The 115,343-nt window shown below is 38.2% G+C and carries 97 protein-coding genes and 1 pseudogene (2 of these 98 cut by a window edge); 67 read left to right on the top strand and 31 right to left on the bottom strand.

The features are described 5' to 3' along the window. The 8 genes from Q763_RS06010 to Q763_RS05970 all read left to right on the top strand — a co-directional run. Positions 1-379, top strand: the 3' portion of a protein-coding gene (locus Q763_RS06010) for a hypothetical protein (RefSeq protein ID WP_035132159.1). The gene continues 218 nt to the left of window position 1, outside the view; only the last 379 of its 597 coding nucleotides appear in the window; its start codon lies beyond the left edge, outside the window; its stop codon occupies positions 377-379. After that, entirely contained in the window at positions 379-1,839 is a 1,461-nt protein-coding gene (locus tag Q763_RS17400) for a contractile injection system tape measure protein (RefSeq protein WP_052123252.1), read from the top strand. The genes Q763_RS06010 and Q763_RS17400 overlap by 1 nt, the downstream gene beginning before the upstream one ends. 17 nt (positions 1,840-1,856) lie before the next feature. Then, the gene (locus Q763_RS17395) at positions 1,857-6,191 is read left to right on the top strand and encodes an eCIS core domain-containing protein (protein ID WP_052123250.1); all 4,335 of its coding nucleotides are present in this window, start codon (positions 1,857-1,859) and stop codon (positions 6,189-6,191) included. 1 nt (position 6,192) lies between these two features. Beyond that, positions 6,193-7,239, top strand: a complete 1,047-nt coding sequence (locus tag Q763_RS05995; RefSeq protein ID WP_035132157.1) for a PQQ-binding-like beta-propeller repeat protein — start codon at positions 6,193-6,195, stop codon at positions 7,237-7,239. Between the two features lie 5 nt (positions 7,240-7,244). Beyond that, positions 7,245-8,522 carry an ATP-binding protein gene (locus tag Q763_RS05990; protein ID WP_035132154.1) on the top strand — a complete coding sequence of 426 codons (1,278 nt, stop codon included), beginning with the start codon at positions 7,245-7,247 and terminating at the stop codon, positions 8,520-8,522. Positions 8,523-8,646: 124 nt separating this feature from the next. Next, positions 8,647-9,075, top strand: coding sequence for a hypothetical protein (locus Q763_RS05985; protein ID WP_035132152.1), 429 nt, complete (start codon positions 8,647-8,649; stop codon positions 9,073-9,075). A gap of 623 nt (positions 9,076-9,698) precedes the next feature. Then, complete coding sequence (locus Q763_RS05975) at positions 9,699-10,487, top strand: sensor histidine kinase (RefSeq protein ID WP_035132148.1); 789 nt, start codon at positions 9,699-9,701, stop codon at positions 10,485-10,487. A 2-nt stretch (positions 10,488-10,489) separates the two neighbouring features. Continuing rightward, entirely contained in the window at positions 10,490-11,125 is a 636-nt protein-coding gene (locus tag Q763_RS05970) for a response regulator transcription factor (protein WP_035132146.1), read from the top strand. Between the two features lie 64 nt (positions 11,126-11,189). Here the strand turns inward: Q763_RS05970 and Q763_RS05965 are convergent, their stop codons facing one another. Beyond that, a complete protein-coding gene (locus Q763_RS05965) occupies positions 11,190-12,233 on the bottom strand; it encodes an aldose epimerase family protein (protein ID WP_035132144.1) in 1,044 nt (347 codons plus the stop codon). Positions 12,234-12,281: 48 nt separating this feature from the next. Continuing rightward, positions 12,282-13,004 (bottom strand): NUDIX hydrolase, encoded by a 723-nt coding sequence (locus Q763_RS05960; RefSeq protein WP_035132142.1) that lies wholly within the window; start codon positions 13,002-13,004, stop codon positions 12,282-12,284. Positions 13,005-13,197: 193 nt separating this feature from the next. On the opposite strand from Q763_RS05960, the gene xylE reads away from it, so the two are divergent. The 12 genes from xylE to Q763_RS05900 all read left to right on the top strand — a co-directional run bounded on the left by xylE (position 13,198) and on the right by Q763_RS05900 (position 36,304). Beyond that, positions 13,198-14,817 (top strand): D-xylose transporter XylE, encoded by a 1,620-nt coding sequence (xylE, locus tag Q763_RS05955; RefSeq protein WP_035132140.1) that lies wholly within the window; start codon positions 13,198-13,200, stop codon positions 14,815-14,817. A 26-nt stretch (positions 14,818-14,843) separates the two neighbouring features. Further along, on the top strand, positions 14,844-16,337 hold the full coding sequence (locus Q763_RS05950) for a xylulokinase (protein ID WP_035132137.1): 1,494 nt from the start codon (positions 14,844-14,846) through the stop codon (positions 16,335-16,337). 2 nt (positions 16,338-16,339) lie between these two features. Further along, positions 16,340-17,662: a xylose isomerase gene (xylA, locus tag Q763_RS05945; protein ID WP_035132135.1), complete on the top strand. Its 1,323-nt coding sequence runs from the start codon at positions 16,340-16,342 to the stop codon at positions 17,660-17,662. Positions 17,663-17,707: 45 nt separating this feature from the next. Beyond that, on the top strand, positions 17,708-20,818 hold the full coding sequence (locus Q763_RS05940) for a SusC/RagA family TonB-linked outer membrane protein (RefSeq protein WP_035132133.1): 3,111 nt from the start codon (positions 17,708-17,710) through the stop codon (positions 20,816-20,818). A 14-nt stretch (positions 20,819-20,832) separates the two neighbouring features. Then, positions 20,833-22,422: a RagB/SusD family nutrient uptake outer membrane protein gene (locus tag Q763_RS05935; protein ID WP_035132271.1), complete on the top strand. Its 1,590-nt coding sequence runs from the start codon at positions 20,833-20,835 to the stop codon at positions 22,420-22,422. Positions 22,423-22,445: 23 nt separating this feature from the next. Continuing rightward, on the top strand, positions 22,446-23,303 hold the full coding sequence (locus Q763_RS05930; protein WP_035132268.1) for a hypothetical protein: 858 nt from the start codon (positions 22,446-22,448) through the stop codon (positions 23,301-23,303). Positions 23,304-23,361: 58 nt separating this feature from the next. Further along, a complete protein-coding gene (locus Q763_RS05925; RefSeq protein ID WP_035132131.1) occupies positions 23,362-25,854 on the top strand; it encodes a glycoside hydrolase family 2 TIM barrel-domain containing protein in 2,493 nt (830 codons plus the stop codon). 6 nt (positions 25,855-25,860) lie between these two features. Further along, positions 25,861-28,257, top strand: coding sequence for a glycoside hydrolase family 31 protein (locus tag Q763_RS05920; protein WP_035132129.1), 2,397 nt, complete (start codon positions 25,861-25,863; stop codon positions 28,255-28,257). 107 nt (positions 28,258-28,364) lie between these two features. Further along, positions 28,365-30,362 (top strand): glycoside hydrolase family 97 protein, encoded by a 1,998-nt coding sequence (locus tag Q763_RS05915; protein WP_035132127.1) that lies wholly within the window; start codon positions 28,365-28,367, stop codon positions 30,360-30,362. A gap of 3 nt (positions 30,363-30,365) precedes the next feature. After that, positions 30,366-32,534 carry a glycoside hydrolase family 3 C-terminal domain-containing protein gene (locus Q763_RS05910; RefSeq protein WP_035132121.1) on the top strand — a complete coding sequence of 723 codons (2,169 nt, stop codon included), beginning with the start codon at positions 30,366-30,368 and terminating at the stop codon, positions 32,532-32,534. 14 nt (positions 32,535-32,548) lie between these two features. Next, positions 32,549-34,792 (top strand): glycoside hydrolase family 3 C-terminal domain-containing protein, encoded by a 2,244-nt coding sequence (locus Q763_RS05905; protein ID WP_035132119.1) that lies wholly within the window; start codon positions 32,549-32,551, stop codon positions 34,790-34,792. Positions 34,793-34,801: 9 nt separating this feature from the next. Then, entirely contained in the window at positions 34,802-36,304 is a 1,503-nt protein-coding gene (locus Q763_RS05900; protein ID WP_035132117.1) for an alpha-L-fucosidase, read from the top strand. 51 nt (positions 36,305-36,355) lie between these two features. On the opposite strand, the gene Q763_RS05895 is transcribed toward Q763_RS05900, so the two are convergent. The 3 genes from Q763_RS05895 to Q763_RS05885 all read right to left on the bottom strand — a co-directional run bounded on the left by Q763_RS05895 (position 36,356) and on the right by Q763_RS05885 (position 41,799). Further along, on the bottom strand, positions 36,356-38,665 hold the full coding sequence (locus tag Q763_RS05895) for a T9SS type A sorting domain-containing protein (protein ID WP_035132115.1): 2,310 nt from the start codon (positions 38,663-38,665) through the stop codon (positions 36,356-36,358). Positions 38,666-38,835: 170 nt separating this feature from the next. Next, positions 38,836-40,578, bottom strand: a complete 1,743-nt coding sequence (locus tag Q763_RS05890; RefSeq protein WP_035132113.1) for an APC family permease — start codon at positions 40,576-40,578, stop codon at positions 38,836-38,838. A gap of 174 nt (positions 40,579-40,752) precedes the next feature. After that, the gene (locus Q763_RS05885) at positions 40,753-41,799 is read right to left on the bottom strand and encodes a hypothetical protein (RefSeq protein WP_035132111.1); all 1,047 of its coding nucleotides are present in this window, start codon (positions 41,797-41,799) and stop codon (positions 40,753-40,755) included. A gap of 520 nt (positions 41,800-42,319) precedes the next feature. Between Q763_RS05885 and Q763_RS05880 the strand changes: the two genes are divergently transcribed. Continuing rightward, positions 42,320-42,994, top strand: a complete 675-nt coding sequence (locus Q763_RS05880) for a response regulator transcription factor (RefSeq protein WP_035132109.1) — start codon at positions 42,320-42,322, stop codon at positions 42,992-42,994. A gap of 58 nt (positions 42,995-43,052) precedes the next feature. Here the strand turns inward: Q763_RS05880 and Q763_RS05875 are convergent, their stop codons facing one another. Continuing rightward, the gene (locus Q763_RS05875; RefSeq protein ID WP_084596018.1) at positions 43,053-45,029 is read right to left on the bottom strand and encodes a DUF7619 domain-containing protein; all 1,977 of its coding nucleotides are present in this window, start codon (positions 45,027-45,029) and stop codon (positions 43,053-43,055) included. Positions 45,030-45,201: 172 nt separating this feature from the next. On the opposite strand from Q763_RS05875, the gene Q763_RS05870 reads away from it, so the two are divergent. Further along, positions 45,202-46,551, top strand: a complete 1,350-nt coding sequence (locus Q763_RS05870; protein WP_035132105.1) for a DEAD/DEAH box helicase — start codon at positions 45,202-45,204, stop codon at positions 46,549-46,551. Positions 46,552-46,580: 29 nt separating this feature from the next. Here the strand turns inward: Q763_RS05870 and Q763_RS05865 are convergent, their stop codons facing one another. Further along, positions 46,581-47,693, bottom strand: coding sequence for a lactonase family protein (locus Q763_RS05865; RefSeq protein WP_052123248.1), 1,113 nt, complete (start codon positions 47,691-47,693; stop codon positions 46,581-46,583). Positions 47,694-47,809: 116 nt separating this feature from the next. Here Q763_RS05865 and Q763_RS05860 point away from each other — a divergent pair, with 116 nt between their 5' ends. From Q763_RS05860 to Q763_RS05840, 5 genes are read left to right on the top strand one after another with little or no spacing between them, the layout of a single operon-like run. Further along, positions 47,810-49,738, top strand: coding sequence for a vWA domain-containing protein (locus tag Q763_RS05860; protein ID WP_035132103.1), 1,929 nt, complete (start codon positions 47,810-47,812; stop codon positions 49,736-49,738). Beyond that, entirely contained in the window at positions 49,735-50,991 is a 1,257-nt protein-coding gene (locus tag Q763_RS05855; RefSeq protein WP_035132101.1) for a dihydroorotase, read from the top strand. Before Q763_RS05860 ends, Q763_RS05855 begins: the two co-directional genes overlap by 4 nt. 4 nt (positions 50,992-50,995) lie before the next feature. After that, positions 50,996-51,442, top strand: coding sequence for a hypothetical protein (locus Q763_RS05850; RefSeq protein ID WP_035132099.1), 447 nt, complete (start codon positions 50,996-50,998; stop codon positions 51,440-51,442). Between the two features lies 1 nt (position 51,443). Next, the gene (locus Q763_RS05845; RefSeq protein ID WP_035132096.1) at positions 51,444-51,773 is read left to right on the top strand and encodes a membrane protein; all 330 of its coding nucleotides are present in this window, start codon (positions 51,444-51,446) and stop codon (positions 51,771-51,773) included. 3 nt (positions 51,774-51,776) lie between these two features. Next, positions 51,777-52,430: an alpha/beta hydrolase gene (locus Q763_RS05840; protein WP_035132094.1), complete on the top strand. Its 654-nt coding sequence runs from the start codon at positions 51,777-51,779 to the stop codon at positions 52,428-52,430. Between the two features lie 48 nt (positions 52,431-52,478). Here the strand turns inward: Q763_RS05840 and Q763_RS17390 are convergent, their stop codons facing one another. From Q763_RS17390 to Q763_RS05825, 3 genes are read right to left on the bottom strand one after another with little or no spacing between them, the layout of a single operon-like run. Beyond that, entirely contained in the window at positions 52,479-52,961 is a 483-nt protein-coding gene (locus tag Q763_RS17390; protein WP_052123246.1) for a hypothetical protein, read from the bottom strand. A gap of 35 nt (positions 52,962-52,996) precedes the next feature. After that, positions 52,997-53,488, bottom strand: a complete 492-nt coding sequence (locus tag Q763_RS05830) for a hypothetical protein (RefSeq protein ID WP_035132092.1) — start codon at positions 53,486-53,488, stop codon at positions 52,997-52,999. Between the two features lie 7 nt (positions 53,489-53,495). Then, the gene (locus Q763_RS05825) at positions 53,496-54,260 is read right to left on the bottom strand and encodes an MBL fold metallo-hydrolase (protein WP_035132262.1); all 765 of its coding nucleotides are present in this window, start codon (positions 54,258-54,260) and stop codon (positions 53,496-53,498) included. A gap of 85 nt (positions 54,261-54,345) precedes the next feature. Between Q763_RS05825 and Q763_RS05820 the strand changes: the two genes are divergently transcribed. From Q763_RS05820 to Q763_RS05810, 3 genes are all read left to right on the top strand, one after another. Next, entirely contained in the window at positions 54,346-55,815 is a 1,470-nt protein-coding gene (locus Q763_RS05820) for a nicotinate-nucleotide adenylyltransferase (protein WP_035132090.1), read from the top strand. An 83-nt stretch (positions 55,816-55,898) separates the two neighbouring features. Beyond that, entirely contained in the window at positions 55,899-56,921 is a 1,023-nt protein-coding gene (locus tag Q763_RS05815; protein ID WP_035132088.1) for a transglutaminase domain-containing protein, read from the top strand. Between the two features lie 89 nt (positions 56,922-57,010). Beyond that, positions 57,011-58,402 carry a serine hydrolase domain-containing protein gene (locus Q763_RS05810; RefSeq protein WP_035132086.1) on the top strand — a complete coding sequence of 464 codons (1,392 nt, stop codon included), beginning with the start codon at positions 57,011-57,013 and terminating at the stop codon, positions 58,400-58,402. Positions 58,403-58,431: 29 nt separating this feature from the next. Here the strand turns inward: Q763_RS05810 and bcp are convergent, their stop codons facing one another. Then, entirely contained in the window at positions 58,432-58,884 is a 453-nt protein-coding gene (gene bcp / locus Q763_RS05805; protein ID WP_035132085.1) for a thioredoxin-dependent thiol peroxidase, read from the bottom strand. A gap of 36 nt (positions 58,885-58,920) precedes the next feature. On the opposite strand from bcp, the gene Q763_RS05800 reads away from it, so the two are divergent. Continuing rightward, positions 58,921-59,580, top strand: coding sequence for an endonuclease III domain-containing protein (locus Q763_RS05800; RefSeq protein ID WP_035132083.1), 660 nt, complete (start codon positions 58,921-58,923; stop codon positions 59,578-59,580). Between the two features lie 19 nt (positions 59,581-59,599). Here the strand turns inward: Q763_RS05800 and Q763_RS17910 are convergent, their stop codons facing one another. The 3 genes from Q763_RS17910 to Q763_RS05790 all read right to left on the bottom strand — a co-directional run bounded on the left by Q763_RS17910 (position 59,600) and on the right by Q763_RS05790 (position 61,092). Further along, on the bottom strand, positions 59,600-59,746 hold the full coding sequence (locus Q763_RS17910) for a hypothetical protein (RefSeq protein WP_197429388.1): 147 nt from the start codon (positions 59,744-59,746) through the stop codon (positions 59,600-59,602). A gap of 51 nt (positions 59,747-59,797) precedes the next feature. Further along, a complete protein-coding gene (locus tag Q763_RS05795; protein ID WP_035132081.1) occupies positions 59,798-60,382 on the bottom strand; it encodes an RNA polymerase sigma factor in 585 nt (194 codons plus the stop codon). 245 nt (positions 60,383-60,627) lie between these two features. Next, positions 60,628-61,092, bottom strand: a complete 465-nt coding sequence (locus Q763_RS05790) for a YdeI/OmpD-associated family protein (RefSeq protein WP_035132079.1) — start codon at positions 61,090-61,092, stop codon at positions 60,628-60,630. 134 nt (positions 61,093-61,226) lie between these two features. Between Q763_RS05790 and Q763_RS05785 the strand changes: the two genes are divergently transcribed. Beyond that, positions 61,227-62,168, top strand: a complete 942-nt coding sequence (locus Q763_RS05785) for a DUF2167 domain-containing protein (RefSeq protein WP_052123245.1) — start codon at positions 61,227-61,229, stop codon at positions 62,166-62,168. Positions 62,169-62,209: 41 nt separating this feature from the next. Here the strand turns inward: Q763_RS05785 and Q763_RS05780 are convergent, their stop codons facing one another. After that, positions 62,210-63,469 carry an ADP-ribosylglycohydrolase family protein gene (locus Q763_RS05780; protein ID WP_084596017.1) on the bottom strand — a complete coding sequence of 420 codons (1,260 nt, stop codon included), beginning with the start codon at positions 63,467-63,469 and terminating at the stop codon, positions 62,210-62,212. Positions 63,470-63,583: 114 nt separating this feature from the next. Here Q763_RS05780 and uvrA point away from each other — a divergent pair, with 114 nt between their 5' ends. The 3 genes and pseudogenes from uvrA to Q763_RS05765 all read left to right on the top strand — a co-directional run bounded on the left by uvrA (position 63,584) and on the right by Q763_RS05765 (position 67,787). Then, positions 63,584-66,373 carry an excinuclease ABC subunit UvrA gene (uvrA, locus tag Q763_RS05775; RefSeq protein WP_035132077.1) on the top strand — a complete coding sequence of 930 codons (2,790 nt, stop codon included), beginning with the start codon at positions 63,584-63,586 and terminating at the stop codon, positions 66,371-66,373. 293 nt (positions 66,374-66,666) lie between these two features. Continuing rightward, positions 66,667-66,867 (top strand): annotated as a pseudogene (locus Q763_RS18030) (DnaJ domain-containing protein); the annotation flags it as partial. Positions 66,868-67,418: 551 nt separating this feature from the next. Further along, positions 67,419-67,787 (top strand): VOC family protein, encoded by a 369-nt coding sequence (locus Q763_RS05765; protein ID WP_035132073.1) that lies wholly within the window; start codon positions 67,419-67,421, stop codon positions 67,785-67,787. Positions 67,788-68,164: 377 nt separating this feature from the next. Here the strand turns inward: Q763_RS05765 and Q763_RS05760 are convergent, their stop codons facing one another. The 3 genes from Q763_RS05760 to Q763_RS05750 all read right to left on the bottom strand — a co-directional run bounded on the left by Q763_RS05760 (position 68,165) and on the right by Q763_RS05750 (position 72,382). Then, positions 68,165-69,448, bottom strand: coding sequence for a glycosyltransferase family 4 protein (locus Q763_RS05760; RefSeq protein ID WP_035132072.1), 1,284 nt, complete (start codon positions 69,446-69,448; stop codon positions 68,165-68,167). Positions 69,449-69,467: 19 nt separating this feature from the next. Further along, positions 69,468-71,951 carry a YfhO family protein gene (locus Q763_RS05755; RefSeq protein WP_035132070.1) on the bottom strand — a complete coding sequence of 828 codons (2,484 nt, stop codon included), beginning with the start codon at positions 71,949-71,951 and terminating at the stop codon, positions 69,468-69,470. A 149-nt stretch (positions 71,952-72,100) separates the two neighbouring features. Further along, positions 72,101-72,382: a DUF4834 family protein gene (locus tag Q763_RS05750; protein ID WP_052123243.1), complete on the bottom strand. Its 282-nt coding sequence runs from the start codon at positions 72,380-72,382 to the stop codon at positions 72,101-72,103. Positions 72,383-72,502: 120 nt separating this feature from the next. On the opposite strand from Q763_RS05750, the gene Q763_RS05745 reads away from it, so the two are divergent. Both Q763_RS05745 and Q763_RS05740 read left to right on the top strand, forming a co-directional pair. Further along, positions 72,503-73,483: a transporter gene (locus Q763_RS05745; protein ID WP_035132069.1), complete on the top strand. Its 981-nt coding sequence runs from the start codon at positions 72,503-72,505 to the stop codon at positions 73,481-73,483. A 12-nt stretch (positions 73,484-73,495) separates the two neighbouring features. After that, the gene (locus tag Q763_RS05740; RefSeq protein WP_035132067.1) at positions 73,496-74,614 is read left to right on the top strand and encodes a hypothetical protein; all 1,119 of its coding nucleotides are present in this window, start codon (positions 73,496-73,498) and stop codon (positions 74,612-74,614) included. 50 nt (positions 74,615-74,664) lie between these two features. On the opposite strand, the gene Q763_RS05735 is transcribed toward Q763_RS05740, so the two are convergent. Next, a complete protein-coding gene (locus tag Q763_RS05735) occupies positions 74,665-75,930 on the bottom strand; it encodes an aminotransferase class I/II-fold pyridoxal phosphate-dependent enzyme (protein ID WP_035132065.1) in 1,266 nt (421 codons plus the stop codon). A gap of 174 nt (positions 75,931-76,104) precedes the next feature. Between Q763_RS05735 and Q763_RS05730 the strand changes: the two genes are divergently transcribed. The 6 genes from Q763_RS05730 to Q763_RS05705 all read left to right on the top strand — a co-directional run bounded on the left by Q763_RS05730 (position 76,105) and on the right by Q763_RS05705 (position 80,690). After that, positions 76,105-76,443: a TM2 domain-containing protein gene (locus Q763_RS05730; RefSeq protein WP_035132063.1), complete on the top strand. Its 339-nt coding sequence runs from the start codon at positions 76,105-76,107 to the stop codon at positions 76,441-76,443. A 4-nt stretch (positions 76,444-76,447) separates the two neighbouring features. After that, on the top strand, positions 76,448-76,855 hold the full coding sequence (locus Q763_RS17685) for a DUF2752 domain-containing protein (RefSeq protein WP_035132061.1): 408 nt from the start codon (positions 76,448-76,450) through the stop codon (positions 76,853-76,855). Then, on the top strand, positions 76,852-77,361 hold the full coding sequence (locus tag Q763_RS05720) for a DUF4870 domain-containing protein (protein ID WP_035132059.1): 510 nt from the start codon (positions 76,852-76,854) through the stop codon (positions 77,359-77,361). The genes Q763_RS17685 and Q763_RS05720 overlap by 4 nt, the downstream gene beginning before the upstream one ends. A 3-nt stretch (positions 77,362-77,364) precedes the next feature. Continuing rightward, the gene (locus Q763_RS05715; RefSeq protein WP_035132057.1) at positions 77,365-77,937 is read left to right on the top strand and encodes a non-canonical purine NTP diphosphatase; all 573 of its coding nucleotides are present in this window, start codon (positions 77,365-77,367) and stop codon (positions 77,935-77,937) included. Positions 77,938-78,036: 99 nt separating this feature from the next. Beyond that, positions 78,037-79,836: a DEAD/DEAH box helicase gene (locus Q763_RS05710; RefSeq protein WP_035132055.1), complete on the top strand. Its 1,800-nt coding sequence runs from the start codon at positions 78,037-78,039 to the stop codon at positions 79,834-79,836. 77 nt (positions 79,837-79,913) lie between these two features. Next, complete coding sequence (locus Q763_RS05705) at positions 79,914-80,690, top strand: carboxypeptidase-like regulatory domain-containing protein (RefSeq protein WP_035132053.1); 777 nt, start codon at positions 79,914-79,916, stop codon at positions 80,688-80,690. 2 nt (positions 80,691-80,692) lie between these two features. On the opposite strand, the gene Q763_RS05700 is transcribed toward Q763_RS05705, so the two are convergent. Further along, a complete protein-coding gene (locus tag Q763_RS05700; protein WP_035132051.1) occupies positions 80,693-81,358 on the bottom strand; it encodes a TrmH family RNA methyltransferase in 666 nt (221 codons plus the stop codon). Positions 81,359-81,421: 63 nt separating this feature from the next. Here Q763_RS05700 and Q763_RS05695 point away from each other — a divergent pair, with 63 nt between their 5' ends. The 3 genes from Q763_RS05695 to Q763_RS05685 are packed head-to-tail and all read left to right on the top strand — an operon-like array spanning position 81,422 to position 83,433. Then, entirely contained in the window at positions 81,422-81,952 is a 531-nt protein-coding gene (locus tag Q763_RS05695) for an RNA polymerase sigma factor (protein ID WP_035132049.1), read from the top strand. Further along, positions 81,952-82,743, top strand: a complete 792-nt coding sequence (locus Q763_RS05690) for an anti-sigma factor (RefSeq protein ID WP_035132048.1) — start codon at positions 81,952-81,954, stop codon at positions 82,741-82,743. Before Q763_RS05695 ends, Q763_RS05690 begins: the two co-directional genes overlap by 1 nt. After that, complete coding sequence (locus Q763_RS05685) at positions 82,744-83,433, top strand: SIR2 family NAD-dependent protein deacylase (protein ID WP_035132046.1); 690 nt, start codon at positions 82,744-82,746, stop codon at positions 83,431-83,433. 1 nt (position 83,434) lies between these two features. Here Q763_RS05685 and Q763_RS05680 read toward each other — a convergent pair whose 3' ends face one another. Then, on the bottom strand, positions 83,435-83,884 hold the full coding sequence (locus tag Q763_RS05680) for a TlpA family protein disulfide reductase (RefSeq protein ID WP_052123239.1): 450 nt from the start codon (positions 83,882-83,884) through the stop codon (positions 83,435-83,437). 143 nt (positions 83,885-84,027) lie between these two features. Between Q763_RS05680 and purB the strand changes: the two genes are divergently transcribed. The 3 genes from purB to Q763_RS05665 are packed head-to-tail and all read left to right on the top strand — an operon-like array spanning position 84,028 to position 87,902. Next, on the top strand, positions 84,028-85,380 hold the full coding sequence (gene purB / locus Q763_RS05675; protein ID WP_035132044.1) for an adenylosuccinate lyase: 1,353 nt from the start codon (positions 84,028-84,030) through the stop codon (positions 85,378-85,380). A 20-nt stretch (positions 85,381-85,400) separates the two neighbouring features. After that, positions 85,401-86,003 carry an NAD(P)H-dependent oxidoreductase gene (locus Q763_RS05670; RefSeq protein WP_035132042.1) on the top strand — a complete coding sequence of 201 codons (603 nt, stop codon included), beginning with the start codon at positions 85,401-85,403 and terminating at the stop codon, positions 86,001-86,003. A gap of 6 nt (positions 86,004-86,009) precedes the next feature. After that, complete coding sequence (locus tag Q763_RS05665) at positions 86,010-87,902, top strand: monovalent cation:proton antiporter-2 (CPA2) family protein (protein ID WP_035132039.1); 1,893 nt, start codon at positions 86,010-86,012, stop codon at positions 87,900-87,902. A gap of 114 nt (positions 87,903-88,016) precedes the next feature. Here Q763_RS05665 and guaB read toward each other — a convergent pair whose 3' ends face one another. The 3 genes from guaB to Q763_RS05650 all read right to left on the bottom strand — a co-directional run bounded on the left by guaB (position 88,017) and on the right by Q763_RS05650 (position 91,569). Beyond that, on the bottom strand, positions 88,017-89,489 hold the full coding sequence (guaB, locus tag Q763_RS05660; protein ID WP_035132037.1) for an IMP dehydrogenase: 1,473 nt from the start codon (positions 89,487-89,489) through the stop codon (positions 88,017-88,019). Positions 89,490-89,595: 106 nt separating this feature from the next. Then, positions 89,596-90,459, bottom strand: a complete 864-nt coding sequence (locus tag Q763_RS05655) for a hydroxymethylglutaryl-CoA lyase (protein ID WP_035132036.1) — start codon at positions 90,457-90,459, stop codon at positions 89,596-89,598. A gap of 78 nt (positions 90,460-90,537) precedes the next feature. After that, positions 90,538-91,569: a quinone-dependent dihydroorotate dehydrogenase gene (locus tag Q763_RS05650; protein WP_035132034.1), complete on the bottom strand. Its 1,032-nt coding sequence runs from the start codon at positions 91,567-91,569 to the stop codon at positions 90,538-90,540. A 101-nt stretch (positions 91,570-91,670) separates the two neighbouring features. Here Q763_RS05650 and Q763_RS05645 point away from each other — a divergent pair, with 101 nt between their 5' ends. The 4 genes from Q763_RS05645 (at position 91,671) to Q763_RS05630 (ending at position 95,826) form a co-directional block, all read left to right on the top strand. Then, positions 91,671-92,279 (top strand): HD domain-containing protein, encoded by a 609-nt coding sequence (locus Q763_RS05645; protein ID WP_035132032.1) that lies wholly within the window; start codon positions 91,671-91,673, stop codon positions 92,277-92,279. A 64-nt stretch (positions 92,280-92,343) separates the two neighbouring features. Continuing rightward, entirely contained in the window at positions 92,344-93,945 is a 1,602-nt protein-coding gene (locus tag Q763_RS17380) for a PAS domain-containing sensor histidine kinase (RefSeq protein WP_052123235.1), read from the top strand. A 58-nt stretch (positions 93,946-94,003) separates the two neighbouring features. Then, positions 94,004-95,242, top strand: a complete 1,239-nt coding sequence (pepT, locus tag Q763_RS05635; RefSeq protein ID WP_035132030.1) for a peptidase T — start codon at positions 94,004-94,006, stop codon at positions 95,240-95,242. A gap of 8 nt (positions 95,243-95,250) precedes the next feature. After that, positions 95,251-95,826, top strand: coding sequence for a YdeI/OmpD-associated family protein (locus Q763_RS05630; protein ID WP_035132028.1), 576 nt, complete (start codon positions 95,251-95,253; stop codon positions 95,824-95,826). Positions 95,827-95,860: 34 nt separating this feature from the next. Here the strand turns inward: Q763_RS05630 and yajC are convergent, their stop codons facing one another. The 4 genes from yajC to Q763_RS05610 all read right to left on the bottom strand — a co-directional run bounded on the left by yajC (position 95,861) and on the right by Q763_RS05610 (position 98,787). Next, the gene (gene yajC, locus Q763_RS05625; protein WP_035132026.1) at positions 95,861-96,133 is read right to left on the bottom strand and encodes a preprotein translocase subunit YajC; all 273 of its coding nucleotides are present in this window, start codon (positions 96,131-96,133) and stop codon (positions 95,861-95,863) included. Between the two features lie 13 nt (positions 96,134-96,146). Next, positions 96,147-96,617, bottom strand: a complete 471-nt coding sequence (locus tag Q763_RS05620; protein WP_084596015.1) for a DUF1573 domain-containing protein — start codon at positions 96,615-96,617, stop codon at positions 96,147-96,149. Between the two features lie 24 nt (positions 96,618-96,641). Continuing rightward, complete coding sequence (nusB, locus tag Q763_RS05615) at positions 96,642-97,595, bottom strand: transcription antitermination factor NusB (RefSeq protein WP_198133440.1); 954 nt, start codon at positions 97,593-97,595, stop codon at positions 96,642-96,644. Between the two features lie 88 nt (positions 97,596-97,683). Then, positions 97,684-98,787, bottom strand: coding sequence for a Glu/Leu/Phe/Val dehydrogenase dimerization domain-containing protein (locus Q763_RS05610; protein ID WP_035132025.1), 1,104 nt, complete (start codon positions 98,785-98,787; stop codon positions 97,684-97,686). A 195-nt stretch (positions 98,788-98,982) separates the two neighbouring features. Between Q763_RS05610 and Q763_RS05605 the strand changes: the two genes are divergently transcribed. Both Q763_RS05605 and Q763_RS05600 read left to right on the top strand, forming a co-directional pair. After that, entirely contained in the window at positions 98,983-100,740 is a 1,758-nt protein-coding gene (locus Q763_RS05605; protein WP_035132023.1) for an ABC transporter ATP-binding protein, read from the top strand. A gap of 72 nt (positions 100,741-100,812) precedes the next feature. Next, positions 100,813-101,184: a PUR family DNA/RNA-binding protein gene (locus Q763_RS05600; RefSeq protein ID WP_035132021.1), complete on the top strand. Its 372-nt coding sequence runs from the start codon at positions 100,813-100,815 to the stop codon at positions 101,182-101,184. Positions 101,185-101,219: 35 nt separating this feature from the next. On the opposite strand, the gene Q763_RS05595 is transcribed toward Q763_RS05600, so the two are convergent. Further along, entirely contained in the window at positions 101,220-101,552 is a 333-nt protein-coding gene (locus tag Q763_RS05595) for a tRNA-binding protein (protein ID WP_035132020.1), read from the bottom strand. Between the two features lie 66 nt (positions 101,553-101,618). Between Q763_RS05595 and Q763_RS05590 the strand changes: the two genes are divergently transcribed. After that, a complete protein-coding gene (locus Q763_RS05590) occupies positions 101,619-102,173 on the top strand; it encodes a thioredoxin family protein (RefSeq protein WP_035132018.1) in 555 nt (184 codons plus the stop codon). A 1-nt stretch (position 102,174) separates the two neighbouring features. Next, positions 102,175-102,561, top strand: a complete 387-nt coding sequence (locus Q763_RS05585) for a hypothetical protein (RefSeq protein ID WP_035132016.1) — start codon at positions 102,175-102,177, stop codon at positions 102,559-102,561. A gap of 3 nt (positions 102,562-102,564) precedes the next feature. Here the strand turns inward: Q763_RS05585 and Q763_RS05580 are convergent, their stop codons facing one another. Together Q763_RS05580 and Q763_RS05575 are read right to left on the bottom strand one after the other, a co-directional pair. After that, positions 102,565-103,107 (bottom strand): hypothetical protein, encoded by a 543-nt coding sequence (locus tag Q763_RS05580; protein ID WP_035132015.1) that lies wholly within the window; start codon positions 103,105-103,107, stop codon positions 102,565-102,567. 110 nt (positions 103,108-103,217) lie between these two features. Then, positions 103,218-104,150: a peptidylprolyl isomerase gene (locus Q763_RS05575; RefSeq protein ID WP_035132008.1), complete on the bottom strand. Its 933-nt coding sequence runs from the start codon at positions 104,148-104,150 to the stop codon at positions 103,218-103,220. 106 nt (positions 104,151-104,256) lie between these two features. Here Q763_RS05575 and Q763_RS05570 point away from each other — a divergent pair, with 106 nt between their 5' ends. The 10 genes from Q763_RS05570 to Q763_RS05525 all read left to right on the top strand — a co-directional run. After that, positions 104,257-105,057 carry a class I SAM-dependent methyltransferase gene (locus tag Q763_RS05570; protein ID WP_035132006.1) on the top strand — a complete coding sequence of 267 codons (801 nt, stop codon included), beginning with the start codon at positions 104,257-104,259 and terminating at the stop codon, positions 105,055-105,057. Between the two features lie 44 nt (positions 105,058-105,101). After that, positions 105,102-105,554: a DUF1569 domain-containing protein gene (locus Q763_RS05565; protein WP_035132004.1), complete on the top strand. Its 453-nt coding sequence runs from the start codon at positions 105,102-105,104 to the stop codon at positions 105,552-105,554. Positions 105,555-105,669: 115 nt separating this feature from the next. Further along, positions 105,670-106,344 (top strand): tRNA (guanosine(37)-N1)-methyltransferase TrmD, encoded by a 675-nt coding sequence (gene trmD / locus Q763_RS05560; RefSeq protein WP_035132002.1) that lies wholly within the window; start codon positions 105,670-105,672, stop codon positions 106,342-106,344. Between the two features lie 151 nt (positions 106,345-106,495). Further along, positions 106,496-106,846, top strand: a complete 351-nt coding sequence (gene rplS, locus Q763_RS05555; RefSeq protein ID WP_035131999.1) for a 50S ribosomal protein L19 — start codon at positions 106,496-106,498, stop codon at positions 106,844-106,846. A 403-nt stretch (positions 106,847-107,249) separates the two neighbouring features. After that, positions 107,250-109,475, top strand: coding sequence for an NADP-dependent isocitrate dehydrogenase (locus tag Q763_RS05550; RefSeq protein ID WP_035131997.1), 2,226 nt, complete (start codon positions 107,250-107,252; stop codon positions 109,473-109,475). 160 nt (positions 109,476-109,635) lie between these two features. Beyond that, complete coding sequence (locus tag Q763_RS17375) at positions 109,636-110,700, top strand: sensor histidine kinase (RefSeq protein ID WP_052123233.1); 1,065 nt, start codon at positions 109,636-109,638, stop codon at positions 110,698-110,700. Further along, complete coding sequence (locus tag Q763_RS05540; protein WP_035131995.1) at positions 110,697-111,449, top strand: LytR/AlgR family response regulator transcription factor; 753 nt, start codon at positions 110,697-110,699, stop codon at positions 111,447-111,449. The genes Q763_RS17375 and Q763_RS05540 overlap by 4 nt, the downstream gene beginning before the upstream one ends. Positions 111,450-111,632: 183 nt before the next feature. Continuing rightward, positions 111,633-114,011: a TonB-dependent receptor gene (locus tag Q763_RS05535; protein ID WP_035131993.1), complete on the top strand. Its 2,379-nt coding sequence runs from the start codon at positions 111,633-111,635 to the stop codon at positions 114,009-114,011. A gap of 10 nt (positions 114,012-114,021) precedes the next feature. Then, positions 114,022-114,846, top strand: coding sequence for a DUF4249 domain-containing protein (locus Q763_RS05530; RefSeq protein ID WP_035131992.1), 825 nt, complete (start codon positions 114,022-114,024; stop codon positions 114,844-114,846). Positions 114,847-114,921: 75 nt separating this feature from the next. Next, positions 114,922-115,343 carry the 5' portion of a DUF4249 domain-containing protein gene (locus tag Q763_RS05525; RefSeq protein WP_052123231.1) on the top strand. The gene runs 370 nt beyond the window's last position, so only the first 422 of its 792 coding nucleotides appear in the window; the start codon lies at positions 114,922-114,924; its stop codon lies off the right edge, out of view.

The raw sequence follows: 115,343 nt of genomic DNA, 5'->3' as shown, positions 1-115,343 counted from the left end.
GTATTTAATGCTTAAAAACAATAGCGGTTCTGAAACAGCTGTTGGTGGTCGTTTTCAACTGGAAATCAGTGAGGAACAATACAACTTATTAAGAGCTTTTATTCCTGATGGGGACATAGATAAAATTGCGCTTTTCTATAGTATCCCTCTGTTTTCAGACATCAATAAGACGACATACAGAACAATTACTCTAAGTGTAATTAAGGAGGGAACATTTTACTTACTGGTTATCCGTACAAACCTTGCCCCAGGCGAAATGATAAGCACTTCAATAGCAGTAAACTTCAAAAAATTAACTGTTGATAATATAACAGGAATTAAAAAAGATAAAGTATACATAAAAGCTATGGATACTATTAGAACTAATGTTGTACGATAATGCATTTAATTAAACAAAATACTGTTGATGTTCAATGTGCATCGCGTTCATTCAGTAACGTGATGCATAACGAGCTTAGTGTGGTACTGGAAAGGCAGCTATACCCTAAACTGACTGTACTGCTGGATAAATATGCCGTTAAAAGCCACATTTGGAACATCGATTTACTGGAAATCAATATTCAGAACCTTTCCGAAAAAAACTGGAAAAACGAACTGGTAGAATATACCCTTTTCCAGATAGAGCAGTATTTAAAAGCCAATAAACCATTAATACACGAACAGGACAACAACAGTAACAGGTTTAATAATCTTTTATCAGATAACCAACATGCCGAAATGCTATTATACCAATTCCTTAAAACAGGTATGCTACCTGAAAACGGCGTAGCTAACAACCCTGAAAAACTTATACGAAAAATAAACGTTAACGACAGTTTTGTACAACAGCTTTCACAGTATTTTCAAAACGACCTTAATACGCTTATCCGCTGGATTTTTACCATGCCCGATGCCTTAAAGGAAAAAGTACTGACGACATCACTACTGTCAGGTTACTATCCTGAGGCAATTACAGATATTGTTACAGCTTATCCGGCAAAGGTATTTACAGGAAAAAACAAAGCTTCCATACAACAATGGATGCGCTTTTTACAATGGATTTATGTTTTACAGCAACAATCACTCAACAAAAAACAGTTTTATTTTGAAGAGTTGGTAAAGGCATCAAAAATACATTGGGATATTAGTTTTAATGAGCTTAAAGAATTTCTTTCTCAAACCACTACCCTGCTAAAGGCAGAAAAAAAAGGCTGCCCTGCACAGGTAAAAGCTTTTTTTAAAGGTCTTGAAAAAAGATTGTACAAAAGTCAATCGGTGCCTGTTTATAAAAACCAAACTGATACACAAAATATAACAGATAGTACTGAAAACCAGTCCATGTTTACAGATGGCGGTATAAACGCTGTTTTTATAAAAAATGCAGGGGCTGTTATACTACACCCTTTCCTTATTTCCCTCTTTGAGCAGCTTAATCTTTGCAATAACGGAAAATGGCACAAAAAACAAGATCAGCATAAAGCTATATTACTTGTTCAATATCTGGTAACAGGAAAAGAACAGTTTTTTGAAAATGAAATGCCGCTTAACAAAATACTATGCGGCATGCCTGTAAACAGTACTGTAAACACAAAACTAAAACTTACCAAAAAAGAAAAAGACAAATGTCACAGCCTGCTGGAAGCCGTAATTGAATACTGGAAACCGCTAAACGGATCATCTGTAGAGGCATTACAGCAAACCTTTTTACAACGTGACGGAAAAATAGATCTTAAAAACTCTGGCATTGAACTCTGGGTTGAAGAGAAAGGATATGATATACTACTGGAAAAACTTCCGTGGACCATTAATATGGTAAAAACTCCATTTATGGAAGACTTCCTTATTTGTAACTGGTATTAAACAGAATACTGATTGTTATGCATCAACAGCTTCAAAATAACGAACCTAAAGCCAAGGCAGCAAAATCCAATGCTCCGGTTTTTACACCTGTGGTACAGAAAAAATTGACCGTAGGTGCCGAAAATGACGCTTTTGAAACTGAAGCTGATGCTATGGCCGACAGGGTAATGCAAATGCAGAATACCTCACTGTACAGCTTTACACCTACACCTCCGGCAATACAAAAAAAATGTACTAAATGTGAGGAAGAAGAAAACAGGATACGAAAAAAATCACTCACTACAGCTTACACTTCCATACAACGTAAATGTTCTAAATGTGAAGAGGAAGAACAAAAAATACAGAAGAAATCACTTTCTGAAACCATAACTCCATTTGTTCAACGCTCAGGTAGCGGAAAAACAACATCAGTCGCTCCTTCTCATGTAGAGAGTAATATCCTTTCTTCAAAAGGTACAGGGAGTCCTATGGATACAAGTACTAAGAGCTTTATGGAAAATAGGTTTGAGGCTGATTTCTCTCAAGTACGTATCCATACCGATAGCCAGGCGGTACAAATGAGTCGCGAACTTAACGCACAGGCATTTACCGTAGGCAACGATATTTATTTCAATGAGGGTAAATACAACCCCAATACCCACTCAGGGAAACACCTGCTGGCGCACGAGCTTACCCATACCATACAACAGGGCGGCAGCAATTCAAAAAAAGTACAAAAAAAACCTGCTACAATCCAGAGGAATTTACTTGACAACATAGGTAATGGCATAAGCAGTGCTGCATCTACGGCGTGGGATTATACCGGTGGTGCAGCGATACGTTTTGGTGGTCAGGTTATAGAATGGGTAGAAGATCAGGCGGTAGACATTATTAACCGAATTGCCCCCGGATTACTTCCGTTTTTAAGAGGCAACATTTGGGAGAACATAAGGGACATGATAGGCAGGGGTATTGATGCTCTTACCGGAGGTTTATTTACCCGGCTTCAGGAAGAAGGGCTAGACGGGGTACTATCTTCCTTTATCGACGGAATTGTACTGAGCCTACAGGGACAGGTTGAAGAAGCCTGCCATAGTTTTGCCATACTTGCCGATAAGATTTTTAACTTCCTGAAAAGCATTGGCGGGGCAGCATTAGCAAGGTTAAGAGCAGTTTTTAACAAGGTAAGCGGTTTCTTTAGTTCGTTATGGACTAACTATGGGAAACCTGCCATAGATGCTATTAAGCATTATGCAAGAGCCACTTGGGACTGGATTGTTGATAAGGCTAAATGGGTATGGAATCTTATAAAACCTATTATAAACGGACTTAAAAAAGCCTGGGACTGGATAAAAAAACAATTCAATATTGCCTGGAGCAGTGCAACATCTGCCTGGGACTGGCTCGTTGAAAAAGCAACCGAGGCATGGAACTGGATTAAGGAAGCGATTGAGCCTATAAAAACTCCGTTAATGATTATTGGGGGTATTATACTTATGCTCTCCCCTGTTGGTCCGTTTTTACTGATAGGTGCAGCAGCTTATGGTATTTACAGGGCTGTGGTATGGATTAAGGAAAACTGGAATAACGAGGTTTTTGTAAAATTTAGAGAAACCATACGGGAAACAATTTTAAATCCTATACAAAGCGGACTCCAACTACTTAAAGGACTGGTAAACAATGCTGTACAATGGTTAAGCAGCCAGTTTGAACGATTACAGGCTGCCTTTGGTTCACTGGTTAGCGCTGTAGCAAGATCAACCATATTCAGGGCATTACGTGCTGCGGTAGCAAGGGTAACATCTGTTATAAGGCGCGTAGGTAACATGGTGGTTACAAAATGTAAGCAAATTGGAACTGCTATTGCCGGTGTAGTACAAAGTGTATGGCAGGTTATAAAGCCTTATGCTATAATTGTAGCTAAACTAATATTCCTGGCACTAAACCCATGGTTACTGCCTATTGTCATAGCCGCATGGTTTTGGAGACTACTGCCAGACTGCTTTAAACCACCTATCATCAATTTTGTATTAAAGGTAATGATAGCTGTACTGGGAGCCATGCCAAACTTTGCCATGTTTGGTGATACATGGGTACAGGTAAAAACATCTATAATACAGTTTTTACAGCAAATACTGGGAAAATCAGATGAGGAAAAAGTAATTGCAGCTAACAGGGTAGCAAAAATGGTATCTGAACTCGACCTGAGTTTGCTTAGTAATCAGGTAGCTGCCGCAATGGGAGCACCTGCCGAATTTGAAGGTCAGATGGAAGAAGAACTGGTTGGATCAAACCTTACCATACCATTGCCTTTTGAAAAAAGCGATTTTAGTGAACCTTCATTAATGTCGCAGTTAAAAGCATCAGGACTGCAAGACAGTATTAGTCATGAAGATGCAGCTTTATTTGGGCGCTCTGTTTATACTGATGAAGATATCGATGTTGACTCGGTTGGCGAATTTGAACCATCAAACGAACTACAGGAAACTATATTAAGAAGAACCGGTGGTGACGGCACTATTGAATTTGGTCAGTCGGAAGACAGTTCAAGAACCGTACACGGTATATTATCTGAAATGGTTACAGCCCCTACAGATGGTTTAGAAAATGAAAATGGTGAAAACGGCAGTTCATCTTCTTTAGCCGTATCAGAACCTTTAAGTCATGAGGAAGAAACCGAATTGCGACTTCAGGAAATGATGGCTCAAAGCAATGAGCAAATGGCGTCTTTAGCCTGTAACCCTCCTCAGGAATCTCAAGGAGAACAGGGACCACAAACAGAAGCTTCATCTTATCCTGAAGAGGCTAAGTTTGGTCCGTTAACCCGTAATCAGAGATTTAGGTATACTATTAACCAAATGAGGTCGGGCTTAGGTTTTTGGTGGCGCTGCAATAAAAGCTGGCTTATACCTACCATAATAGGTAGTTTAATAGTACTTGTACTTGCCGAAATATTAACGGGTGGAGCAATAACAGCCGCACTCCCTGCCATTTTTGGAGCACTTGCCCCAATAATGATTGGAGTGGCGGTAATAAGAGCCGGTGTTTATTTGGGTGAATATGTTTATAAATCGATTAACGGAGATATTCCCGGTGCCAGTAAATCGTTAGCAAGAGCTTTTGCTGTAGCCGCTGTTGAGGCCATATTTGCATTACTGGGTAGTTCGGCTTTATGGCGAGGTATAGCAAAAGGAATTGGCGCTACAGCCAGGCTTGCAGGAAGGGGTGCAAGAGCTATAGGACGCGGGGTAAGAGCCGTAGGCAGAGGTGTACGTTCTGTATACCGAGGCACAGGTAGAGCTATCTCTTCTGCAGGAAGATTTAGCATGAGAGCATTAAGAGGAATTGCAGGCGGTAGTAAAACCCTATTAAGAACCTCAAAAGCTATAGTACAAAGAGGAAAACTAATACTACAGGGTATAAAAGGCAAAATAGGTAAAGGAATAAAAACGCTTGATGACTTGGCCGAAAGATTATTTGCCCGAGTGCGCTTTAGAGGATTCAGGATTATAATAAGAAACGGATGGTACAGGCTTGAAGGTTATATAAATCCGTGGGAGCTGTTAATGTCGGGCAAAGTAGTTAAAATTGACGATCTCCCTGAAGGGCAACCATTAGGGCCGCAAGGTAACCGCCTTATTATAGGCTCGAGAGCTGAAGGTTCTAACCTTACCCGATACCTTGAACAAAACGCCTTAAAAGGTGGCAGAGCTCTGGATGAAAACAGGGAACTATATGAGCTTATAATGAGCAAAGGCATTAAAGGTTCTTCCAAAATATATGATGAAGTAGTACAAAACTTTATAAGATATTCAGATCAGGTTACCGAACTGAGAAGAATGGGAATGAGCCTTGAAAACATAGAAAAAATAGTTCAAAATGTTTTACAGTACCGCAATGCTGCCGATTTAAAGAGTACTATTACATATCTTAAAAGGATACAAAGGTTTAATATTGATACCTACTCAAGATTAGTTTCTGAACTCACACACCCTTTCCAAAATAAATTTGCGGGAGGAGAATTTTTACTCAAGTTCCTTGGAGGACAGTCAAACGAATTTATTGCCGGGATAAAAGGATTTGAAATTGTAAAAACCGGACGAAGGGTTGATATGGCTCTAATTAACGGACTTGAATATGAGTTTAAAAACTGGGGTAACTTTAGTAATGTAGCCGGATTAGCAAAACAAATGCAAAACGATTTTAGAGCCGGTGCCGGTCTTATAAACTCCAGATATGTAATTTCAAACCGTGCCGGTAGCACAGCAGACCTGATTAGTAATATATCTGCACAAATAACTAAAACTTTTTCCAATCCGGTCGAGGCACAATTAGCTATACAACAATTAAATTCAGTAATTTTAAGATACTGATATGAACTATAACTTTTTTAAATATAATAATCACAGGGTAACTAGCATACCTAATGGTGACGTTGAACTTATCCTAAAACCAATGGAAACAGGATTAAGTGCACTACCTCTTGTGGTTGAAGGAAAAATTCTTTTGGCTTACGGTAACAAAAAAATCGTATTAAAGGATAGTATTACCAATAACACATTATGGAGCATTACACTTCCGTATGTTATAAGGGACTCCCTTATACACGGGGAACAAATTTTCCTTTCAAACAATACATCACTGTTTGTACTTAATTTTAAAACAGGTGCAATTACAGCAAAAGAAGATAATTGTAACCCTAACCTCATAAATGCTGTAGTGTATGAGAAGTATATTATTTGGCCTACATTTATTGATAATACTAATAAGGTTATGATTTTTGATACGGCAGAAAGGAAAGTTTCAGGTAGTTATACCTTACCTGGAATTGCTTCGTTTATGTTACTTGAGGAAAATAATATTATATACAACACATACCCAAATAAGATATATAGCCAAAAAGCTATAAACGCAGAAAAAAACTGGGAACAGGTTATTACACAAAAAAATCCTGCTGAAGAATTTGTAAACGATTATCCGTTTATAATAAACAACAGCATTTTCCTTACGTTATTCCCGCATACAGTTAAAAGTTATAATCTCATAACAGGAGCGTTAAATTGGGAATTTAGCTCTGGTACAGGCATTAATTCGTTCTCGGCTAACTTTTGTAATGATAATGAAATTGCTTTGTTTTCAGGAAATACCATTTTTCATTTAGACAGTAAAAACGGAAACTTAATTAAAAAAACAGAACTCGGTGGTGCTTTAGGTATTAGTTCGGGAGCTTATCAATTAAGTTTTACAGATGGTAAGAAAGCAGTGTTTTACTCTTACACGTTACAAAATATTATTGTTATTGATATTATTACGCTAAAAGAATCAAAAAAAATCAGCTTGAAAAAAGGTGTAAAACATCCGCCTTTTATTGCTAATAATAAACTTTTTGTATTAGATAAAGACGGTAACCTATATTATTAACAGCTATGTTTTTCAATACACTCAAATCGTACTTAAAATATATACTGCAGTCTACCACATCAGAAAACGGACAGTATAACTTTCAGAATACTTTCTCTGAAGTACTTAATCACGATACCACTCACGAAGAAGCTTTTACATTACTTATGGCACTTGTACCTCATGTACTGCCTAACTTTTTTGATGAAACAATTAGGGAAATATACCCCGAAGGAGGCGAGCTACCGGAGTTAGCCGGAGTGAAGGAAGGAAACCACAGAGGGATGATATGCACCGGGGAAACCATACTTTACCTTTTAGCAAAAAGCGATGTAAATTACAGGTTACAAATCCAGCAGATATTCTCTCCAAATCATTGGTTTTACAAAAAAAACATCCTTATGCTGGAGGATGTTAAACCCGGAGAACCTCAAATGAGTGGCAAACTCATACTCCCTGACGATGTAATACACCTACTATGCTATGGTGAAGCTATTAAACCCAAGTTTGGAGTTAACTTCCCTGCAAAAGAAGTAAATACCGAAATGGAATGGGATGATCTTGTGGTTAATGAAAATATTGATTCTCAAATAAAACAAATAAAACTTTGGCTGAAACATCATAATACGCTCCTGCATGAATGGGGAATGAAAAAACACATACTACCCGGTTATCGCACTTTACTTTATGGTCCTTCGGGAACCGGAAAAACCCTTACAGCGACATTATTAGGTAAAGAGTTTAACCGTGAGGTATATCGTGTTGACCTATCTCAGGTGGTATCAAAATATATTGGAGAGACCGAACAAAACCTTGAAAAAATATTTACACAGGCCGAACATAAAGACTGGATATTACTTTTTGATGAGGCTGATGCCCTTTTTGGGAAACGTACAAGTACAAAATCGTCTAACGACAGGTATGCCAATCAGGAGGTTAGTTACCTACTACAAAGAGTAGAGAGTTTTAGCGGACTGGTAATACTCACCTCAAATTTTAAGAACAATATTGATGATGCTTTCCTGAGGCGATTCAATTCAATTATAAGATTCTCCAAACCAACTTTTGAAGAGCGCATAAAACTTTGGACCAACACCCTTCCTGAAAATATTGAAGTGGAAGAAGGGCTTATACCACAACTGGCACAACAGTATGAACTAACCGGAGCCCAAATTGTTTCGGCTATCATCCACGCTTCCCTCCTTGCATTAGGTGAAGGCAGTAAAAAATTATCTAAAGAAAATTTACTGCTTGGTATTAAAGAAGAATTCAATAAAGAAGAAAGGCAGTTTACAGCAATTTAAATTGGTTTTTCCTTATTTTTAAATAAGTTATAAAGTACTACCCTTACAAAAAGGGGTTATTTCCCCTTGTAAGATAAGGATTAATAGGCATAGATTTGTCGGGAATCAAAAAACCAAATTAATCATGGAAACAGAAAACTCTAAATCACTTACACAGCCAACACAGCTTATAAGTTATTCTAAAGCAAAAGAACTAAGTGCAAATTTTGTTGCTCAAAAATCAGGTAAACACGTTACATCATCAGGTCAGGAAGATGCAAATGCAGTTTGGTTTTCACTGGAAGAACTAGAAAAATTTATAGAATATATTAAGAATGAAGGTAATAACCAGGGTTATACTGTAGATGGAGTAAGAGTTTATCTTGGTGTATACTCAAACAATGAAACAGTAGGAAGAGCCGGCTATACAACTATGTTTATGACAGCTACCGGTCGTAAGGCTAATTTGACTACTCCTATATCCGGAGGAGCTACATCAAAGGATATTACCACTGTTAATCCGCTTAACTATGGTTCAATGGGTAATCCTCCTAAAATGCAATATGGGATTTAATTTATGTTAGAAGATTTAAGATTTGGTATAGTATACTTGTCTTTGTTATCGGGTATTTGTGGACTTGTTTTTTTACACAAACTACCCGGTAATAAAGCTAAATCCATTTTATTGTTAATATGGTTATCTACAGCTACAGAGCTTGTAGGGAAATACTTTACTATATGGACAGGTTTATTAAACTACTATGTCTTTAATCTTTACATATTAATGTCATTTTCCATATATATATTATTATTAAAGTCTCTTATAAAGACCAGGACACATAAAAATCTGGCTTCACTATTACTCGTTATATTTTTAGTATTTTATTTTATTAATTACTTTTTTATCCAAAACGAATTTGGTCAGATTTTAACTAACAGTTATACAGTAGGCGTATTAAGTATTATTATACTTAGCTTTCTCTATATGTTTGAGCTGTTTAGCTCTAATTTGGTACTTAGTTACAGTAAGTCAGTTTTTTTCTGGTTTGTGCTGGGTATACTTATTTTTCATGTTCCCTTTTTACCGTTTATGTTGTCGCTAAAGTGGTTTTTGATAGATTATAATCCATCTATCTACGGACTAATAATATTTTTCTTAAATTTACTAATGAATTTTTGCTTTTTAGTAGGGTTCATATGGAGCGAGAAGAAATACAACTACTAATCATATCATTTAGCATTGTACTTTTTACACTGTTATTGACGCTGTTTATACTTTTTTACTTTTTTCAGAAAAAGAAGTCTAAGTTCTTAATAGAAAAGATGACTGCCGAACTGGTTTTCCAGTCGGAACTGACCAAGTCTAAAATTGAGATAAAAGAACAAACGTTAACAACTGTAAGTAAAGAGCTGCATGATAATATATGCCAAATTCTGTCGGTAGCATTAATGCAGGTGAACATAATATTGTCTGACGAGTCCAAGTACACAAAGGCAAACATGCTTAACCTTAAAGATCTTATAAATAAATCGTTAGGTGAAATAAGGATGTTATCAAAACTGATGAACGGTGATATTGTACTGGAGTCCAGTTTTATTGAAGCACTTAATGAAGACCTTGAGAGGATAAAACAGCTCAAAACAATTAAATGTAGCCTGAACATAACGGGAAAGGTTCATGATATAGACAAGGAACACGAGACTATTATATACAGAATTTTACAGGAATCCATTTCAAACATATTAAGACACTCACATAGTGAGACCATCGATATAAATATTGCTTTTACTGATACGAATTGTAACATTATTATTAGAGATACAGGCAAAGGATTTACCCTGCAAAACATATCTAAAGGCAACGGATTTACAAATATGGAAACAAGAGCTCAGCTTATAGGGGCTACTTTTAAAATTGATTCTGAATTGGAAAAAGGTTCACAGGTAACAATAAATTACCCAATCGCCATAGAAGAATATGCTTAAACATGAGTAAAATAAAAATTATAATAGTAGACGACCATTTATTGTTTTCACAATCACTTTCCTATCTGGTAGGATCGTTTGAAAACTTTGAGGTTGCCGGGATTTACAACAACGGTAAAGAGTTTATCACGGCCGTAAAAGGAGGTATTAAACTTCCGGATATTGTTTTGCTCGATGTGAATATGCCAATAATGGACGGCATTGAGACCATGAAATGGATAAAGCAAAACCACCCTGATCAAAAGGTAATAGCACTTTCGGTAAACAATGACGAAGATACTGTAATGAGAATGATTACCAATGGGGCAAAAGGTTACCTTTTAAAGGATACCGATCCAAAGAATTTTAAGGAAGCACTGGAGGAAGTATACAGCCGAGGCTTTTACTATTCTGAAATGGTATCGGGCTACCTTATCAACAAGCTCAATAATGACAATAAGATTGTACTGAAGGAAAGGGAAATAGAGTTTATAAAACTAGCCTGTACCGAAAAGACATACAAAGAGATTGCCGATGGCATGTGCCTTAGTCCAAAAACCATTGACGGCTATCGTGAAAATCTCTTTCAGAAACTCGAAATCAAAACACGAATAGGCCTTGTGCTTTATGCCATAAAGCATAAAATAGTTTGCATATAGAGTTTATCCCTACATTAAACTTTATGTTTAGAAAAGCAGCCCAAGGGCTGCTTTTCGCTTATTATTACTTATTATTTTCGAACTTAAATACAGTTTTTTGGTAGTACTTCTCCCCTTTTCTTAAAACAGCCGATGGAAAGTTATCCCTGTTTGGCGCGTCGGGAAAGTTTTGGGTTTCAAAGCATATACCGCTTAACGAATGGTAAACAGCACCATCTTTGCCTTTTAGTTCATTACCGCAGTTACCTCCCACATAGATATGTACCGATGGCTGATTGGTTTGCACCGTCATTTTTAAGCCTGATTTCTCGCTCGTTAATAGGGCTGCAACCTGACTATTATCCTTAATTACAAACGAAGTATCTATTACTTCCGGACAATGATTTGGTGTTAGGAAATGGTATCCTTTATCGGCAGCAGCAATAAAGTTGCCTGTTGGTATATTTAGACTATCTGTTTCAACAATTGTATCAGTAAAAACCTGTAATTGCTGGTCTTTTACATTTCCTGTATGTCCGTCAAGGTTAAAATAACTGTGTTGGGTTAGGTTAATTACAGTATCCTTATCGCTAACAGCAGCATACTCTGCAATTACTTCGTTATCTTCAGTTAACGTATAGGTAACTTCAATTGTCATTTCTCCCGGGTACTGTTCTTCCCCGTCAGGACTCATGTATTGTAATTTTATAAAAGGATTTGTTGCGATTCCGGCCTCGGTCATTTTCCATACCGCTCGTCCAAAACCAACTGTACCACCATGCAGGTGGTGATCTCCTAAATTAGTATTAAGCTGATAGTCTGTTCCGTTAAGGGTAAACTTACCATTTTTTATACGTCCGGCATAACGCCCCATCACAGCTCCAAAATAAGGCGCCGATGGCAGGCTGTATGAGTCTATATATCCCTGTACATCATCAAACCCCAATACAACATCTACAGACTGGTTGTTATTCCCTAAAACTTTTAGTGATGTAATGGTAGCTCCATAATTGGTTACGGTAAGCTGACTTCCTTTTGAATTGGTAAGTGTATAGCTTTTAATTTCGGTACTGTTAGGCAAAGTGCCAAATGGCTTTTCAATAAAATTGAGTGAGGTTGTATTATTCATTAAATACGGCGAGGTTAAAATAAAAAAACAGGCCCTGGAGCCCGATTATTAAAATTCAAAATTAAAGCCTTTTTTAGTTAGCTTCTCATATATTTTCTGGTCAAATTCATAAAGTTTGGCAGCACGATGGGAAACATCTTTTTGTTTTTCATCAAGCTCAACCAAAAGCTTCATTCTTAATATCTTACGCCTAAAGTTTGACTTATCCATTTCAACTCCAAGTATCTCCTCATACAGTTTCATCAGCTCGAAAAGCGTAAACTTTTCAGGCAGTAAGTTAAACCCTACGGGAGCCTGCCTTACCCTGTTACGAAGGTGTTCAAGACTGTAGTCTAAAATGTCGTTATGGTCGTAAATAAGTTTAGGAATATCAGCTATTTTATACCATTTAGCGTCAGATGCCGTAAAACCGGCTCTAACATCATAATCTTCTTTCTTAATAAGGGCAAAGTATCCTATGGTAATTACACGTCCAAGCGGAAAACGATCGGGTTCTCCAAATGCTTTAAGCTGTTCCAGGTATATACTGTCAAGCCCTGTAAGGTCGGCCAAAAGTCTGTGAGCAGCATTATCTATGCTTTCTCTCTCGCGTATCCATCCACCGGGTAAACCCCACTCCCCTTTTCTTATACCTTCACCATGCTGTACAAGTAACACTTCCAGCGATCCTTTATCGAAACCAAATATAACGCAGTCAATCGTAATGGAATTCATTACCGAACGCTCTATTACTTTTCCAGACTCCTTATCGATAATTTTTTTCACCTTCATTTCTTTTAAAACGTCAACGAATATAGGGATTTTTTTGAAAATGCTAATATCTCTACTTTTTTTTCAATTCCATCACATATAGGGGTATAAAATTATTAAATGCAAATTTTTTTAGACATTATTTTGTTAATATTAAAAATAAGTTTTATACTTGTGGTCAAATAAACCATAAGTGAAAACGTTTTAGTGCTTTATGAATTTAACATCACAAATAAGTAAAAGTAGTATTTATCTTATAACAGCTGTTGCCAGTTTGGGCGGGTTGCTGTTTGGTTATGATACTGCAGTAATCTCTGGAGCAGTAGGTGCTCTTGATGATTTTTTTATTAATAAAATTTCAAACGATGTAATCGCTGCTTCAGCAGCAATAACCGAATTTAAAGTTATAATTACATTATGCACAGTAGCAGTTATTGGTTTAACTGCTTCTTTTATTTTAAGGTTTTACAAACGTAATACTGCATTTGCCATTATTACTGCATTAGTGGTTCTTGGTGGGGCGTTTTATTATTATCAGTTTTTAACCCTACCTCCGGTACTTACAGAAAACCTTCAAAATTCAATTTTAGGATTTATGGTGAGTAGCGCGCTTGTAGGATGTATTATTGGTGCCGCTGCAGGCGACAGAATCGCAAACTCTATAGGTAGAAGAAACGGGTTGCTGTTATCGGCAGCCCTATTTATTATATCTGCCACAGGATCGGCTTTTCCTGAGGGAATGAACATATTTTTTGGCAGCAGCAGTCTTACTTCCTTTATTGTGTATAGAATAATAGGTGGTATAGGTGTTGGGCTTGCCAGTATGCTTGCTCCGCTTTACATTGCCGAAATGGCTCCTGCCAATATTCGTGGTAAGCTGGTATCATGCAATCAGTTTGCTATAGTAAGTGGTATGCTTATAGTATACTTTGTAAATTATTTTATTGTAAAAGGACAATCTACCGAATGGATTAATACAGACGGATGGCGTTATATGTTCCTATCGGAAAATATTCCTGCTACCCTATTCTTCCTTTTCCTGCTGTTTGTACCAAAAACACCTCGTTTTCAGGTGATGAAAGGGAAAGAGGCTGAAGCTTCTGCCGTACTTACAAAACTTAACGGACCGGAAAAAGCAGGAAGTATATTAACAGAAATTAAAGGCTCTTTTAATGTAAAAAAAGCGCATTGGCTAACCTATGGATGGGCAATAGTAATAATAGGTATTCTATTATCGGTATTCCAGCAATTTGTAGGGATTAATGTAGTGCTTTATTATGCTCCCGAAATTTTTAAAGGTATGGGGCTGGGTAATGATGCTTCTATGATACAAACCATAATTGTTGGTGCCATTAACATGCTGTTTACCGTACTTGCCATATTTACAGTAGATAATTACGGACGTAAAAAACTAATGCTTATAGGTAGTATTGTAATGGCTATCAGTATGCTTGGATTGGGTTCTGCACTTTACTCACAAAGTAGCCAAACACTGTCCCTACTACTTATGCTGCTTTACATAGCAGCCTTTGCCATGTCGTGGGGACCTATAACATGGGTACTCCTGTCTGAAATATTCCCTAACAAAATAAAAGGGGTTATGGCTGTTGCAGTTGCAGCTCAATGGCTGGCAAACCTTGTTGTATCATGGACATTCCCTATGATGAACAATAACGAATCCCTTACACAAATGTTTAATCACGGCTTCTCTTACTGGATATACGGTATTATGGCACTGCTTTCGGCAATTTTCATCTGGAAGTTCGTGCCCGAAACCAAAGGAAAAACCCTGGAAGAAATGGAGCAACTGTGGATAAAGGATAAAACTGAATAACAATTATCATCTATTAATAATAACAAATGTATTTTCTAGGCATAGATTTAGGAAGCTCGTCAATTAAACTTTCGGTACTGGATGCCGAAAGGGGGACTACTGTATCATCTGTAACCGTACCGGAATTTGAAATGGAAATCACCGCCCCACAGTTTGGGTGGGCAGAACAGGATCCGGAGAACTGGTGGCAGTATGTAAAAAACGGAATTGCTTTACTTAAAACAAAACACAATACCGATATCAGCAAAATTGCAGGTATTGGTATAGCATATCAAATGCACGGACTGGTACTTACCGATGAAAAACTGAATCCGGTAAGACCTTCCATTATATGGTGTGACAGCCGTGCGGCACAAATTGGCGACAGTATATACAATAGTATAGGAGCACAAAAATGCCAGTCACAAATACTGGGTAGCCCGGGTAACTTTACCGCATCAAAGCTTAAATGGGTTAAGGATAATCAACCCGAACTGTTTGACAAAGCAGCACACGTAATGCTTCCGGGCGATTATATTGCTGCAAAACTATCGGGTGTAGCACAAACCAGTACATCCGGACTATCGGAAGCGGCACTTTGGAATTTCCCTGAAGGCAGACTTGCTACCGAAGTGTTAGACGCAATGGGATTACCGGAAAGATTAATCCCCGAGATTGTTCCAAACTTTGGTAATCAGGCACAAATACACCCTGATGTTGCTACCGAGTTAGGACTCAACCCACAGGTAAAAATTACGTACCGTGCGGGAGATCAACCTAACAATGCGTTATCGCTTAACGTATTCAAACCGGGAGAAATAGCCACCACAGCAGGTACATCTGCCGTGGTTTATGCCGTTTCAAAAAATGATATTTATGATGCCAATAACCGCATCAACACCTTTTTACATGTTAACAATGCGCCAAATGACAAGCATAACGGCGTAATGCTTTGCATAAACGGATCGGGTATTTTATACCAATGGCTTCGCAAAATAATGAGTACCGACAGAAACGGACTTATTTCATATGAAGCATTGAATGCCGAAGCGGCAAAAGCACAGCCGGGTAGTAAAGGGCTTCGCTTCTACCCTTTTGGTAACGGTGTAGAAAGGATATTCAATAATAAACAAGTGACTTCGGGTATACAAAACCTGAACTTCAACATACATCAGTCGGCACAACTGGTACGCTCTGCCTGCGAAGGGATAGTGTTTGCCATGAACTATGGTTTTGATGTAATGAAATCTATAGGTGCCGGTGGCGATTTAGTTCGCGCTGGGGAAGCCAACCTGTTTTTGAGTCCGGTTTTCAGGGAAATTTTTGCCAATACTACTCAAACCACAGTAGAGCTGTACAACACATCGGGGGCCGAAGGTGCTGCCCGTGGTGCGGCATACGGTTACGGGTATTATGCCTCAATTGGTGAAGCTTTCGAAAAACTGGAATGCTTAGAATGCATCGAGCCTACTGCACACCTCACCTCGCAGTATGCTGATATATATAATGAGTGGAAGAATAACATTAATTTACAGGAATAAAAATGGACACAAAGACCCAATCTTTTTTTAGTACAATAAACAAAATACAATATGAAGGCAGAGAAAGCAGCAACCCGCTTGCTTTCAAATGGTATGATGAGAACCGCGTAGTTGCAGGTAAAACCCTTAAAGAACATTTACGTTTTGCAATGGCTTACTGGCATACGTTATGTAACACAGGAGACGATCCGTTTGGTAGCTCTACCGAAACATTTGCATGGAACAAAAGCGAAAACGCTATTGCAAGAGCAAAAGATAAAATGGATGCAGGTTTTGAGTTCATGTCAAAACTATCTATCCCTTATTACTGTTTCCACGATGTGGATATGGTTGACGAAGCCCCTACCCTTGCCGAGTTTGAACAACGCATCCAGACTATGGTAGAGTATGCTAAGCAAAAACAAGAGGAAACAGGTATCAAACTATTATGGGGTACTTCTAACCTGTTTACTAACCCCCGTTACATGAACGGTGCTTCTACCAACCCTAACTTTGATGTGGTAGCTTATGCAGGAGGACAGGCAAAAATCGCTCTTGATGCTACTATTGCCCTTGGCGGAGAGAACTATGTATTTTGGGGTGGTCGTGAAGGTTACATGAGCCTTTTAAATACCGATATGAAAAGAGAGCAGGAACACCTTGCCATGTTTCTTAGTACTTGCAGGGATTATGCAAGAAAACAAGGCTTTAAAGGTACTTTCCTTATCGAGCCAAAACCAATGGAGCCTACAAAACACCAGTATGACTTTGATGCTGCTACATGTATTGGCTTTATTAACAAATTTGGATTACAGGATGATTTCAAATTAAATATAGAAGTAAACCACGCTACACTGGCGGGACATACTTTTGAACACGAACTTCAGGTTGCTGCCGATGCAGGCCTTTTAGGAAGTATAGATGCTAACAGGGGAGATTATCAAAACGGCTGGGATACAGACCAGTTCCCTATTGACATTTATGAGACTACACAGGCTATGATGGTATTACTGCAAAGCGGTGGCTTAACTACAGGTGGGGTAAACTTTGACGCTAAAGTACGCCGTAACTCTATAGACCTTGAAGATAAATTTATTGCACACGTTTCCGGTATGGACACTTTTGCCCGCGGACTTATTTGTGCTGAACATGTACTTAAAAATACAAACTACTTAAAATTACGCAAAGAGCGTTACCAATCTTTTGATGGTGGCAACGGTGCTAAGTTTGAAAAAGGAGAGCTCACTTTAGAAAACCTTAGTGAAATTGCACGTCAGCAAGGTGAACCACAACCTATAAGCGGAAGGCAGGAATTATTTGAGCAAATAATTGCTAACGCTTACTAGGTAGCAAAAACAAACAACGAACACTAACTAAACATTCTAACTATTATGGAAAGTAAAAATTGTCTTTCGTCAAAAATGCGTACAATTTGCTTATCATTGCTTCTTTCTGTATTACTGGCTCCTGCGGCTTTTGCCCAGCAGTCGGTTGTAGTAAAGGGGCAGGTTATCTCTGCCGATGACGGCCTTGGTTTACCCGGGGTAAACGTTATGGAAAAAGGTACCAGCAATATAATAAGTGCCGATATTGACGGTAACTACCAAATTAGCGTTAGTCCTGACGCAACACTGGTATTCAGCTACATTGGCTTTTCTTCACAGGAAGTGGCTGTAGCCGGCCAGTCTACTATTAACATTACAATGCAGTCTGAAGCTTCAGAACTGGACGAGGTAATCCTGGTAGGTTACGGTACCCAAAAGAGAAAAGTAGCTTCGGCTGCTACCTCTGTGGTTAGCGGTAAAGACCTGCAGCAAACTAACAGTATTGATGCTGTTGGGGCTTTACAGGGACAAAGTTCAGGTGTATCCATTACCTCTACATCGGGTCAGCCGGGAGCAGGTATGTTGGTTAACATCCGTGGTACCGGGACTGCCGGAAACAGCACTCCGCTTTATGTGGTAGACGGTGTTGTGGTAGACAACGGTATCGGTTACCTTGATCCATCTGTTATCGAAAGGGTTGATATCCTTAAAGATGCCTCTGCTGCCTCTATTTATGGTGCAAGGGCTGCAAACGGTGTTGTTTTAGTAACAACAAAAAAAGGATCTCAGGGTAAAATGAACGTATCGATTAACAGCTACACCGGTTTCCAAAATGCATATAAAAAACTGGATTTACTAAATGCCCGTGAGTATGCTACAATTATGAACGAAGCCCGTGTAAACTCAGGTTTTGCTCCGCTTTACTCTCAGGATCAGATAAACAATATGGTTGATCACGACTGGCAGGATGACCTGTTTACTGAAGATGCAGTTAAACAAAACCACTCCCTGTTTATTAACGGTGGTGATAAAAAAGCTACTTATGCCACCGGCCTTTCTTACTACGGTCAGGATGGTTTAATAGGTGGTGAAAACAACCAGTCTCACTACGATCGTATCACTTTTACAATGAACTCAACTTATAATCTTATTGATGATCATTTAAAAGTAGGTGAAAACTTCTCTTACGCCAGGACAAAAAGCAGAGGAGTACAGGACGACGGAATATACAACAATTCAATAAGAGGGTTTATGAATACTCCGCCAAACTTCCCAACTTTTGATGAGAACGGCGAGTATGCTTCTTCAAACATAAGTTCAGATATTACAAATCCTGCCGGATTAATGTACTACAACAACTTTAACGAAAATAAATTAAACCGTTATGTAGGTAACATTTTTGCCGAAGCCAGCTATGCAGGATTTACATACAGAACAAGCTTTGGTATAGATATTAGCGATTCAAACTATCGTTCATTCACTCCGGAGTACAATCTTTCATCTGTATCTTATAATAACATTTCATCTGTTACTCAAAGTGCTAACCAAAACTTTTCATGGATTTGGGAAAACACTTTAAACTACAAAACCACTTTAGCCGAAAAACATAACATTGATGTGTTAGTGGGTATGTCGGCAAGGGAAAGAGTGTCAGAGTACCAAAGTGCTACAGGTCAAAACCTTATTTTTGACGATTTTGAGCACGCTTACTTAAGCAATGCTACTAACCAGCAGCAGAATACAGTATCGGGCGGACGTACAGACTATAATATCCTTTCTTACTTTGGCAGATTATTATATGATTATGATAACAAATACCTGTTTACTGCTACAATAAGACGTGATGGTTCGTCAGAGTTTGGTCCAAACAATAAGTTTGCTGTTTTCCCATCGTTCTCTGCAGGTTGGAACATTGATCAGGAAGAGTTTTTCCCTACAGATGCTTTTGTAAACTCTCTTAAACTACGTGGTAGCTGGGGTCAAAACGGTAACGATCAGTTTGATAAAGGTTTTGCCTACATGTCAACCATCAGTTCTTACGACAAAAACTACCATTTTGGTACAGGAAGCGACGAGCTACCATTATTGGTAGGTTCCAGTCCTGATAATTTAAGTAACCCTGATTTAAAATGGGAAACTTCAGAACAGTTAGACCTTGGTTTTGATGCAAGGTTATTTAATGACTTCACTTTATCTTTTGATTATTACGACAAAACTACTAAAGACTGGCTTGTACTAAAGCCAACACCACTTATTGCAGGTGCAGGTGCTCCTTTTGTTAATGGTGGTGACATTAACAACAAAGGTTTTGAGATTTCTGCAGGCTATTCTGCAAACATGGGTAGCGATTGGAGAATAATAGTTAACGCTAACTTCTCTCATAACAAAAACGAGGTTACCCGTGTTGCCACACAAAACGGAATTATATATGGTGAATCTAACCTTTTATTTCAGGGTATTGACGAGATTAACCGTGTAGAGGAAGGCCAGCCTATTGGTTACTTCTACGGATTACAAACAGATGGTATTTTCCAAAACCAGGCAGAGATTGACGCTTATGCTCAAAACGGAAATCCTGTACAGCCAAACGCACAGCCTGGTGATGTGAAGTTTGTAGACCGCAACGGTGACGGTGTTATTAATGCTGACGATAAAACCAATATTGGTGACCCTAACCCTGATTACTACTATGGTTTAAATGTACAGTTAAACTACAAAGCTTTTGATTTCTCTGTTTACACTTATGGTGCAGGCGGTAACCAAAACGTTTATGGTGTAAGGGATTACTCAAGACCATTCTTTAACTATACTACTGATATTTTTGACAGATGGACCGGTGAAGGAACTTCAAACAGCACTCCTAGAGTAACTTATGGTACTACCTCAAATGGTAATTATACCAAATTTTCAGACCTTTACGTAAAAGATGCAGGTTTCTTCAGGATTAAAACCGTGACTGTAGGCTGTGATTTAACGAAGCTTACAGATGCACTTAAATTTGCAACACAGTTCAGGATTTATGCTTCTGTAAACAACCTGTTTACATTTACAAAGTATAAAGGACTTGACCCGGAGGTTGGTTTCGGTAACGTAAACCAGTCGTGGGCAAGAGGTATTGATGTGGGGTACTACCCGCAACCAAGAACTTATATGATAGGACTTAGTGCTAACTTCTAAAAATGGCTGAAAAAATGAAAAATTACATTAAAATATTCGCACTTACATCCTTATTTGTTTTAGGTTCATGTTCTGATGATTTTATCGAAAACGAACCGTATACAGATAAGGTAGAAGAAAACTTCTATAAAACACCTCAAGATGCTTTTGAAGGTCTTGTTGCCGTGTATGATGTTTTACAAAGAGAAGGTTACGGTGGTTGGTTACTTACAACCGAAATAGCTTCCGATGACTGTTATGGTGGTTTTGGTACTGCCGATAACAACGTGTCTTTAGACTGGGACCGTTTTGAATTCACTTCAGATAAAGAAATGAACAAGCCTATATGGGAAACCTGCTATATAGGTATTTACAGGGCTAACATTCTTCTTGAAAATCTTGATAACGTAGAATGGGGAGCTGATGAAGATCTTAAAGTAAGATATGAAGCCGAAGCACGTTTTTTAAGAGCGCACTTCCACTTTGAATTGGCAAGAGTATTTGGTGACATCGTTGCTTTAGATCATACTCTTACCAATGAAGAGTTTGAAACTCCAAGATCATCGGCAGAAGTGACTTATGCACTTATCGCTGAAGACTTTAAATTTGCTGCAGATAACCTGAGTGATGATAACTACTCTCAGCCTTCGAACGCCAATTACGGTCGTATAACAAAATGGGCTGCAGAGGCTTACCTTGCTAAAGCATTCCTTTTCTATACTGATTACTACAACGCTTCAGATCTTGCAGGTGTAGTATCTAAAACAGAAGCTACTGCTTACATCAATGATGTGGTAAATAACAGTGGGCATGACCTTGTGGGTGACTTTGCCAGCCTTTGGGTTGCTGCTTCATATTCTCAGGATATTGCTTATGCAGGTGAAGGAAATAACGAAATGGTATTTGCTATTCGCTACAACAGCTCCGGTTTAGGAGACTGGGATCTTCATGAAGGTAACCGTTTCCAGGTTAATATCGCTATAAGAGGTGGTAACTTAGGCCCTTACGCTCAGGGATGGGGTGGTGCAACTGTAACTCCGTCTTTATACAATGCTTATGAGACAGGTGATACAAGAAGAGATGCTACCATCATTAACTTTGCGGGTGAAGAACTTGACTTTGATGCCGAAGCAAGAGGACAAAGACAGTTTACAGGATATGCATGGAAAAAATTCTGCCCTATAACAAACGAAGCCGGTGAAGCTCTTGTTGCTGCAAACGGTGGTGATTTCCAAATTGATAACTACGAAGATTACCCTGTAATACGTTTTTCTGATGTACTGCTTATGGCTGCCGAACTTAACCTTGACTCTAACGCAGGTTTTGCACAAACTTGTTTAGACAGAGTAAGGGAACGCGCTTTTGGCGATGATAATCATAGTGTTACAGCCTCTATGGAAAACATTATGAATGAAAGACGCTTAGAACTTGCTCTTGAAGGTCATCGTTATTTTGACCTTATAAGACAAGGTGTAAATACTGCCAAAACGGCTATCGATGCTTCTGGTATGGGAGGTGAATTTGAAATAAACTTCAGGACAGAAACAGAAGGATGGTTTGCCCTTCCTCAGTCTCAGGTATTACTTTCAAATGGTTCTATACAACAAAATCCGGGTTGGAATTAATTATTAATTTAAAACGTATGATTATGAAAAAATACTTTAAAATAATCACGGTACTTGTTTTTGCAGGAGCTTTGTTTTCCTGTGATCCGCAGGAAGATCGCGACGATTTCCCTGCTTTGACACTAAGCTCAACAGACCTGAACATTAGCGTGACTCAGGATCCTGAAAACGCGAACCGCGTTATAATGACAAACAGTACGCAAGGTATTATTCCTTACTGGAATTATGTTGATGCAGAAGGTAATGATCTTGGTCACTCTAACAAGCACCAAAACGCAGTTATGTTCCCATTTGCGGGTACTTATACTGTTTACTTTACTGCTTATACTCAAGGTGGTCCTGTAGCTGCAAGTCCTATTGTAGTGACTATAGACTCTAATAACGAAGAATACTTTAGCGATCCTGAATGGGGTATGCTAACTAATGGTGTAGACGGTAAAACATGGGAGCTTGATTTCTTTGACCCTATCGGGTGGGCAGGTCTTGACTTCCCTTATAATCCTGACGGTAGCGACTACTGGAACTGGTTCCCTGATTATGCAGGTAACAGCTGGGTTATGGAAGAAAAAGACTGGGGTGAAATGAGCTTTAACCTGGATGGTGGTTACAACTCAAGTGTTACCCAAACAGCTTTAAACTCAAACGACCAAACTACTAAAGAAGGTGGTTTCTCTTTTGACATTGAAGGGCACAGCCTTACTTTTACCGGTGGTGTGGAACTGCTTTACGGTGGTGACTACTACCCTGATGTAAGCAACTGGACTACTACAAAAGTTGTAGAACTTACTGAGAACTCTTTAAGGCTTGCGGTTATTCGTGACCAGAGCCGCACAGGTGAAGGAGTATGCTTAATTGTATTCCACTACAAGCCAAAAGAATAATACTTAATAAATATCGATAAGCGGAAAAACCACTTATCGATATTTTTCTATTAGCACCATGACAGTAAAACATTTAAAAGCCATACAGTTTTTTGCCTTAACAGGCTTTTTGTTGCTTGCTTCCTGCGGGGGCAAAAATAATACTGACTTTAGTAATCGTAAAGTAAGCTTTAACGAAAACTGGCAGTTTTACCTTAGCAAAGACAGCAACGATACCATTATTGATAAAAACCAGACAAGAACACTTAATGTTCCGCACGACTGGAGCATTGAGCTTCCTTTTGACGAGAACAGCCCTACCGGAATTGGCGGAGGTGCCTTAAACGGTGGATTGGGATGGTATGTAAAAACATTTAAAGTAGCTGAGAAAGACAGTACAAAAATCACTTCTGTTGTTTTTGATGGAGTATATATGAATAGTGATGTTTGGGTAAACGGACATCACCTGGGCAATCGTCCAAACGGGTATTTGGGTTTTGAGTACAACCTTACCCCTTACCTTAACTATGGTGAAAAGGAAAATGAGATACTGGTTAAGGTAAATAATTCAAAACAGCCCAATTCAAGATGGTATTCGGGTTCGGGCATATACAGAAATGTATGGCTAAAAACAACCGATAAGGCACACGTAACACAGTGGGGAACTTTTATAACAACCCCTGTAGTTACCAAAGATGAGGCTGTTATTAACCTTGAAACTACTATTAAAAACGAATATCCTGAAGCAAAAGAACTTGTAGTAACCACTACCCTTTTTAAAGATAATTCAGAAATCGCATCTGTCTCTAAAAAAATTAATATAGCCGCAAACAGGCAACACAACATTCTACAGGAGGTTAAGGTAAATAACCCTGTTTTATGGGAGGTTGAAAAACCCGAAATGTATACGGCTGTAACACAAATCTCTTTAAATAATGTAGTTGTAGACCAGTACAAAACACCTTTTGGCATTAGGACATTTACATTTGATTTGAAAAAAGGATTCCTGCTTAACGGTAAGCAGGTAAAAATAAAAGGTGTTTGCCTGCACCATGATTTAGGTCCGCTTGGATCGGCAATCAATACAAGGGCTATAGAACGTCAGTTGGAAATAATGAAGGAAATGGGAGTTAACGGCATCCGCACCTCACACAACCCTCCTGCCCCTGAGCTTTTAGACCTTTGTGATAAAATGGGCTTTATTGTAATGGACGAAGCCTTTGACATGTGGGCACAGGCCAAAACACCACACGATTACAGCAACTACTGGGACGAGTGGCATAAAAGGGATCTTGAAGACCAGATTTTGAGAGACCGTAACCACCCTAGTGTGTTTATGTGGAGCATAGGTAACGAAATACCGGAACAATGGAATGATAAAGGAGCCGAAATAGGTCGTGAGCTTTCGGCAATCGTAAAGGCTATGGATAACACCCGCCCTGTTACGGCTGCCATGAATCCACCAATAATAGTGAACAGTGGTGAAGTAAACATACAGTTCCAAAATACTGCCGATAAACCTAATGCACTGGCAGCATCGGGGGCGCTGGACATCATCGGTTACAATTATGCACATCAAACCTATGAGAAGCATCCGGTAAACTTCCCTAAAGTTCCGTTTATTGCTACCGAAACCACTTCGGCACTGGCTACAAGAGGATATTATGACACCAGGTCAGACACCGTTAAAATGTGGCCTAAACGTTGGGACATTCCGTTTTACGATGGTAACCTGGGTAATACCGTATCGGCTTACGATCAGGTACAGGCACCTTGGGGATCTACACACGAGGCTACATGGAAAATCATTAAAAAACACGACTATCTTTCGGGTATGTACATCTGGACAGGGTTTGATTACATAGGCGAACCTACACCTTACCAATGGCCATCTATAAGTTCATACTTCGGTATAGTAGACCTTGCAGGCTTCCCTAAAGATGTGTACTATATGTACCAAAGCGAATGGACCGATAAAACGGTACTGCACGTTTTCCCGCACTGGAACTGGAAAGAAGGACAAACCGTAGATGTTTGGGCTTATTATAACAATGCCGATGAAGTAGAACTGTATCTTAACGGAAAATCGCTTGGAAAACGCAGCAAACAAAACGATGATCTGCATGTAATGTGGCGCGTTCCGTTTGAGGCAGGTACCTTAAAAGCAGTTTCCAGAAAAGATGGTAAAACCGTACTGGAAAAAGAAGTAAAAACTGCCGGAGAACCTGCTAAACTACAACTTACAGCCGACAGGGAAACCATTAAAGCTGATGGTAATGACCTGTCTTTTATTACTGTTGATATTACAGATGATAAGGGTGTATTTGCCGCTACTGCTAACAATGAGATTCATTTTAGTGTAAAGGGCAACGGTAAAATTGTAGGCGTTTGCAGCGGGGATCCTGTGAGCCATGAATCTTACAAAGGTAACAGTCATACCTCCCTTAACGGTAAATGCCTCGTGATAGTACAGGCAGCAAAAGAAGCCGGAACCATTACCCTAACCGCATCGGGAGATGGATTAAAAGAAAATACTATCACTATAAATACAGTAAGTGACCAAGAAGAATAAAAACTAATGAAAAACAGATTAACACAAATTTCTTTAAGCCTCTTTATGGCCACCGCAGCCATACAGGGTGTTAGTGCGCAAATACAAAATGCGCCTGTACTTAATGCCCCCGTGGATGTAAGTACCGACTTTGAGAATTATGCTAATACCTTTTACTTTGCCGACGAGCTGGCTTCGTTTGATCCTAAAACCGGAAAAGGTACCGTAAAATATACCCGTTACAATTACAAAACGCGTCAGGCATTCAATAACATGATGATGAAGCCTGATACCGTAGCGGCAAATGAATTCCCTGCTACAGAATATGAAGCTGCTCCTGTACTACCTTTCAGTATCGAGTTTGTTTCAGAGCGTGCCATAAGGATAAAAACAACATCGGGTCCGCAGTTTAACCAACCGAAAGAATCACTGATGCTGGTAAACGGCACAGCGCCAAATCATCCTGAAAACTGGAAATACAGCAAAACAGCAACGGGACATAAATATACAAGCCAATACGGCAGTGTGGAAATACAAACCAATCCGTGGCACGTAAAAATATATGATGCAAAAGGTAAGCTGCTTACCTCAACGCTTCATAATTCAGACCTTCAAAACACTTACACCCCGGTACTGCCGTATTCTTATGTTCGCAGAAACAGTGATTACTCCCGTAGTGTAGCCCCTGTTTTCAGCCTTGAGCCGGATGAGAAGATATTCGGTTGTGGTGAATCGTTCACCCAGTTTAACAAACGCGGGCAAAAAGTAGTTTTATGGACAGATGATGCAAACGGTGTTCAAAACGAAACCATGTACAAACCTATTCCGTTTTACATGAGTAGCCGTGGGTATGGTGTTTTTATGCATACCTCTACCCCTGTTACGGTCGACTTTGGTAAATACTTTGCCGGTGCCAATAAAATGATGATTGGCGATGACGTTGCTGACCTTTTCATATTTATTGGTGAGCCTAAAGATATCCTTGACGAATATACCGATCTTACAGGTAAGGCTTCTATGCCACCGCTATGGTCGTTTGGTTTCTGGATGAGCCGTATTACTTACTTTTCAGAAAAAGAAGGACGTGAAATTGCTAAAAACCTTCGTAAAAATAAAATACCAAGTGATGTTATCCACTTTGATACCGGATGGTTTGACGTAGACTGGAGAAACAACTACGAGTTTGCTTCAGAACGTTTTGATGCCCCGACCAAAATGATGGCAGATATGAAAAAGGACGGATTTAACGTATGCCTGTGGCAGTTACCGTATTTTACACCAAGAAATACCCTGTTTAACGAAATAGTTGATAACGGTTTAGCTGTTAAGGACAGAAAAGGTAACATTCCTTATGAGGATGCCGTACTGGATTTCTCTAACCCCGAAACCGTAAAATGGTATCAGGCAAAACTAAAACACTTAATGGATCAGGGTGTGGCAGTATTTAAGGTTGACTTTGGGGAGGCTGCACCGGCCGAGGGTATTTACCACTCAGGTCGTACCGGCTTCTACGAGCACAACCTCTACCCGCTTCGCTATAACAAGGCTGTAGCCGAACTTACCCAAAGAGAAAAAGGTTATACCCTTATATGGGCAAGAAGCACATGGGCTGGTAGCCAGCGTTATCCGTTACATTGGGGTGGTGATGCCGCCACTACAAACGGAGCGATGTCGGCTACACTACGTGGCGGACTTTCATTAGGACTTTGCGGATTCAGTTTCTGGAGTCATGATGTGGGAGGTTTCGTTACTAAGTCGCCAGAAGAACTATACAAAAGATGGACTCCGTTTGGTATGCTTACCTCACACGTAAGAAGCCACGGTGAACCACCTACAGAGCCTTGGTTGTACAGCGAAGATTTCCTTAAATCATTCAGGAATGCCGATAATATGCGTTATGAACTGATGCCGTACATCTATGCTCAGGCGAAGGAAAGTTCTGAAAAAGGATTACCAATGATGCGTGCCCTTTTTGTGGAATATCCGCAGGATGCAGGTTCATGGTTAATTGATAACGAATACCTGTTTGGATCAGATATGCTTGTTGCCCCGTTATTTGAAGAAGTAACCGAAAGGGATGTATATCTTCCGCCGGGACAATGGGTAGATTACCAAACCAAAAAAGTATATAATGGCGGATGGCACAGAATTGCTGCCGGTGAATTACCAATTATCGTGTTGGTTAAAAGCGGTACAGCCATCCCTCACATAAAACTGGCTCAGTCTACAAAAGATATGGACTGGAGCAGGCTTACCCTTAAAGTATATGCTGCCGAAGGTACTACTACAGCTACAGCTAAGGTATACCTACCGGAAGGGAAAGCGTTACAAAACATAAAACTTACTAAAAAAGGTAACGGATTTGAAGTGGACAGCAACCCTCTAAGCGGGGAAACTACCTTTAAAACCGAATGGATTAAATAAATTAAGTTGTTTTGGGTTAGTTATTACTCACTCCGGGGCCAGTGTTTAGACTTCCTGTCCCCGGTTTTATTACTTTTAAGCACATCTATTATTTATAAATAATTATCATGACCTCAAGAAAATTTATAGTACCAGCCTTACTTGCCCTGCTTTTTGCAGGCTGTTCGGAAACTAAACAAACCACACACGAACTGGCTTCGCCAAACGGTGAAAACAAAATTACCTTCTCCCTAAACGGTAACATGCCTACGTACACCGTTAATCATGAGGAGAAAGAGATCATTACCCCTTCGGCACTTGGATTCGTACTTAAAAACGAAGACCTTACCAAAGATTTTGAACTGGTAGATGTTCAAACTTCAACACACGATGATACCTGGGAGCAGGTTTGGGGCGAAAAGAAAAACATCAGAAACCATTATAACGAAATGGTGGTTAAGCTTCAAAGCAAAGAAAAACACAATTTGGAAATACAGTTCCGTGCTTTTGACGACGGTGTGGCATTTCGCTATGTATTCCCAAAACAAAATATAAAAGACAGCATCTTCATTATGGACGAGGTTACGGCCTTTAACCTAAAAGAAGACGGTAAAGCATGGTGGATTCCTGCCTATCAGGAAAACCGCTATGAGTACCTGTATGAGGCTTCTCCGGTAAGTACACTGGATGTGGTGCATACACCATTAACCATAGAAAATAAAGACGGGATTGTAGTTAGCTTCCACGAGGCAAACCTTGTAGATTTTGCCAGTATGGTATTAAGACATACCGAAGGTTCTAACCTAAAATCAGAGCTTGTGCCTTGGGCAGACGGAGTTAAGGTGCGTACTACCGAAACCTTTACTTCACCATGGAGAACTATACAGATAGGTAAAAAACCGGGTGACCTTATTACTTCCTACATGATTCTTAACCTTAATGAGCCTAATGCATTAACCGATACTTCTTATATAGAGCCATTTAAATATACCGGTATATGGTGGGGAATGCACATAGGTAAATATACTTTTTGGGAAAGTGAAAACCAGGGTGCTACTACAAAGAACGCTAAAGAGTATATCGACTTCAACAACAAGGAAGGGATTAACTACCTGCTTATTGAAGGATGGAACAAAGGCTGGACTCCGGCATGGTATGAAAACAGGATGCACATGTTCAGCTTTACTGAAAATGCCGATAACTTCGACCTTGAAAAAGTGGTGGAGTACGGTAAAAGCAAAGGCGTAAATATTATTGGTTACCATGAAACAGGTTCTAACCTTATCAATTACCTAAAAGAGATAGACGAAGGTTTTGCTCTTTACAAGCGTTTAGGTATACACAATGTAAAAATAGGTCAGGTAGGTTCTAAACTAAACATGAAAGAATGGCACCACGGTCAGTTTGGTGTAAACTACTACCGCTATGTACTTAAAAAAGCGGCAGAATACGGTTTAGCGGTTAACTTCCACGAGCCTATTAAAGATACTGGAGAAAGACGTACCTACCCTAACATGATGGCACGCGAAGGCTCTCGCGGTATGGAATACAATGCATGGAGCGAGGGTAACCCGCCAAGCCATGAAACCATCCTTCCGTTTACAAGATTACTATCGGGTCCAATGGACTTTACACCGGGGATTCTGGATGTAGAGGTTACTCAGGGATACCCGGGTAAAAGGGTACATACTACGGCTGCAAAACAGCTGGCGCTATATGTTACCATCTACTCTCCTATTCAAATGCTTGCGGACCTTCCTGAAAACTACGAGGGGAATCCTGCATTCCAGTTCCTTAAAGATGTACCTACAGACTGGGAAGATACTAAAGTACTTAACGGGGAAATTGGCGAATACATTACTACTGCCCGTAAGGATGTACACAGTGCTGACTGGTATTTAGGAAGTATCACTAATGAGAAAGCCCGTGACCTTGAAGTAAGTCTTGACTTCCTTGATGCAGATGCTCAATATGAAGCTCAGATTTATGCTGATGCCGAAGGTACCGATGAGACTCATAACCCGGCTAAGGTGAGCATTACAAAACAAAACGTAACAGCAAAAGATAAATTAACCCTTAAGCTTGGCGCTTCGGGCGGTACAGCTATCAGGTTTAAAAAACTGTAAGTAATGAATAAGTATTGTTTATACTTTTTATTATTAATAACTACATCGTTAGCCGCGCAGCAAAAAGGCTATCAGTACCCTTTTCAAAATCCTGATATGGATACCGAAAAGCGTATTGATAACCTGCTGTCGCTAATGACACTGGACGAAAAGATTAATGCGTTAAGCACTGATCCTTCGGTTCCCCGTTTGGGCGTTAAAGGTACAGGGCATGTGGAAGGACTTCACGGACTTGCCCTTGGCGGACCCGGAGAATGGGGCGGAAAAAACCGCGAACCATTACCTACTACCACTTTTCCGCAGGCATATGGCTTAGGGGAAACATGGGATACCGAACTAATGCAAAAAATTGCAGCGGTTGAAGCTTTGGAAACCCGCTTTGCCTATCAGCATTATAATCGTGGCGGACTGGTAGTGCGTGCTCCTAATGCCGATTTGGCTAGGGACCCGCGATGGGGACGTACCGAAGAAAGCTATGGTGAAGATGCCTTTTTTAACGGAACCATGACTGTAGCTTTTGTTAAAGGATTACAGGGAGATAACGACAAATACTGGCAAACCGCTTCGCTTATGAAGCATTTCCTTGCTAACAGTAATGAGGACGGACGCACCTATACTTCATCTGATTTTGACGAAAGATTATGGAGGGAGTACTACTCCGTTCCTTTCAGGATGGGAGTAATGGAAGGAGGTTCACGTGCCTATATGGCGGCTTACAATAAAGTAAACGGAATTCCGGCAATGGTACACCCAATGCTTAAGGATATCACAGTTAAAGAATGGGGACAAAACGGAATCATTTGTACCGATGGTGGAGCTTTCAGATTATTATTATCAGACCATAAATATTATGAAGATAAATTCCTTGGAGCTGCTGCTGCTATAAAAGCAGGTATCAATCAGTTTCTTGATGAGTTTACCGAAGCCGTGTATGGAGCGATTTCAAACGGTTACCTTACCGAAAAAGAAATAGATGAAGTACTGAAGGGCGACTACAGGGTAATGATAAAACTGGGAATGCTGGATGCTACAGGTAATAACCCGTATGCTGCAATAGGCATTGATAAAAATGCTAAAGACCCGTGGCTTAGCGAGAGCCATAAACAACTGGCGCTTGAAGCTACCCAAAAATCAATCGTACTTTTAAATAACGACCCGGCAAAACAGTTACTTCCTTTAAACAAAAACAATATTAAGCGTATTGCAGTTATCGGGCAATATGCCGAAGATGTGTACCTTGACTGGTATAGTGGTACTCCGCCGTATAAGGTGAGTCCTCTACAGGGAATAAAAAATAAAGTTGGTAATAATATCGAAGTTACTTATGCTAAAAACAATGCCGATGGTAAAGCTGCCAAAATAGCCGCCGAAGCCGATGTGGTAATTGTTATAGCAGGCAACCATCCTTACTGTGATGCAGGCTGGGCAGACTGCCCCGTGCCAAGTAATGGTAAAGAAGCGGTAGACAGGCAGGCTATAACCTTAGAGCAGGAAGACCTTATTAAAGTAGTTTACCAGAGTAACCCTAATACAGTAGTTGTACTGCAAAGCAGTTTCCCTTATGCCATAAACTGGACTCAGGAAAATGTTCCGGCAATTATACATATAACACATAACAGTCAGGAAACAGGAAACGCACTGGCAGATGTGCTTTTTGGCGATTACAACCCGGCGGGAAGACTAACCCAAACATGGGTGAAAGATATTACCGACCTCCCTCCTCTTTTGGATTACAACATCCGTAACGGGCGTACCTATATGTACTCTAAGGGAGAACCTTTATATGCCTTTGGTTATGGGTTAAGCTATACTTCTTTCGCTTACAAAAGCATAGAAACAGGTAGCAATACCCTATCTAAAAACAAGGAAATTGAAGTAAAGGTTACGGTAAGCAATACCGGAAAAAGAGATGGCGAAGAAGTAGTACAGCTATATGTAAAACACCTTAACTCAAAAGTGGAGCGCCCTATAAAGGAACTGAAAGCCTTTAAACGTGTACCTTTAAAAGCAGGAGAAACCAAAACGGTAACTATTACAGTAAGAGCTAAAGACCTTGAATACTGGAACACGGCAAAACAACGATTTGAGCTGGAATCCGAAGACATAGAACTCCAGGTAGGAGGATCATCTGATGCAATAGCACTCACAAAACAGATTAGCATTAAAAAATAATATACACCGCATATATGAAAAATAAGATTTTATGCCTCTCGGCTGCACTTGTACTGATTATGGCCTCGTGCAAAGAAGACAAAACATCAAACGACACGGTAGCTCAGCCGGAAACTGCCCAATATAAGGGTACTCCTATGAGTGATGAGTTTGATGCTAAAATAGATTCTATTGTAGGGCAAATGACCCTTGAAGAAAAAATAGGCCTTTTACACGGCTACAGCATGTTTACCAACGAAGGTGTGGAACGCCTTGGAGTACCTGAATTACACATGGCCGACGGTCCGCTTGGTATTCGTGAGGAACTACAGCGTATGAGTTGGGCTAAGCTTGGACTGGATAACGACTTTGCTACCTACTACCCTGCCGGTGCCGGACTTTCGGCTACATGGAGTCCTGAACTGGCTCATACCTTCGGTAGAAGTATTGGTGAGGAAGCACGTGCCCGTGGTAAGGATGTATTACTAGCCCCTGCTTTCAATATTATCCGTACACCGCTTGGAGGTCGTACTTATGAATACATGACAGAAGACCCGTTTCTTAACAAAACACTTATTGTACCTTATGTAGTGGGTGTTCAGGAAAATAACGTGGCTGCCTGTATTAAACATTACGCTGCAAACAATCAGGAAACCAACCGTGGTACGGTAAACGTACTTATGGACGAGCGTACGCTTCGTGAAATATACCTTCCTGCTTTCCATGATGCTGTTGTAAAAGCAAATGCTTACAGTGTTATGGGGGCGTATAACAAGTTTCGTGGGGATTACCTTTGTGAAAACCCATATATGCTACAGGATGTACTTAGGGATGAATGGGGCTTTAAGGGTGTGGTAATTTCCGACTGGGATGCTGTTCACACTACAAAAAAAGCACTTGAAGCAGGTACCGATCTTGAAATGGGAACAAACGCTCCGTCGTTTGACGAATTTTGGTTTGCTAACCCGCTTATACAGGCAGTTAAAGACGGTAAAGTCACCGAAGCTGAAGTAGATGTACATGCTAAAAGAATACTTAAACTGTTATTCAATGTTAAGGCAATGGGCAATACAGATAGTCGTGCCGAAGGAAGCCTTGCTACCGAAGTGCACTACAAAGATGCTTATAACATTGCAGCCGAATCGGTTGTACTGCTTAAAAATAACGAGAGCCTGTTACCGTTAAATACTCAGGAAGTTAAAAGTATTGCTGTAATTGGCCCTAACGCCACAGCTAAACATGCTCAGGGAGGTTTTGGTGCCGGTGTAAAAACCAAACGTGAGGTTACTCCGCTTGAGGCTTTAAAAGCAAAGCTTCCGGAATCGGTTACTATTAACTATGCAGAAGGTTACAAAACACTTTTCAAGCCTAAAAAGGAAATGAAGTTTGGTGAGGTAACTCAGGAAGCTAAAGAAACTGTTACAGATGTTGACCCGAAAATGATTGCCGAAGCGGTTGAAGCGGCTAAAAAATCAGACATCGCTATACTGTTTGTAGGTGCTAACCGTGACTATGAAACCGAAGCAAGCGACCGTATAGATCTTAGCCTTCCGTTTGGGCAGGAAAAACTGATAACAGCCGTAAAAGCTGCTAACCCTAAAACTATAGTGGTATTTGTTGCCGGAGCTCCTTATGACATTAACAATGTTGAAAAGGAAAACTCAACTATAGTATGGAGCTGGTATAACGGATCAGAAGGCGGAAACGCTCTTGCCGATGTTTTATTGGGTACTGTTAACCCATCAGGTAAACTACCATGGACAATGCCTAAACAATTATCTGACTCCCCTGCTCATGCTACAAACAGCTTCCCGGGTGAAGATACTGTAACATACCAGGAAGGAATCCTTGTAGGATACCGCTGGTTTGATACTAAAAATGTAGAGCCTTTATATCCGTTTGGTTATGGTTTATCGTACTCTGATTTTGAACTGGCTAATGCTACTGCCAATAAAAAATCATACAACGAAGACGAAACAATTGCCGTTACTATTGATGTAAAAAATACAGGAAACCACGATGGTAAAGAGGTGGTTCAGTTATATGTTTCCAAAGCCAAATCTGCTGTGGAGCGTGCTGCTAAAGAACTTAAAGGTTTCAACAAAGTACTGGTTAAAGCGGGTAATAGCAAAAAGGTGACTATAAAAGTTCCGGTAAAAGAACTGGCTTACTACGACAAAAACAGCAAAGGCTGGGTAGTTGAAAAAGGAGACTATACATTCAAATTGGGTAATTCAAGCAAAAACATAACCCAGGAAGTAACAGTAACCATCCAGTAAAGCATAATTATGATTAAACGTAATTTATTATACGTATTAACATTTGTTGCCCTAACAGCCTGTTCTGACAAGAAAAAAGAAGAGGAACAGGCAAGCGGGCCATACCAACCTAACTGGGAATCCATGAAAGATCATGACGCTACTGCCGAATGGTTTAAGGATGCTAAGTTTGGTATATATGCTCACTGGGGAGTGCTATCGGTACCGGCTTATGCTAACGACTGGTATGCACGCCTTATGCATGTTGAGGGCAGCGAGGAGAACAAACATCACTTGGAAACCTACGGTCTGCCATCTGAATTTGGCTACCATGATTTTGTACCGATGTTTAAGGCAGAAAACTTTAACGCTGAAGAGTGGGCCGACCTGTATGTACAGGCAGGTGCAAAATTTGGCGGTATTGTTGCCGAACACCATGACGGCTGGGCTAACTGGGATAGTAAAATTAATCCGTGGAATGCCAAAAGTATGGGGCCTCACAGGGATTTAGTGGGTGAGCTTGAAAAGGCCATACATGGCAAAGGGCTAAAATTTGTTACCTCATTCCATATGGCACGTAATCTGCAAATTAATAAAGATAATCCTGACAAATGGCTGGATGATGAATCCTACTTTCCGTATAATCCCAATATGCCAACATCATCGGAAGACCCTAAACTGGCTAAACTTTACGGTAATATCCCTAAAGAGCAGTTTTACCGTGAATGGTTAGGTCAACTGGAAGAAGTTATTGATAACTACTCCCCTGACCTGATTTATTTTGACGGAAAACTGTCCAAACTGCCGGATAGTCTTAAGGCTCAGTTCTCGGCTTATTATCTTAACCATGCAGCTAAAGAAGGGAAACAGGTTATTATAACCCATAAAGAAGGTGAATTGCCTAAAAGCGTAAGTATTGAGGATTTTGAAAAAGGACGTGCTAACCAAATCACTAAGGAGTTTTGGCTTACAGACGAAACAGTATCTGTAGGAAGCTGGAGTTATACAAACGATTTACAGCTTAAAACAGCCAATGACATTGTAGACATTCTTGCTGATATTGTTAGTAAAAACGGGGCGCTTATGCTTAATATATCGCCTATGGCAAACGGTACTATTCCGCAAAACCAAAAGGATATACTTATCACTATAGGTAAATGGTTAAAAGTAAACGGAGAGGCCATTTATGGTACCCGCACCTGGGAAGTATTTGGCGAAGGCCCTACCAAACAGGAAAAATCGGGGATGTTCCTTGATAAGCTTGACTATACAGCACAGGATGTTCGCTATACCAAAAAGGATAATGTGATTTATGCCATTGTACTGGGCTGGCCGGGAGAAAATACTACGGTTACCTTACAATCATTTACCAAAAATACTCTTGGTGAAAAGATGCCACAGGTTGAAAGTGTTTCGGTATTAGGATCAAATGAAAAAATCGATTTCAACATTGATAATACCGGACTGCATTTTATCACCCCTAAACAAAAAGTAGACGATAAAGCCTTTGTGCTTAAAATTGTTACCAAATGAAAAAAGGCAGAGTATAACACCCTGCCTCTTTAATCAACTAATATTAAATTCCTATTCTTTAATAAGTTTGGTTGTAAACATTTTACCCGATGCATCGGCAGCTTTAATAAAGTAAACGCCTTTAGACATATCGGTAATATTTACCGTGTTAGCGCCGTTAACAAACTTACCGTTTGCCACTGCCTGTCCTAACATATTATATACAGTATAATTTACATCTGTTAGCTCCTCGTTAACAGAAACTGTGTATATACCTGACGAAGGGTTTGGATATACTGTGATTGGATTTGTAGCAAAATCTTCAAGACCTGCCGAACCGTCAAGTCTGAAATATACTGACTCAGTGCTTCCAAAATCACCTCCTTCAATAATTACATTGTTACCTATGGATACCGAATAACTTCCGCTACCTAATCCATCGCCTCCGGCATCTGTTATAGTAAATGTATAACACGCTTCAGAGTTCATTAGATATTCGTTAGTATAACTTTGGTTATTACCATAATTTGGTGAGTTATACAATACTAATGGATTTGAGCCATTATTCATAGTTATTTGCCAGCTTACCTGACTACCGTTACCATCTGTATTTACATTAACAATAACATTTTGTACTCCATAAACAGGAGCTACATTAATAATATTAGTAAGGGTATTATTTTGAGTAAACATATCTTCTGATTCGTTAGGATTTAAAACTGTTACAGTAACAATATTTTGTCCGGTAGAAAGTGATAACTCAGGTAGTTCTACTAGCTCTCCTTCATTTTCACCTAAATTACCTGTCCAGTCTATAACAATAGGCTCGCCATCATTTATAGAATAAGATATTTGAGCAGAAGTAAGATTTTCAAGACCATTATTTATAAGTCTTACCGTTGGTGCTACATTGTTACCACACGATTCATACCCTTTATCAAAAAACAGTACTTTAGCATCAACTGCAAAAAGATTTTGAGGCGGATAATATCCTATCGATGTTTGACCCGTACCTATAATCCCCGCAGGGTCTAACCAGTCTTTTAATCTTGTAGCAGCGCTGGAACCTGTATTCCATGACTTATCAAACCTACCATAACCTGTACTTTGATTTGTAGCCACTGTACCATCACAAAAATCAGGGTTAGACACATACCATGCCTGTCCTCTTATAAGTCCGTTATTATCAAACATTGCAGAACCTGATGATCCTTGCTGTAAGCCGGTAAGATCCCATTCTTCAACTGTCCAAACTTCGGCAGTCACAGGTCCGTCACCTACATCAACCTGAGTAATCTCTAAAGTAGGTGCATCAAAATCGGCACTAACTTTCATAATATCACCTCTTGGATGATGAATTCCATATAAAAATGGTGGTATTGTAGTACTAATATCCCAGCCTGCCCATTTTAAATCCCATTCTTCAGGTAGTTCGGTAGTAATTTCAACTAAGCAAAAATCACTCTGAGTTCTTCTTGCTCGTAAAACTGCACCACTAGCCGTTAAATGATAGTCGGTATTTGATGTACTTCCCGGACTTTCAGCACATACAGGGTTAGGGTTTACCCAATTGAAAAGGAAAGCCCATTGTGCCGGGTCGTCATTACCTTCGTAACAGTGGTTTGCTGTTAGGAAATATGGTGTACCGTCTTCGGCGGTATTATTTACAAGAGTTCCGGTACAAAAACCGTTACCACCTGTAATTAACATTGCAACAGCCTGTTTACTTATCTCTTTAAGATTTTCTATACCTTCCACATAACAGTCCACATCATAGTGACAGTTACCTGATTGGTTTAGTGAATCATCAAAAGCAATTTCAGTAAATGTTTTGGTTCTGTAACCATGTACAACCTTAAACACTTCCAGTCTTCCCTGTCCGGTTACCGCTGCAGGCTCATAATATTCTATCCAGATATCTTCACCTTTAACCAGCCATGTACCCAGTATTCTCCTTTCATTGTTTTGCTTTTCGTCATAAGCACCCAGTAAATCAGTTCTGTCATTATTATACAGATATACTTTAGCTCCTTTAGGGATGAAGTAATCAGAGAAAACAAAGTTCATCGTTTTTGCACCGTTTGAAGTATAACGAATTCTCCATATCCTGTCTCCATTTTCAAGAGTTTGCCAGCTACCGCTGTTTTCAAGGTTATTATCAACCAGAAACTCATACCCAAAACGCCAGGGTTTGTTTTGCTGGGCATCCCTTATTTTGTCTTCTGCCTGAATGGAATCGAGATTAAATGACGGCATTTGAATAGGTGCTACATCCGGTAATTCTGTCAATCTCCAGCTTGTAGGCTTCCCGTCATTAGATACCTGCCCGTATGCAGATGCCATAAACATTAGGGACAGTAATAGTAGTTTAATTTTCCTCATAGTCCTTTTTTAGTGGTTTAGAAAATAAAAATATTAACATTTCTTTAAGATTAAAAAAATGAATTGTTAAAAAAAACCAAACCACTAAAATTGTAACATTTTTCCTAAAAAAAAGTTTTAATATAACATTAAAGACAAAAACATAACAAAATAAAAATCAAACACTTAAACTACATAATAAGACGTACTCCTCCAAGTTCTGATACCTTATAGGGGAATTTATCTCCAGGCGACCCAATAAACATAAAGTTTTTAGGTATATCCCATTTATTGGATAATTCATCTATAAGTTCAGGGCCAAAGTTACCCTGCATTTCTACAAATTCTATATGTATTTCAGGATATGCCCTGTCTAATACCTCTAAATCTTTTTTGAGTTCTTCATTACAGGTATTCTCTTTTTTAATGTTTACAATCTTTAGTTTTTTAGTCGTCTCGTTATCTTCTACATATTGCATAACCTTATTTAGTATAGCAACATCGTCTCCTTTAGTGAAAAACACAAATTCCTGAGAATGAAGCTTACGATTAACCCTTTCAAGGTAACGGTTACTTATAATGGCAAATTTCCTTATTGGTTTATAGAAATACGAAAGTACACTTACTGTGGTCCTAATAAGCATTGACCTGTTTAGCATAAGGAAAACAAAAATAAGCGCCGGAACCAAGTACTTTATAAAGGTATTAAAGGCTTCCTTACTTAAATACATATTACCTACAAACCCTGTAATAATAAAAGCAATGGCAATCACTACAACCAGTCCGTTTGCCTTTTCAGGCCTTGGCAGTTTTCGCCTTTTAATTTTAAGCATAAGGTTACCTATACCAAAAAGAGCCATTACCGCTAAAAAGGAAAAGGTATATACACCCGCAAGAGATTCAAGGTGTCCTTTTGTAGCAATCATTACCGATATACATAAAATTAAAAATACAATAACTATCCTGTAGCTACTACCGTTTTTATTTTCCTTTAAAAAGTAGTTAGGTAATATCCTGTCTAGCGTCATACGTTTAAGTAACCCAGATACACCTACAAAAGAGGTAAGTACAGCACCACATAGTACCAATACGGCATCTATTGATATTACCCATGCCAGCCATGAACCTCCGGTAGTTTGTCCTAAATAAGCCAAAAGAGACTCTTTATGCTCATCAAGCTCAATTACAGGAATAATAGCTATAAGTATAATAGCAATAACAGGATTAAAGAAACTTACTATAGCCCACATATTGCGGAGCGTTTTCCTGAAAACTCCCGGTTGTTGCTCTTCCACAAAGTTAGCCGAACTCTCAAACCCTGAAATACCAAGCATTGCTGCCGAAAAGCCCAAAAACAATGTGTAAGCTATACCCTGAGGATGTGAAGGAAGTTTCCAGTTTAGTGAAAAGGTTTCGGTGCCATGATTAAGTATAAAAAATAACGCAGTACCAACCAATAGCGTTAATGATATTAGGTGTACTATGAAGATAAATACAGCCACTGCTGCCGATTCTCCTATACCTACAATGGCTATAGCTGTAAATATTAGCAGTACTATTGCTGTAGCAATTTGCACATTAATACCAGTAAATATATTATGGAGATAATGCATTGCCTCACTGGCAGATATAACTGCTGTTGCCATGTATGACAGTACGGTTAATATTGCAGCTATTGATGCTATACGTTTACTGGAAGTATTAAGCAAAACATTATAAGCACCTCCGTTTAAGGGTAGTGCCCCTACTACTTCGCCATATATTTTTCTAAACATAAAAAGTACTACTGCAACAACAAGTAAAGAAATCCAGGCATACTGCCCTGCGTAACCAATAGTAAGTGCCGATACATATAAACAGGAAGAGCTAATATCGTTACCACAAATAGCTGTTGCCTGTAACTCGTTTAGCTTATGCACTATTTTATCTTTCATAGTAAGGTTAAATTATATTCAAAAAGTAGGTTTAAATTACGGCTTCATAAATTTTAATCGAAGTAAATTAACAAAAAAATACGCATTGTTTAAAAACTGTTTCCCTTAAAACAGAAAAAGTCCCCGTTTCACGGGGACTTTTTTATGTATAAAATGATTGTGCTTTTATACTGATTATGGCAAACTGTTAAGCATATTAATAACATCTGCCTGTGTAGCGGTTACTAAAGATCCCGGGGTCACTACATAAATACCATTTACTGTTATAGTAATTGTTTGTATAGAATAAATCCACTGGCCACCCTGTCCTGATGCAAAAATAATATGGCATTGCTCACCAAGAGGCAACAGGTTATAAGTCTCTCCAAAAAGCTCAGTACCCGCATCATAATGATCTAGTGAAACCAGCATATTTTGCTGACCTTCAAAAGCAAGATATACTTTAGAATTAGTATCATCAAAACCATTAGGTACATCTACAAAAATAGTTGTTTTTGGGTTTGGATACTCTGCCAGTTTATCAATATTGCACCATCCAAACTCCTTTAGTTTAAGAATATACTCTCCATTTTCAACAGGAACATCCTTATCTCCGTCACCATTATCATCATCTCCGTCGCCGGCTTCATCTTCATCCCATGTAACATCGCCTTCATCATCAGCCTCACCATCGCCATCAGTATCTTCCTGATTTCCTGTCCATGAGGTCATATCTTCATCAGCCTCACCACCGGTTAGTTCTACCGGTACTTCAAGTTGATATTCTGCTCCTTCATCAATACTTTCTCCTTCTTCCGTTTTCATATCAACAAAAAACTCACCACCTGATATAAGTGGCTGTGGCCTTGTATCATCTTCAAATTGTGGCTGATTTGTTAAACCAGAGGTAGTTTTATTTGCAGTTAGCATGGCTCCTCTGCCAAAAACTTCAACATACTCAACCACAACAGGTCCAAAATAAGGCTGTCCGCCTACTTTTACTGTAGAGGTTTGTACCCTAATCTTAACACCGCTTTCTACATGTATTACTGCCTCCTCACCATTAGCTTCAAAAACAAATTTTTGTTTTAAACCTTTCATGGCATTTGCCTGTAAAGCAGCAATAGAGTACTCTTCTGATGCTTTAAGCGTAAAATCGTTTGTGTTTTGGTTTTCATCTTTGCTACATGCAGCTAACACTAGTGCTGCACAAGCGCCCAAAATAAATAATTTGGTTTTCATAAAAAGTAATAATTAATTGGTTAGACATTAAGCAGTTATGGTTTGTTTTTTAACTGCATATCGAAGGTAATTTGATAAATAAATAATTATTTACAAATCACTTAGTAATCGACGTAATTAAACTTTTTATCTATAAAAATCACTTTTTGTTATATATTTAACTTATTTAAAGTGTTAATAAAATATTAATTTGTATTTTTTTTAACACTTTAAAAACAACGAAAAGAAATAAATCTATTCATTTTGTTAAAAAAAACAAAATAATACAACACCATGTAGTTCATCTATATTTACATACAACACATAGATAACTTTTGTTGTTTTATACTTAAAACTTTAACTTTGAAGAAATTTAACCTAAAACCTATTGACTATAAGTAAAATAAAAATAAGATGTTTCTTACTATTTTTGCATATAAACCTAAATATGTAAACAAAGCCCTCCCGCATTACTACCTTAACGCTAATATAGAATACCTAAATTTATAGCTTATGTACCTAACCAATCCCACACCTAATTATGAAACAAATTATTACCGCAATAGTAGATGACGACACTTTAGTCACTAAACTTCTTGAAAGTTACCTTAATAATCAGGAAAATATAGTTGTTAACTTTACAGCAGAGAATGGCAACGAACTCCTGCTGAAACTTAAAGAGTCTTTAAGACTACCTGATGTAGTTCTTTTAGACCTTAAAATGAAAGAAATGGACGGTACCGAAATTACCCGTATACTAAAATCAGAATATCCGTCTATTAAAATTATGGTGATGTCGTCCCATTACCAGAAAACCTTTTTGGATTTTATGATTAAAAGCGGGGTTGCCGCCTTTATCCCAAAAGGTATCTCACCTACCCTACTTATAAAGGCTATTGAAACGGTTCATAAAAACGGAGTATATTTTCTTGATGACCAGATAACTAACATTAAAGAGGAAATACACGATAAGGAAGAACTTATCATCCTTGAAGATGATAAACTGTTAACCGAAAGGGAAAAAGAAATATTACGTCTAATATCTATGCAAAAAACTGCAAAAGAAATAGGTGAAATACTTACAATAACGCCCAGAACGGTTGAAGGACATAAAAACAATATTTTTATTAAAACCGGAACCAAAAACATTGCCGGACTTGTTATTTATGCCATACAGCACCATATTGTAACGACCGAGGAATTACCTCTTATATAATATAAAATTAAAAAAGCGGACTGTACAGTCCGCTTTTTTATTCAACTCAATTATAAAACTACTCGATTATTAATTTTTTAGTTTGTTTCTTACCATCTGAGGTTAGGGTAACAAAATACATTCCCGATGTTAAGGCAGATACATCAAAACTGTTTACACTGTTGCTAATATTTGTAGCAAGTACAATTTTACCCGAAATATCACTTACTGATATGCTAACATTATTAGCAACTGAATCTCCAAACGCTATATTCACAATATTTTTTGCCGGATTTGGGTATAATGCAAACTGATTAAGTACATTTTCTCCAAGCCCCATTATTGACTGAATTTCGGTAGTAGCAGTATTGGTAACAATGGCCTCATTAAAGTCAAAGTAAATCGAAGCAGTTGCTTCAAAAATATCACCTATCTCTGCTCCGGCTTTCGGCTTTATCCTGTAAGCAATATAACCATGGCTTTCAGGCTCATTTACCTCTTCTCCCGGCAGGTTAATGTCGTCAAATATAAACTGAACCGTATTATTCTCTACCTCTACCCTGTAATCATGACTCGCCGATAGTGGCTGTAGGGTTTCCCAGTCTAACTTATCGTCAAGAATATCTTCTATTCTTACATTTATAGCATCGGCATTACCTGTATTTTGAAAACGTATGTAGTAATTAAGGTAACCTTCTGCCTGCTCTTCAGTAATATAATCCCCTTCACGGCATGCTATATCATTAGGGTCATAAGAGTTTACAGCTATAAGGGTTAATACATCCTCGTTATTAGATAGGTCAATATCATCACCGTCTGTAGTAACATTTGCTGTAAATGTAATTTCATCACCAAGATTAACTGTAGGCGGCTGCTCTACTAAAAATTCCAGGTAATAAACAAGATACTGGGATCCTGCCATTGCGCTGTAATTTACAGATAGTGTATTGCCAGACTGTGTTAAAGCAGGTACAGAATTCACAAAACTTACCAAAGAGTCGTCAAATTCTAGAGAAATAGTACCGTTTGCTGTAGTATTACCTAAATTTTGCACTACCATATAACCATACATTGGGAATCCCGGTCTTGGTTGTTGTAAAACCATATAAACACTCACATCATCAATAGGTTCTGGTGATTCAAGGCAAAAATAAATATCTTCAAACACACCCGGTGCAGTAACCTGATAAGATATAGGCTCAGATACATAAGTGTAAATACCCTGTCCCAGTACGCTTATTTCATTAACTCCGTCGGGTACATTATAAAATGTATAATGACCATTTGCATCTGTATAGGTATAAAAAACATCATTATCATGAGTCATCTTTACCATAACATGTGCTGCCGGCGGACCGTCAATACAACCAAAGTCAGCCATATCTCCAAATCGCAAATCACCAGACACAGTGCTATCTGTACACGGCTCCATATAAAAAGGAATTGAGTGAATTACATAACATCCTGTTTCAGGGTTTTCTACCCTAATCCATATCTCTGACCAGTCTCCCATTTGTTCTGTAGAGAAAGCCTCCGGATTTTCAATAGGGTTGTCACCTGTCACAACATCCATTTCTATATAGTGAAATGTAATATAATAAGAGCTAGGATCTTCAACCACCTCATCAATTACACTTGTAAGATCCAGGATAACTACACCATCCTCGTCATCATCACATACATTAATTGGACTTGGTGGGTTTGTATCTATATTTTCCCAACTGGACCAAATAATCTGAAATGATGTTACAGCAAAAGTGTCATCTTCAGAACTATTAACCCTTGCATAAATAGTTTGCTGATTACCAACAGACACATACTGTGTGGGATTAGAAATAGTGTTTGTATTTTCCTCTGCATCAATTTGTGTTTCATGATAGGTTACAAAAAAGTATTCAGGATCCTGAGCCCCTAAAATAATTTCGTCCTGTTGTGTCAGGTCAAAAACTTCCAATCCGCATTGTACAATATCCGGTGGCTGGTTTGCTGTTGTTTGTCCAAATACGCTGGTAACAAATAAAACCATCATGGTCAAAAAAGGTAATTTTAATTTCATAGCTTTTGGTTTTGGTTAAAATTTTGATTTATCTTTATAAAATCAGCTGATATACTACCAAAACAATTAAAAACTCAAATCCCCTACTTTAAAATTCAATTTAATTTTATAGCCTCCTCACAATAACCCGGTAGTTAACTTTTATACCTATCTTTGCACAAAATAAAACGCAATGACCACATTTCACGATCTTGATTTACCTAAATCGCTTCAAAAAGCATTAGACGAACTCGGGTTTGAAAACCCTACTCCTATTCAGGTAAAATCGATGCCTGTTATACTTTCCGGCCGCGATATGATGGGGATTGCACAAACCGGTACCGGTAAAACCTTTGCTTACCTGCTTCCTGTTTTAAAACAATGGAAATTTGCCCCTACAGATACTCCCCGTGTAGTAGTAATAGTACCTACACGTGAGCTTGTTGTACAGGTGGTTGAAGAAGTGGAAAAACTTACAAAGTACATGTCTATACGTGCACTGGGTGTATATGGTGGTACTAACATCAATACACAGAAAAATTTAGTATATCAGGGTGTAGATGTTTTAGTAGGTACACCGGGTAGATTAATGGATCTTGCACTTGACAATGTGGTTCGTTTTGACAACCTGCAAAAACTTATTATCGATGAGTTTGACGAGATTCTAAACCTTGGATTCCGTTTTCAGGTTACCTCTATCCTTTCCATGATGAAACAAAAAAGGCAAAACATACTCTTCTCGGCCACTATGACCGAGGATGTAGATGAAATGCTTGATGAATTTTTTGATTTCCCAGAAGAGGTTTCACTGGCAGCATCGGGTACTCCGCTTGAAAAAATACAACAACTTGGCTATCGTGTTCCTAACTTCCTTACAAAAATGAACGTACTGAAACGTTTACTGGAAGAGGATGAAGGCATGAACCGTATACTGGTATTTGTGAACAACAAAAAAACGGCCGACATTTTAATGGAACAGCTTGAAGAAGCTTTCCCTGAGCAGTTTGGTGTTATCCACTCTAACAAGTCACAAAACTATAGGCTTAACACTATGGCTACTTTTCAGGAAGGTAACCTTAGGGGTATAGTTACTACTGATGTAATGGCGCGTGGTTTGGATATATCTGATATTACCCATGTTATCAATATGGAATTCCCTGAGGTGGAAGAGCAATACATTCACCGTATAGGGCGTACAGGTCGTGCCGATAAAACCGGTATAGCTATAAGCTTTATAAGCCCAAAAGAAGAAGAACTGCTTATTGAAACCGAACTCTTAATGGAAAAGGAGATTGAAATGCTCCCTATGCCGCAAGATATTGAAGTTGCAGAAAGACTACTTGAATTTGAAAAAGACAAAAAGAAAATAAAATTCCTTTTAAAGAGACCTAAACTGGAAGGAGGGGCTGCCTTTCACGATAAAAAAGATAAAAACAAAAAGGTTAACCTTGGTGGGCCGGGTAAAAGAAACCCAAGAAAAACAAAACCACGTAACAGGGCTGCCGAAAAGAAAAAGTCACAAAAAAAGAAAAGAGGGAAATAATCCCTCTTTCTTTTTATATCTCTGTTAGCTTATTTTGCTGCTGTAAACACCAAACATACCGGTGAGCAAAGCTCTATACATTTCTCAGTATCGGTAAGCATACCCGTTGTTCTGTCCCTTTTAAAAATGATAACATCATTACTAATTTGGTTAGCAACCAGCAGGTAGTCTTCTTTTGGTCCAAAAGTAAAATTTCTTGGTCCTATACCTTCAGTAGTGGCTTGCTGCACCAGGTTTACTTTTCCGTTAGCATGTACCCTAAAAACAGAAATAGTATTCGCATCTCCCCTATTTGTGGCATATAAAAACTTACCGTCATGTGATATATGAATATCAGCTGCTCCGGTTTGTCCTGTAAAATACGGGGTCACAATTGTACTTTCCTGTATCTTCTCTATTTTACCTTTTACATAACTAAAAGCAGTTAAAGTACCATCCAGTTCCTGTAGTACATAAAAGAAAACATTGTTTGGGCTAAATACCAAATGTCTCGGGCCGCTACCCTTTTTTACCTCTACCGTATCAGCTAGTGTTAATACTTTACTGCCATCGGTAGCATTTTTATTGTACTTATAAACAGATATCTTATCTGTTCCCAGGTCATTGGCAAAAATATAGTTCTTATCAGGAGAAAAGTAAACCATGTGTACATGAGGCCCTTCCTGACGGTCTTTATTAATACTACTGCCGCTATGTTTAACTACCTGTTTGGCTTTTGTCAGTCCGCCATGCTTGTCCTTAGCAAAAACCGCTATGGTACCTCCTGTATAATTAGCCACGATAACATGCTTATCATCATTAATTATGTAGCATGGATCGGCACCTTTAGAATCCTTTTTATTAATAAATTCTATCTTCCCGCTGGAAGCCATGTAATTAAAGGCACTTACTGTGCTTTCCTCTCCGTTTTCATTAACGCTGTATAAAAATTTATTGTCGGCAGAAACCGTTACATAACTCGGATTAATAACTCCTTGTGAACTGCTTTTTAAAGTAGCTTCGCCTGTTTTGGTATTAAAATCATAAACATAAATTCCTTCGCTTTCGCAGGCATTGGTATAGGTTCCTATAATAAGGTTGTAATTGTCCTGTGCATGTAAACTAATGCATCCTAACAAAATAAGTAATCGGGTAATTTTCATGAGTGCAAATTAATGATAACAAAAATAGGGTATTTAAATATTATGTGAAATTTATACTGTAGTTATGCACTTTCATTTAGAATAAAAATTTGTATTTTTGACAAACTTTCAACTAAATGCAGTTCAAACATCCGGAAATCCTTTACTTCTTATTCCTATTGGTAATCCCTGTTCTGGTACACTTGTTCCAGCTGCGACGCTTTCAGAAAGAATATTTTACAAACGTACGTTTCCTAAAGGAGCTCAACATGCAAACCCGCAAGAGTTCTAAAATCAAGAAATGGCTTTTACTTTTTACCAGGCTATTATTACTTGCCTGCCTTATACTCGCTTTTGCACAGCCGTTTTTCAAAGCCAGTGACGATAACAACAAGAGTAATGAAATGGTTATCCTGCTGGACAATTCCTTTTCCATGCAGGCTAAAGGCAGTAAAGGCGAACTACTTAAAAGAGCCGTACAGGACATGCTGGAAAACACGCCGGAAGATCAGCAGTTTTCGCTTATAACACCTACCAATGCATACTGGGATACCGATGTAAAATCCATACAAAAGGAATTACAGAATATTAATTATGGTTCCGTACCTTTTAATCCTGATTTCCTGATTACAAAAGCCGAGACAAAAAAGCCTAATACAGGTAAAGATATAGTGGTTATTACCGATGCTGTTAACCTGGAAAGCCAGAGTATTAGTAAGCTTGATCCAAAATCTCCTGTATACTTTATAGTACCTGAAGCCCAAAACAAAAACAACGTGGCGGTAGATAGTGTATACATATACCAAACACTGGAAAACTTCTATGAGATTGCGGTAGACTTAAAAGCAAACGGAACGGTTAACGATGATACATCGGTAGCGCTATACAACGGTAAAGAACTTACTGCCAAAACACTGGTTACTTTTGATCAGCCATCAAAAACACTAAACTTTACCATCCCCAAAAAAGATTTTCACGGTTATGTATCGGTAAGGGATAATAGCCTGACTTATGATAATGAGTACTATTTCAGTATCTCAAAACCCGAAAAATCAAATGTTCTGGCGATTGGTGACGAAGCGAAAAACAAATTCCTTTCACGCATTTATACTGACGATGATTTTGTATTCAACTCGGTACAGACCGGCAGTGTAGACTATAACAGCCTTGAAAAACAGGATGCCATTATACTTAATGAGCTTACTGAGATTCCGCAGGCACTTATTACAACATTAAAATCGCTTTACGAAAAAGGCGGTAATATCATTATTATCCCTTCGGCAGAAGCATCTGTACAAAACCTAAACAGCCTTATGGCGGCTTTTGGTAATGCATCGCTTCTTACACTTAACAACAACGAAAGGCAGATAACCAAAATATCATTTAGCCATCCATTATACCAAACCGTATTCGAAAGGCAAATTAAAAACTTCCAATACCCTAAGGTAAATAACTCATTTACCATTAAAGGAACTGCGCTTCCGGTACTATCGTATGCCGATCAGACTCCGTTCCTGACATCGTTAACAAACAGGCTGGGTAATGTATACCTGTTCTCTGCCCCTATCAACAAACAGAATACCAATTTCCAAAACTCTCCGCTTATTGTGCCTACCTTTTATAACATGGCTCAAAACAATAACAAAACCGGAGTTTTTGCATACAAGATAGGAGAAAATCAAAATCTTATTATTGATGCACTGCTTTCTAAAGATGAAGTGGTAACCGTGAAGAACGACGTGAGCGACTTTATACCAATGCAGCAAATACTAAACAATAAGATTAAACTGTCGTTTGGTGATTATCCCGAAACTGCAGGCAACTACAGTGTAGTGAAAAACGAAAATATTTTAAAGAACATCAGTTTTAACTACCCAAGAACAGAAAGTGACCTTAGCCTGCAAAACAGCAACATTGTAAAAGACTATACAAAAACAGATTCTGTTTCAACCGTATACAACGATATTAAATCACTAAGGACTGCCAGCGAATTATGGAAATGGTTTATTATTGGCGCGCTGGTATTCCTGTTACTTGAACTCTTTATCCAAAAATTTGTAAAATGAACCTCATCTTTAAAAACGCTACCATTATTGATAAAAACAGCAAATTCAACAATCAGGCTGTTGATATTAAAGTAGAAAATGGTGTTATAACTAAAATAGCTAAAGATATTGCCGAAGAAGCAAATTTTGAAGTTATACAGCTGGATAACCTTCACGTTTCACGCGGATGGTTTGACAGTTCTGTAAGCCTTGGCGAACCTGGTTATGAGGATAGGGAAACTATTAAAAACGGACTTAGCGTAGCTGCACGTAGTGGTTTTACAAACATAGCCCTACAGCCTAACGCAAACCCTATTGCCGATACTCAGGCAGATATAAGCTTTTTATTAAGCAAAGGACACAATGCTGCTACATCATTACACCCTATAGGTGCGCTTACAAAAAATAGCGAAGGACTTGATATCGCCGAACTTTTTGATATGCAAAATGCCGGAGCCGTAGCTTTTGGTGATTATAATAAAGACCTGCCTGATGCAAACCTATTAAAGATTGCTCTACAGTATGCTCAGGATTTTGACGGACTGGTAATTACTTTTTGTCAGGACAGCAAAATTAAAGGTAAAGGTGTGGTACACGAGGGGTTTGTTAGTACCCGTTTAGGATTAAAAGGTATACCTGCCCTAGCCGAAGAATTACAGGTAGCACGTAACCTGTATCTGTTAGAATATACAGGTGGTAAAATGCATATCCCTACCGTATCTACAGGAAAATCGGTACAACTTATAAGAGAGGCTAAAGCAAAAGGATTAAATGTAACCTGTAGTGTTGCAGTGCATCACCTTGTACTTACCGATGATACTCTTGTTAACTTTGACACCCGTTACAAAGTAGCTCCGCCATTACGACCTGAAAATGAAAGAAAAGCTCTTATAGAGGGAGTACTTGACGGAACAATAGATATGATTACCAGTGACCATAATCCTCTTGACGTTGAGTTAAAGAAAATGGAGTTTGATATGGCTAAAAACGGTACTATAGGACTGGAAACTGCTTTTGGAGCACTTGCCAATGTACTACCGGTTGATGTTATTGTTGAAAAACTTACTGCCGGCAAAAGCGTATTTAAAATTGAAGACCACGCTATGGAAGAAGGCGCTACTGCATCGTTCTCCTTATTTACTACCGAAGGTAACCATACATTTACTAAAGCCAATATCCTTTCAAAATCTAAAAACTCCGCTTTCTTAGGTCAGGAGTTAAAAGGTAAGGCATATGGTGTATACCACAACGGAAAACTAATTTTAAACGAATAGCATTATGAAGTCACCTGTCCGTTTTCTAATTACCGCTTTTTGTGCGTTAACAATATGTTCCTGCCAAAAGGCAAAAGAGACTATTAATAAAGGCGGAGAGGCTGTTGGAGAAACTGCTACCGAATTTATTGAAGGGGTTAGCGAAGGGGTTGACAGGACTTTAGAGTGTAAAATCAGCCTATCTGAAAAACTTATTAATGAAGGTATTAAAACCGGTAAGTTTTACATTGAAGACGAAGGCAACAGCAAAGATAATAAACTGGTAATTTATATTATTACCGAAAAGGCTATTAACGATACACTTACTTTTACCGTAAAGGACAAAAAAGGTGTTGAGTTTGGTCGTGAAAAACTGGTTCTTAATACAAAATCCGGAGATGCATCTTACTATGATGTGGTATTTGATACACGAACAGATATAGAAGCAAAAAGTACAATAGAAATATATTAAAATGAATACACAACCTGAGATCAGTGATGGAAAATCTATAGCAATAACAAGCTATATACTTGTTGTAGGAGCACTTATTGCATTATCTATGAATGCTGAAAATAAAAATAAATTTGCAGCATTCCATATTAGGCAAGCCATTGGACTTTCCATTACCTTTATAGGTTTAGGATCAATCATAAGCTACTTTCCAGATCCAAGAATATTATTCCCAATGTGGATCTTTATTTCAATATTATGGACTTATGGTATCGTAACTGCTGTTAAAGGACAAACAATACCAGTACCACTATTAGGTAAATTTTACCAAAAACTATTTAAAAGCATTTAATCAATGAGTAACTCATTATACTATTTAATACGAGAGCCTAAAGTAAAACAGGAAAAGAATCCTTTAATACTGTTACTACACGGTTACGGTAGTAATGAAGAAGATTTGTTCTCGTTTGCAGGACAGCTTCCGGAAGAGTATTATATCATCTCGGCAAGAGCGCCATACCACATCCCTCCTTACGGAAATGCATGGTATGCTATTAATTTTGATTCGGATATGAATAAATTTTCCGATGACAATCAGGCAATAGAATCAAGGGAACTTATCGTTAAGTTTATTGACGAACTTATAGACCAATACCCTATTGATGCTCAAAAAGTAACGCTGCTTGGATTTAGCCAGGGCGCTATACTAAGCTATTCTATAGCACTAACCTATCCTGAAAAAATTGACCGTGTTGTAGCCCTTAGCGGATACCTTAACATGGACATTATAGACAAAGGTTTTAACACTAACGACATCTCTAAGCTACGCTTCTTTATTTCTCACGGAGTGGTAGATCAGGTTATCCCTGTAGACTGGGCACGTAAAGCCCCGGAGGTTTTAAAAGACCTTAAGCTGGATGTGGAATATCATGAATACCCTGTAGGACATGGTGTAACACCACAAAACTTTTACGACCTGTTAAGTTGGATAAACAAGACTAATAGATAATAAAAAAGGCGGTTTTAAAACCGCCTTTTTTATTATCTTACTGTTGTATTAGCTTTGGGCATTATCATCGCCCGTTACTCTTTTTTCTTCAATAAGGGCTCCGGCATACAACGGACTCCCTTCTTTAGACAGCGTATAATCTTTTTTTACTTCAAGCATCCAGTTGTCTGCTTTGTAAATACCTTCTTCCGTTTTTGAAAGCAGGAATGTTTTTGATGAATCGGGTAAAAAAACCTCCACAACACTCTGGTCATCGTTAAAAACTACAAAAGCACTATAGGCTGTCCCTACATCCTTCAGTTCCTGTACAGGGTTAAGCCTGTACCCCACATCATAAGCCCTTATACATTCTTTTTTTAATAACGACCACCGGTATCCGGCAGAAGTAACACAGCCTTTAGCATCTTTATCGTTACCAATAACCACCTTTTTTACAGGTTCTGCTTCAGGCTCCTCACCACGATCTTTCATCATCTGCTCACAGGAAATTAAACTCATCCCCGCCAGCAACAGTGGCAATAACTTTTTCATTCGTTTTTATTTGATAACTCTAAAATACGAAAAAATTAATTATTCGCATGTAAAAGTGTTTCGGCAGGCTCAAATGTTATACTACCATCTTCCTCTACAAAATATTTAACTATAGATTCACCGTGTAGAGTTCCGTTACTAAAATCAATTATTACCCAACGGTTGTTAAGTATCCTGTAGTTATTAACTAAAAAAGGACTCCCTATTTGCGGATAGTTAACCAAAGGGTTACCTCCTGCCTTTGCATTACCCGCATAAATAGCGTCTCTTATTGCTATTTGAATTTTCTGTAAGTCCTTATCTCCAAAATATAATTGCGCAGCTTCATTTTGATCAAGTGTAAAATAGTTGGCCTTATAAAGATTATCTTCATTTGCCGTTACAGAATCTTTTAAAGCCTGTACTCTACCCTCCAGAGTTTCAATATTTGTAGTTTGAAATTTATCTTTATTGGTAAAATACATGTAAGTAAAAACATTAACAAGTAAAGAGAAAATAAACAGGTATAAAAAAAGGTTCTTTTTCATAATATAGTTAAATGGTTATCTGTAAGTTATCATAAGCTAAGAAAACATTGTCAGGCAATTTTGCCTGTATCTCCTCATGCAAACCCATAAGATGGCTTATATGAGTTAAGTAAGCTTTTTCGGGCTTAATTTCGTTTATAAACTGTAAAGCCTCTTCAAGATTAAAATGAGTAGGATGTTGGGTTTCCCTTAGTGCATTTACCACCAGTACTTTTAAACGTTTAAGCTTTTCCTTCTCATCAGGCTCTACGGTTTTCACATCAGTCAAGTAAGCAAAATCATCAATGCGGTAACCAAAAACCTGCAAACTGCCATGCATAATATTTATTGGCGTAACCGTTTTATTCCCCACAACAAAAGGCTGGTTATTAATTACAATATGTTCTTTAACAGACGGTGCTCCCGGATATTTGTTTTCCTTTTCAAAAATATAATCAAAGCGTTTTTCCAGTTCGCTTAGTACACGGCTATGGGCATATATGGCTATATCCCCCTGCCTAAAGAAAAAAGGTCTTATATCATCAAGCCCGGCAGTATGATCGGCATGTTCATGTGTAAAGAGTATACCATCCAGTTTATTACAGCCACAGGTAAGCATTTGCTGCCTGAAATCAGGGCCGCAATCTATCACAAAAGAGAAATCGTCCCACTGTATCCAGGCGGACACACGCAGGCGCTTATCTTTAGGATCATCACTTTGGCAAACAGCATCAGTACAACCTATAACCGGTATGCCCTGCGATGTTCCTGTCCCTAAAAACCATACTTTAATCACACATTAAATTTTTACAAAAATAGGATTTATCTTTTATTAAAAGTCCTGTTTTTCCTAACTTTGCAAATATCATTGCACTTCCATGAAATTAAAAGATTCTGATATCACTCTGAAAGGAGACAAAATTATAGAGCATGTACCTTCCATAAAGGACAAGGCTTTAAGGATTAACCTAAACGAGAACATATACGGTACTTTTGCCGAAATTGGTGCCGGTCAGGAAACTGTCCGCCATTTTTTCAGGGCAGGTGGTTCATCAGGAACTATCGCAAAGGCCATGTCTGCTTACGACAAAGACTTTAGTGATGCTATTTATGGCGCTGAAGACGACGGTAGGTATGTAACTGAAAGCCGACTTAAAAAAATGCTGGCACACGAGGTAAGACTTACTGAAAACCGACTTAAAAGGGATAAACACCCTAATAAAGTTTTCTTTAGTTATGCCAATACCGTGGCTACCATTGATTTTGCAAAGCAGTTTAAAGGACACGGCTGGGTAGGTATTAAATACCAGGTTGAACCGGACGAAGACTATAACGAAATTACACTACACATCCGTTTTAAGGAAACCGATGCCCGCCTGCAACAGGAAACACTGGGTATACTGGGGGTTAACCTTATTTATGGAGCTTATTATAAATACAACGATCCTAAAAAGCTATTACGCTACCTTTATGATCACCTTGATAAAGATCAGTTAGAGATTGATACCATCAACTTCTCAGGTCCGCGATTTGCCACTGTAGATAACCGCTTAATGAGCTTACAGCTTGTTAAAAACGGTATGACCGATGCGGTAATGTTTGGCCCTGATGGTCATAACATACTTCCGGCAGCTATACTATACAAGAAAAACATTCTTGCATTAAGAGGTAGTTTTCGCCCGGTAACTAAAGTGAATATGGATATGTATGAGCAATCATACAAAATGTTCCTGGAAGAAAACAAAGTGGAAAAAGATAAAGCCCTTGTGGTTTTTGAAATTACACTTTCAAACCTTAGATCTGAGGGAGAAATTGATGAGCGTGACTTTATGGATAGGGCCGAACTGCTGTGTTCACTTGGTCAAACCGTAATGATATCCAACTTTCAGGAGTACTATAAAGTGGTTGAATATTTCTCTAGCTACACCAAAGCCCGTATGGGGCTTGCTATGGGGGTTAATAACCTTGTAGATATATTTGATGAAAAATATTACCGTCACCTAAGTGGTGGTATACTTGAGGCTTTCGGTAAACTGTTTTACCGTGACCTTAAGGTATTCCTATACCCTATGAAGGATGAAGAAGGTGAAATAATCACTTCAGAAAACCTAATGGTTCACCCTCGTATGAAAGAGCTGTACAAGTTCTTTAAATTTAACGGTAAGGTGATTGATATTGCCGATATAGATGCCAGTTATCTTGATATTTTCTCAAGAGAGGTACTTAAAATGATTAGCAAAGGTCAATCAGGATGGGAAGATATGCTTCCTCCGGGGGTTGCCGAAATTATCAAGAAAAACCAACTGTTTGGCTACGATCCTAAAACACTGGTAGCAGAACAGAACTAAATAAAATGGTACAATAAATAAAAAAGCAGCTATTATATAGCTGCTTTTTTATTTATATTTACGCTTCAGCACCTTAAATCATAATGAAAAAATTCCTACTTAGTATAACCATACTATTTTGTTTCCTAAAGGGTTATTGCCAAAAAGACATAAATAATCCGTATTATACAATTGACAATATAGCTATTCATACTGAATACAAAAACGATATACCCTTATTAGTTAGTGATTTAACCAAACACTGCACTACAGACCTCGAAAAAGTACGGGCCATATTTATATGGATAACCGAAAATATTGAATATGACTACAAAGCCTTCAATAAAGGTGATACTAAGGTCAAATATCCTAAACATAAACAAGGAAAAGACTATGGTAAAGCATATGCTAAATGGGAAGACAGGTTTCTAAAAAACATAATAAACAAAAGAAAAGCAGTTTGTTTTGGCTATTCCTTTTTATTTAAAAAAATGTGTTCGTTAGCAGGCATACAAAGCTCAATAGTGAATGGATATACAAAACAGTCTCAAAGAGAGATAGGAATACTGGGAAAAATAGACCATGCGTGGAATGTTGTTGTAATAAACAATCAGTACTATTATTTTGATGTTACATGGGGAGCAGGCCACTGTCCAAGAGATAAAAACATGAAACCGACCGGATTTATAAAAGAGCGCAATTACTCTTATTGGTGCACACCTTATGAAAGGATGCTGTTAAACCATTTCCCTTCAGATCCTGAATGGATAAGGCATACAACATACATTAATGCTAAAGAGGAATATAAAAGCCTACCTCTATATGCATCTCCGGCAATACCATACTTTACAGTTATAAGTCCGGAATCAGGAATAATTAATGCAAAAGTAGGCGATACAATTCACTTCAAAATACAGGTGAGTGATGACTACCCCCGACAGAACCAAATAATAATAGATACAAATTTTAAACCCGAAGATAATCGTATCAAATACAGTAGCGATCAGGTAAAATATTCTGATGGTATTTTAAATTTTGATTATATTATTAAAGACAAAAGAATAAGAGAATTAACAATATACTCAGGCATATACGGAATGCTTAGCTTTAAAGTAAAAGTTCAGTAAAAAGCAGCCTATAAGCTGCTTTTTTACTAAGTTGTATTTATAATTATAATCCAACCTTTCCGTTTATGTATTAAACCAATCCAACTAGTATGAAAAAAAATATAATGCTTCTTTTGCTTTTAACATGCTCCTTTAAAGTTTTGGCTCAAAAGGAAGAATTAATAGACAATTACATTAATGAACTTTACCAAAAAAATGCTTTTAACGGAAATATACTGGTAGCAGAAAAGGGACAGGTAGTTTTTGAAAAAAGTTATGGCCTGGCTAACGAAAAAACACAACAAAAACTAAATACACAAACCTGTTTTGAGCTTGCCTCTGTTTCAAAACAATTTACTGCCATGGGAATTGTGCAGTTACAAAAAAAAGGTAAACTATCTTATGACGACAAAATAAGCAAATACATTCCCGAGCTTTCGTTTTACGGCGATGTAACAATAAAAAATCTTTTAACCCATACAGGAGGAATACCCGACTATATGGATTTACTGGCAAAAGAATGGGATAAAAGTAAAATAGCAACCAATGATGATGTTATAAAAGCATTTGAAAAACAGAAGCCTGCACCACTATTCTCTCCTAATGAAAAATGGGAATACAGCAATACAGGGTACTTACTGTTAGCTACTATAATTGAAAGAATAAGCAAACAATCCTATGGAGAATACCTTGATAAGGTTATATTTAAACCGTTAAAAATGAATAATACTTTTGTTTACAGAAGGTGGTTTAAGCCGGAAACTAAAAACAACTATGCATCGGGTTATCTTTTCTCTCGTGAATTAAACAAAAAGGTAACTCCTGATGAGTTTGGTTCTGATTTTTATGTGGTTTATTTAGACGGTATAGTGGGTGACGGAATGGTAAACTCTAACCTTGAAGACTTACTAAAATGGGACAGGGCATTATATGGGGATGAAATCATTAATGATAATGACAGAAAAATGATATTTTCCTCTTATGAAATGTCAGGACAAAGAAGCACTGATTATGGGTTTGGGTGGATGCTTACCAATTCTCCCGATTATGGCAAAATAGCCTTACACAGCGGTAGCTGGGGAGGTTATATAACCTATATTGAAAGGCATTTAGATAATGACAAAACCATTATTGTACTTCAAAATAATGCCTTATCCACAACAGAAATACCTGTAAAAAACATTAGGCGTATACTTTACAACCAGCAACCTGAAAAACAGGTTAAAATAGATAATAGTACACTACAGCAATACGCAGGAAAATATGTAACCGAAACCGGTAAAACAAAGGAAATTATTTATGAGGACGGTAAAATTTATGTTCCCGTAGGTCAGGAAGAAAAGCTTGAACTTATACCGGTATCCCAAACAAAATTCATTGTTGACGGTTTCAGTCCTGAAGTTAGTTATGAATTTACTTTTGACAGCGAAGGAAAAGTTGTTAAATACAGGGTACAACAACCCGAACAGGGCATAGATTATGAAGCAAAGAAAATAGAATAATAAAAAAAGCAGCCTATTGGCTGCTTTTTTTATTTCAATATCTGTTCGGCATGAGCCTTGGTTTTTACTTTTTCTATAACCTCATCAATAATACCGTTTTCATCTATTACAAATGTGGTACGGTGTATACCGTCGTACTCACGACCCATAAACTTTTTAGGTCCCCATACCCCAAAGGCATTGATTACCGCTTTATCCTCATCGGCAATTAGCGGAAAAGGAAACTCATACTTATCCTTAAACTTACCCTGAGCCTTTTGCGAATCGGCACTCACCCCTAAAAGTTCGTAGTTATTGGCTTTAAAACGTTCAAAATTATCCCTTAAGTCACAGGCTTCGGCAGTACATCCCGGCGTATTGGCCTTCGGGTAAAAGAAAACAACCAGCTTTTTGCCTTTATAATCGGCTAGTGTATGTTTGTTTCCGTCCTGGTCAACTCCCGAAAAGTCAGGTGCCTTATCTCCTTTTTTTAATGTAATCATAAGTGTATATTTGTTTTTTCATAAAAATACATAAAAATGACCAAAGCAGAAAAGGTTCAGTTCACTATAGATACCCTTAAGGAAATATACCCAACCATACCTATCCCACTAGACCATAAAGACCCTTATACTCTGCTTATTGCCGTATTGATGTCGGCACAAAGTACCGATGTGAGAGTAAACCAAATCACCCCTCTGCTTTTTGAGCGTGCCGATAACCCTTATGACATGGTTAAACTAACCGTTGAGGAAATAAGGGAAATAATTAAACCGGTAGGACTTTCGCCAATGAAGGCAAAAGGCATACACGGACTATCGGAAATATTGATAGCTAAACATAACGGAGAGGTTCCGGCAAACTTTGCAGATCTCGAAGAACTGCCGGCTGTAGGCCATAAAACAGCAAGTGTAGTAATGTCACAGGCATTTGGTATACCGGCATTTCCTGTGGACACTCATATACACAGATTAATGTACCGATGGGGCTTTAGTAACGGAAAAAGCGTAGAGCAAACAGAAAAAGATGCAAAAAGGCTGTTCCCGGAAGAATTATGGAACGATCTGCACCTTCAAATAATATGGTATGGTAGGGAATACTCCCCTGCCCGCGGATGGAATTTAGAAAAAGATATTATTACCCGCACCATCGGGCGGAAAACAGTAATAGATGAGTATAATAAAAAGAAGTCCCGTTAAAAAACGGGACTTCTTTTTATTAATTAGCGATGCTCTCAAAAGTAAGATTACCTGAGGTCTTAACTATTTTTAATGCTTTTGAATAGTTAAGTAAAAACGCTATTGTTTCTTTTTTTGGTAACATTTCCGGAGCTTCTTGTTTCTTTTTAGAGTAAAGTTTTGCCATGTATTTTGTACTTAATTTTCTATACAACGCAAAACGAAGCCCCTATATTGTTTAATTTGTCAAAATTATTTTATTTTTTTCAATCAGTTTTCTCAAATTCATAAGTGCATACCTCATTCTACCTAACGCAGTATTAATGCTTACGTCAGTCAAATCAGCTATTTCCTTAAAGCTAAGATCCTGGTATATTCTCATTTGAAGTACCTCTTTCTGATCATCAGGAAGTTCTTCAATCATTTTTTTCAAATCACTTTCAACCTGATTTGTGATTAGCATACTTTCAATATTAGGACTATCATCGGTCATAATAGAGAAAATAGAGAACTCTTCCGTTTCACGGTGCATAGGCATCTTTTTGTTTCTCCTGAAGTGGTCCACAATAAGGTTATGCGAAATACGCATTACCCACGGAAGAAACTTACCCTCTTCGTTATAAGCGTTAGACTTAAGGGTTTTAATTACCTTGATAAAAGTATCCTGAAAGATATCGTCTGCAATATCCCTGTCAGTCACTTTAGAGTAGATAAAACCGTAAATTTTTGATTGGTGTCTGTTAATTAAACAGGCAAGAGCATTTTCGTCGCCGCACATATAGTTCTTAACCAATACGGCATCTGGGATTACAACATTAGCCATAGCAATACTTTTTAGTTTTTTGAATTTGGGTTCTCAATAAATAATCAGAAACTGGGTTTCTTTTCTAAAAAGTAATTTTTTCTATAGGCAATGTTAATTTTGAATTAATTATATCCCAAATATAAAGGAATTTAAGTTTAACATGCAAAAAAAAACTTAAATTTTAACATTTGGAATACAATATAACGGGCAATATTCTTGAAAAAAGTCGCAATAATAAAGGAAATTTCAAACTTTTATGAAATTTATAACATTTCGCCTTTATCCAGCATTTGCAGCATTTTTGCGATGCGGTCGGCTTTTGTTTCCTCTTTTTTGGCAGCATAAATCCAGTCCGTAAATTTTTTTTGCTCCCCTTTTTTGTATTTCATGAATTTTACCTCTGCTTCGGGCTCAAGTTTAAGGCATTGTAAAATTTCTTCCGGTATTTCAAATTCGCTATCATCCCTATATAATGTAATATGTACATAATCGCCTGCCTGTTTTTTTATCTTTTTACGTACTTCAGCCTTAACAGGCAAAAACAGATTACCATTACCCATAGGCATAAGGTGATAACTATTTATTTCATAACCATCAATACTGCCCCTTACCTTAACCAGGCCAAAAGGCATATCGCCGTTAGGTTTTATTTCCGGTAGCGCGGCATAGGTCCACCCTCCTTTCCCAGGAAACTTTTCAAGCAGGTATTCTTTATCGGTTAAAAGCATATTATTAATAAATCCTCATAAAAAAGATTAGATGATTCAAAACTAATTAAAAAGAAAACCCCAACGCATATTAATATTTGTTAAAAAAAACTTAATAATTATATTAGCCGTTCAAACAAACCAATTACAAAAAAATGATCAAAAAATTTATGAGTGCCCTTATGGTCACTATGTTATCTGCTGCTGTTCATGCACAGGAAACAGAACCAACCGAAGCAGAAATACAGGCTGTTTACGACTCTATTGAAAATTCATACACCTATCAGTATGGAAAAATTGAACTTAAAAATGGGGTTGGTGCAATTAATGTACCCCAAGGCTTTAAGTATCTGGATGCAGAACAATCTAAACATGTACTGGTAGACTTATGGGGAAATCCTGATGAAGAAGATATGACCATGGGGCTTATTATGCCCGAAAAATATGGCGTATTAAGCGATCATGGATATGTTTTTAACATTATGTATGATGAAATTGGATACGTAAAAGATGATGATGCCGATGATATTGACTATACCTACCTATTAAAAGAAATGAAAGAAGAAACCCGTGAAGCCAGTAAAAGCAGAGTGACAATGGGTTACGATCCTATTGATTTAATAGGATGGGCTACTCCTCCTTACTATGACAAAGACAGAAAAATATTGCATTGGGCAAAGGAAATACAATTTGGAACAGATTCCATACATACCTTAAACTACAATGTAAGGGTACTGGGTAGAAAAGGTGTACTGGTATTAAACGCTATCGGTTCAATGGAAGATTTGGGTATTGTACAACAGGATATTCCTCAGGTATTAAACATAGTAGAGTTTAACGACGGATATAAGTACAAAGATTTCGACCCTTCTGTAGACGAAGTAGCTGCATGGACTATTGGCGGACTTGTAGCCGGTAAAGTACTGGCAAAAGTAGGTTTCTTTGCAGTAATTGCTAAGTTTGGTAAGTTTATCGTTATAGGTCTTATAGCATTCTTTGGAGCAATATACAGACGTATTACAGGCAAAAAGAAAAAAGAAGACGAAGACACCGACAGCGAGAACCAAACTCCGGAACAACTTACTCCCGAAGCATAACAAGTAAACAAGAGTAATACAAAAACTCCTTAAAGCATGCTTTAAGGAGTTTTTGGTTTTTCAAGACTTTTATCTGTAATCTCAATTATAACACCAGTTCCAATAATCAGGTCTCCTTTCCTAAAATCAAAATCCATTCCTACCTCAAGTCTTTTTTCAAAATAAGGAAAAGCAATAATACCTATAGCTGCCTTTACAGTTTCTCCAGGATATACTTTTTCTTTATCTAAAAAATACTGTACCCCTGTAGTTATCATAGCATCAAAAGCAAATTTTAATGCAGGTCTGTAACCACTATGAGAACAGCTTTTCCTTCCCCCTTCTTCTGTGGTGCGGTACTTAAGCTCTGCTATAAAATGAGATTTTTGTATCTGTAAACCCTTTTCCAAACGTTCTGCCAGGTCTTCAATAAATAGGCGTTTAGCAAGTAAGCTAAGCCATTGTGAAGGTATTGTTTCCTCACCATACAACAATCCTGCAAGTCCGCCTGTAACTGCAGCGGTAGTATCGGTATCACTACCCAAATTTACAGCTTTCAACACAGCATCTTTATAGTTCTTTGTTGTCATTAAACACCATATCGATGCTTCAAGAGTATGTACCACATATCCTGAACTTTGTATTTCATCTTCCTGCAACCTATATATATCATATTTTAAAAGCCTTTCAAAAACAGTTATCTCTGCGGGATTTATCTCTTTTTTCACCAATAGTTCATTAACCTCCCTTTGTACAACACTGTAAATATAAGTAAGGTCGGTAGTACGGTTTAAATGACGCGCAAACTCCAAATAGTAAAAACAGGCTATAACCGAACGTACGTGACCGTGTGTTATGGATGATACTTCTTTAATAATACGATAACGCTCTTCTACAGGCTTATCCTGAATATAAAAAAGTAAAGGCAGTATACGCATTAACGAACCGTTTCCGTTTGAGTATTCCTCAAATCCTCCGGCATGTTGTGGTTCACAACCTTTCTTAAAACGAATCAAAGCCTCCCTGGTAGCTATTCCTATATCAAATACATTTCCGTGTGCTGTCCAGTATCCTTCATACAACCATTTTAAAAAATTTTCGGCTATGCTGTTAAGATCATACTTTTCTGTAAGGGCTTCTGCAAGGCAAAAAGTAAGTGAACTGTCGTCTGAAAAAGTACCCGGTGGCTGGTTGTGTGTCCCGTATCCTTTCATATCGGTTACAGGATTATCCTTTAATACCCTACGCTCTAAAAATTCTACAGGCACCCCAAGAGCATCTCCAACGGCTACTCCCAGTAGCGCTGATTTTATATTTGACATTACAGTGTGGTTGGTTTTATGTTAACTATACCTCAAATATAACGCTTTATCCCTTCCCCTCTTTAACAAAAATTTCAGTGTAAAATAGTATCTTTGCACATTACCATTTTTGCTATGATAAAAACCGATATATCAACACTCGAACCTAAAAAAAACATCCTTATAAAAGGGGCGCAGCTTCACAATCTTAAAAACATTGATGTAGCCATTCCGCGTAACAAGCTGGTTGTGGTAACCGGGCTTTCGGGCTCAGGTAAATCAAGCCTGGCTTTTGATACGCTTTATGCCGAAGGACAACGCCGATATGTGGAAAGCCTTTCGTCATATGCGCGTCAGTTTTTAGGTCGTCTGGACAAACCAAAAGTAGAATACATTAAGGGTATAGCCCCCGCTATTGCCATTGAGCAAAAGGTAAACACTACCAATGCGAGGTCTACCGTAGGCACCAGTACCGAGATTTACGATTACCTAAAACTACTTTTTGCTCGTGTAGGGCGTACCTACTCCCCTGTTTCAGGTCGTGAGGTTAAAAAGCATACAGTAACCGATGTGGTTGAAGAGGTTAAAAAACAGGAAGACGGCAGCCGATGGTTGTTACTGGCACCTGTACACATAGAGAAAGGCCGTACCATTGAAGAAAAACTAAACGTTTTACTACAGCAGGGTTTTGCCCGTATACTGGTAGATAACGAAATGCTGCGACTGGACGAACTGGGCGATACCGACTTTGCCAACAAAGAGGTAATGCTTATTGTAGACCGTATTGTGGTAAAAGATGAAGAGGAATTTTATAACCGACTGGCAGATGCCGTACAAACTGCTTTTTACGAAGGTAAAGGCGAAACGTACCTTCAGGATGTAAAAACCGGAAACCGACTGGCTTTTAGTAGTAATTTTGAGTTGGACGGACTTACCTTCCTGGAGCCAAACGTACACCTTTTCAGTTTTAATAATCCCTATGGTGCCTGTCCGTCGTGCGAAGGTTACGGCAGCATAGTAGGCATAGATGAGGAGCTTGTTGTCCCAAACACAGCCCTTTCGGTATTTGAAAATGCCATTTATCCGTGGCGTGGTGAGAGCATGGGCTGGTACCGTGACCAGTTGGTCAACAACAGTCACAAATTCAATTTCCCTGTACACAAACCGTACTTCCAGTTGTCTGAAAGTGATAAGGCACTTATATGGAAAGGTAACCAGTACTTTACAGGACTGGATGACTTTTTTGCCGAACTGGAAGAGAAAAACTATAAAATACAAAACCGCGTTATGCTTTCGCGTTACCGTGGTAAAACCAAGTGCCCGGCATGTAAGGGCAAACGCCTTAAACCGGAAGCCAATCACGTAAAGATTGACAACCATACCATATCAGACCTTGTGGATATGCCTATCAAAAACCTTATTGAGTTTTTTAAAGGAATCCAACTTAGTGAATACGACCAAAAGGTAGCTAAACGCCTGTTGGTTGAAATCAATAACCGCCTTAGCTTCCTGCAGGAAGTGGGGCTTGATTACCTTACGCTAAACCGTAGGTCGTCTACCCTTTCGGGTGGTGAATCACAACGTATTAACCTGGCAACATCACTGGGCAGTAGCCTTGTGGGGTCTATGTACATATTGGATGAACCAAGTATAGGGCTTCACCCTAAAGATACCGAAAGACTTATTAAGGTACTTATCGGGCTACGTGATTTGGGCAACACCGTTATTGTGGTAGAGCACGATGAAGACATCATGAAGGCTGCCGATATGATTATCGATATAGGTCCGGAAGCGGGTACACACGGTGGTCGTCTGGTAGCTCAGGGTACGTATGATGAGATCCTGAAATCAGAATCACTTACCGCAAAATACCTTAACGGCGATATGGAAATCAAAGTACCTGCAAAACGTCGCAAGTTTAAAAATCATGTGGATGTTGTAGGCGCACGCGAAAACAACCTTAAAAATATAGATGTAACCTTCCCGCTGGACTGCCTAACGGTTATTACCGGAGTTTCGGGTAGTGGTAAGAGTACACTGGTAAAAAAGATATTATTCCCTGCCATACAAAAGAAACTGGAAGGCGTGGGCGAAAAAGCCGGACAGTTTACCGAACTGCAGGGTAGCTACTCACACATTAAGCATATTGAATATGTAGACCAAAACCCTATTGGGCGCAGTTCGCGTTCTAACCCGGTTACCTACATTAAAGCTTATGATGATATTAGAGATTTGTTCTCTAAGCAAAAGCTTTCCAAACTACGAGGCTATCAGGCAAAGCATTTCTCGTTCAATGTAGATGGCGGACGCTGTGAAACCTGTAAAGGGGAAGGCGAAGTTACTATAGAGATGCAGTTCATGGCCGATGTTCACCTGGAGTGCGAAACCTGTAATGGTAAACGCTTTAAGAAAGAGGTGCTGGAAGTGGCTTTTGAAGGTAAGAATATCGATGATATACTTACCATGACCATAGATGATGCCCTTGAGTTTTTTGATAAGCACAAGCAAACCAAAATTACCCAAAAACTACAACCGTTACAGGATGTTGGTTTAGGGTATGTACAGTTAGGGCAGTCGTCTTCTACCCTTTCGGGTGGTGAGGCACAGCGTATAAAACTGGCATCGTTCCTGGTTAAGGGAAATACGAAAGATAAAGCCTTATTCGTGTTTGACGAACCTACAACAGGGCTTCATTTCCATGATATCCAGAAACTAATGGCATCGTTTGACGCCCTTATCGATAAAGGACATTCAATCATTGTTATTGAGCACAACCTTGACCTTATTAAGTGTGCCGACTATATTATAGACATTGGTCCTGAAGGTGGTGAAAATGGCGGACATTTAGTAGCCTTTGGTACTCCTGAGGAAATTGCTAAAAACCCTAAGTCGGTAACAGGAGAATATTTGGGAGAGAAGTTGTAGTTGGTTTCAGGTTTGAAGTTTCAGGTTACCTGTTACGTGCTGTCATTTTGAGCGCAACGAAGTGGAGTCGAAAAATCTCTAATATTCTGAGATTTCTCCGCAAGGTCGAAATGGAAAACCCTCGTAATATTAAAACGCATGCTGTCATTTCGAACGTAGAGTATCGGAGTGAGAAATCTCTTTAGTTAAATTTAAAAGTTTACTCCGTAGTGTCTCATCGCAATGACAGCACTTAATACAAATTTAAACTACAGTCCAAAATTCCCTATTTTTACAATCCCAACGATTACTAAATGAAAAACCATTATGAAATACTTGGTGTTTCCCAAACCTGTACTCAGGCCGAAATAAAAAAGGCTTACAGGGTACTGGCGGTAAAATACCACCCCGATAAAAATAATGGTGATAAACAGAGTGAGGAAAACTTTAAGGCTATACTGGAGTCCTACATCATACTAAGTGACGAGGAAACCCGCCTGGAGTACGATTATTTCAAGGGTTTTAAAAAAGGAAACAAACCGCAATATAGCGAACCGGGCAAACCCAGCCCTATAAAATACCTGGTACAGATAAAACGTATAAAAGATGCCGTACTGAGTGCCGGCGGACACGTTAATAAAAATGTACTCTACAATGCTATTGACAGGCTACTGAGTGAGGAGAACATCAGTTTCCTGATACGCAAACAGGATTTAAGCATCAACCACCTGATTATAGACGAAGCCCTTACCTGCGCCATATTTATAGACGAAAGCCTTAAACATGAGTTTCACGACAGGCTCCTAAAACTTGCCGATGGTAATGTAAGGATGGTTAACCGCATTAACCTACTGAACAAGATTAATGACAGCATCACAGCTACCAATAATCCTCCCGAGCCACAACAACCAAAGGAAGTAAAGGAGTCCCCTCCTACACTTATTGCTATTGTAATATTCGTGCTGTTTATTATGTTGTTTTTGGTTTTCCTGTATATGGAGAACAGCTAATGTAAAATAGCTTCCCATATTTTATATCTTTATAAACCATACAAAACCTTTAAACCATGAACCATAATGCTAAATCCATACGCCCTTTTATAGGAGCAAAAGACTTTGAAGTTTCACGAATGTTTTACCGTGACCTTGGCTTTGAGGAAACCGTACTCTCTGCAGATCTTTCGGTTTTTAAAACCGATAACGGAATAGCATTCTATTTACAGAAAGCCTATGTAAAGGACTGGATAGATAATACCATGCTTTTTATGGAAGTGGAAAACGTTGATGTTTTTTGGAAAAACCTAAATGAACTTAACCTTACAACAAAATATGAAAATGTCAGGCTGGTACCTGTACGCACTATGGAATGGGGTAAAGAATGTTTTGTACACGATCCGTCAGGGATATTATGGCATTTCGGAGAATTTTTTTCGTAACCCAATGATTTTAAGCACATTTTAAGAATAAAGCAAAACCCCAGCTATAGCTGGGGTTTTCAATGTTTTTTAACTGCCTCTTATAAAAAAAATTCAATTAAAACGAAATATTTAAAAGACAAATGATAATTTATTAATTAATTATTCGTTAACTTTGTATTACAATTCGGGTCAACTGAATTAACTCATGGTTAATTTTTGGCACGATAATTGTAATTATTTAATTAAATCTCAGGATTTTATAATTTTGAGGTTTGTTAATAATTGGTTGGTTGGTTTGTTAAGTCCCGTTATTCTCCCAGAATAGCGGGATTTTCTTTTTTAACAGCCTAAAGGTTAGAATTTTATACCAGTTAAAAAAACAACTACAACGTTTTTTAACTTTGTTTTAACAAATTTGCCAACTGATTTGTTAAATTCCTACGAGAATATTGTTGTAAACCAATAGCATGTACTTTTAACCCCTCACCCATATATTGTGCGAAATAAGATTTAAGGGCATCCTTAAGCTTTTCTTTTTCTGTATACTCAACAAACACACCTGTATTAGTCGTTTTAATAATATCAGCAAAGTCCGCTCCCTGTGGCCCTACACCTATAACAGGTCTTTCAGATGCCATGTATTCAAACAGCTTGCCTGGTATAATACAACGCGTATCAAGAGAATCAATCTCGACTAACAGTAATACCTGCGATTTACGTTGCTGCTTTACTGCTTCACTATGCGATACATAGCCCATATTATTAACATAATCGGTAAGCCCGTGCTGTTCTATGGAAGTCAGTACTTCCTGACTAACAGCCCCTATAAGTTTGAGTTCGAACTTATCTTTAAATTCAGCATCCTCTTTCACAAGCTCTGATAGTGATTCCCAAAGTATCTTTGGATTACGTTCTGACAGAAACGAACCTATATGTGCTAACGTAAACTTCTCATCAAGCGGTTCTTTAGCCACCGGTTCAACATCATAACCGTTAGTGATTACAGTAACAGGCTTATCGGTTAACTGTTCAAACTCGGCTTTGGTGGTAGGGCTTGTTACAATAATAGTATCGGCAGTATTAAGTACATCGCGCTCCATTTTTTTATGCCTTTGCTGAGACGATTCACTTAACCTAAGCTCCTTATGGTAACCAATAGTTGTCCACGGATCACGAAAATCGGCAATCCACTTCACTCCAAACCTTTTTTGAAGCTCCATCCCTATTAAATGAAGGCTGTGCGGAGGCCCGGTAGTAATAATCGTATCAATACCACTGCCCTGTAAATAGTTGGTCAAATAGCTTACCGAAGGCCTTACCCAAAGCACCCTTGCATCCGGGATAAACATATTACCCCTAATCCAAAGCATCAGTTTTTGGAGTACCGACTGCTTTTTCTTATCAGGTATGATCCCCGAGCTTATCTTCTTTGTATTCTTTTTTGAAAATACCGAAGCCCAACCGTAAGGCTCAATAATATTATTTTTAAGGATAGTGGTATTGTAACTCACGTCCTTTTGTAACTCTTCATCTATTAAAGGATAGGTAGGATTTTTTGGGATATAAACTATGGGCTCAATACCATACTCAGGCAGGTACTTTACAAATTTTAACCAACGCTGTACTCCCGGTCCGCCTGCAGGAGGCCAGTAATACGTTATTATAAGTACCTTCTTCATAATCCCTTAACCTTATATATTATTCTGCCGTTTCGCTTTTCTTTTTAGTACCAAAGTATATACCTGCTGCCATTAATACCAGCATTAGTATAAAGCTTATAAGTGCTATAGTACTACCTTTTTTCACTACCTGTGGCTCAAACTTAAACTCAACGGTATGCTTACCAGCCGGTATTTGCATAGCCCTTAAAACATAGTCGGCCTGGAAATGTGGCTGTTCTTTACCATCAATAGTGGCTATCCATCCTTTAGGGTAGTATATTTCAGAGAATACCGCAAGTCCGTCGTTAGTGTTATTGGTTTTATATTTAATATAATTAGGCTCTCTTTTAACCAGTTTTACAGTAGCAGTACTATCAGTAGCAAAAGTAGCTCTAGAAACCGCCTCAGGGAATTTAGCCACATTAACTACGGCTACATTTTTAGTATCAAGACTATCAAGAGCCTTTATTTCCTCATCGGCCGAATTCACTTTCTTAACCGTGTTTACAAACCATCCGCTTCCGTTAGCAAACGGATTCTCAACAGGTATATCCTGATTATCGTTAGACTGTAGTAAAACATACTTCACATTAAGCATGTTAAGCACCGGTAACGATTCTGTAAATGTCATTGTTTCAGGGTCTACTGATTTGAACAGCACTCCCATATTATTCTCCACATTGTAGGTAAACAATTGGTCGGTACGTTGCGGCCTAACAGCACTGTACCCTCCTACCGACTCGTGGAAATAAGATGTTCTTGCCTGTAACCTTCCATATGGTTCATACACCCTGTAACTGGAAGTATCTTTCATTATAAACTCATCGGCAGCACTTGCCTGGAAAGGTCTGTCAACCTGACTTGCGCTTTTAAAGTTATCCTTATTTACATAGTTCTTATCTATAAAGAAAAGATCAAACACCATAAGTCCACACACTACAAGCACCGTCACAAAGTCCGACAGCTTTTTGTTTACAAACATCCAAAGCGCACCAGCAGAAATCAGTATCAATATACCCGAACGTAATAAATCAGAGGTATACATCTCCTTACGTTGTTCAATAAGGGCTTTTACAAAGTCAGGCCCCATCTGCCCGTACATCTGCCTGATCTGGTCGTCGCTTCCGCCTGAAAAGTCAAAAGAACCTTTAAACAGGAATAAAAGCACTATTACTCCCAGTGCAGCTCCGCCAGCACTATACAGTGCTTTAAGCTGTTCCTGTTTTTCTGATTTAAAGAAAGACTGTAATCCCATTATCGCCAGTACAGGGAAACACAGTTCCAGTATTACCTGTATGGATGATACCGCTCTAAACTTATCGTATAACGGAACATTATCTATAAAGAAGTTTGTTAGTGCAGGGAAGTTTTTACCCCACGACAGTAATAATGACAGAATTGCACCTGCCAAAAAGGCATATTTTATTTTTCGTTTGTCTATAAACAGTCCTAATATTGCCAGGAAGAAGATAACAGCACCTATATAAGCCGGAGCTTCCACAATAGGCTGATCACCCCAATAAGTAGGTGAATTTGCCGCAAATTCTCTAGCCTCAGCATTAGATGCTCCAAGTCCTAGTATAAAGTTATATAAATGAGAATCCTCGCCTACATCTTCCCTAACGCCACCACCAAAAAGCCTTGGTGCTATAAGGTCAAAACTCTCGGCAACACCATAGCTGTATTCGGTTATATAGCTGTAATCCATTGACGATGTAGTTGTATTTTCAGTACCGTCAGGATTAAAAGTAAGTTCGCTTTTACCCCTTATACTAAAGTTAGTAAACTCTGAAGTAGCCATTAGGTTAGCAGCATTTGCACCAAGCGCCAGTATACCCGCCACAACAAACACTCCCATGGCTTTACCAAGATGTTTAAAATCTTTACTTTTTACAATTTCTATAATGAAATAAATAGCCAGTACCAGTAACAACAGTAACAGGTAGTACGTCATTTGGAAGTGGTTGGCATTTATCTCCAGCGCTGCTGCCATCATAGTAAGCAGCCCTCCCACAATATATCGTTTTTGGAATACCAGTATCACTCCTGCTACAACCATAGGCATATAAGCAATAGCATGGGCTTTAGCATTATGCCCTACCCCGAGTATGATAATAAGATAGGTGGAGAGACCAAAGGCAAGTGCTCCGAAAAATGCTTTTAACGGACTAACCCTTAAGGCCATCATAAGTATATAAAACCCTATAAAATAAAGGAACAGATAATCGGCAGGGCGCGGTAAAAAGCGTAAAACACTGTCTATCTTTTTAATATAGTTATGCGGATAGTTTGCCCCCATTTGGTAAGTAGGCATTCCGCCAAAGGCACTGTTTGTCCAGTAAGGCTCATCACCTGTTTCCTTCCTGAAATCGTTTTGCTCTTTTGCCATCCCGGTATATTGGGCAATATCCGACTGATATATTTTTTTACCCTGTAATACCGGATAAAAATAAACTAATGAAACAAAAACAAATCCTATAACAGCAAGCAGGTGCGGATAATACTTACTTATATTTTTCATATGCCTTTTTATTGATTTTTATTTCCCGTTAAGGAATTATTAAACGCCGTGAAGATACTTATTTTCGCTAAAAATACCGTTATAAGTATTCAATTAATAAAAAGGACGGAAATAAAAAATCCTTCCGCCTGGAAGGATTATCATATCATTTAATCAAGTTCTTCAAAATCAATATACTCGCCTACTTTTTTCTTTTCCTTAGGCATTTCTTTAGTAGTTTCCTGCTGGCGTTGCGACTGATATTGCTGCTGTTGCGCCTGCTGATTGTATTGCTGATTCATATTATTGAAATTCTGTTCGGCTTTCTTAACCATTTGCTGTATAAGCATTGGAGCAAACAGTCTCATTAAAAACCTAAACAGATAATAAACAGCAATTATAATTAATATTGTTCTTATAAAACCGGTAAAGCTTGCAGTAACCATTGTCATTTTAATTTTCTCAAATTTACAGAATCTCTTCCTTAAAAATAAATAGGCACACTAAAATATAATAAAATATACTACATTTGAAAAAGTGTAATACATTACGTTCAATAAACGAGCCAAACCATGAATTTCATTAAAAAAAATTTTCCGCTTGCCTTACTCTTAACCACCGCATGTCTACATGCACAATATACCGACCAAATCAATTCAAACCGACCGGGAGAGTCAATGTCGGGCTTTGCTGTAGGTAAAACTATCTTTCAGGTAGAAACAGGAATATACGGCATTTGGGAAGATCACGATATTTTAAACTACGACGCAAAAGGTACAGGTCTTGACCTACAAATACGTTATGGCGCTTTTTTAGAAGAACTGGAGTTTGTGCTTGATGCCCAGTATCAGTTTGACTGGTATGACAATGCCCTGCAAACTTATACCCGTAACGACTTCAGGCAGTTTACTATAGGTGCTAAATATCTTATTTATGACCCTGACAAAAATTATAATCCTGAACCAAACTTATACAGCTGGAAAGCCAACCATAAATTCAGATGGAGAAACCTTATTCCTGCCGTTGCAGTGTATGGAGGTATCAACCTTGTAGGCGGTAAAAGTGTTTACACCTTCCCGCAGGACGAGGTTAGCCCTAAACTTATGGCTATCACCCATCATCACTTTGGAAAATGGGTTTGGGTTAATAACATTATTGCTGATAAAATCACTACAGAGTATCCAAGCTATGGCTGGATCTCTACTCTTACACATGGCTTTAATGACAAATGGTCAGCCTTTGGAGAATTTCAGGGATATGACAGCGACTATTATGCCGATGCTATTTTCAGGCTGGGTGCTGCACACCTGTTAAACGATACTATGCAAATAGATGCTTCCATAAGTAAGAATTTTAAAGATACTCCGTTTTTACTTTACGGGGGCGTAGGGTTCTCCTGGCGATTTGATGCCGATTATAATGATATCCTGCTTCCGGGTAAGGCTCAGTATGAGGAAGAAAAAAGCAAAGAGGAAGAGAAAAAAGAAAAGAAGAAGAACAAAAAGGATAAAAAGAAAGAACGTCTTGACGATTTTGAAACCGGAGAAGACTAATATCACCATTTAATGATTACGATTAAAGAAGCTAAAACAAAAAGCGAATTAAAAGATTTTATAAAGTTCTCTTTTGAACTATACAAAGACAACCCTTACTGGGTACCCCCTATCATCTCAGAAGAACTTGAAAGTTTTGATAAAACCAAAAACCCTGCTTTTGAGAATGCCGAAGCCAAATTTTACCTGGCTTATAAAAACGGTAAGATTGTAGGTAAAACGGCCGCTATTATAAACTGGCAGGAAGTAAACCAGCAACAAAAGAGAAAAGTACGTTTTGGCTGGTTTGACGTTATAGATGATATAGAGGTATCTAAAGCACTTTTAGAAAAAGTATACGAATACGGCCGTGAGCATAATTTAGAGTACGTAGAAGGCCCTATGGGGTTCTCAAACCTTGACAAGGTAGGTGTACTTACCGAAGGTTTTGACCAGATAGGCACCATGATTACATGGTACAACCATCCCTACTATATGGAACATTTTGAGAAACTGGGCTTTACTATTGAAAAAGAGTATCGCGAGAGCACTTTTACTATGAACAATGTAGACCCTGCCCATTTCCAAAAGGCCAGCCAACTGATTAAACGCAGGTATGGGTTAAAAGCAGTAAACTTTAGCTCTACTAAAGAGGTTATGCCTTATGTAGATAAAATGTTTGAACTGTTTAATGCTACTTATTCAAAATTAGCTTCGTTTGTAGCTATTAGCGATGTACAAATTGAATATTTTAAAAAGAAATACATCAGCTTTATAAACCCTGAGTATATTAAGTTCATTATGGATAAGGACGACAACATGATAGCCTTTACCATAGTAATGCCTTCGTTCTCTGAAGCGCTTATTAAAGCAAAAGGAAAACTGTTCCCATTTGGGTTTATACACCTGCTAAGAGCCCGAAAGAAAAGTAAAGATGTTGTTTTTTACCTTATAGGTATTGACCCCGAATATCAAAACAAAGGGGTTACCGCTATTATTTTTGAAGAATTCCACAAGGTATTCACCAAAAACAATATTGTAAACTGCATAAGAACTCCTGAGCTTGAAGAGAACCATGCCATGAATAATTTATGGAAAAACTTTGATCCTAAAATTCATAAGCGCAGAAAAACATATAAAAAAGATCTATAAAAAAAGCCTCCTTTATAAAGGAGGCTTTTTTATTTATGCTTTTATAGAAATTACTCGGCAGAAACATCAACTGTAGTCTGCTCAGCAATTTTCTTATACGTACCGTTTAAAAGTTTTTCACGAATCGCTTCATAAGCGCTAAGTGTAATATTGATATCCTCAATTGTATGAGTAGCTGTAGGAATCATTCTTAAAAGGATAATACCTTTAGGAATTACCGGATACACCACAATAGAAAGGAAAATACCGTAGTTTTCACGCAGGTCATTAACCATCACCATTGCCTCTGGGATACTACCTTCAAGGTAAACCGGTGTTACACAAGTATTAGTATCACCAATATTAAATCCACGTTCTTTAAGTCCGTTTTGAAGTGCGTTTACATTTTCCCAAAGTTTATCTTTAAGCTGAGGGGTTGTTCTAAGCAAGTCAAGACGTTTTAACGCACCTTTTACTAAAATCATTGGTAACGACTTAGCAAACATTTGCGAACGTAAGTTATATTTAAGGAAATCAATCACATCTTTATCGGCAGCAACAAAAGCACCAATACTCGCCATAGACTTAGCAAAAGTAGAGAAGTAAACATCAATACCATCCTGGCATTCCTGCTCCTCACCTGCTCCGGCTCCTGTTTTACCAAGTGTACCAAAACCGTGCGCATCATCTACTAACAGTCTAAAGTTATATTTTTCTTTTAAGGCAACTATTTCTTTTAGTTTACCCTGCTGACCCCTCATACCAAAAACACCTTCGGTAATTACAAGGATACCGCCACCGGTAGTCTCAGCCATATTTGTAGCACGCTCAAGGTTTTTCTCTAAGCTTTCCACATCATTGTGCTTATAAGTAAAGCGTTTACCCATATGAAGGCGAACACCATCTATAATACATGCGTGAGAATCTACATCATATACAATAACGTCATTTTTAGAAACCAGGGCATCAATAATAGATACCATACCCTGGTAACCGAAGTTTAACAGATAAGCCGACTCTTTTTGTACAAAAGCAGCAAGTTCCTGCTCTAATTGCTCATGTACAGATGTGTGTCCAGACATCATTCTTGCTCCCATAGGGTAAGCAGCACCATATTCAATTGCAGCTTCTGCATCCGTTTTTCTTACTTCTGGGTGGTTTCCAAGTCCAAGGTAATCGTTTATGCTCCAGTTAATAACTTCCTTACCGTGAAACATCATCCTGTTTGCCAAAGGACCTTCCAGTTTAGGGAATACATAATAACCTTCAGCCTGAGAAGCCCATTTACCTAAAGGGCCCTTATTTTTTTGTATTCTGTCAAATAAATCTTTTACCATGTCTTGAGAATTTGTGTTTTAAAAAACGCGTCAAAAGTAATTATTATATTTTTCCCGTCATAATTATTTTCAACAATACATGTAACAAATATACGGGTATTGCTACTTATATTTCAAACTTCATTATATATTTGAAGCTCAAAAAACATTTATAACCAAAAACAATCAATTATTATGGACACTCAAAAAGTAGACCTGTTTATGATGATAAACGGGAAGTATTTTAAAGCAGAACACTTAAACTATATTAGAGAGAAGCTTCTTAATATAGATGAAACAAAATGGAACAGAATTATGGCTCTTGACTTTAAAGACCCTAACTCTATCATGCTTGTTTCTCTAATAGGACCAGGTGCACTTGGGGTAGACCGATTTTTAATAGGCGAAACAGGCACAGGGGTTGCTAAACTACTTACATGCGGAGGCTTTGGAATCTGGACTATTATTGACTGGTTTATCATTATGGATTTAACCCGAGACAAAAACATGGAAAAACTACAGGCATACCTGTAAAGTTATGAACAGGAATAAGCTATACCTGATTTTAATTCTATTAATCGCAGTTGGATATTGCTGGTTAGGATGGTCATTAACACAAACCAATCATAATATCAGTTTTACTCCCTGCCCTATTAAAAATGTAACAGGTATAGCTTGCCCATCCTGCGGAAGCACCCGTAGCGTATCTCAAATAATACAGGGTAACTTTGCAGATGCCTTTATGCTTAACCCTTTCGGCTACATTATTGCATTAGCTATGCTAATAGTACCAATATGGCTACTGTTTGATATTATTTCAAAAAAAGACACCTTATACAATGGTTACAAAAAGTTTGAGCAAACACTCAAAATAAAATGGGTAGCAATTGTTTTAATACTAGTAACCCTGGCAAACTGGATTTGGAACATTTACAAAGGATTATGAACAACCAAAAAACATATAAGGTTATACATCAAAACGAATACGAACAGGCTGCAAACAGTTACCTAATGACTGTTGTAGGAGTTATTGCCGGATTACCCCTCCCTATTATCAATCTCATAGCCTCCTTTTGTTATTATCTGGCCAAGCGTAAATCTTCCTATTTTGTTCGCTGGCACTCCATACAGGCAATACTGGCACAACTTATACTTATACCCTTTAACAGTATTGCATGGGCATGGACCTTAGGTATTATTTTAAAATCGATTGGATTAATTGCTGAATACGGTAACGATGGTCGCCATCACATATGGCCTTTGCTTGAAGGGATCACAGTACCTTACCTCTTTTACATGTTATTTATAGTTCTTTTTAATATCTTTGAATTCTTTGCCGTAATCTACACTTCTATTAAGGTAAAAAAAGGAGAAAACGTACGCTGGTTTTTAATAGCCGGTATTACCGATCGCCTATGCTCAAAAGAAAAAAGAGACATTTATAACATATAACATATGAAACTTGTTTTCGCTTCAAACAACAAGAATAAAATACAGGAAATAAAACATCAGCTACCGGATGATATTGAACTGCTAAGCCTTGAAGACATAGGTTGCACTGAAGACATCCCCGAAACAGCCGACACCATTGAAGGTAACGCCATATTAAAGGCCGATTATGTAACCCAAAAATACGGGTACAATTGTTTTGCCGATGATACAGGGCTTGAAGTAGAAGCACTTAACGGCGAACCTGGAGTATATTCGGCACGATATGCCGGAAAACAAAAGGATGCTAACGACAACATGGACAAACTACTTTTAAACCTTAAAGGTAAAAGTAACCGTAACGCCATGTTTAAAACCGTTATTGCACTTAACCTTAACGGAGAACAACATTTATTTACCGGAATAGTAAATGGTGTAATAACTACAAACAAGGCAGGAGACAAAGGTTTTGGTTACGATCCTATATTCAAACCGGAAGGTTTAGACCTCACTTTTGCACAAATTTCTATGGACGAAAAAGCCAAACTTAGCCATCGTGGCAGGGCTGTACAGCAGCTTATTGCTTTTCTAAAAAAGTAACTTCCTGATTTTCAATTTATTTAATTAAAACAAATCTGTTAAACCTATTAGTTTATCTCGCTAATAAACAGTACCTTTGCAGCTATTTTAAAAATATATATGAATAAATTTGAACAATTAGGATTGAATGAATCGCTGCTGAGGGCGATAAACGATCTAGGATTTGAAAGTCCGTCGGAGGTACAGGAAAAGGCGATTCCCCTATTATTGGAAAAAGACACAGACATCGTCGCTTTAGCGCAAACAGGTACAGGTAAAACTGCTGCTTTTGGTTTCCCGCTAATTCAGAAGATAGATGCCGAAAATAAAAACACTCAGGCTTTAATATTATCTCCAACACGTGAACTTTGCCTACAAATCACTAACGAGATTAAATTATACTCTAAATACATTAAAGGGTTAAATACTGTTGCTGTATATGGCGGTGCCAGTATTACAGAACAGGCTAAAGAAATTAGAAGAGGTGCACAAATTATTGTAGCAACCCCGGGCAGAATGCAGGACATGATTAACCGTGGCCTGGTAAACATATCTAAAATAGACTACTGTGTACTTGATGAGGCAGATGAAATGCTTAACATGGGATTCTATGATGATATCGTTGCTATTCTTTCTACATCACCAACAGATAAGAGCACTTGGCTTTTCTCTGCTACTATGCCACAGGAGGTAGCACGTATTGCCCGTGAGTTTATGAGAAAACCACTTGAAATTACAGTAGGTCATAAAAACTCAGGTTCATCTACAGTATCACACGAATTTTACCTTGTAAATGCACGTGATCGTTATGAGGCGCTAAAACGTCTTGCAGATGCTAACCCTGATATTTTCTCGGTTGTATTCTGTCGTACGAAAAGAGATACTCAGGCTGTAGCCGAAAAGCTTATCGAAAACGGATATAACGCTGCTGCACTTCACGGAGACCTTTCTCAGGCTCAGCGTGATGCGGTAATGAAATCATTCAGAAACAGGCAAATACAAATGCTTGTTGCTACCGATGTAGCTGCAAGGGGTATTGACGTAGACAACGTAACTCACGTTATCAACTACCAGTTACCTGATGATATAGAAACTTACAACCACCGTAGTGGTCGTACAGGACGTGCCGGTAAACTGGGTACATCTATCGTTATTATCACCAAGAGTGAGCTTCGCAAAATATCGGCTATCGAAAGAACTATCAAACAGAAGTTTGAAGAAAAATCTATCCCATCGGGTATTGAGATTTGCGAAATACAGCTATTCCACTTAGCAAACAGAATTAAAGACGTTGAGATAGACCATGAAATAGACCCTTACCTTCCTGCTATTTATGAGGTAATGAAAGACCTTAGCAAAGAGGAACTTATCAAGAAAATGGTATCGGTAGAGTTTAATAGGTTTATCAACTACTATAAAAAGAATAAAGACCTATCTACTCAGAAAGGCGGAGATCGCGACTTTACTCCAACAGGAGGTGCAGTTCGTTACTTTATCAACATAGGATCACGTGACGATTTCGATTGGATGAGCCTTAAAGATTTCCTTCGTGACACATTAGGTTTAGGTCGTGATGATATCTTTAAAGTGGATGTAAAAGAAGGATTCTCTTTCTTTAATACAGAAGCCGAACATGCCGAAACAGTTCTTGACACCTTTAACAGCATGCACCTTGAAGGCCGTAAGATAAACGTTGAGATTTCTAAAAATGATGGCGGAGGAAGACGCAGAGACCACAACGGAAGAAACAGCGGTGGAGGAAACAGTGGAGGAGGAAACTTCAGACGCAACTCACCTAGAGGAGGCGGAGACAGCAGAGACGGAAGAGACAGCAGAAACTCAAGAAGAGACGGATCTTCTCCTAGGAGAAAAGACGGCAAAAGTGCTCCAAGAGACAGAAAGCCGAGAAGAAGCAATTAATTTTTTTTTTAATATAATTGTATACTAACTACAAAATATCGCGTTTGTTTATTACTTTTACTTTACTAAAGCAAACAATGAGATATTTTGTAGTTATTTTATTTTTATTACTATCGTTCCCTTCTTTCGCGCAAACCGAGAAGCAGGAAGACACAACCAGTGTAAGTGGTACAATAGTAAACGAGAGCAATCTTTTACCTATTGAAAACGCGACGATTATCAATATCAACACTGTAAAAGGTACTGTGACCGATAAGCAGGGTAATTTTACTATAGCTGCAAAAACCAACGATACACTACACATTACCCTTATAGGTTACCAGCCTATTAAAGTACGTGTTACAAACGACTGGATTAAAAATACCACCTCAACAAAAATACCCCTAACAGAAAAGGCTTACGCACTGGAAGAAGTGGTTATTAACCAGCACAACCTTACCGGATACCTACAGGTAGACTCTAAGCTTGTACCTGTTAAACAGAACTATCGTTACAGTATATCCGGACTTAACTATGGCTATGAGGGCGGACACACCTCCCCTAACGCTTTTAAGAAGATTATAAACTCTGTTTTCAATCCTGCCGACCTGCTTCATAACATTTTTGGAAAAAAACCTAATGAGATGAAAAGGCTTAAGCAAATGAAAAAGGATGATACCGTAAGGAATTTGCTCGCTTCAAAATTTGACAGAGAAACACTGGCTGCCCTTTTAGGAGTAACTAAAGAAGATATTTCTGAAATCCTGGAACAATGCAACTATTCTGAAGAGTTTATACGAACCGCAAACGACCTCCAGATAATGGATGCTATTAACGGTTGTTACGAAGAGTACAAAGCCATAAACAGGAAATAACACTATTCCTGTTCCAGGTATTTTTGAGTAATAAAGTCAATATCCTTTATTGATTTCCTACTCCAGTCAATCCTTTTATCCAGCATTTCATCATCGTTAAGCCTCCAGTTAATATCTGATTTTCTTAACCTGTTGGTTATATCCTGAATTACAATAGCTGCCGAAGATGATATATTAAGACTTTCGGTAAAACCTACCATAGGTATTTTTAAAAAACCGTCGGCTTTCTGCATTACCTCTTCAGAGAGTCCGTTTTTCTCAGTACCAAAAAATATGGCTGCAGGCTGTGTAATATCAAACTCATCCAGCATACACGAGTTTTCATGAGGCGTAGTAGCTATAATTCTGTACCCTTTTGCTCTTAGATTATCAATACACTCGGATGCCGAAGCATATCGTTTTACATCTACCCATTTTTGCGCACCAAGAGCAATTTCCTTATCTATACGCTTACCATACTTCTCCTCTATCACATTAAGTTCCTGTACACCAAAAACCTCGCAGGTACGCATTACCGCACTGGTATTATGCAACTGAAAAACATCTTCAATAGCAACTGTAAAATGTTTGGTACGGGTTTGTAATATATTTAAAAACGTTTCCTTACGGTTTTCAGTAATAAACTCTTCTAGGTAATTGAGATATTGGATATCGGAGGTATTTTTCATTATTTAAGCTAAATGTTAAAAATCTTTTAGTATTTTAGAAGTGCCAAATCCAACAAATTATATATGACACAGGAAGAATTACTCGAGCAAATCTACAAAAAAGACAGCAAAGCATTCACGCTACTGTATGACATGTATTCCAAAAGCCTTTTTGGAGTTATATTCAACCTTTTAAAAGATAAAGAGGAATCAGAAGATGTTTTACAGGACGTTTTTGTAAAAATCTGGAAAAATATCGATTCCTATAACGAAAGTAAAGGCCGATTTTTTACCTGGATTCTTAATATAGCACGTAATGCCGCTATAGATAAACTAAGGTCTAAGGGACATAATAACAGTTTAAAAAACCTCTCTGTCGACAATTTCGTAAATATTTTAGACCACAATACCTCGGTGACCAATAAAATTGACGCCATAGGTATCCGTGAGTTTGTAAAGAAACTGAAACCGGTATGTGTACGCATTATCGACCTGCTTTTCTTTAGGGGGTACACCCAACAGGAAGCATCGGAAGAACTTGCCATACCACTGGGCACAGTGAAAACACAAAACAGAAATTGTATTAGAGATTTAAGAACTATATTAGAGGTATAATGAACACAGAGTATATTGAATCAGGAATTTTGGAACTGTATGTCTTTGGGTTACTTTCGGAAGAAGAAAACCTGAAGGTTAAAGAAATGGCAGACAGCAATGAAGATGTAAAAGCAGAGATACTGTCTATAGAAAAAGCCGTTATTGACCTTTCATACAGCGTATCGCCCTACCTATCGGCAGAGGTGTATAATAAAATACGCCAGCAGCTTATTGAAAAACACGAAGGTGTTATACAAATGCCACGCAAAAGCACAGGCTCTTACCTTGGGTGGGCTGCCGCTATTATACTGTTATTCGGACTTGGCTTCCAGTATTACCAGTACAATCAGGCTACAGAGGAAGTTCAGGCTACAAAAACAGAACGTGATAAGTTTGAACAGATGCTTGCTAACGTAAGCCAGGAGAATACACAAAACGAAAAGGCTCTTGCCATTATTCGTGACAAGAACAACAATGTGGTTTCTCTTGCCGGGCAAACCGTTGCCCCCGAAGCTTATGCTAAAGTATATTTAAACAACGAAGACAATAAAATTTATGTGGATATAGCCGGTTTACCGGAACCTCCTAAAGACAAGGTATACCAGGTTTGGGCACTTAAACTGAAACCTCAGCTTGACCCAACAAGTATTGGTGTTCTTGACGACAGCCAGAGAACTCAAAATAAAGGTATATTTGCTGTAGAGAACTTTGAAGGAGCCGAAGCATTTGGTATTACACTTGAGCCTGCCGGTGGTAGCCCTTCACCTACACTTGAACAATTATATACTTTAGGGGAAGTGAAATCATAAATGAAAAAAAAACTTGTTGTACTATCGGGTGCCGGTGTTAGTGCCGAAAGCGGAATAAAAACGTTTCGTGATGCAGGCGGTCTTTGGGAGGGTCATAATGTAATGGAAGTGGCTTCTCCCGAAGGCTGGCGCAAAAACCCTGCGCTGGTACTCGATTTTTACAACAAACGCAGGCAACAGCTTTTTGAGGTTGTACCAAATAAGGCACACACCATAATTGCCGAACTTGAAAATCACTTTGATGTTACCGTTATTACCCAAAACGTAGATGACCTGCACGAACGTGCCGGAAGTACCAAAGTTTTGCACCTGCATGGCGAACTACTTAAAGCCCGCAGTGTAAATAACGAATTTGATATTGTTGAATGTACAGGTGATATTAACGAAGGTGACCTGCATACCGACGGACATCAGTTACGTCCGCACATAGTTTGGTTTGGAGAGGCAGTCCCAGCCATACCCGAAGCTATTAACATAGTAGAAAAAGCTGACTACCTAATTATAATAGGTACATCACTACAGGTGTACCCTGCTGCAGGGCTTATAGATTATGCAAAACAAACTATCCCTATTTACTACATAGACCCTAATCCAGGCAGTATCCCCAGTACGCATTATTACATTGAAAACATTAAACTCACAGGATCTGAAGGAATGGAACTGGTTTACGAAAAACTGAAAACAATATAACCTATTCTTCCAAATACTTATTTATTACTTTGATAAGCTTACGACTATACCCCGGAGAATGGGCACTTACCAGCTTTCCATTTTTATCAATTACCATATAGCGTGGTATAGACATTACTTTATGTCCTTCCAGTACTTTAGCATCTTTAGCCTGAGAGATTAAAAGGTTAATATCATTTACTATCCCTTCGATCTCCATAGCTTTTACCCATTTGTCTTTTTCAGTATCCATGGAAATAAAAACATAAACCACATCTTTACCTTTTAGTTTCTCCTTAAACGAAGGCAGTTTTCTCATTTCACTACGACAGGGTTTACACCAGCTGGCCCAAAAATCTATCAGGATAACTTTTCCTTTATTTTCCTGTACAATTTCATCCAGTGATTTATTGGTTTGGCTAAAAGCAGTAAGCGAAGTAAAAATCAGTAAAAAGATAAATAGTTTTTTCATAGCAAGGTGGTTTTATGGTTAATTACAAAACAGAAAGGTAGCTGTTTTAGTATAAAAACTACCTATTTAATTGTTTTTGTACCTTCTTTAATTGCCTGTAAAAGTTTATCTTTGCGGCTATACGTATTTTTAAACAACAAACAATGCAAAGTTTATCTGAACTGAATGCCATTTCCCCAATAGACGGGAGATATAGGAGTAAAACCGTATCGTTATCAGGATATTTTTCTGAAGAAGCACTTATAAAATATAGGGTGCATGTAGAAATTGAGTATTTCATAGCATTATGCGAATTGCCACTACCTCAGCTACAGGGTGTAGACAAAGCTGTGTTTGAGCCGCTTCGTGATCTTTACAGAAACTTCTCGGCACAGGATGCACTACAGGTAAAAGAAATAGAAAAAACAACCAACCACGATGTAAAAGCGGTTGAGTACTTTATAAAATCGGCTTTTGATAAGCTTGGCCTTGAGCAGTACAAAGAGTTTATTCACTTTGGTTTAACTTCTCAGGATATTAACAACACTGCAATCCCTCTATCAACTAAAGAGGCTTTTGAAGATGTGTATATGCCAACACTTATAAAGGTAATCTCTAAACTTAAAGAGCTTACTAAAGAGTGGGCAGATGTACCAATGCTTGCCCGTACTCACGGACAACCGGCATCTCCTACCCGTTTAGGTAAAGAGATACATGTTTTTGTAGAAAGGCTTGAAGAGCAGTTACGTCAACTTTTCAACGTACCTTTTGCTGCCAAATTTGGTGGTGCTACAGGTAACTTTAATGCGCACTTTGTGGCTTATCCGCAAAACGACTGGAGACAGTTCGGACTTGATTTTGTTGAAGGAACACTTGGGTTAAAACACTCATTCCCTACAACACAAATTGAACACTACGATCATTTTGCTGCATTTTTTGATGCTTTAAAACGTATTAATAACATCATTATAGACCTTGACAGAGACATCTGGACTTATGTGTCTATGGATTACTTTAAGCAAAAAATCAAAGCCGGAGAGGTTGGTTCTTCTGCAATGCCACACAAAGTAAACCCTATTGATTTTGAAAACTCTGAAGGTAACTTAGGAATTGCTAATGCCATATTTGAACATCTTTCTGCTAAACTACCTATATCAAGACTGCAAAGAGACCTTACAGACAGTACAGTGCTAAGAAACATAGGCGTACCTGTAGGGCATACTCTTATTGCTTTTGAAGCTACCCTTAAAGGACTTAACAAGCTACTTTTAAATGCTGAGAAGTTTGAGCAGGACCTTGAGAAAAACTGGGCTGTTGTGGCTGAGGCTATCCAAACGATATTACGTCGTGAGGGATATCCTAACCCGTATGAAGCACTTAAGGAGCTTACAAGAACAAACCATGTTATCAATAAAGATTCTATCCATGCCTTTATAGGAACACTTAACGTTTCAGACAGCGTTAAAGCGGAGTTAATGAACATTACTCCTTCCAATTATTTAGGTATATTACCATAATTAAATAAGAATAATAATGTATGCCCAACAAGATACTCATTCTATTTGCACACCCGCTGTTCGAGAAATCGAATGTGAATGATGTACTTGTAAACCACATTCCGGATAGTCCTAACATCACGTTTCACGACCTGTACCAGGAGTATCCGGAATTTGATGTTGATATGCAGCGTGAACAGGAGCTGCTTTTACTACATGACATCATTATATGGCATCACCCTATGTATTGGTACAGTTGCCCTCCCCTTTTAAAACAATGGATAGACATTGTACTGGAACACGGCTGGGCATATGGTAAGGAAGGTACAGCCTTAAAAGGCAAACTGCTCTTACAAACCATTACAACCGGCGGACGCAAAGAAAACTACTGTTCTACAGGGCGCGACCGCTTTACAATACAACAACTTTTAGAACCCTTTAATCAAACTGCAAAAGTTTGTAATTTGACCTACCTACCCCCGTTTGTAGTTCATGGTACACACTCCATGACGACGGAAGGATATATAGAGAACGGAAAACTCTACAGGCAAATTCTGGAATACCTGGAAAACAAAACTATTACTCCTGAAGATCTCTCCGGCTATCAGTATTTTAACGATTGGTTTAAAACTAAATTAGGCTAAAAACGTATGGAAACCGGATTATTTTTTGAGTCAATTATCTATTTGGCTGCAGCTGTTATATGTGTACCTATAGCTAAAAAACTGGGACTTAGCTCTATATTAGGCTATCTGTTTGCCGGTATTTTAATAGGCCCGTTTGTACTTGGGCTTATCGGACAGCAGGGAGAAGACATTATGCACTTTGCCGAATTTGGGGTGGTTATGATGCTGTTTCTTATTGGGCTTGAGCTTGATCCCTACAAGTTTTGGCGGATGCGGCGTTTTATTGTCGGTATGGGTTCGTTACAGGTTTTAGGCACCACTATTATATTGTTTCTGGCATGTTTACTGGTTTTAAAATGGGAATGGGAAGCCACACTAACTATAGCATTGGCACTAACATTATCGTCTACTGCTATTGTATTGCAAACCCTTAAAGAAAAAGGACTGTCGCAAACCTCAATGGGGCGTTCGGCGTTTGCAGTACTATTGTTTCAGGATATAGCCGTTATCCCAATACTTGCTATATTACCTTTGTTAGCCGACGGCGATATACAAAACAAAGGCATAAACGAATCCCTTATTTCCGATTTACAGGGATGGTTGCAAACTCTTATTGTAATAGGGACCATCGCCCTTATATACTTTGCCGGGAGGTTTATTATTGTACCTCTACTCCATGTAGTTGCAGCAACAAGACTACAGGAACTTTTTACCGGAGCAGCACTATTACTGGTACTTTTAGTTTCTTATATAATGCAGATGGTAGGGCTTAGCCCCGCTTTAGGTGCGTTTATGGCTGGTGTCGTATTAGCTAACAGTGAATTCAGGCATGAACTCGAAGGCGATATAGCCCCCTTTAAAGGACTCCTCTTAGGGCTTTTCTTTATTGGTGTAGGTGCTTCCATAAACTTTAGCCTTATCATGGTAGACCCTGTGTTTATCATTGTTTTCTGTACCCTGTTTAATGTTATTAAATTCCTTGTACTACTGGGAATAGGTAAAATTTACAAGAAAAGTTCTGACCAAAACCTACTCTTCGGCTTTGCACTAAGTCAGGGAGGAGAATTTGGATTTGTAATATTAGGATTTGCCACTCAGCTTAACCTTATGCCTACTTACCTCGCCAGCCAGATGATGGCCATTATAGCACTGAGTATGATAGGTACTCCAATACTGCTTTTCATTAATGAAAAATGGATAGATCCTTACTTTGGTGTTAAGGAAAAAGACTCTAATAAGTATGACGATATTGAAGACGATAACAATGATGTTATCATAGCCGGATTCGGGAACTTCGGTAGTACCATAGGGCGTTTATTAAAAACTAACGGTATACCCGCAACGGTACTAGACATGGATTCTGACAGAGTTGACTCCCTGCGTAAAATGGGCTTCAAAGTATACTACGGAGATGCTTCAAGGCTGGAACTGCTTCAGGCTGCCGGATGTGAAAACGCTAAACTGTTTATTGCTGCTATAGATAACCCTACTGTAAACCTTATTGTGGTAGAAATGATACGTAAACATTTCCCTCATCTAAAAATACTGGCAAGAGCTCGTAACCGAAGTAATGCCTTTGAACTGGTAGATATGGGTATTAATCAGTTTTACCGTGAAAACCTGTACAGTGCCGTACACTTAGGTGTAGATGCTTTGGTTGAGCTGGGACACCGTCGTTATACCGCCACAAGGCAGGGACAACGATTCATTAAATATGATGAGCAGGCGGTATTGAGACTTTCGCAGAAACGACATGATAAAAAGGCTTTCCTTATGACTGCCAAAGAAGAGATCGAAATGCAGGAGCAACTGCTTAAAAACGATTTATATGCCCAACTGGGAGCTAACGACCATGCTTGGGAAAGTGAAGACCTGAGAAAAGAAAACCTCGAAAACAGTAACGGAGATAAAAAATAAACCACCCCGGCTTTCAGCCACCCCTCCAAAGGAGGGGAATTAAAACAATATTTAACAAAAAGGCAGAAGTTAGTAACTTCTGCCTTTTTTATGTTTTAGTCTTTCGACCTCAAATTATCTTGAATAGTTTGGAGCCTCTTTAGTAATAGTTACATTGTGAGGATGACTCTCAGATATACCGCTTGAAGTTAAACGTACAAAACGGCTGTTTTCCTGTAGTGTTGGGATGTCTTTAGCACCACAGTAACCCATACCTGCACGCAGACCTCCGATAAACTGAAGCATGCTTTCAAAAAGCTCACCTTTGTATGGTACACGACCTACAATTCCTTCCGGTACAAGTTTCTTAACATCATCTTCTACATCCTGGAAGTAACGGTCTTTTGAACCTTCTTTCATAGCCTCTACAGATCCCATACCACGGTAAGATTTAAACTTCCTGCCTTCAAATATGATAGTTTCACCCGGAGACTCTTTAGTACCTGCAAGTAATGAACCAAGCATTACACAATCGGCACCCGCTGCAAGCGCTTTAGGAATATCACCTGTGTAACGGATACCACCATCGGCAATTACAGGAACACCGGTACCTCTTAACGCTGCAGAAACTTCAAGAACTGCAGAGAACTGAGGGAAACCAACACCTGCAACTACACGTGTAGTACATATAGAACCCGGACCGATACCAACTTTCACAGCATCTGCACCGTTTTCAGCAAGGTATAAAGCCGCTTCTGGAGTTGCAATGTTACCTACAACAACGTCTAGTTCAGGGAATTTTGCTTTTACTTCTTTAAGTACACCTACCACACCTCTTGTATGTCCGTGAGCCGTATCGATAATTACCGCATCAACTCCGGCAGCTACAAGCGCTTCTGCTCTCTGTACTGCATCGGCAGTAACACCAAGGGCAGCAGCAACACGAAGTCTTCCGAATTTATCTTTGTTAGCGATAGGCTTTTGAGTAAGCTTAGTGATGTCTCTGAAAGTAATAAGACCAATAAGTTTATTTTCGCTGTTTACTACAGGTAGTTTTTCAATTTTATGCTCCTGAAGAATTCCTTCTGCCACATCAAGAGTAGTACCCTCACCTGCAGTAACAAGGTTTTCAGAAGTCATTACTTCTACAATAGAACGTGTTCCATCTTTTTCAAAACGAAGGTCACGGTTAGTTACAATTCCTTTTAGTATTTGGTTTTCGTCTACTACCGGAATACCTCCTATACCAAACTCACGCATGGCGTTTTTAGCATCTGCAACTGTAGCATTAAGAGGAAGCGTAACAGGATCTATAATCATACCCGATTCTGCTCTTTTTACTTTTCTAACCTCTGTAGCCTGACGCTCAATCGTCATGTTTTTGTGTAATACACCTATACCACCTTCACGAGCCATAGCAATAGCCATAGCGCTTTCCGTCACCGTGTCCATAGCCGCCGAAACGATAGGCACGTTTAATGTTATGTTTTTCGAGAATTTTGATTTGATACTTACTTCGCGTGGAAGAACCTCAGAATAATTTGGAACCAGCAGTACATCATCGTAAGTAAGACCTTCACCGATGATTTTAGTTGTGTGTGCTTTCATGTTGCAATTTGTCGTTAAATTGCATGCAAATATAGTACTTTTTAACCTAATAAGAAAGTGTTTGTTTTATAAAAAATCGTTATGCCTTTATAAAGAAAATTTATTCTTAGTGATACTGGGTAAAGATTTTGGTAGCCTCGTTGTATGAGCTCTCAAAACTAAGTGAATTTAAGTTGGTTACCACCTTCTCTGCAGTAAAGTACGAAAGCATCTTTTCGGTAGGCATATTTCCGGTTAGGTCATCTTTTGCCATAGGGCAACCGCCAAATCCCTGTATAGCCCCATCAAAACGTATACATCCGGCCTTGTAGGCTGCGTCTACTTTCTCAAACCATTTATCTGGTGTGGTGTGCAGGTGTGCCCCAAATTCAATTTCAGGATACTTAGGAATAAGATTAGAGAAAAGATAATCGATAACCTCGGGAGTTGAGCTACCAATGGTATCTGACAGTGAAAGTATTTTAACTCCCATTCCTGCCAGTTTTTCGGTCCACTCCCCTACAATTTCCACGCTCCACGGGTCACCATAAGGATTACCAAAACCCATAGACAGGTAAGCCACAACCTCTTTATTACTTTTATCGGCAATGTTTAGTATTTCCTGTAGAGTAACAATAGACTCGGCTATGGTTTTATGCGTATTACGCATCTGGAAGTTCTCTGAAATGGAAAACGGATATCCTAAATATTGTATTTCAGGATGTACAGAGGCCAACTCTGCTCCTTTTGTATTGGCTATAATGGCCAGTAGTTTACTTTTTGTGGCACTCAGGTCAAGTTTTGCAAGTACTTCGGCTGTATCCTGCATTTGCGGAATAGCCTTAGGCGAAACAAAACTACCGAAATCAATAGTATCAAAACCTACCCTTAACAGCGACTGAATGTAAGCTACTTTCTTCTCTGTGGGAATAAATTCTTTGATGCCCTGCATGGCATCTCTTGGACACTCGATAATCTTAACCTGTTTCATAGAGGTTCAAAGATAATTAAAGAATCGGGTTTACGAAATCGTTTTCTTTGAAAAATTACCACAAAAACAGCCTGTATACTATTTTTTTGATAATAACTTCTTGTTTATCGCCTTAATAAGCCCCGGACCCTCATATATAAAGCCGGTATAAAGTTGTATAAGGCTTGCTCCTGCTTCCAGTTTTTCTATAGCATCTTCGGCAGTATGTATACCTCCTACTCCTATTATAGGGAATGCTTTATTACTTTTTTCTGATAGAAACCTAATTACCTCGGTAGATCTTTTTGTTAACGGCTTACCACTAAGTCCGCCCGTTTCCTTTTTATTTTCAGACTGCAACCCTTCTCTCGAAATGGTAGTATTAGTTGCTATAACACCTGCTATTTTGGTTGTCTGTACTATATCAATAATATCCAGTAACTGACTATCGGTCAAATCAGGAGCAATTTTAAGCAGTATCGGTTTTTGCACCGGTTTTGTTTGGTTTTTATCCTGAAGCGTTTGCAGTAACTGAGTTAAAGGCTCTTTATCCTGTAGTTCACGCAGGTTTGGTGTATTAGGCGAACTCACATTTACCACAAAATAATCAACATAATCATACAGTGCATCAAAGCATATTTCGTAGTCGCTTACAGCATCTTCATTTGGCGTTACCTTGTTCTTACCTATGTTACCACCTATAAGCACATGCCCCTTACCTTTAGGATTTTTTTTAAGGCGCTCTACAGCTTCAGCTACACCTCCATTATTAAAACCCATACGGTTTATAAGTCCGCCATCTTCCCTAAGCCTGAACAGTCTCTTTTTAGGATTCCCGTCCTGTGGTTTTGGAGTAAGTGTACCTATTTCTATAAAGCCAAAGCCCAGGTTACCCAGTTCTTTGTACAACTTAGCATCTTTATCAAGTCCGGCAGCAAGCCCTACAGGGTTTTTAAACTTTAACCCAAACACCTCACGCTCCAATCTTGGGTCGTTTACCTCAAACATTGATTTCAGTATAGATGGCATACCCGGTATACAGTTTAAAAATCGGATGGTTGAAAATGTGAAGTAGTGAATTTTTTCCGGATCGAAACGGAATAATACAGGCCTGATTAGAGATTTGTACATAGCTAAATTATTGTGGCTGCAAATTTACTATTATATCTGTAAATATAATAATACATGGACACTTAAAAAGCGCTATATTTGGTTACCATATAAAACACCTTATGTTAGAAAACATATTTACAATCCTTGTAAATCCATATAACAAAGAGTCCACACAATCAATGTGGCAGGAAATAAAAGAATATTACAGCCACAAAAGCCGAAAGTACCATAACCTTACCCATCTTGAAAACCTATATAAGGAACTTTCCTTTTGTAAAGAGTTGATTGAAGACTGGGACACCGTGCTATTTGCCTTGTTTTATCACGACATTATATATAAGTCAACCCGTAATGACAATGAGGAACAAAGTGCCGAACTAGCCTTACAAAGACTAAAGGAAATTAATTATCCTGAAGACAAAGCCGAAAGATGCAGGCAGATGATACTGGCAACCAAATCACATCTACCGGTTAGCGATAACGACATTAATCTGTTTACCGATGCCGACTTATCAATATTGGGTTACGACTGGAGTAGATATGCGAAATATTATAAACAGGTAAGAGAAGAATATTCTTACTATCCTGATATACTCTACAAACCTGGACGAAAAAAAGTTTTAAAACATTTCCTCTCCATGAGTTTTATATATAAAACCGAATTCTTTCGCGCTAAGTATGAGGAGAATGCTAAAGAAAATATAAGAAAAGAATTAACCAAACTTTAGCTATTGTTAGCTAAGCCAATTATATCAAATCATTATCTTTGGCTATCACCATACTATAAAAACTATGTCAACGATTAAAGACGACACAGCGAATACCATGCTTCAAAAGAAAAACGACACTGCTGTCGAACTTATGAAGCTTGCTTTTGATGCACCTAATAACAGGAGCATCTTTTTTACGCCAGTATTTAATCATGGTGAAATTATAGATTTTAGGTTTGCACTCCTTAGCCGTGGTACAATAGACTTTTTTAAAGGTATTGACTACACAGGGCAAACACTGCTTGAGGTACTGCCCGATCAGCTAAACCAAATTGAAAGCCTTAAAGCAGCTTACAAAACCGGTACAACACAAAACTGGACAAGATATTATGAAAAACTTGATGGTGCACAACGATGGTTCAAAGTGTCTGACACCAAAGCCGGAGATGGTGTTTACAGGGTTTGGGAAGATATAACTGAACAGAAAATAGCCGAAAGAAACTTCAATATTGTTATTGCCGAACAGATTGAAGACAAATACGTATCCCTTTTCAACTCTGTTGATCAGGGTTTTTGCATTATAGAGGTACTTTTTGATGAAAATAAAAAACCTATTGACTATATTTTTGTCAAAACCAATCCGGCTTTTGAAAATCAAACAGGGCTTGTTAATGCTATAGGCAAGACCATGAAGGAACTGGAACCTAATCACGAAAGCCACTGGTTTGAGATTTATGGTGAAATTGCACTTACCGGCAAGCCGAAGTATTTTGAGCAGGAGGCTAAACACCTTATTAACGGATGGTATGAAGTATCAGCCTTTCCATTAAGCGATGTTAAAGACAATAAAGTTGCCATTATATTTAACGATATTACCAACCGTAAAAATGTTGAGCGTGAACTTAGCGAATTCAACACCCGTTTGGAAGAGGAGGTTAAAGAACGTACTGCATCACTTAATAAAGTTAATGCTCAACTTGCTGATAAAAATGCTCAGCTGGAACAATCCAATAAAGAGCTGGAATCATTTAACTATATAGCAAGTCACGACCTACAGGAACCCCTGCGTAAAATACAAACGTTTATAACTTTTATAAAAGACAGGGATATGACCCGCGAGGAGTCAGAACCTTACATTAAGAAGATACATGATTCTGCCGGACGTATGACCCAACTTATAAAAGATGTTTTGGTATATAGCAGGCTATCGGCAGAAAAAGAGTTTGTAGATGTAAACCTTAACGAAATACTGGATATTGTACTGGCAGACTATGAACTGCTTATTAAAGAGAAAAATGCAGTAATCAACAGGAACACACTTCCTACCATAAAAGCTATTCCGTTACAAATGGAACAGCTGTTTTCTAATCTTATCAGTAACTCATTAAAGTACTGCTCTGAAAAACCCGAAATAAGTGTTACCGCTCAAATAGAAGGTAATTTGGCTCATCTCACTTTTAAGGATAACGGCATTGGTTTTGACGCACAGTACAGCGAGCAGATATTTAAACTTTTCCAACGCCTGCACGGTAAAGGTGATTATGCCGGTACGGGTATAGGGCTTAGCATCTGTAAAAAAATTACCGAACAGCATAACGGTTCAATATCAGCCGAATCACAACCCGGAAAAGGAGCTACCTTTAACATAACTTTACCCCTAAAACATACTATTAAAACGGTTTAAGATTATTGTACTTCTGTACAAAATTGTAACTTTGATGCTCATTTAAAAAACAGAGAAAATGCAGCATATAATTGACCGCTTTATTAGCTATGTCACAGTTGATACTGAATCAGACCCGAATTCTGACACAACTCCAAGTACAGCAAAACAATGGGATCTTGCCAATCAGCTTGTAGAAGAACTTAAAGCTATAGGCATGGAAGATGTTACCATAGATGAAAATGCATACATCATGGCTACGCTTCCGTCAAATGTAGACCACGATGTACCAACAATAGGTTTTGTTTCTCACTTTGATACTACCCCTGATTTTACAGGCGCTAACGTAAAACCACAAATTATTGAGAACTATGATGGTGGTGATATAGTACTTAACAAAGAACAAAACATAGTACTGTCTCCGGGCTACTTTAAAGACCTTTTACAATACAAAGGACAAACAATAATCACTACAGATGGTACTACCCTTTTAGGTGCCGATGACAAAGCCGGTATTACAGAAATTGTTACTGCAATGGAATACCTTATCAAAAATCCTGAAATCAAACACGGTAAAATACGTGTAGGTTTCACTCCCGATGAGGAAATTGGTCGTGGCGCACACAAGTTTGATGTAGAGAAATTTGGTGCAGACTGGGCTTACACCATGGATGGTAGCCAAATTGGTGAGCTTGAATACGAAAACTTTAATGCTGCCGGAGCTAAAATTACTTTTAAAGGAAAGAGTGTTCACCCCGGTTATGCAAAAGGAAAAATGATAAACTCAATGCTACTGGCTAATAAGTTTATCTCTCAGTTACCAGAAGGCGAAGTGCCTGAACAAACTACAGGTTACGAAGGTTTTTTCCATGTAACAGGATTAAACGGAAGTATTGAAGAAACTACCGTACAGCTTATTATCCGTGATCACGACAGAGATAAGTTTGAAGCTCGTAAAGAGCTTATCCATAAAATAGTGGCCGACATCAACGCTCAATATGCAGTGCAGTTTGGTGAAGACATCGCTATTGCTGTAGTAAAAGACCAGTACTTTAATATGAAAGAAAAGGTAGAACCTGTTATGCATATTGTAGACATTGCTGAAAAAGCAATGAACGAATTAGGCATTACTCCTCTTATCAAACCTATACGTGGTGGTACAGATGGTTCTCAGCTTTCTTACATGGGATTACCTTGTCCTAATATTTTTGCAGGCGGACACAACTTCCACGGTAAATATGAATATGTACCTGTAGAGAGCATGCAAAAAGCTGTTGAAGTTATCGTTAAAATTGCCGAACTTACAGCTAAGAAATAACAATCACTATGTCTCAAAAGAAAACATGGGATAAAACCAACCAATGGGCAGAAGAGCTTGAGCTACTTAAAAGCATTATTGTAAAAACACCCCTAACCGAAACTACAAAATGGGGTGGTATAGTTTATACTTACAATAACAAGAATATTTTGGGAATAGGTGGCTTTAAGAACTTTTTCACCATTTGGTTTTTTAAAGGTGTTTTTTTGAAAGACGAAAAAAATGTGCTTGTTAATGCAAACGAAGGTAACACCAAATCGCTAAGGCAATGGCGTTTTACCGATAAGAGTGAAGTTAACGAGAAACTGGTACTGAACTATATTAACGAAGCTATTGAAGTGGAAAAAGCCGGACTGGAAATTAAACCTGAGAAAAGGGAAACCGTTATACCGGAAGCCCTTCAACAGGAACTAGACATCAATAAGGCTTTAAAAACTGCTTTTGAGACACTAACGCCATTTAAGCAGAGAGAATATGCCGAGTTTATAGAAACAGCCAAACGGGAGGCTACAAAATTCTCACGACTGGAAAAAATAAAGCCCATGATCCTTGAGGGAATTGGGCTTAATGATAAATACAGATAAAAAAAATCCTCAGCGTAAGCTGAGGATTTTTTTATTATTGTTGTTGAACTTTCTTGCTTAACTCAAGTGAGATTGCCGAACGTTCCATTTTAAGCTTTCCTGCCATAGTTTCTATAACTACACTTGTTTCAGCAAGCTCAGCTATTTTACCATGTATTCCGCTTTTTGTTATGATCTTATCTCCAACTTTAAGCTGGCTTTCAAATTCTTTTTCCTGCTTTTGCCTTTTCTGCTGTGGGCGTATCATTAAAAAATACACTACCACAAACATTAATAATAAGGGAGCAAACTTCGAAATTTCTTCCATTTTATCTGTCTAATTAGTTTTTAGCACCTATACCTTCCGGCTTTTCAATCTCTGCTGTAAACTTAAGTACATCAGTACCGGCCTCTGTATTAGAGTGTACGTTTACAGTTTTGTTTTGCTTACCTGATTTACCATGAGAATCAAAAACAACTTTAATCTCACCAGATTCACCCGGAGCAACAGGAGTTTTAGTCCAGTCTGGAGTAGTACAACCACAACTTGGCTTAACCTGGCTTAGTACAAGCGGTGCAGCACCTTCGTTAGTAAACTTATACACATACTCCACTTTATCACCCTGCTTAATAGTACCAAAGTCGTGCTCCATAGTTTCAAACTTAATAACAGGTACCTGTCCTGCTTCTGCATGAGCTATTTCAGCCTCTTTTGCTTTATTTTCATCAATTTTAAGTGCAGCATTTTCTTTACATGAAACTGTAAAAATAAGAGACGCTATGGCTAACATAGCTGCTGATTTTTTCAACATAACTTATAATTTTTTAATTTGGTTTTACATTAAACCTCTACCGGTTTTTACTAATTTATTACTGTTTTGGTAATCCTTAATTAAGTTATCCAAAATACCGTTGATAAATATACTACTTTTTGGCGTAGAATACTCTTTAGCAATCTCAAGATACTCGTTAATTGTTACTTTAACAGGAATAGATGGGAATTTTAAGAATTCGCAAATAGCCATTTTTAATATAATGGCATCAAGCTCTGCAATACGCTCTGCATCCCAGTTAGGTGTTTTATCTGTAAATTCCTGAGACAGTTCTTTTTCATTTAAAACCGTTTTTCTAAACAGGTTTCTCACAAAATCACGATCATCAATATCCTTATATAATTTAGGAATATGTATTGCATCATACTCCTCGTCTTTAGGTTCTTTGATTTGTTTAAGCTGCTTTGCAACCATCGTATTAACTAACGGGATATCATCTACCCAGGTTAATTTATGATCTTCAAGATATTCATACAGCTTTTCGTTTGGAGCAATAACTTCGGTAAACAGGTTTACTACAAAATCCCTGTCCTGAGCAAAACTATTTTCCTCGTTGTCCATATATTCCTTATACAGCTCGCTTTCCTTAACGGCATCAAGAAGGATAAGAATATAATCGTCGTTATTTTTCCAGTTGTAAACCCTACGATCTTCAATAGCTATACTAAGCGAGTTGCTTTCTGCTAAAAGATGTAAAACTTTGTTATTGACAAACTTCCTGTTTGGGTTTCTTTCTAAGGCTGTAGCAAGGTGTTTTTTGCTTGACCTATCTAAAAACTCCTCTTCACTGTTTCTGATTTCAACCAGTGCAGAAAGCATAATAAGGTACAGATCCTGTATATTTTCTATACTCTGAAAAAGGAATTTTTCTTCCTTATCCAAACTATCTGAACCATTTTGATGCATCGCATAAATGGATTGCATCACTTTAACACGAATATGTCTTCTGTTTAACATCCGTCGTAAGAACATTTAAAAATTAGCGAAGCGAAAGAGATCTTCTTTCGCTTCGCAAAAATAGTAATATTATTTTAAGGCTATATAATTATTTAGCCATTTCTTTTTTTCTGTCGTCTATACGTTTTTGAGCGATAGTCATTGCTGCCTGGTGAGTAGTAACACCATTAGCTTCAGCAAAGTGGAAAATCTCCAGTGTAGTATTAAAGATATTTTCAGTTCTCTTCATAGCCTCAGCTTTATCATATCCGGCAATCTCTGCATATACATTGATTATACCTCCGGCGTTGATAAGGAAATCAGGAGCATAAAGAATACCTTTATCCTGAAGCATTTTTCCGTGAACGTTCTCTACAGCAAGCTGGTTGTTTGCAGCACCTGCAATTACCTTAGCTTTAAGCCTTGCAATAGTTTCATCGTTAACAGTAGCACCAAGTGCACAAGGAGCATAAATATCTACATCAGCGCTGTAAATATCGTCACCCATAAAGATTTTTGCACCATATTTAGCACCAACCTCTTCCATTCTTGCCTGATTGATATCAGATATCTGTACAAGAGCACCTTCTTTAGTAAGGTAATCAATAAGTGTTTCACCTACGTGACCTGTACCCTGTACTAATACTTTTTTACCCGCAAGGTTTTCTGAACCAAACTGATGCTTAGCAGCAGCTTTCATACCCATATAAACTCCGTAAGCAGTTACAGGCGACGGGTTACCAGACCCACCTCTTTCTTCAGAGATACCGGTAACGTGAGGAGTCACATCACGAATAAGATCCATATCAGGAGTTGTAGTTCCTACATCTTCAGCAGTGATATACTTACCGCTTAGAGAATGAACAAACTGCCCGAATCTTGTAATCATTTCAGGAGTTTTATCAAGTCTTGAATCACCAATAATAACAGCTTTACCACCACCAAGGTTTAGTCCTGAAATGGCCGACTTATACGTCATACCACGAGACAACCTCAATACGTCATTTAAAGCCTCCCATTCGTTTGCATACTTCCACATTCTCGTTCCACCAAGTGCAGGCCCTAAAACTGTATTATGAATACCAATTATTGCTTTTAAACCAGTATCTTTGTCATGACAAAAAACGATTTGTTCATGGTCATTAAAAGAAGCTTGTCCAAAAACCGGATCAACTTTTACAAGTTCGTTAGCATTAACAACTTCTGTTATCATGATATTATTTTTTAAATTGAAATTTATTCAAAAACTGGTTACAAAAATACACTTAAATTTAAGATGTAGCAAAATAAAACCTTTTTTTTAATTTTTCGATAATTAAAATAGTTTATTTTTGATAGTACCTTTTACCGGCCAAAATACAAATTTTAACAATTTTACCTAAAAATATTCTGAGTTAAAAACAGAAAAATGAAAGAACTTCAGCATTTAAACAAATACTTTATAAAATATAAATTTCAATTTCTTTTAGGAATTTTAATTACCATTTTAAGTAACATATTCTCCCTGTTTACACCCCAGTATACAGGAGCCATTATAACTGCCGTTGAGAACTATACAGGCGGCAAAATAGGTATGGACGGGGTTAAGCATGAAATATTACAAAGCGTACTTATTATTATAGGAGCAACTCTTGTAGCCGGTATCCTTACCTTTTTTATGAGACAAACTATTATTGTAATGTCACGCCACATAGAGTTCGATCTTAAAAACGAAATCTTTGAACACTACGAGAAACTATCTCAAAGCTTTTACAAAAAGAACCGTACCGGTGATTTAATGAACCGTATTAGTGAAGATGTAAACAAAGTACGCTCTTACGTTGGGCCTGCAATTATGTACAGCCTTAACACCATTATTCGCTTTATCATTATTATTACCCACATGTCAATCCTGTCGCCAGAGCTAACACTTTATACACTAATCCCGTTACCTATATTATCATATAGTATATTTAAAATTAGTGTAGAGATAAATAAGCGAAGTACACGCTATCAGGAAAACCTGTCTAAACTGGCAAGTTTCACACAGGAAATGTTTTCGGGCATCAGGGTAATAAAAGCCTATGCTCTTGAAAAACAAAAACAGGACGATTTTACCCAACTATCACGCGACAGTATGGCAAAAAATATGAGCCTGGCTAAAGTAAGTGCCATGTTTGGTCCGTTTATGATATTATTAATAGGACTAAGCAACCTTATAGTTATATATGTAGGCGGTAAACTATATATAGAAGGAACGATTGAGAACATTGGTATGATAGTAGAATTTATACTATATATAAATATGTTAACCTGGCCTGTAGCCTCTTTAGGATGGATATCCAGTATGGTACAGGAAGCCGAAGCATCCCAAAAAAGAATCAACGAATTCCTTAAAACCGAACCGGAAATCCAAAACAACAATCCGGAAAAATCGGTTATAGAAGGTAATATAGCCTTTAACAATGTAACCTTTACTTATGAAGACACTAATATAACAGCACTGAAAAACGTGTCGTTTAATATTAACAAAGGAGAAACGCTCGCCATATTAGGTAAAACGGGATCGGGAAAATCTACCATACTATCACTTATAAGCAGGCTTTACGATGTTGAACAGGGAACAATAACAATTGACAATACTAATATAAAAGAGTTAAATCTTTACGACCTGCGTAACAGCATAGGTTTTGTACCACAGGATGCCTTCCTGTTTTCAGACACTATAAAAAACAATATCAAATTTGGTGATGAAGACGCTACAGATGAAGAAGTTATTGCTGTTGCAAAAAAAGCTGTAGTACACGACAATATTGCCGCTTTTAACAAAGCCTACGAAACCATATTAGGAGAAAGAGGTATAACACTTTCGGGAGGACAAAAGCAACGTGTATCTATAGCCAGAGCAATGATTAAAGATGCCCCGGTATTACTACTGGATGACTCACTTTCGGCAGTAGATACTGAAACTGAGGAAGCTATACTTAACAACCTTATGGAGTTTTGCAGAGATAAAACCACTATTATTGTGAGCCACAGGGTATCATCTGCCAAAAATGCCGACAGGATAATTATACTTGAAGACGGTGAAATCATACAACAAGGCACTCACAATCAACTTGTAAATCAGGCCGGCTATTATAAGGAACTTTATCTTAAACAACTATCCGAAAAAGAAATAAATTAATTTGTTGGATTTTTAAGATTTTTTTTAGATTTTTGGTAGCTACATAAACCAATTAAAAAACTACGAAGGATTATGAGAGATAATGACATGCTTGAAAAGGAAGAGATTTTTTCTAAAGTTTTAAGAGCGGGAAGAAGGACTTATTTTTTTGACGTAAGAGCTACTAAAGCCGAAGATTACTACATTACAATCACTGAGAGCAAAAAATTTACTGAAGAGGACGGCTCTTTCCACTTTAAGAAACACAAAATTTATCTTTATAAAGAAGATTTTGCTGCCTTCAGAAGCATTCTGGATGAGATGACAGAATACGTTCTTGATAGCAAAGGAGAAGAAGTAATCTCTGAAAGACATCAAAAAGACTTCAAGAAAATGTTTACAGAAAAAACTCCTGAACCTGTAGGAACAGAGAGTTTTACAGATGTAAACTTCGAAGACATTTAATAAAAAAACTGCCACTTGGCAGTTTTTTTTTGTTTTTACCCTATACGCAACCCGTTTTCTACTTTAAAGTCGGGCGCCAGTAACACAATATCATTATCCGGTCCCATTGCGCCAAGCACAAGGCATTCACTCATAAATTTACCTATTTGCTTTTTAGGAAAGTTTACCACCGCTACAATTTGCCTTCCGGTTAGCTGTTCTTTCGTATAACGTTTTGTGATTTGTGCTGATGATTTTCGTATCCCTATCGTTTCACCAAAATCAATAACAAGCTGATAGGCGGGTTTTCTGGCTTCAGGAAAATCGTTCACTTCTGTAATGGTACCTACACGCATTTCTGTTTTTTCAAATTCTTCCCAGGTTAACATAGCTTTTGTATTTATTTTATTTTAAAATTTATCGTAATTTGCTAAAGTAATTTATTTCTTTCAAAAATGGCAAACACACCGTCAAACATGTTACCGCTGGGCACTATAGCCCCTGATTTTTCATTAAAAGCAACCAACTTTGATGAGAGTTACACCTTTAACGATATTAAAGGCGAAAAAGGCACACTGGTAATGTTTATATGCAACCACTGCCCTTTTGTGATTCATGTTATTGAGGAAATTATTATGATTGCAAATGATTATACCGTACAGGGAATAGGTATGGTAGCCATAAGCAGCAACGACCCGGTAAAATACCCACAGGATGCACCCGACCAAATGACAGAATTTGCGTTTAAAAACGATATTGATTTTCCTTATCTGTTTGATGAAACACAGGAAGTAGCAAAAGCTTATGACGCGGCCTGCACCCCAGATTTTTACCTTTTTGACTCCCGAAACCGACTGGTATACCGTGGTCAGCTTGACGATTCACGTCCTGGTAACAATATCCCTGTAAGCGGTAGTGACCTGCGCAATGCTATTGATGGTGTTTTATACAACCGCAATATACCCGAACCTCAAAAACCAAGTATAGGCTGTAATATTAAGTGGAGGTAAAATGAACCTTTTAAGAATAGGCTGTATAATTATTTTTATAATTGGTTCGATTGGAATAACCACTAACGTTCAAAAAAAACTTATACAATTAAACGGAAAAGAGGTAAAAGTTGCAATTACACAAAAACCTTATAAAACAGGATTTGGAAAAAGAAAAACCAGTGATTTTAAATTTGACTATCAGGGAAAAACATATACAAAAAGAGTAGAATACAAGTATAGAGACACACTGATCAATCAGCCATATATCATTTTAAAAACCAATGATGATAATTCTGTTTTTATATATCGTAAAGAAGAAATTGATAGCGAGCTAACAGCAAGCGCTCTTTTGATGATAATCAGCCTAATATGCTTTTTTAAAGCTAAAAAGACTCGTGGACAGTAAACACTACTGTTTTTCGAGCACTATTTCCAAAGGCTTATTCATTTTACGACCAAATTTCATAGCCGCGTCCCTACTTTCGTTAGAGCAAAGCACATACATATTGTATGCATAAAGCTGAATGATAACCGGTTTGTAAGTACCTGTAGTATCCTCAACCTTTACACTAAAATTATCTGCCTTGAAAGTGTTAGCTACAGATAACAGGTAATTATCTTTTGCAAAAGGAAAAAACCAACGCTCTTTAGTAGCAGTAGCTCCCTCTGCTAACCTTTTGTTGTTATCGTCTATCTTGTAGTTAAGAGAGAACTCAAGCGGCTTATTAGCATTACTCCAGCTGTACATGTTATTTACATTAATAAGATCCCTACCTAAGCTGTCTACAACCGTAACTCTTAAGTTTTTTATGTTATCTTCATTTCCCTGTTCGTGTACGTGCAACACTAAGTAAGACGTAAAGTCATACCCACAATGCATACTTGACCCCGGTATTTGTGCTTTTGCAGAAATACCAAACAATATAACAAACAGTAACAGTAGCTTTTTCATAATCATATTAATGTGTTTTACAAAAGTAATCCATATATGTATGACTTTCAAAAAGTATTCCAAATAAAAAGGCTGCCAGTAGGCAGCCTTTAATATAATGTGAGATGCTATTATTTTACATCCATTAGCTCAACATCAAAAACAAGTGTTGCATCCGGCGGGATAACACCACCTGCACCATTTGAACCGTAACCTAAGTGAGAAGGAATAACAAAACGAGCTTTATCTCCTACCTGTAGTAAAGCGATACCTTCGTCCCAACCCGAAATTACCTGCCCTATACCAAGAGTGAAAGCAATTGGGTCTTTTCTTTTGTAAGAAGAATCAAATACTCTACCATCATCAAGAGCACCTGTATAGTGTACAGAAACTGTTTTACCTTTCTCAGCTTTTTTGCCGTTACCTTTTTGAATTATTTTATAACGTAGTCCGCTTTCAGTTTTATCAAATCCGGCAGCAAGTTTTTCCATTTCTGCCTCAGCTTTTTGTTTAGCCTCTTCAATACGTTTTTCACGCGCACCTTCAAAAACTCTGAAAGCTTCAACAGCATTCCAGTTTTTAGCCTCATCACCTTCACGGATAATTTCAATGCTTTCAATTTCGTCACCCTGAGCAACAGCATCAACCACATCCTGACCTTCAACCACGTGACCGAAAACAGTATGCTTACCGTCTAACCACGGAGTTTCTACGTGAGTAATAAAGAATTGAGAACCGTTTGTACCAGGACCTGCATTTGCCATAGAAAGTACACCGGGACCACTGTGTGTAAGTTCCGGATGGAACTCATCATCAAACTGATAACCGGGACCGCCAACACCGGTACCTACCGGGCACCCTCCCTGAATCATGAAATCAGGAATAACCCTGTGAAATTTAAGTCCGTTATAATATGGTTTACCTTGTGGTTTAGCATCATTTTCAAGATTACCTTCAGCAAGACCTACAAAGTTACCTACCGTTCCCGGGGTCTTGTCATGCGTAAGTTTCACTAAAATAGAACCTTTTGGTGTATTGAATTTAGCGTAAATTCCGTTTTCCATCTGTCTTTTTGTTTTTATATGAGGGGCAAATTTACAAATTAATTACTACTAAACCTGACAACGAATTATAAGAAAAAGGTAAATTTGTAGAAACCAATTTTTTATTATGGAAATAAAAGACAACTATATCAATATAAACAAGGAGGCATGGAATAAAAAAACAACATTTCACGTAGAATCATCGTTTTATGATATGCCATCGTTTTTAAGTGGAAAGTCAACTTTAAATAGTATAGAGCTTGAATTGCTTGGGGATATTACAGGCAAAAAAATACTGCATTTACAGTGCCATTTTGGTCAGGACACCATTTCCCTTAGTCGGATGGGAGCCATAGCAACCGGTGTAGATTTTTCAGATGCTGCCATAACCAAAGCCCGCGAACTTGCAGAAACCACTGGCACTAATACCCAATTTATATGCTGTGACATATACAGCCTGCCCGACAATCTTAACGAACAATTTGATATTGTATTCACCAGTTATGGTACCATAGGCTGGCTACCTGATCTTGACAGATGGGCCAAAGTGATAAACCATTTCCTTAAACCAGGAGGTAACTTTATCATTGCTGAATTTCATCCTTTTGTATGGATGTTTGACCCGGGGTTCAGTAAAATAGATTATAGTTACTTTAACGAGGAAGCCATTATTGAAACCGAAACAGGTACTTATGCTGACAAAGCTGCCGATATGGAAACAAAAACCATATCATGGAACCACGATCTTAGTGAAGTCTTTAGCACCCTGATAAACAACAACCTTGAAATTAAAACTTTTAAAGAATACAATTACTCTCCATACGACTGTTTTAACGACATGGAAGAATTTGAGCCTAAACGTTACAGAATACCACACCTGCAAAACAAAATTCCTTTTGTTTATGCTCTAAAAGCAGTAAAAAAGTAAACTGACTTATTCTTAATTTTGAGGGTCATTAATCAAAAAACAACATGAAAAGCATTTTCAACCCAACCGATAATCACGAAATTATCGACAGAATAAATCAGCTTTCCCCTATTACACTTTCACAATGGGGTAAAATGACTGTTAGCCAAATGCTGCTGCACTGCCAGCAAATTATTAAAGTAGCACACGGTACACTGGAGCTAAAGCCTAATAAATTTCTTGTTTTCTTTTTCGGAAAATCGGCCAAGAAAAAATTATTGGAACCACAACCATTTGGAAAAGGTATGCCTACAGCAAAAGAACTTAAAGTTACACACGAACCCGATTTTGAAACCTCTAAGGCAGAATTAATCAGACTGGTAGAGACTTTCTCAAAAGAAGGACACGATTGCATAAAGAATATGAAACATCCTTTTTTTGGAGAAATGACCTTTGAGGAATGGGACATACTGCAATACAAACACCTTGATCATCACCTTAAACAGTTTGGTGTATAAATGTAATAATAAGACAGTGGCTTAATGTAGTAATTATTGTAGCTTCGGTAATTTCGCTTTACTTTTGCACCCTCATTGGTACATTAAACCACTGGTTCATTTAAAAATTAGTAAAATGCGCATCGATATTATCACTGTATTACCCGAGCTTTTAAGGAGTCCGTTTGAAGCTTCAATACTAAAAAGAGCTATAGATAAAGGACTTGTAGAAGTACACCTGCACAACCTGAGGGATTACAGCACTAACAAACACAAAAATGTAGACGACTACCAGTTTGGCGGTGGCGCCGGTATGGTTATGATGATCGAACCTATTGATGCCTGCATTACTAAACTGAAAAGTGAAAGAGAATATGACGAAGTTATATACATGACTCCCGATGGCGAAACCCTTAATCAGGGAATGGCAAACCAAATGTCTATGCTTAAAAACATTATTATTCTTTGCGGACATTATAAAGGTGTAGATCAGCGTGTGCGCGATCATTTTATTACCAAAGAGATTTCCATAGGCGACTTTGTACTTTCGGGTGGTGAACTTGCTGCTGCCGTTGTTGCCGACTCTATTATCAGGCTTATACCGGGAGTATTGAGCAATGAAACATCGGCACTTACCGATAGTTTTCAGGACAACCTGCTTTCCCCTCCTATTTACACACGCCCTGCCGAATACAAAGGCTGGAAAGTACCCGATGTACTTTTAAGCGGTAATTTTTCTAAAATTGACCAGTGGAGAGAGGACAAAGCACTGGAGCATACCAAAAATAGAAGACCCGATTTACTTGAATAGCAAACACTTACAAGCTTAAAATTTATATTTAATTTAAGATCAAAATATTTCTGTGTATTAAAAAAATATTTATATTTGCAGCCAATTTCGGACCAACCTCTGGCGATACCCGTGCATGTTGCTCTGATTCAAACGTTTAAATTAAAAAATCATGTCTGATTTAGTAAAATTCGTTCAGGACGAGTTCGTAACAAAAAAAGATTTCCCTGAGTTCAATTCAGGAGACACAATCACTGTGTACTACGAAATTAAAGAGGGTGAAAAAACAAGAACACAGTTCTTTAAAGGTGTTGTTATCCAAAAAAGAGGTGCTGGTATCACTCAAACTTTCACTATCCGTAAAATGTCTGGTTCAGTAGGTGTAGAGCGTATCTTCCCTGTTAACATGCCTGCATTACAAAAAATCGAAGTTAACCAAAGAGGTAAAGTTAGAAGAGCACGTATATTCTACTTTAGAGACCTTACTGGTAAAAAAGCAAAAATCAAAGAGAGAAGAAGATAATTTCTTTGAAGAGCTACATAATAGAATCCCTGTGTTTTACACGGGGATTTTTTTTGCTCAAATTTTAAATAATTATGCGTGCACCCTATTTAATTATTTAATGCTTTTAATATTACAAAAAGGCATTACTTAGGCATGTCAACACTAAAAGCAGAGTCATAAAAAACAACCTGCTAAACAATAAATGTTTGGGATTCAATCATTTTTTTAAAGTTTACAAAAGGTGAATTAAGTTAGTTTTTGCTATATTTGCGAGCCTTGATATTAAAAGGAATACGACTTTCGTATACAAATACACTCCTTTTAATGAACCGGCTTCACATAATATAGATTAACTCATTAATAATTAACCTTTCGGCTTCACGAGGTAAAGCCGTAGGGCGCTTTTAAAAAACGTAAAAAAATGTCAAAAACATCTAGGATTATTTACACAATAACCGATGAGGCTCCAATGCTGGCCACCCACTCTTTCCTTCCTATCGTTCAGTCATTCGCTGCTCCGGCAGGAATTGAAGTTGAAACAAGAGACATTTCACTTGCGGGAAGAATTCTTGCTAATTTCCCTGAAAACCTTACTGCCGATCAAAAAATAGGTGACGCACTAAGCGAACTTGGAGAACTTGCTAAAACTCCTGAAGCTAACATTATAAAATTACCAAACATTTCTGCTTCTGTTCCTCAGCTTAAAGCTGCAATTAAAGAACTTAAAGCTCAGGGGTACAACGTACCGGAATATCCTGAAGAGGCTAAAACAGATGCTGAAAAAGAAATAAAAGCACGTTATGCTAAAGTACTGGGTTCTGCAGTTAACCCTGTACTACGTGAAGGTAACTCTGACCGTAGAGCTCCAAAAGCAGTTAAAAACTACGCTAAGGCTCATCCACACTCAATGGGAGCATGGAGCGGAGATTCTAAAACTAACGTTGCAAGCATGACAGAAGGTGATTTTTACGGAAGTGAGAAATCAGTTACTGTAAAAGACGCTACTGATGTAAGAATCGAATTTGTGGCTAACGACGGTACTGCAACTGTACTTAAGCCAAGTACTCCGCTTAAAGCAGGAGAAATAATTGACTGTTCTGCACTTAACCTTAACAAACTTAAGGCTTTCGTTTCAGAACAGGTAGAGATTGCTAAACAACAGGGGGTATTATTCTCTGTTCACCTTAAAGCTACGATGATGAAGGTTTCAGACCCTATCATTTTCGGTGCTATCGTAGAAGTATTCTTTAAAGATGTATTCGCTAAATATGCTGCTTTATTTGAAGAGCTTGGTGTAGATACAAGAAACGGTTTAGGTGATGTTTATGCTAAAATTGCAGGCCACGCTCAGGAAGCTGAAGTTAAGGCTGCTATTGAGGCAGTATATCAAAACGGTCCTGCTATCGCAATGGTAAACTCTGATCAGGGGATTACTAACCTTCACGTCCCTTCAGACGTAATCGTAGATGCTTCTATGCCGGCTATGATTCGTACCTCAGGACAAATGTGGAATGCAGCAGGTAAACAACAGGATACCCTTGCTATTATACCGGACAGAAGTTACTCTGGTATATATACAGCTACTATTGAAGACTGTAAAGCTAACGGTGCATTTAACCCTTCGACTATGGGTAGCGTACCAAACGTTGGTCTTATGGCTCAAAAAGCAGAAGAGTATGGTTCTCACGATAAAACATTCCAGCTTTCTGCAAACGGTGTTGTTAAGGTTGTAGACAACAACAACGGTACCGTTTACATGGAACAGAATGTTGAGGCTGGTGACATTTTCAGAATGTGCCAAACTAAAGATGCTCCTATCCAGGACTGGGTTAAACTTGCTGTAAACCGTGCAAGACTATCTGAAACTCCTGCAGTATTCTGGTTAGACGAAAACAGAGCACACGATGTTCAGATTATCGAAAAAGTAAAAACATACCTTAAAGACCATGATACTAACGGTCTTGAAATCCATATTATGAACCCTATTGAGGCTACTAAATTCTCTTTAGAGAGAATCAGAAAAGGTCTTGATACTATCTCTGTAACCGGTAACGTACTACGTGACTACCTTACTGACCTGTTCCCTATCCTTGAGCTTGGAACATCAGCTAAGATGCTTTCTATCGTTCCGTTAATGAATGGTGGTGGTTTATTTGAAACAGGTGCAGGAGGTTCTGCTCCTAAACACGTTCAGCAGTTTGTTGAAGAAGGATACCTTCGTTGGGATTCACTTGGTGAGTTCTTAGCGCTTGGTGTTTCTTTTGAACACTTAGGTCAAACTCAAAACAACGCTAAAGCTATCGTACTTTCTGAAGCTCTTGATGTTGCTAACGAGAAATTCCTTGAAAACGACAAGTCTCCTGCACGTAAAGTAGGACAGATTGATAACCGTGGTTCTCACTTCTACCTAGCACTTTACTGGGCTCAGGCTCTTGCAGGTCAGGATAAGGATGCAGAACTTAAAGCTAAATTTACTCCGATTGCAGAAGAACTTACTGCTAACGAAGCTAAAATTAACGATGAGTTAATTGGTGCTCAGGGTAAAGCTCAGGAAATAGGAGGTTACTACCACCCTGATTTTGCTAAAACAGACAACGCAATGCGTCCAAGCCAAACGTTAAACGCTATATTAGCGAAACTGGCTTAATACAAGCATTTACTATAATTAAAAAGCTGCCCTAACCGGCAGCTTTTTTTATACGCCTAAACCTATAAATTCAACACTTCAGCTACTTTTTAAGCCGGTTCAGAAAAAATAACTTTGTCATTCATTACAGGCACTCTATTTTTGAAACAATATTAAAATAATGAGCCCTAACACAAATAAATACCTGACTTATAAAATCATAGCCCGAATTATAGTACTTGTACTTTTCGGGCTTATTTTCAAATCGTTCGATTTGTCATTTATAAAGGATAACCCTGATTATAATACACGCTCTCTTGTATTTGTAACAATGTATGTTATAGTGGGGTTCCTTATATGGGAAGGTGCTATTAGGATAGCAAAATTTACAGAACGTAAATTAAGCCAATCCGGTAATCGTAAAAAACTAATTGTACTTTGCTCCGTTTTTTTACTATATGGTGTTATAGCTGCATTCGCTTTTGGTTTTATATATGCTGTAACTGATATTTTCTTTTTTAACCGTTATGAAGCCTGGGACAGTTTTACTTTACCAAGTTACGATCTCATCTTTGGAAGTTTTCTGTTCTATTTTCTGATACTCGCTTTTAACGGAATCATTTTTTATTACAGGCAATGGCGGGAAAACCTGCTGCATACTGAAAGACTGATGCGTGAAAATACAGAAGCAAAATATGAAGCCCTAAGAAACCAGATTGATCCGCATTTCTTTTTTAATTCACTTAGTGTATTAACAAACCTTGTTTATAAGGACCCTGATATTGCAGCCGATTATATAACACAGCTTGCCAAAACTTACCGCTATATACTCGATAAGAAATTTGAAAACATGGTTATTTTAGAAACCGAATTAAATTTCCTTGAATCCTATCTGTTTCTTATCAACATAAGGCATCAAAATAGTATTAATATTGAGATAGATCTTGATGATGATATTATTAAAAAATGTCTTATTGCTCCCGCTACCCTACAAATGTTATTTGAAAACGCTATAAAGCATACCCGATTCTCTTTGACATCCCCGCTTTTTATCTCTTTAAAACGAGAGAATAACTGGCTTATTGTTAAAAACAATCTCTGTAAAAAACAAAACTCAGAAGCCTCTTCGGGACTGGGACTGGAGAATATTAAAAAACGTTATGAGCTAATAGGAAACAACAGCATTATTATCTGTGAAACTAATGATTCGTTTATTGTAAAAATACCTGTAATACTGCCTTTATGAATATCGTAATTTTTGAAGATGAAAAACATAATGCCGAAAGGCTGGAACAATTACTGCTAAAAACAGGAAAAAACATCAATGTAGTAGCTGTTATTCCCTCTGTCGCTGAAGGATTAAAATGGTTGGATAATGGTGGTACTGCCGATTTGGTTTTAATGGACATACAATTATCTGACGGAAACTGCTTTGAACTGATTGAAAAAACAAACCTGAATCTTCCTGTCATATTCACCACAGCTTACGATAACTTTACGCTCAAAGCCTTTAAAGTTAATAGTATTGACTATTTAATGAAGCCTATAGATCTTAACGAACTAAAGACAGCTATCAATAAATTTGAACAGCTTAGATCTCCTATGGCTATGGATATCAATAAAATTGCCCATGCCTTTTTTAAAAGAGACACTGCAAGGTTACTGGTAAAAATCAACAACCAGTTTATTTACATAAAATCTCAGGAAATAGCCTATATACAGGTTTCAGAAAGCATACCTTATGTGTACACCTTTAATAATCAAAAATTCCCTCTGGATTATACATTAGATTATTTGGTAAACATACTGGACCAACATAATTTTTTCAGGATCAACAGGCAGTTTATGGTAAACATAGATGCCATTCAAAAAATAAGCGGTTATTTTAACAGCAGACTAATATTAAAACTCGAACCGCCAGCTAATGATAGTGTTATTGTTAGCCGGGAGAAAGTAACTTCTTTTAAAAATTGGCTGGAAGGAAATATAATGTAAAGGGTTTAAAAAAATGTAAAGCATGTAACAAAATACAATTTCAAACGTCTGTTAGACGTTATCAATCCAAATATTAAAGAATAATAAAGGGATTATACTTTTTCCCGAGAATAATTTACCTTTATCATAATTTAGTATTCGAATTTTGCTAAAAAGAAAACAACAACTCAATCAATCAAAACAATGAACATTATTACCCAAAGATGCCTCACGGCCATCTTACTATTGTTTGCTGCTGTAGGTTTTTCCCAGGAAAAATATACGCTCAGCGGAACAATCTCAGACATGAGCAGCAGTGAAACCCTTATTGGAGCTACCGTTTACATTGTAGAAACCCAAACTGCTATCTCAACTAACGAATATGGTTTCTTTTCCATATCACTACCGGAAGGTACTTACACCATCGAAATTAGTTATGTAAGTTTTTCCACTATTACCGAGACCGTAAACCTGAACCAAAACATCAGGAAAAACTACGAACTCTCATCATCAAGCCAGGAACTTAGCGAAATTGTAATTTCAGACAATCAGCCTAGGGCTAACATCAAAAAACCTGAAATGAGTGTTAACAAACTCTCTGTACAGGAAATTAAGAAAATGCCTGTGGTTATGGGTGAAGTAGACGTTTTAAAATCCATACTTACCCTACCCGGGGTTACCAATGCCGGAGAGGGCTCATCGGGCTTTAACGTGCGTGGTGGCGCTGCCGATCAAAACCTTATATTACTGGATGAGGCAACTATATTTAACTCCTCACACCTTTTCGGTTTCTTTTCGGTATTCAATTCAGATGCCATAAAAGACCTTAAACTGTACAAAGGCGGAATCCCGGCACGTTACGGCGGCAGGTTATCATCGGTACTGGATATATACCAGAAAGAAGGTAACAAAAACGAATTCCATATGAATGGTGGTATAGGCGCTATTTCCAGCCGTTTACTGGCCGAAGGTCCGCTTGTAAAAGGCAAAGGTTCTTTCCTTATAGGTGGTAGAGCCTCTTATGCTCACCTTTTCCTTAAACTTACAGATAACGATAACTCGGCTTATTTTTATGACCTAAATACCAAGTTAAGCTATCAGTTAAATGAAAACAACAACCTGTACCTTTCAGGGTACTTTGGGCGTGACCTTTTTGACATCAGCAACAGCTTTAATAATGTATATGGCAACACGGTACTTAACCTGAGATGGAACCACCTGTTTAACGAAAAGCTGTTCTCTAATGCTTCTTTAATCTACAGTGATTATTACTATGGGCTGGAGCTTGGTTTTGTAGGCTTTACATGGGAATCGGGGATTAAAAACTACAATTTCAAATACGACTTTAAGAACTATATTTCAGACAAGTTTAAGCTAAACTATGGTGTTAATGCCGTTTACTACGATTTTAACCCGGGTACTATTAAACCTATTGACGAAACCTCAACGGTTAACCCCGATCAGTTAGACCGAAAATACGCTTTTGAGCCTGCCGCCTACATTGAGGCAGAACACGAGCTTACCGATAATATTACCGTTAGTTATGGATTGCGTTACAGCATGTTCTACAGGATGGGACAACAGGAAGTAACGCTTTACGCTAACGACCAGCCTGTAGTGTTTAACGACGAACTTAAAATATATGAGAAAGGTGAAATTACAGGTATCGAATATTACAGCAGCGGTAAAACCATTGCCGATTTTAGCAACCTGGAGCCAAGAGCAGGTGTTTCCTTTAAACTCGATGACAATCAGTCTATAAAAGCCAGCTATAACAGGATGGCACAATACCTTCACTTAATTTCTAACACTGCATCCCCTACTCCGCTGGATATATGGACGCCAAGTGGTAAGTACATTAAACCTCAGTTATTGGATCAGGTAGCATTAGGATACTTCAGAAACTTTAAGAACAACGAGTATACTCTAGAAGCCGAAACCTTTTACAAAAAAGTAAAAAACAGGGTTGATTATATTGACGGAGCCGACCTTATTGCCAACAACAATATTGAGCAGGTTATACTTAACGGTAAAGCCCGTTCATACGGACTTGAAGTCCTTTTCAGGAAAAACACAGGTAAGCTAACAGGGTGGGTTTCTTATACTCTTTCGAGATCTGAACAGCAAACACCGGGCAGGACACCTAATGAAACAGGCATTAACAATGGCGGATGGTATCTTTCGGGCTACGATAAACTACATAACCTTTCGGTTACAGGGTCTTACGAGTACAACAACAAATGGTCGTTTGGGGCAATTTTCGCATTACAGTCAGGCAAGCCTGTTACCTATCCAAACGGACAGTACGTTTATGGTGATTTAGTAATCCCTAGCTACGGATTAAGAAATGAAAACAGGGTTCCGGCATACCACCACCTGGATGTATCGGCTACCTATACCCCAAAACCCGATAAGAAAAAAGGATGGCAGGGCGAATGGGTATTTAGTATCTACAACCTGTACAACAGGATGAATGCCGCTTCCATAAACTTTAGGCAAAACGAAGATACCGGAGCTAACGAGGCAGTTAGGCTTTCCATTTTCGGTATAATACCAAGTGTTACCTATAACTTTAAATTCTAAGACAATCATCATGAAAAATATAAAATTCCTACTATTATTATTTACTGCTTCGCTGGCTTTTACAGGTTGTGAAGATGTAATTGAAGTAGACCTTGATACAGCAGAACCGAGGCTGGTTATTGATGCCTCAATAGAATGGATAAAAGGTACTGACGGAAGTAACCAAACCATAAGACTAACCACAACAACGGGGTATTATGAACCGGAAATCCCTGTAGTATCGGGTGCTACGGTATTTGTTACTAACAATACATCGGGTGCAGTATTTACTTTTAACGAAGTACCAAACACCGGTAATTATGTGTGTACTGATTTTATTCCTGTTATTAATGATGAGTATTCCCTTACCGTAATTAATGACGGAGAAACGTATACCGCTACCGAAAAACTATTTGCCGTTCCCGAAATCTCTAATGTGATACAGGATGACGAAGGGGGTGTTTTAGGCGATGAGATTGAAGTGCGTTTCTTTTGGCAGGACAACGGTGCCGAAGTTAACTACTATATGGCCCGTTTTGATATAGATGTACTGCCTTACCCTGATTATGATGCACTGGATGATGAATTTTTCCAAGGGAATGAAATGTTTGCTTTTATTAGCCATGAAGATCTTAAAGCAGGTGATATTGTACACTTTAAGCTTGGCGGTACTTCCGAAAGATTCTTTAATTATCTTATGCAGCTTACAAATGTTGCTGAGCCGGGTGGCGGTCCGTTCCAAACTCCTCCTACCTCAGTACGCGGTAATCTGGTAAACGAAACCAATATAGATAACTATGCCTATGGTTATTTTCGCGTTACTGAAGTAGACATTATGGAGTATACCGTACAATAATTACTTTATTTTTGTGTTAGGTTGTAAGCGAACCTCCACAAAATGAGAAAAATATACTATTTATCACTCGTCTTCATGAGCCTTTTTTTAACGGCTTGCGAAGACGTTGTTGATTTAGATATACCCAATTCTCCGCCCCGCCTTGTGGTCGATGCTTCAATAGTCTGGATAAAAGGATATACTGGGCAACATCAAACCATTCGGCTTACCACTACTACAGGTTTTTACGATACCATTATACCTACCGTAAAGGGCGCTAAGGTTTATGTAAAAAACAGTAATAACGATGTATATAACTTTACTGAGTCTGATAACATACAAAGAACAGGACAGTATGTTTGTGATAACTTCCAGCCTGCCATAAACGAAACGTATACACTCTATATTGAACTGAACGGAGAAACCTATACCGCAACCGAAACTCTTATTAGTGTGCCTCAACTGGAGGAAGTAATACAAAGCGATGAGGGATTTAATGAAGGAGACACTACTTTAAG

Source organism: Flavobacterium beibuense F44-8, assembly GCF_000769915.1.
Classification (GTDB): domain Bacteria; phylum Bacteroidota; class Bacteroidia; order Flavobacteriales; family Flavobacteriaceae; genus Flavobacterium; species Flavobacterium beibuense.
This window is presented reverse-complemented; position numbering and strand designations above follow the sequence as displayed.

Excerpts from the sequence above, each read along its gene's own strand:
- Q763_RS05570 (WP_035132006.1), top strand. The coding sequence starts at position 104,257 with ATGGAAATAAAAGACAACTATATCAATATAAACAAGGAGGCATGGAAT.
- xylE (WP_035132140.1), top strand. The coding sequence starts at position 13,198 with ATGAATTTAACATCACAAATAAGTAAAAGTAGTATTTATCTTATAACA.
- Q763_RS05815 (WP_035132088.1), top strand. The coding sequence starts at position 55,899 with ATGAAAAAATTCCTACTTAGTATAACCATACTATTTTGTTTCCTAAAG.
- Q763_RS17390 (WP_052123246.1), bottom strand. The coding sequence starts at position 52,961 with ATGAAAAAGTTATTGCCACTGTTGCTGGCGGGGATGAGTTTAATTTCC.
- Q763_RS05820 (WP_035132090.1), top strand. The coding sequence starts at position 54,346 with ATGAAATTAAAAGATTCTGATATCACTCTGAAAGGAGACAAAATTATA.
- Q763_RS05860 (WP_035132103.1), top strand. The coding sequence starts at position 47,810 with ATGCAGTTCAAACATCCGGAAATCCTTTACTTCTTATTCCTATTGGTA.
- Q763_RS05750 (WP_052123243.1), bottom strand. The coding sequence starts at position 72,382 with ATGACAATGGTTACTGCAAGCTTTACCGGTTTTATAAGAACAATATTA.
- Q763_RS05950 (WP_035132137.1), top strand. The coding sequence starts at position 14,844 with ATGTATTTTCTAGGCATAGATTTAGGAAGCTCGTCAATTAAACTTTCG.
- Q763_RS05765 (WP_035132073.1), top strand. The coding sequence starts at position 67,419 with ATGAACCATAATGCTAAATCCATACGCCCTTTTATAGGAGCAAAAGAC.
- purB (WP_035132044.1), top strand. The coding sequence starts at position 84,028 with ATGCAAAGTTTATCTGAACTGAATGCCATTTCCCCAATAGACGGGAGA.
- Q763_RS05710 (WP_035132055.1), top strand. The coding sequence starts at position 78,037 with ATGAATAAATTTGAACAATTAGGATTGAATGAATCGCTGCTGAGGGCG.
- Q763_RS05880 (WP_035132109.1), top strand. The coding sequence starts at position 42,320 with ATGAAACAAATTATTACCGCAATAGTAGATGACGACACTTTAGTCACT.
- Q763_RS05905 (WP_035132119.1), top strand. The coding sequence starts at position 32,549 with ATGAAAAATAAGATTTTATGCCTCTCGGCTGCACTTGTACTGATTATG.
- Q763_RS05730 (WP_035132063.1), top strand. The coding sequence starts at position 76,105 with ATGGACACTCAAAAAGTAGACCTGTTTATGATGATAAACGGGAAGTAT.
- Q763_RS05585 (WP_035132016.1), top strand. The coding sequence starts at position 102,175 with ATGAACCTTTTAAGAATAGGCTGTATAATTATTTTTATAATTGGTTCG.
- Q763_RS05680 (WP_052123239.1), bottom strand. The coding sequence starts at position 83,884 with ATGAAAAAACTATTTATCTTTTTACTGATTTTTACTTCGCTTACTGCT.
- Q763_RS17685 (WP_035132061.1), top strand. The coding sequence starts at position 76,448 with ATGAACAGGAATAAGCTATACCTGATTTTAATTCTATTAATCGCAGTT.
- Q763_RS05810 (WP_035132086.1), top strand. The coding sequence starts at position 57,011 with ATGAAAAAAAATATAATGCTTCTTTTGCTTTTAACATGCTCCTTTAAA.
- Q763_RS05550 (WP_035131997.1), top strand. The coding sequence starts at position 107,250 with ATGTCAAAAACATCTAGGATTATTTACACAATAACCGATGAGGCTCCA.
- Q763_RS05850 (WP_035132099.1), top strand. The coding sequence starts at position 50,996 with ATGAAGTCACCTGTCCGTTTTCTAATTACCGCTTTTTGTGCGTTAACA.
- pepT (WP_035132030.1), top strand. The coding sequence starts at position 94,004 with ATGCAGCATATAATTGACCGCTTTATTAGCTATGTCACAGTTGATACT.
- Q763_RS05895 (WP_035132115.1), bottom strand. The coding sequence starts at position 38,665 with ATGAGGAAAATTAAACTACTATTACTGTCCCTAATGTTTATGGCATCT.
- Q763_RS05755 (WP_035132070.1), bottom strand. The coding sequence starts at position 71,951 with ATGAAAAATATAAGTAAGTATTATCCGCACCTGCTTGCTGTTATAGGA.
- Q763_RS05930 (WP_035132268.1), top strand. The coding sequence starts at position 22,446 with ATGAAAAAATACTTTAAAATAATCACGGTACTTGTTTTTGCAGGAGCT.
- Q763_RS05540 (WP_035131995.1), top strand. The coding sequence starts at position 110,697 with ATGAATATCGTAATTTTTGAAGATGAAAAACATAATGCCGAAAGGCTG.
- Q763_RS05785 (WP_052123245.1), top strand. The coding sequence starts at position 61,227 with ATGATCAAAAAATTTATGAGTGCCCTTATGGTCACTATGTTATCTGCT.
- Q763_RS05695 (WP_035132049.1), top strand. The coding sequence starts at position 81,422 with ATGACACAGGAAGAATTACTCGAGCAAATCTACAAAAAAGACAGCAAA.
- Q763_RS05605 (WP_035132023.1), top strand. The coding sequence starts at position 98,983 with ATGAAAGAACTTCAGCATTTAAACAAATACTTTATAAAATATAAATTT.
- Q763_RS05645 (WP_035132032.1), top strand. The coding sequence starts at position 91,671 with ATGTTAGAAAACATATTTACAATCCTTGTAAATCCATATAACAAAGAG.
- rplS (WP_035131999.1), top strand. The coding sequence starts at position 106,496 with ATGTCTGATTTAGTAAAATTCGTTCAGGACGAGTTCGTAACAAAAAAA.
- Q763_RS05780 (WP_084596017.1), bottom strand. The coding sequence starts at position 63,469 with ATGTCAAATATAAAATCAGCGCTACTGGGAGTAGCCGTTGGAGATGCT.
- Q763_RS05940 (WP_035132133.1), top strand. The coding sequence starts at position 17,708 with ATGGAAAGTAAAAATTGTCTTTCGTCAAAAATGCGTACAATTTGCTTA.
- Q763_RS05910 (WP_035132121.1), top strand. The coding sequence starts at position 30,366 with ATGAATAAGTATTGTTTATACTTTTTATTATTAATAACTACATCGTTA.
- Q763_RS05580 (WP_035132015.1), bottom strand. The coding sequence starts at position 103,107 with ATGAAAAAGCTACTGTTACTGTTTGTTATATTGTTTGGTATTTCTGCA.
- Q763_RS17400 (WP_052123252.1), top strand. The coding sequence starts at position 379 with ATGCATTTAATTAAACAAAATACTGTTGATGTTCAATGTGCATCGCGT.
- Q763_RS17910 (WP_197429388.1), bottom strand. The coding sequence starts at position 59,746 with ATGGCAAAACTTTACTCTAAAAAGAAACAAGAAGCTCCGGAAATGTTA.
- Q763_RS05995 (WP_035132157.1), top strand. The coding sequence starts at position 6,193 with ATGAACTATAACTTTTTTAAATATAATAATCACAGGGTAACTAGCATA.
- Q763_RS05720 (WP_035132059.1), top strand. The coding sequence starts at position 76,852 with ATGAACAACCAAAAAACATATAAGGTTATACATCAAAACGAATACGAA.
- Q763_RS05745 (WP_035132069.1), top strand. The coding sequence starts at position 72,503 with ATGAATTTCATTAAAAAAAATTTTCCGCTTGCCTTACTCTTAACCACC.
- Q763_RS05970 (WP_035132146.1), top strand. The coding sequence starts at position 10,490 with ATGAGTAAAATAAAAATTATAATAGTAGACGACCATTTATTGTTTTCA.
- Q763_RS05715 (WP_035132057.1), top strand. The coding sequence starts at position 77,365 with ATGAAACTTGTTTTCGCTTCAAACAACAAGAATAAAATACAGGAAATA.
- Q763_RS05590 (WP_035132018.1), top strand. The coding sequence starts at position 101,619 with ATGGCAAACACACCGTCAAACATGTTACCGCTGGGCACTATAGCCCCT.
- Q763_RS05655 (WP_035132036.1), bottom strand. The coding sequence starts at position 90,459 with ATGAAACAGGTTAAGATTATCGAGTGTCCAAGAGATGCCATGCAGGGC.
- Q763_RS17395 (WP_052123250.1), top strand. The coding sequence starts at position 1,857 with ATGCATCAACAGCTTCAAAATAACGAACCTAAAGCCAAGGCAGCAAAA.
- Q763_RS05935 (WP_035132271.1), top strand. The coding sequence starts at position 20,833 with ATGAAAAATTACATTAAAATATTCGCACTTACATCCTTATTTGTTTTA.
- Q763_RS05920 (WP_035132129.1), top strand. The coding sequence starts at position 25,861 with ATGAAAAACAGATTAACACAAATTTCTTTAAGCCTCTTTATGGCCACC.
- Q763_RS05845 (WP_035132096.1), top strand. The coding sequence starts at position 51,444 with ATGAATACACAACCTGAGATCAGTGATGGAAAATCTATAGCAATAACA.
- Q763_RS05795 (WP_035132081.1), bottom strand. The coding sequence starts at position 60,382 with ATGGCTAATGTTGTAATCCCAGATGCCGTATTGGTTAAGAACTATATG.
- xylA (WP_035132135.1), top strand. The coding sequence starts at position 16,340 with ATGGACACAAAGACCCAATCTTTTTTTAGTACAATAAACAAAATACAA.
- Q763_RS05690 (WP_035132048.1), top strand. The coding sequence starts at position 81,952 with ATGAACACAGAGTATATTGAATCAGGAATTTTGGAACTGTATGTCTTT.
- Q763_RS05620 (WP_084596015.1), bottom strand. The coding sequence starts at position 96,617 with ATGTTGAAAAAATCAGCAGCTATGTTAGCCATAGCGTCTCTTATTTTT.
- Q763_RS05965 (WP_035132144.1), bottom strand. The coding sequence starts at position 12,233 with ATGAATAATACAACCTCACTCAATTTTATTGAAAAGCCATTTGGCACT.
- Q763_RS05670 (WP_035132042.1), top strand. The coding sequence starts at position 85,401 with ATGCCCAACAAGATACTCATTCTATTTGCACACCCGCTGTTCGAGAAA.
- Q763_RS05855 (WP_035132101.1), top strand. The coding sequence starts at position 49,735 with ATGAACCTCATCTTTAAAAACGCTACCATTATTGATAAAAACAGCAAA.
- Q763_RS05565 (WP_035132004.1), top strand. The coding sequence starts at position 105,102 with ATGAAAAGCATTTTCAACCCAACCGATAATCACGAAATTATCGACAGA.
- trmD (WP_035132002.1), top strand. The coding sequence starts at position 105,670 with ATGCGCATCGATATTATCACTGTATTACCCGAGCTTTTAAGGAGTCCG.
- Q763_RS05890 (WP_035132113.1), bottom strand. The coding sequence starts at position 40,578 with ATGAAAGATAAAATAGTGCATAAGCTAAACGAGTTACAGGCAACAGCT.
- Q763_RS05925 (WP_035132131.1), top strand. The coding sequence starts at position 23,362 with ATGACAGTAAAACATTTAAAAGCCATACAGTTTTTTGCCTTAACAGGC.
- Q763_RS05760 (WP_035132072.1), bottom strand. The coding sequence starts at position 69,448 with ATGAAGAAGGTACTTATAATAACGTATTACTGGCCTCCTGCAGGCGGA.
- bcp (WP_035132085.1), bottom strand. The coding sequence starts at position 58,884 with ATGATTACATTAAAAAAAGGAGATAAGGCACCTGACTTTTCGGGAGTT.
- Q763_RS05915 (WP_035132127.1), top strand. The coding sequence starts at position 28,365 with ATGACCTCAAGAAAATTTATAGTACCAGCCTTACTTGCCCTGCTTTTT.
- Q763_RS05790 (WP_035132079.1), bottom strand. The coding sequence starts at position 61,092 with ATGCTTTTAACCGATAAAGAATACCTGCTTGAAAAGTTTCCTGGGAAA.
- Q763_RS05610 (WP_035132025.1), bottom strand. The coding sequence starts at position 98,787 with ATGATAACAGAAGTTGTTAATGCTAACGAACTTGTAAAAGTTGATCCG.
- Q763_RS05700 (WP_035132051.1), bottom strand. The coding sequence starts at position 81,358 with ATGAAAAATACCTCCGATATCCAATATCTCAATTACCTAGAAGAGTTT.
- Q763_RS05875 (WP_084596018.1), bottom strand. The coding sequence starts at position 45,029 with ATGAAATTAAAATTACCTTTTTTGACCATGATGGTTTTATTTGTTACC.
- Q763_RS05575 (WP_035132008.1), bottom strand. The coding sequence starts at position 104,150 with ATGGAAAACGGAATTTACGCTAAATTCAATACACCAAAAGGTTCTATT.
- Q763_RS17375 (WP_052123233.1), top strand. The coding sequence starts at position 109,636 with ATGAGCCCTAACACAAATAAATACCTGACTTATAAAATCATAGCCCGA.
- guaB (WP_035132037.1), bottom strand. The coding sequence starts at position 89,489 with ATGAAAGCACACACAACTAAAATCATCGGTGAAGGTCTTACTTACGAT.
- Q763_RS05960 (WP_035132142.1), bottom strand. The coding sequence starts at position 13,004 with ATGAAGGTGAAAAAAATTATCGATAAGGAGTCTGGAAAAGTAATAGAG.
- Q763_RS05885 (WP_035132111.1), bottom strand. The coding sequence starts at position 41,799 with ATGAAAACCAAATTATTTATTTTGGGCGCTTGTGCAGCACTAGTGTTA.
- Q763_RS05865 (WP_052123248.1), bottom strand. The coding sequence starts at position 47,693 with ATGAAAATTACCCGATTACTTATTTTGTTAGGATGCATTAGTTTACAT.
- Q763_RS05685 (WP_035132046.1), top strand. The coding sequence starts at position 82,744 with ATGAAAAAAAAACTTGTTGTACTATCGGGTGCCGGTGTTAGTGCCGAA.
- Q763_RS05900 (WP_035132117.1), top strand. The coding sequence starts at position 34,802 with ATGATTAAACGTAATTTATTATACGTATTAACATTTGTTGCCCTAACA.
- yajC (WP_035132026.1), bottom strand. The coding sequence starts at position 96,133 with ATGGAAGAAATTTCGAAGTTTGCTCCCTTATTATTAATGTTTGTGGTA.
- Q763_RS05630 (WP_035132028.1), top strand. The coding sequence starts at position 95,251 with ATGTCTCAAAAGAAAACATGGGATAAAACCAACCAATGGGCAGAAGAG.
- Q763_RS05600 (WP_035132021.1), top strand. The coding sequence starts at position 100,813 with ATGAGAGATAATGACATGCTTGAAAAGGAAGAGATTTTTTCTAAAGTT.
- Q763_RS17380 (WP_052123235.1), top strand. The coding sequence starts at position 92,344 with ATGTCAACGATTAAAGACGACACAGCGAATACCATGCTTCAAAAGAAA.
- Q763_RS05595 (WP_035132020.1), bottom strand. The coding sequence starts at position 101,552 with ATGTTAACCTGGGAAGAATTTGAAAAAACAGAAATGCGTGTAGGTACC.
- Q763_RS05740 (WP_035132067.1), top strand. The coding sequence starts at position 73,496 with ATGATTACGATTAAAGAAGCTAAAACAAAAAGCGAATTAAAAGATTTT.
- Q763_RS05990 (WP_035132154.1), top strand. The coding sequence starts at position 7,245 with ATGTTTTTCAATACACTCAAATCGTACTTAAAATATATACTGCAGTCT.
- Q763_RS05650 (WP_035132034.1), bottom strand. The coding sequence starts at position 91,569 with ATGTACAAATCTCTAATCAGGCCTGTATTATTCCGTTTCGATCCGGAA.
- Q763_RS05840 (WP_035132094.1), top strand. The coding sequence starts at position 51,777 with ATGAGTAACTCATTATACTATTTAATACGAGAGCCTAAAGTAAAACAG.
- Q763_RS05530 (WP_035131992.1), top strand. The coding sequence starts at position 114,022 with ATGAAAAATATAAAATTCCTACTATTATTATTTACTGCTTCGCTGGCT.
- uvrA (WP_035132077.1), top strand. The coding sequence starts at position 63,584 with ATGATAAAAACCGATATATCAACACTCGAACCTAAAAAAAACATCCTT.
- Q763_RS05705 (WP_035132053.1), top strand. The coding sequence starts at position 79,914 with ATGAGATATTTTGTAGTTATTTTATTTTTATTACTATCGTTCCCTTCT.
- nusB (WP_198133440.1), bottom strand. The coding sequence starts at position 97,595 with ATGTTAAACAGAAGACATATTCGTGTTAAAGTGATGCAATCCATTTAT.
- Q763_RS05535 (WP_035131993.1), top strand. The coding sequence starts at position 111,633 with ATGAACATTATTACCCAAAGATGCCTCACGGCCATCTTACTATTGTTT.
- Q763_RS05985 (WP_035132152.1), top strand. The coding sequence starts at position 8,647 with ATGGAAACAGAAAACTCTAAATCACTTACACAGCCAACACAGCTTATA.
- Q763_RS05830 (WP_035132092.1), bottom strand. The coding sequence starts at position 53,488 with ATGAAAAAGAACCTTTTTTTATACCTGTTTATTTTCTCTTTACTTGTT.
- Q763_RS05665 (WP_035132039.1), top strand. The coding sequence starts at position 86,010 with ATGGAAACCGGATTATTTTTTGAGTCAATTATCTATTTGGCTGCAGCT.
- Q763_RS05975 (WP_035132148.1), top strand. The coding sequence starts at position 9,699 with ATGGAGCGAGAAGAAATACAACTACTAATCATATCATTTAGCATTGTA.
- Q763_RS05870 (WP_035132105.1), top strand. The coding sequence starts at position 45,202 with ATGACCACATTTCACGATCTTGATTTACCTAAATCGCTTCAAAAAGCA.
- Q763_RS05800 (WP_035132083.1), top strand. The coding sequence starts at position 58,921 with ATGACCAAAGCAGAAAAGGTTCAGTTCACTATAGATACCCTTAAGGAA.
- Q763_RS05735 (WP_035132065.1), bottom strand. The coding sequence starts at position 75,930 with ATGGTAAAAGATTTATTTGACAGAATACAAAAAAATAAGGGCCCTTTA.